Below are 115,343 nucleotides of genomic sequence, written 5' to 3'. Positions count from 1 at the left end.
GTGGTGCCGGGAGACGTGGTCGCCTCGTGACGAGACCTTCGCGGTGTGCGGTGTGCGGTGTGCGGTGCGCGGCGACGAGGAGTATTTCCACGTTTCCACTCAGATTTGCTCGGATTTGGCAGGGAACCTGGAAATTCGCGAGCTGGGCAGGTTGGGCAGGCTGGGCTGAGTTGGGCTGAGTTGGGCAGGCTGGGATGGGCAGGGTCCGGGGCAGGGGCCGGGTCAGCGCAGGGAGAGCAGGCTGGCGGCGGTGAGCTCGTCGACGACCAGGTCGGTGGCGACCCCGGCGCGCAGAGCGGCCCGCAGGGGCAGGGCTTTGCGGGTGCCCGCCGCGACCAGCAGCCGGCGCGGGATCCGTGCCAGTTGAGCGGGGTCCGGGCCCGAGCAGCGAGCGTTCATCGCGACATCGCGGAAGGAGCCGTCGGCCCGCAGGAACACCGTGCACACGTCACCCACCGCGCCGTCGGCCCGCAGGGAGCGCAGGTCGTCGACGGTCAGGTAGTTGTTGGTGTAGACGTGGCTGGGGACCTCCGCGTCGAAGGCGCCCACGCTGAACACGGCGAGCGTGCACTGCCGCTGCGTCTCGAGCACCCGCTGCACCGATCGCTCGTGCCACATGGCGTCCCGGGTCTTGGCGTAGTCGAAGAAGGCCGGCACCGGGAAGTGGTGGACCGTCGCGTCCCAGAGCGCCGCCGCGCGGGACAGCACCGTCGAGACGTAGGTGAGCCCGGAGCCCTCGGTGTTGATCGCGCCGTTGAGCTGCACGATCCGCAGGCCCGGCACCGGTTGCGGACGCACGCTGCCCACCAAGGCCGCGATCGTCGTCCCCCAGGCCATCCCGATGGTCATGCCGGGTTCGAGCATGTCCTCGAGGAATCCTGCCCCGGCCTCGGCGACGGCCTGCAGACGCTCGCGCTCGGCGTCGCCATGCCGCGCGGCGATCACGTGGGCGACCACGCCGTACTGCTGGGCGATCCGGCGTCGAAGGGCCTCGACCCGGTGCGCACTGGGCGGTCGTAGCGAGATCTGCACCAGGCCCTCGTCCCGGGCGTCCCGCAGCATGCGCGAGACCGTCGACCGCGATACCGACAGCGCGCTGGCGATCGCCTCCATGGTCTGGCCCTCGTCGTAGTACATCCGTGCAGCGTCATAGGCGCTCTCGAGGCGGCTGTCGGGAGTCATGGGCACAGTCTTGCACGTTCGTGCATCGGACTTGCGTCATAGTGCACGGAGGTTCGACGATGAGCGCGGAAGTCGTCACCGAAAGTCGTCATCGCGAAGGAGCGTCCACGTGTCCGATCAGCATCGGTCCGCACTCACCCCGGAGAACCGGGCGGAGCACCTCGCGCGATTGCGGTCCGCGACCGCTGACAGCCCCCTGGACGTGCTCGTGATCGGCGGTGGCGTGAACGGGGCCGGCGCGGCTTTCGATGCCGCCACCCGTGGACTGACCGTGGGCCTCGTCGAGACGCGTGACTGGGCCAGCGGCACCTCCTCGCGCTCCTCCAAGCTCATGCACGGCGGCCTGCGCTACCTCCAGATGCTCGACTTCACGCTGGTCGCCGAGGCCCTGCGCGAGCGCGACCTGCTGATCCAGCACACTGCTCCGCACCTGGTCAAGCCCATCAAGTTCGTCTTCCCCTTCTTCAAGAAGGTCGTCGACCGCGCCTTCATCGGCTCCGGCGTGATGCTCTACGACGCGATGCAGTCCGTGGGCCGCAAGCGCGCCGTGCCGATGCACCGCCACCTCCTGCACGACAAGATGCTCGAGGTGTTCCCGGGCCTGGACGGCGAGAAGGCCGTGGGCGCCCTGGAGTACTACGACGCACAGGTGGACGACGCCCGCTTCGTGATGATGCTGGTGCGCTCCGCCGCACAGCATGACGCCACGGTCGCGAACTACACGAGCGTCATCGACTACCTCCACGAGGGCGAGCGGGTGAGCGGCGCCCGGGTGCGCGACGAGGAGACCGGCGAGGAGTTCGAGATCCACGCCCGCGAGACGATCCTCGCCGGCGGAGTCTGGACCCAGGACCAGCAGGATCTCGCCGGGGCTGACGCCGGCCTCGAGGTCCTCGCCTCCAAGGGCATCCACATCACGGTCGAGCGCGACCGGATCCCCGCCGTGCCCGACACCGGCATCATCACCCAGACCGAGAAGTCCGTCCTGTTCATCATCCCGTGGGACGAGTACTGGGTGATCGGCACGACCGACACCCCGTGGACGCAGGACCCGACCGACGTCGGGGCCACCTCCGACGACATCGACTACGTGCTCGAGCACGCCAACGCCGTGCTCGCCGACGACCTCACCCGCGAAGACATCATCGGCGTCTACTCGGGTCTGCGCCCCCTGCTGCAGCCCGTGAAGAAGGGTGGGGGAAGCGGAGGCAAGTCGACGAAGGTCTCCCGCGAGCACACCGTCATGCAGATCGAGCCGGGCCTCTCCGCGATCGCCGGCGGCAAGTACACCACCTACCGGGTGATGGCCGAGGACGTCGTCGACTTCGCGATCAAGGGGTCCCAGCCGGGCCGCCCCAGCTTGACCCGCTCCGTGCCGGTGATCGGTGCCCAGGGCCACGAGGCGCTCGTGCGCGACAAGCACACGATCGCCCAGCGGCACGGGTTCGACGAGATCCGCATCGACCGCCTGCTGTTCCGCTACGGCGCACTGCTGACCGACGTGCTCGCACTGATCGACGACGAGCCCTCGCTCGGCACACCTCTCGAGCACGCCCCGCGGTACCTGCGCGCCGAGGTCCTCTACGCCGTGCGCGCCGAGGGCGCCCGTCACCTGATCGACGTGCTCCAGCGTCGTACCCGGCTGGACTACGAGACCCGGGACCGCGGCGTCGCCGCCGCCGAGGAGGTCGCCGCTCTCGTCGGCCCCGAGCTGGGTTGGGACGACGACGCCCGACGTCGAGAGATCGAGACCTACCGCGACGTGATCGCCGCCCGCCTGGACGGCGAACTGACCACCAGCGACGAGCAGGCTGCCGCTCGCATCGCCGACGCTCCGGAGGTGCCGCCGAGACGATGAGCGACCTCGGCGCCCGGGGAGGAACCCCGGGTGCCATCAGGGGCGCGCACCGCGTGCGCCCCAGCGGGACTCTCAGAGAGTCCTGCGACCGACCACTCGTTTCCCGCTCGATGCACCCCCGCTCCACGACGAGCAGAAGGGGTGACCTCGGCCTCCGGAGTGCCCCGCCCACCAGTGCGACGGCATGACGGGCCCGGAAGGCGAGCGTCGTCGGTTCACCGATCCGCACTGACGCGGGTCGGAGAGGAGCAGTCCCCATGGAAACCATCGGAACGATCCTGCTGTCGGAGATCGCGGGCACCGCGATGCTGACACTGATGGGCGGCGGTGTCGTCGCCAACGCCATTCTGGGCAAGACCAAGGGCAACGGCGGCGGATGGCTGATGATCAACTTCGGCTGGGGCCTCGCGGTCTTCGCCGGCGTCTGGGTCGCCTTCAAGACCGGAGCCCACATCAACCCCGCCGTCACCGTCGGCCTCCTCTTCAGCGAGGCCACCGAGTACGCACCGGGCATCCCGATGAACGTCGGCACCACGCTGGCCTACTTCGTCGCTCAGATGATCGGTGCCTTCCTCGGCGCTGTGCTTGCCTGGCTCGTCTACAAGAACCATTACGACCAGGAGACGGACGCCGGCACCATCCTGGGCACCTTCTCCACCGGCCCGGAGATCCGCTCCAAGGGCTGGAACCTGGTCACCGAGATCATCGCGACCTTCGTGCTGGTCTTCGTGATCATCATGTTCGGCAATACCCCGAACGAGCTCGGACCGCTCTCGGTCGCGCTGCTGGTGCTCGCCATCGGCGCTTCCCTCGGTGGGCCCACCGGTTACGCCATCAACCCGGCCCGAGACCTCGGACCGCGCCTCGCCCATGCGATCCTGCCGATCAAGAACAAGGGTGGCTCCGACTGGGGATACTCGTGGGTACCGATCGCCGGTCCCCTGATCGGCGGCATCCTCGCGGGCATCGCCTCGATCCTCTACTTCTGATCGAGCACGCCTCTCGGCAGCGCCGAGCGCTGCGGCACCACCTCTCATCCCTGACGAAGGAGTTCTGATGAACGACGAGACCATGTACATCATGTCGATCGACCAGGGCACGACCTCGACCCGTGCGATCATCTTCGATCACGGCGGGCAGATCGTCGCCTCCGGCCAGAAGGAGCACGAGCAGATCTTCCCGAAGTCGGGCTGGGTCGAGCACGATCCGAAGGAGATCTGGAAGAACACCCGCGACGTCGTCGGCCAGGCGCTCGTGAATGCGGAGATCAACCGCCACCAGTTGGCGGCCGTCGGCATCACCAACCAGCGTGAGACCGCCGTGGTGTGGGACAAGAACAATGGCGAGCCCGTGTACAACGCGATCGTCTGGCAGGACACCCGCACCCAGAAGATCTGCAACGAGCTCGCCGGCGACGAGGGTGCCGACAAGTACAAGGAGCGCGTGGGGCTGCCGTTGGCGACCTACTTCTCCGGCCCCAAGGTGAAGTGGATCCTCGACAACGTCGACGGCGCCCGCGAGAAGGCCGAGGCCGGTGACCTGCTGTTCGGCAACACCGACTCCTGGCTGCTGTGGAACCTGACCGGCGGCCAGAGCGGCGGCATCCACGTCACCGACGTCACCAACGCCTCGCGCACGATGCTCATGAACATCGACACCCTCGACTGGAACGAGGACATCGCCAAGGACATGGGCATCCCGCTGTCCATGCTCCCGGAGATCCGCTCCTCCTCGGAGGTGTACGGCACGGGCCGCAAGAACGACCTCCTCATCGATACGCCGATCGCCGGCATTCTCGGCGACCAGCAGGCCGCCACCTTCGGCCAGGCCTGCTTCGAGGTGGGCCAGGCCAAGAACACCTACGGCACCGGCAACTTCATGCTGATCAACACCGGCGAGGACCTGGTGCGCAGCGAGAACGGGCTGCTCACCACCGTCGCGTACAAGATCGGCGACAACAAGGCGATCTACGCGCTGGAGGGCTCGATCGCCGTGACCGGCTCGCTCGTGCAGTGGGTGCGCGACAACCTCGGCCTGATCAAGGAAGCCCCCGAGATCGAGGACCTCGCCAAGAAGGTCGACAACAACGGTGGTCTGTTCATCGTCCCGGCCTTCTCCGGTCTTTTCGCCCCGCACTGGCGCTCCGACGCCCGCGGCGCCATGGTGGGCATGACCCGCTTCCACAACAAGAACCACATCGCGCGGGCCGCACTGGAGGCCACGGCCTTCCAGACCCGCGAGGTGCTGGATGCGATGGTGGCCGACGCCGACAGCGAGGGCGTGGAGCTCTCCGAGCTCAAGGTCGACGGCGGCATGGTCATGAACGAGACCCTCATGCAGTTCCAGGCCGACATCCTCGGGGTGCCCGTCGTGCGACCGAAGGTCATCGAGACCACCGCGCTCGGCGCCGCCTACGCCGCCGGCATCGCCGTCGGGTTCTGGGACGGTGAGCAGGACGTCATCGACAACTGGGCCGAGGACAAGCGCTGGGAGCCCGCGATGGACGACGAGACCCGCGACCGCTACCTGCGCCTGTGGAAGAAGGCCGTAGAGCGCACCCTCGACTGGGTCGACGACGACACCGAGGCGCTGTACAGCTGATCGACGTGCTGCGAGGAACGAGCGGTAGGAGATCGGCGATTCAGCGCAGCTGATCGACGAACTGCGAGGGACGAGCGGTAGGAGATCGGCGATTCAGCGCAGCTGATCGACGTGCTGCGAGGGACGAGCGGTAGGAGATCGGCGATTCAGCTCAGCTGATCGATGAACTCTGCCGCCTGCAGTATCGAGAATGTGCGCTGGGCTTCCCTTCGGGGAAGTCCGGCGCGCATTCGTGTGCGCCGGGTGACCGCGCTCGGACCTGCGCGCCGCATGTCACCGTCTGGCAACGACTGCAGTGATCGGCGTCTCGGAGGCGTATCCTCGGCGGCACCTTGAGTTTCCAGACGCCCGTTCGGCGTCTCGTCACCATCTGTTGATTCCCTGCCCCTTCCCGCCAAGGTGCCCGTGTGGCCATCCGCCCGAGCCCCCGACCTCCGCCTGCTGATAGCGCCCCGAGCCCAGCCCGACCCTGACGACCACCTCCCCACCCCCTGAGATCGGAGTCCCCTCATGGATCTCGTCTTCAAGATGATCGCCCTCGGCGCGTATTTCGCCGTCATGATCGGCATCGGTATGTATGCCTTCCGCAAGACGTCAGGGGGTGAGGACTACATGCTCGGCGGGCGCCAGCTGCACCCGTTCGTCGCCGCACTCTCCGCCGGAGCGTCGGACATGTCCGGCTGGCTGCTGATGGGCCTGCCCGGGGCGCTGTACATGAACGGACTGGTCGAGGCGTGGATCGCCGTCGGCCTCACCATCGGCGCCGGGCTGAACTGGTTCTTCGTCGCGCCGCGCCTGCGCCAGTACACGCAGATCGCCGGCAACTCGATCACCGTGCCGAGCTTCTTCGGCAACCGCCTCCACGACCGCACCAACATCCTGCGGATCGCCGCAGGTCTGATCATTCTGGTGTTCTTCACCTTCTACGTGTCCTCCGGCATGGTCGCCGGTGGAGTGTTCTTCCAGTCGATGTTCGGCGGCCCCTACGTCACCGGGATGCTGATCGTCGGCGGTATCACCATCCTCTACACGCTCTTCGGCGGGTTCCTCGGCGCCAGCTACACCGACGTCGTCCAGGGCATGATCATGCTGATCTCGCTCATCCTCGTGCCGGTCACCGCGATGTTCGTCGTGGGCGGACCGGTCGCGATGTTCGATTCCGTGCGGGAGGTCAACGCCGACTTCGGTTCCATGACCGCCGGTGGCACCTTCATCGGTGTCATCTCCGCGCTCGCGTGGGGGCTGGGCTACTTCGGCCAGCCGCACATCATCGTCCGCTTCATGGCCCTGCGTTCCTCACGAGATGCCAAGTACGGCCTCGTCGTGGGCATGAGCTGGATGATCATCTGCGTGATCGGTGCCGTGTTCACCGCCCTCGCGGGCCTGGCGTACTTCCAGCAGAACTCCGACGCCATCCTCTCCGACTCCACCAACGGCGAGTCGGTGTTCCTGGACCTCTCCCAGCTGCTGTTCCACCCGATTATCGCCGGTGTGCTGCTGGCCGCAGTGCTCGCCGCGATCATGTCCACGATCTCCTCGCAGCTGATCGTCAGCAGCTCCGCCCTGGTCGAAGACCTCATCGGCGGCGTCGGGATCAAGCTCAGCGACAAGGCCTCCCTCTGGGGCGGCCGCATCGGCGTTCTGGTCGTGTCGGTGATCGCCCTGATCCTCGCACTGAACCCGGAGAGCTCCGTGCTCGGCCTGGTGGCATTTGCCTGGGCGGGCTTCGGTTCCGCCTTCGGCCCGATCGTGCTGCTCTCGCTGTTCTGGCGCCGCCTGACCGCAGCCGGCGCCGGTGCCGGCATGGTCGCGGGCGCGGCGGTCGCGTTCGTGTGGGGCCAGTTCACCCCCGACGTCTCCTTGGGTCTGTTCGGTGAACAGCACCTCTACGAGATCATTCCGGGCTTCCTGGTCTGCCTGGTCCTGGCTGTGGCGGTCAGTCTCGTGACCCCGCAGCCGCCCGCCGTGGCGATGCGCGAGTTCGACGACATGGTGGAGTCGTTCGCGAGTGGGGACGTCCCCACCCACGGCGCGCACGCCGAGCCTGCTGCCGGTTCGGGATCGGGAACCTCCGCCTGATCGGACGCGGGCCGGGGCGACCCCGGCCCGCGCGCCGGCGCTTCGCCCCCGCGCATCGGGGCCTCGCTCCCGGGTGCCGACACAGTTGATCGACGAAAACTTCCACACACGGGAAGTTTTCGTCGATCAACTGCTGTGTGGGCAGTGGGCAGTGGGCAGTGGGCAGTGGGCAGTGAGTGGCAGCGGGTACTGGGCAGTGGGCCGCTGCGGCGGGGTCAGGCGCCGAAGAGTCGCTCCGTCGCGGAGCCCTGAGCACCGGGCTGGACGGCGAAGACGGAACCTGCCTGCAGGTCCTCGTCGACGGGGAGGTTCTCCCGGCTGGTGGTGATGAACAGCGTCGCGCGATCCTCGCCGCCGAAGGTGCAGGCCGTGACCTTGCGGGCCCCCACGGAGACCTTCGCGCTGACCGCGCCGCGCTCATCGAGGCCGAGCACCTGACCGCCACCGTTCATGGCCACCCAGACGTGGCCCTCGGCGTCGAGCGTGAGCCCGTCCGGGTGGCCGTTCTGGTCGGTGAGGTCCGCGAACGTCCGACGGTTCGACAGCCCGATGTCGTCGGACCAGTCGAACTGGTCGACCCGGCCGGTGGGGGTGTCGACGTAGAAGGCCAGAGTGCCGTCCTCGGAGAAGGCGAGGCCGTTGGAGATCGTCAGGCCGGTCAGCATCTGCGTGGTGGCGCCGTCGGGCCGCAGGCGCCACATGGCTGCGGCCCCTGGGCTCTGGTCGTAGGCCATCGAGCCGCACAGGAAGGACCCGTCGGGGGCGATGGCGCCCTCGTTCATGCGCACGTCCTCGTCCCACAGCGGCGGCAGCGGGGTGATGGAGCCGTCGGCGTCCTCGAAGGCGAAGCCCTTCTCGATCGCGAGCACGGCTCCGCCGCTCGCGGCCGGGCGTACGCAGGCCACCACCGGGCTCGGGGTGGCGATGCGGTGCACGGTGCCGGTGGTGTCCAGGTGCAGGATGTCGCCCTCGAGCATGTCCACCCAGCGCAGGCCGCCCCAGGTATCGGACCAGTGCGGTCCCTCGGCGTGGTGGCAGATCGAATCGGTGATGCGGTCGGCGTACATGGGGGCTCCAATCGCGCGATGCTGCAGTGGACCCCACCGTACGGGGTCTGGGCAGTGCCTCGGCCCAGGGGCCAGGGCGGTGCACGGCTCAGGGCCACGGGCGGGGACCGGAGTCGGCGGTCTCGTGCGGGGAGTCGCGAGCGTCCCGCTCAGCTGCGCGGAAGCACCCCGAGGGCCTGGGCGACGGGGACGGCGCTCGCGGCGGCCCAGGCCTGGGGGCGACAGGACGCCGGGTAGGGCAGGGGAGGGTCGACCTCGTCCCGGCCCTGGCCGCTGAACAGCTCGGGCAGGCGCTGGTCGAACCCGTCGGCCGCGCGCAGCAGCCCTCGCGCGATGACCTGCGCTTCGGCGTCGAAACCGGCGCGGAGCATGCCGCGCAGGATGTACCCGGTGTCGTGGGTCCAGACGCTGCCGCCGTGGTAGCGCAGCGGGCCGTACCCGGTATGGGTGGTGGACAGCGTCCGTATCCCGTACCCGGAGAACATGCTGGGGTGCAGCAGCCGGTCCACGACGAGACGCTCCTGCGCGGCATCGAGGATCCCGGTGCCCAGCAGGTGCCCCATGTTGGAAGCGACCCCGGTGACCGGGCGCTTTCCCCCGTCCAGCGCGAGCGCCACGTAGCGGCCCAGGTCATCCTCGCACCAGAACGCGTCCTGGAAGCGGTCGCGCAGGATGCGGGCCCAGGCACGCAGACGCTCGGGAAGGCCACCGGGGAGATCCGGGCGTCGATCGCTCGCGGCCACGACGGCCCCATCGATCTCCTCGAGCAGGTCGGCGGCGTGCAGTGCGGCAGCGTAGGCGTAACCCTGCACCTCGGCGAGGGCGATCGTCCCTTCGGCCAGGGAACCGTCCGCGAAGCGGATCGAGTCGCCGGAGTCCTTCCATCCCTGATTGGCCAGGCCGCGCCCGGATTCGTCGAGATATTCGAGGAGGCCGTCTCCGTCGGCGTCGGCGTACTCGAGCAGCCATCGGGCGGCGCCCTCGAGAGCCGGGCGCAGCTCGGCGAGCAGCTCGTCGTCCATACCGACGGCTCGCGCGTCGTGCAGCAGCTCGATCCACAGAGGCGTGGCGTCGATCGTGCCGTAGTAGACGGGTGGCAGCGATGTCGCGCCGAGACTCATTCCCTGGGCGCGCACCTCGTGCAGGATCTTCCCCGGCTGCTGGGCGGTCTCGACATCGACGTCGGTGCCCTGGCGGCGGGCCAGCGTGCGCAGGGTCCCCTCGGCGATCGTGGAGTCCACCGGCAGCGCCAGCGAGGCGGCGAGGAGGGAGTCGCGACCGAACAGGGTGAAGAACCAGGGTGCGCCGGCGGCGAAGAAGGTTTGGGTGGGGTCTCCGGGGATCTGCAGGCGCAGGGCGTCCAGGTCCGAGAGGGAGCGGCGCAGCAGCAGCTCGACGGCGCGGGACTCGGGGGAGGTTGGTGGACTCCCGGGGGACACCGGTGCGCTCTCGCCCGAGGAGGGCTGCGGCTGCGCCGGAGACGGGGCCGACGCGGGGGTCGGCGTGGCTCGGTGGGAGGCGCCCGCCCACATCTCGCTCGGCGCCGCGAAAGGGACCGCAGGGTCGTGCAGGTCGAGTCGCCAGGTCGCGACCGCCTCGCCCCCGGCTGGTGCCTCCAGCTCGACGGTCCAGGTCACGACGGCGCCGTCGGTGGTGAGGTGTGAGCTGCCGTCGGAGACGTCGAGCCGCGCGGACCCGCCCTCCGTCCCGACCGGCCACTGCGCGACGGTGCCGTCGATGCCGGCGGTCGGACGCGCTGTCCCGAGAGCGCGCAGCAGCTCGGGGTCCTTGACGGCGGACATCGATGCGCAGTCGGTGACCAGCCCGCAGCGGAGCGTGAGGCGGCGGGGTCGGTCGTCGTGCGAGACCAGGCGCAGGCGCTCGCGGATGCTGGCGTCGTCCGCAGTGCGCGTGCGCTCGAGGACCGCGATCAAGTCCCCGCCGGCCTCCGGCGCGGAGACGACATCGCGGAAGACGACCTCCCGGGCGGAGTGCACCTGCGTGCCCAGCGGCGAGAGCTCCGCCCCGTCGGCCTCGCAGTGCAGGTCCGAGAGAATGCGGGAGTCCCCGATGTAGATGCCGTGCGCCCCGACGCCTCGCATGCTCCCCTCGGCCGTCGACCACGCCTGGACCGGGGCGCTGAACACTCCGACGAGGTCGTGGACGAAGGGCTGATGGAGCTGCAGGGCGCGCTCGGGCGTCACTGCCTCACCCCTCGCGCTGCATCGCCGCGAGGGCATGGTTGATGTCGCGCGTCGCCGGGTAGAGCTCCCGGTACATCCGATACAGCTCCTCGTAGCGCTCACCGGCCGCAGGGTCCGGCTCGCACACGTGATCGATCTCGTTCCACCCTGTGGTGTCGAGGCCATGCGAGACCTGAGCGGCGAGCATCGAGGTCCCGTACGAGGCGCCGACTGTGCGACGCGGGATCTGCTGAGCCAGCCCGGTGACGTCCGAGACGATCTGCGGCCACAGCTCGTTCTGGGTGCCGCCGCCGACGGCGACCATCCGCTCGATGCGCACCCCGGCCTCACGCAGGGCCTCCACGTGGTGACGCACGCCGAACGCCGCAGCCTCCAGCGCTGCGCGGTAAAGGTCTCCGCGGGTGTGGGACAAGGTCAGCCCGGCGATCACCCCGCGGGCCGACGGGTCGTGCATCGGGGAGCGCTCGCCGGCGAAGTACGGGAGCATGAGCAGGCCGTTCGCGCCGACGCCGCTGGTCTCGGCCTCGTGGATCAGGGTCGAGAACTCGGCATCGCCGGTCAGGTCCCGCATCCATCCCGTGATCGCCCCGGAGCTCGCCATCCCGCCGGAGAGGGTGAACGTGCCCGGCGACGTGCCGGCGGTGACCCACAGGTTCCGGCTCGGGGCCGGCTCCTGCGTGATCGCGACCAGGAACGTCGTCGTGCCGTACATGAGCATGACGTCGCCGGGGGCGGTGGCGCCCACACTGATCGCCTCCGCCCACGCGTCGGTGCTGCCGGCGACCACGGGGGTGCCGGCGGCGATGCCGGTCAGCTCCTGCGCGGCAGCGGCCGACACGGTCCCGGCGATCTCGCCCGACCACGTCAGGGGAGGCAGGTCGAGACCCGGCGCTACCTGCTGGGACCAGGGACGATGCCAGTCCAAGGCTGCCGTGTCGTACAGCGGGGTGACCATACTGGCGCTCGCATGGTCCAGCACGTATCGGCCGGTCAGGCGGAACGCCAGATAGGAGGCGGGCATGAACAGCCGAGTTGCCCGGGCGAAGGCCTCGGGCTCGTGGTCCGCGACCCAGCGGATCTTCGGGCCGGCGGCCTGGGAGGAGAGCAGGCTCCCGCAGCGCGCGAAGATCTCGTCCTCGCCGAAGTGGGCGGTGAGGTCCTTGATCTGTTCTTCCGCGCGGGTGTCGACGCCGTAGAGGATCGCCGGGCGCACCGGTTCGCCGTCGTCGTCGGTCAGCAGCACGCACGGGCCCATTCCGGAGACGCCGATCGCCGACACTCGCACATCTGTGCCGCCGGTGAGCTCCGCGGTGAGGCCGACGAACTCCTCCCACCACACGCGGGCATCCATCTCGACATGGCCGGGCAGGGGGCGATCGACGGTGTGCTCGCGCGTCGCGCTGCTCAGGATCGTGCCATCCAGCGCCACGAGCACGCCCTTCGCGCTCGACGTGCCGATATCGATGCCGATCACCGCATCCGTGTAATCCGCCATCGACCTGCCCTTCCGTCGCCGACTCGACGTCTCGGCCCGCGCCGGATCCTCCCGGTGGGCGGATCCATCCTGCCATTGATGAGAGCTCGGCACCGGGCCCCTCGGGACATCGGGCTCAGCGGATTCTCCGGCCCCGACCAGGGACGGCGTTCGAGATCGGCCCGACGACGGTTGCGCGACCTCCCACCGCGCTCTATAGGATCGTCGCGCCGGAGGCGATCTGTCCCGCGGCACATCCGTGCCCCGACACCGCGGTCGACGACGGGACGACGACGAAAGGGGTGCACGTGCTCGAATCGCATATGGATCCACAGCTGCTGCACCGCGCGGCCTCCGCGTACTACCTCGACAACCTGCGTCAGGCGGAGGTCGCCGAGAAGCTCGGCGTCTCCCGGCCCACCATCAGCAAGCTGCTCACCGAGGCCCGCCGCATCGGAATGGTGCGCTTCGAGATCCTCGATGTCTCCGGTCCCGACGTCACCGACCTGGAGCGGCGACTTCAGGACCTGCTGGGCATCGACGGCGTGCGCATCGCCCCGGGGGACCAGGTCCAGCGCGAGTTCCGCGGCATCGGCGACCTGCTGGGGGAGGAGCTGCGCCGTCTCGAACTGCGTCGAGGAGACGTCCTGCTGATCTCCTCCGGCAAGACCACGCATACCGTGAGTCGCATGCCCGGCATGCCGGAGCTGCGCGGGGTGATCGTCGCGCCCACCGTCGGCGGCCAGCGCGAGTCGGACCCCACGTTCCAGACCAACGAGACCGTGCGGAACCTCGCCGACAACACGGGTGCGGAGCCGCGCTTCATCTTCGCGCCGGCCCTGCCCAGCCCCAGTCTGTGGAGATCGCTGCAGGCAGATCCGAGTTTCATGGAGATCACCGACCTGTGGACCCGAGCCAAAGTGCTCGTCTCCGGCATCGGTGCCCCGTATGCGCGGCGTGAGGCCCTGACCTCGGTGGTGCCGCGCGATGACCCCTCGCTGCGCGACGCGACCGGCGACATCTGCCTGCACTTCTACGATGCCGACGGGAACACGCTGGTCTATCCCGGGTCCGATCGGCTGGTGCGCCCGTCGGTGGAGCTGCTGGGCACGATCCCCACCCGGATCGCTCTCGCCGCGAGTCGTGGCAAGGCGCCCTCGATCCGCGCCGGGGCGAAGGCGGGTCTGTTCACGACGCTGATCACGGACGTGCCCACGGCCGAAGCCGTCCTGGAGCAGTTCGGGCCCTCGAACTGACGCCGTCCGGTCCGGTCGACCTCCCGCTGCCGTCCGATCGTGCTGTGCCGTGCTGTGCCGTGCTGTGCCGTGCTGTGCCGCGCTGTGCCGCGCTGTGGTGTGCCGTGCCGTGCCGTGCTGTGGCGTGGCGTGGCGTGGCGTGGCGTGGCGTGGCGTGGCGTGCCGTGGCGTGCCGTGCCCTGCCCTGCCCTGCTTGCCGTGCCGGATCGCGGGTGGGACGTATCCACTGGCGCTATACGAGCAGGCGCGGGCCGCATGCGGTCAGGCTGTTCACCTGACGCCAGTGGATGCGAGGGGATCCCTGAGGGGAGGCGAGGGGGCTGGTGACGCCGGAGGCGCGGGGCCCTGGTGACGGGTCCTGCTGTCGTGACGGTGAGGCAGGCCAGGCAGCAGGCGGTGCCGTGCACATCGGTGCCCTGCACATCCGACGGGCACATTTGTGCTTGACGAATGTGCACGCTCTGTCTACGCTGACGGTGAACGGGGCCACGCCGCCCAGACGGACTGAGATGTCAGCCGGCACGAGGTCAATGCCCGGAATGCTGTGCCCTGAACGTATCGAAGGAGATGTGTCGAGATGACCGAGACCCCGAAGACCATGCAGGCCGTGGTCATGCATGCACCGGAGGACTACCGCCTCGAGGACAAGGACGTGCCCGCTCCGGCTGCCGACGAGCTGCTGATCAAGGTCGAGGCCGTCGGCGTCTGCGCGAGCGACCTGAAGGCCTACGCCGGCGCCGCCAAGTTCTGGGGCGACGAGAACCGCGAGCGCTGGGTCGAGCCCGGCATCACCCCCGGCCACGAGATCACCGGCGAGATCGTCTCCGGCTCCGCCGAGGCCTTCTCCCACCACGGCGTCGAGGTCGGCGACCGCATCGTCGTCGAGCAGATCGTCCCGTGCGAGGAGTGCATGTACTGCAAGCGCGGCTGGTACTGGATGTGCGGACCGCATGACATGTTCGGCTTCAAGCATTACCACGGCGGCATGGCCGAGTACATGATCGTCCCGTCGCTCGCCCGAGCCCACAAGATCTCCAAGGAGATCCCGCCGCACCACGCCGCGTTCGCCGAGCCGCTGAGCTGCTCGCTGCACGCCGTCGAGCGCGCCCAGCTCACCTTCGACGACGTCGTCGTGGTCGCCGGTGCGGGTCCGATCGGCCTCGGGGCCATCATCGGTGCCCGGCACAAGAACCCCAAGATGGTCATCGCCCTCGACTTCGACGAGCACAAGCTCGAGCTCGCCAGGAAGTGCGGCGCCGACCTCACCCTGAACCCCTCGAAGGTCGACGTCTACGAGGAGATCCGCGCGCTGACCGGCGGCTACGGGGCCGACGTGTACATCGAGTGCACCGGCCACCCCAGCGCCGTCGGGCAGGGCCTGAACCTGCTGCGCAAGCTGGGCCGCTACGTCGAGTACTCGGTGTTCAAGGAGAACGTGTCGGTCGACTGGTCGATCATCTCCGATGACAAGGAGCTCGACGTGCTCGGTGCTCACCTCGGCCCGCACTGCTGGCCGGCCGCCATCAAGATCATCGAGTCCGGCGTGCTGCCCCTCGAGGAGATCTGCACCCACCAGTTCGGGCTGAAGGACGTCCAGAAGGCCCTGGACACCGTCGCCGATTCCGCCGGCGCCTCGATCAAGGTCTCGATCCTGCCCGGAACCTGAGTCGATCCGGCAGATGCCGCGGTCGGACCGTCCCGCCCGACGATCCGCCCGCGGCGTCCTCGCCACCTCGCACCGCCTGTCACCACCCGCCGCCTCTCGACCCTCCAGGGCGCTCACCGATGAGCGCACATCCTCGCCATCCCCGCAGGCCGCCGACGAGGGCGCGCCGCAGGCCGCAGCGCTGGATCCCGCCGATGTCCCGTACGGTCCACACCTACCTCGTGTCATCGGGGATCGGGGATCGGGGATCGGGGATCGGGCATCGACGTCGATGCCCGAACAGGGCCCGCACGCTTCCCGCTCAGCTCTCTTCCCGCACAGCTCTCTCCCCGCACAGCTCTCTGCCGAACCGCCGTCGACGTCGACCGCGAACGGCATCGACGCCCTCGAGCAGCATCTGCCCGGGGCACCCCACAGGAAGGCTCGCCATGAGCACCGCAACCGCCGCGGCCCACGAGACCGGACGCCGCCCGGCACGACAGAAGAAGCGCACGGGCCGCTGGGTCGCAGTCGCCCTGGCCCTGATCGCGCTGCTGGTGGTGGTCCTCGGCACGAAGGTCGTCCCCGACGGTCAGCAGGAGGAGGTCGCCGGCCCCGCAGCCTTCGACAAGACCACCTTCGGCGCCGAGCAGTTCCCGACCGTCCAGGAGCAGGTCACCGAGCGTGCCGTCCCGGCCCCGGACCTGGCCGCGGCTCTGGCGGCGGACCCGGAAGCGGCCGCCGCCGAGCACGGCGTCGAGGCCGCCGGCAACACCGTCTACAGCACCACCTTCACCGGCGTGGTCCAGGAGGGCCAGGGCGGTATCTACGACGTGGCCATCGAGGGCATGCCGGAGACCGTCACCGTGCGCATCCAGACCGGCCCGGCCATCAACGGCACCGAGCTGCGCGACGCGACCGGAAGCTTCGACTTCGGGCAGTTCACCAATCAGATCGAGTTCCAGGATGCCGGCGCCGCGCTGAACGAGGAGATGAAGAAGCAGGTTCTCGACCCGGTGGACCCGGCCACGCTGAGCGGCAAGACGGTCACCGTGACCGGTGCTTTCACCGCGATCAACCCCGAGGGATGGCTCGTCACCCCGGTCTCCTTGGAGGTCCAGTGAATACCGCGGCCGACGTGACCACCGCCGAGGGCGCCGGGTCGGAAGGCGGCGTCGTCCTGCAGGCGCGGGACATCGTCAAGACCTACGGCGGCACGCGCGCGCTGAAGGGCGTGAACTTCGAGATCCACCGCGGCGAGGTGACCACCCTGTTCGGGGAGAACGGCGCCGGCAAATCGACGCTGATGAAGATCCTCTCCGGGGTCGAACAGCCGACCTCCGGGCAGATCGCCCTGGATGGCGAGCCCGTCACCTTCGCGACCACCACCGACGCCCGCGACCACGGCATCGCGATCATCCACCAGGAACTGAGCCTCGCTCCGAACCTCTCGGTGCGCGACAATATCTTCCTCGGCCGCGAGATCACACGGTCCGGGGGAGTCGACTTCGCCGAGGAGTCCCGGCAGACCGCCGCCCTTCTGGAAGATATGCGGCTGGACGTGGACCCCTCCACTCCGGTGGGTGACCTGCGCGTGGGCCAGCAGCAGATCGTCGAGATCGCGAGAGCGCTGTCGATCGATGCCCGCATCCTGATCATGGACGAGCCGACGTCGGCCCTGGCGGCCCGCGAGGTCGAGATCCTCTTCGGGATCATCGAGGACCTCACCTCCCGCGGCGTCTCCCTGGTCTACATCTCCCACCATCTCGAGGAGGCACTGCAGGTCACCGACCACGCCGTGGTGCTGCGCGATGGCAGCATGACGGCCCGCGGGGCGCGCGAGGACATCGACCTCGAGTGGATCGTGCGCCACATGGTGGGGGAGAACTTCGACCTCGGCTCCCCGCCGCAGGGCTACGCGTTCGGACAGAGCGTCCTGCAGATCCAGGACCTCACGGTGCGTGATCCGGAGAATGCCGAACGCGCGGTCGTCGACCAGCTCTCGCTCGAGGTGCGCGAGGGCGAGATCGTCTGCGTGTACGGGCTCATGGGGGCCGGTCGCACCGAGCTGCTCGAGGCCGTCGCCGGTCGCGGGGAGATCGCGGGCGGGCGGATCCTCTACCAAGGGGGCACGCTCGACGGGGAGTCGATCCGGGAGCGGATCGCGATGGGCATCGGTCTGGTCCCCGAGGACCGTCAGCGCGACGGCCTGGTGCCGACCATGTCCGTCGGCCAGAACCTCACCCTGGCCAGCATCAAGCAATTCCTCCGTCGCGGCTTCACCTCCCGGCGCGCAGAGAACGCCCTGGCCACGAGTCTGATCACGGACGTCACGGTGAAGGCACCCGGCCCCGGAGTCGGTATCGGCTCCCTCTCCGGCGGCAACCAGCAGAAGGTCGTCATCGGCAAGGTGCTCGCCACCCGGCCCGGGGTGATGCTCCTGGACGAACCCAGTCGCGGCATCGACATCGGGGCGAAGGCGGAGGTCTTCGGACTGCTCGCCCAGCGCGCCCGCGAGGGGCTCGCCGTCGTCTACTCCACCTCGGAGATCGAGGAGTGCTTCAGCATCGCGCACCGCATCGTCGTCCTGCATCGCGGCCGCATCTCCGCCGAGTTCGGCCCCGACGCGGCGAAGGCCGACGTCATGGCCGCCTCCGGCGAAGTCGTCACCTCTTGACCCTGCCCCAAGGAACGGAACGCACCATGACCTCCACCGCCGCAGGCGACGCCCCGAGGAAGCTCGACCTCTCGAAGCTCCTCATCGAGAGCCGAGCATTCCTCGCCCTCGCGCTGATCATCGTCATCTTCTCGCTGCTGTCCCCGAACTTCCTCACGATCGACAATCTCCTGATCATGTCGTCCCACGTGGCGATCTTCGCCCTGTTGTCGCTGGGGCAGCTGCTCGTGGTGCTCACCGGCGGGATCGACCTGTCCGTCGGCTCGATCCTCGGCTTCACCGCGGTGATCGCCGGTTTCCTGCTGCGCGGGGTGCCGCTGAGCATGTTCGGCGTGACGCTCTACCCGAGCGTGCCCGCGGCGGTGCTCATCGCGGTCGTCCTGGGCGGAGCGCTCGGGCTGATCAACGGGGTGCTGGTCGCGAGATTCAAGGTCGCGCCGTTCGTCGCCACGCTCGGCATGCTCTACGTGGTGCGCGGATTCGCGCTGCTGATGACCAACGGCCGCACGATCAACGACCTCTCCGGCGACGAGGCGCTGGGCAACACCGGCTTCGAATGGCTCGGCTTCAACCGGATCCTCGGCATCCCCGCCGGCGTGCTCATCATGGCCGTCATCGCCCTGGTCCTCGCCGTGGTCCTGGGGCGCACCACCTTCGGCCGCTGGCTGTACGCGACCGGCGGCAACGAGCGAGCCTCGCAGCTGTCCGGAGTGCCCGTGCGGTCGGTGACGATCTGGGTGTACGTGATCTCCGGCCTGTGCTCGGCGGTGGCCGGGATCATCCTCGCCTCCACGCTGACCAGCGCCAGCCCGACAGCCGGCAACACCTATGAGTTGACCGCGATCGCCGGCGTCGTCATCGGCGGCGCGGCACTCTCCGGTGGCCGTGGCACCGTGCGCGGCACCCTGCTGGGCGCCTTCGTCATCGGATTCCTCTCCGATGGGCTGGTGCTGATCGGCGTCTCCGCCTACTGGCAGACGGTCTTCGTCGGTGCCGTGATCGTCGTCGCGGTGCTGCTGAATACCTTGCAGTACGGCCGCCCCCGCAAGGCGCCGAAGGCGACGGCCGCAGCGCCCGCCGACGGCGGTGGACCGGCCGGTGGTGACGGTCCGGCCGATGGCGCTGAACCGGCCGGCGCCACGACCCCGCCGGGCCCCTCCGCCCCCGATCCCCGCGCCCCTGACTGATCCGTCCCACCTCACCGCACAGATCCACCTCGCTCAGCGCACCTCGTGCACGAGCTCCGATGCCTCCCGTTCGGGACGCATCCTCCCGAAAGGAACACATCATGGAACGCAGGCATTTCCTCTCCGCGCTCGGCATCGGTGCCGCAGCGGCCGGTCTCGCAGCGTGCTCCGGCGGCTCCGACGACTCCGGCGGCTCCGATGCTGGTGGAGGCTCGTCCGACGCGGGTGGCGGCGGAGGCGGCGTCGACGGCGGGCTGATCACGATCATCGTCAACGACCCCTCGAATCCCTACTGGAAGACGGAAGGCGACGTCGCCGCGGCGAAGGCCGAAGAGCTCGGCTACACGACCACCATCGGCGCCCACAAGGGTGATACCAACACCGAGAACACCCTGGTCGACACCGCGATCTCGAACCAGTCCGTCGCGCTGATCATGGACCCCGCCAATGCCGATGGCTCGATCGGCACCATCAAGAAGGCCATCCAGGCGGAGATCCCCGTCTTCCTCATCAACGCGGAGATCAACGAGTCCGGCGTCGTCATGGCGCAGCTGGTCTCGAACAACGCCCAGGGAGCCGCGCTCGGTGCCCAGGAGTGGGTCACGCGCATGGGCGAGGAGGGCACGTACGTGGAGTTGTTCGGGCTGCCCTCGGACAACAATGCCCAGACCCGGTCCAACGGCTTCACCACCACGATCAGCCAGTACCCCGACCTGGAGAAGGTGGGGGAGGAGGTCGCGGACTGGAACCGCACCAAGGGCCACGACAAGGCGCAGTCGCTGCTGCAGGCGCACCCGGACATCACCGGTCTGATCTCGGGCAACGACGAGATGGCACTCGGCGCGATCGCCGCCTTCCAGGAGGCGGGGGCGCTGGAGGGCATCGTCGTGGGCGGTTTCGACGGCTCGCCGGACGCCATCGAGGCGATCAAGAACGGCGAGCTCGCCTACACGGTCCTGCAGCCCGTGGCGCAGTTCGCCGAACTGGTCATCGAGCTGGCCGACGACTACCTGCGCAACGGCACGGAGCCGGAGGAGGAGAAGCAGGCACTGGACTGCATCCTCATCACCGAGGAGAACATCGACAAGATGACGGCGCCCTTCACGTACACCGAGTGAGGCTGCGCTTTGCGTCTCGCCTCTCGCGTCCCGAGCTCCGCGCCCGGCAGCGAGAGGCAGGGGGTCAGGGGTGCTCAGCGGCCGGGGCCGACGATCGCATCGATCGTCGGCCCCGGCGTCGTCGGTATCCGCGAGCTACGGAGGTTGCCGACGCCGCTCGGGCGGCTCGGGCGACTCGTGCCGCGTGAGGTCGCCGAAGGTCGACGGCCGACGCGATGGTGGTCGGGCCGGTCCGGGCTGGCACATTTGTGCTTGACGAATGTTCCGAGTTCGGCCTATGGTCGGTCCCGACCCCGAGTCGGTACCGTTGCGTCCGGGTCGCGAACGACGGTCGGGACATCGGCCGCGCCCACACGAAGGAGTGTCCTGTATGAGCTCGGCGACGCAAGCGGCCGGTCAGGTCGGAAGGTCGGATGAACCGGAGACGTTCCTGGACCGTCTCGGCATCCCGCACGTCCTGCGATGGGGATTCCTCGGAGTCCTCGTCTTCATGACGGGCAACGGCGTGGAGACCAACTTCGTCTCCCCGCACATGGCCAACGTGTTCGGCGGCGGCGATGACAAGATCAACCTCGCCGCCACGATCATCACGTTCTACTCCCTGGCCTCGTTGATCGGCTCGTACTTGGCCGGGGCGCTCTCGGACCTGTGGGGCCCGCGGCGCGTGATGCTGCTGGGCGTGCTCGTCTGGGTGGTCTTCCAGATCGCCTTCGTGGGCGCACTGGCCAGCGAGTCAGTGCCCCTCGTGTTCGTCACCTACTTCATGCGCGGCTTCGGCTTCCCGCTGTTCGCCTTCGCGTTCCTGGTGTGGATCAACGCAGTATCCCCGAAGAAGCGCGCCGGTTCGGCCGTGGGCTGGTTCTACGTGATGTTCACCGGCGGCCTGCCCACGCTCGGCTCGCTCGTCGCGGTCGGCCTGATCCCGCTGTTCGGCGGCGGCTTCACCGGCGAGCGCGGAACCATGATCGCCTCCACGGTGATCGTGATCGCCGGCTTCCTCCTGGCCTGGTTCGGAGTCCGTGAGAAGCACGGCAGCATGCGCCTCGCCCCCGCCGGCGAGAGCGCCGGTCAGGTCATCTTCTCCGGCGTGCGGCTGTCGCTGACCAACCACAAGGTCATGCTGGGCTTCCTCACCCGCCTGATCAACACCGCCCCGCAGTTCGGCATGTTCATCATCCTGCCCACCGTGATCGCGGAGACTCTCGGCTGGGGCCAGTCCCGCTGGCTGGTGATGACCTCCGTGGTCTTCGGCGGAAACATCCTGTTCAACGCCGCCTTCGGGGCGCTGGGCGACAAGGTCGGCTGGGTGCGCACCGTGCGCTGGTTCGGCATCGCCGGTTCCGCGATCGGCCTGCTGGCCTGGTGGTACGTGCCGAACTGGGTGCCGGCCGGATCAGACTGGGGCTTCGTGGTCTCGGTCGCCGCGGGCACCATCTTCGGCATCCTGCTGGCCGGCTTCGTGCCCCTGGGCGCCATCATGCCGGCCCTGGCCCCGAAGCACACCGGCGCGGCGATGGCGATGTACACCACCGCAGCCGGCGGCGCGACCTTCCTGGGCTCCGCCGTGGTCGCTGTGGTCCGTCCCTTCGGCGGCAACGTTGGTGTGGTCTGGGCCTTCGTGGCGCTGTACGTGCTGGCCTTCGCCATGACGTTCTTCCTGGGCGTCGAGCAGCCCGGCATCACCGACAAGAACGGCAAGGCCCTCAAGAAGAGCTCGGCGTCGTCCGAGTCCGCCTCCGCCGTCGCCTGACCGCCCACCACCCACCGAGCTGATCCGGAGAGAGCACGATGACCTACCTGTTCGATGACCCCATGACCTTCCCCGCCGATGCCGTGGAGGGCCTGGTGGCCGCACACCCCGAGGAGCTCGTGCGGGTGCACGGCGGCGTGGTGCGCGCGAACGCCACCCCGCAGGGCCAGCCGGCGCTCGTGGTCGGCGGCGGATCCGGCCACTACCCGGCCTTCGCCGGCTGGGTGGGCCCCGGCTTCGCCCATGGCGCGCCCTGCGGGAACATCTTCTCCTCGCCGTCGGCGGACCAGGTGTATTCGGTCGCCCGCAACGCCGAGAACGGCGGCGGAGTGATCCTCGGCTTCGGCAATTACGCCGGCGACGTCCTCCACTTCGGAGTCGCCGCGGAGACGCTGCGCGCCGAGGGCGTCGACGTGCGCATCATCGCCGTCAGCGACGACATCGCCTCCGGGGCCAAGGGGAACCACCGGGACCGCCGCGGCATCGCCGGCGACCTCGTGGTCTTCAAGGTCGCGGGCGCCGCCATCCACGCCGGCGCCGACCTCGAGACCGCCGAGCGCCTGGCCTGGAAGGCCAACGACGCCACCCGCTCCCTCGGCGTCGCCTTCGACGGCTGCACGCTCCCCGGGGCCGACGACGCGCTGTTCCATGTCCCCGACGGGAAGATGGCCATCGGCCTGGGCATCCACGGCGAGCCCGGCATCGACGAGACCCCGTTGCCGTCGGCCGCAGAACTGGCGAAGGTCCTGGTCGACGGGGTCCTGAAGGAGACTCCCGAGCTCGACTCGCAGCGTGTCGCCGTGGTCCTGAACGGACTGGGCACCGTGAAGTACGAGGAGATGTTCGTGGTGTGGAAGCACGTCGCCACGCTCCTCGGTGACGCCGGGCTCACGATCGTGCGACCCGAGGTCGGCGAGCACGTGACCAGCCTGGACATGGCCGGACTCTCGCTGACGGTGATGCGCCTGGACGAGGAGCTCGAGCAGCACTGGCTGGCCCCGGCCGATACTCCTGCATTCCGCCGCGGTGGAACCGTCGAGGGTGATCTCGGTGAGGAGCGGGGCGAGCTGTTCGCCCCCGGCGAGGACCCGATCCCGGACGCCTCGCAGGAATCTCGCGGCAGTGCGGAGCGCATCACCGAGATACTCGGGGCGATCGAGTCGCTGCTCGTGGAGCTCGAGCCCGAGCTGGGCCGGATGGACGCGATCGCCGGCGACGGCGACCACGGTCAGGGCATGGCGCTGGGCTCCCGCGCAGCGCACGCGGCCGCCACGCGCGCCCTCGAGGGCGGAGCCGGCGCCCGCACCGTGCTCGTGCAGGCAGGAGCTGCGTGGTCCGCTGAAGCCGGCGGCACCTCCGGCGCTCTGTGGGGCGCGGCGCTCACCAGCGTCGGCAGCGCCTTCGTCGATGACCAGGCCGTGACCGACGAGCAGATCCTCGCCGCGCTGGTCCAGGCGGTCGAGGCCGTCGAGCGCCTGGGCGGGGCGACGCCGGGCGACAAGACCATGGTCGATGCGGCGGTCCCGTTCCGCGAGGCACTCAGCGCCGCGACCGGCTCGACCGGTTCGGCCGCTGAGGTCGTCGTCGCGGGCGCGCAGAAGGCCACCACGGGCGCCGAGGCCACGGCGGACCTCGTCGCCAGCAAGGGTCGCGCCCGCACCCATGGCGACAAGTCCAAGGGGACGCCCGACCCGGGCGCCGTCTCCTTCTCCAGGATCGTCACCCTCCTCGGCGAGCAGCTGTCCGCCTGAGCGACCTCGACCGGTCGGCGCACCCAATTCTCAGGAACAGTTCCTGACCTGGCTGCGTTGAACCGCAGTGAGACCTCTCGGGGCGATTCCTCTCGCCCCGATATCACCCACCGCAACGAAGGAGCACCCATGGGCTGGAAGATCGTCACCGGTTCCGACAACGCCGGCTACGGCCACAAGAGCGCGCTGAAGGAACTCCTGGAGTCCGATCCCCGCGTCGACTCCGTGATCGACGTCGGCGTCACCGGCCGCGAGGACGGCACCTACTACCCGAACGTCGCCGTGGAAGCCGCGGAGAAGATCACCGCCGGCGAAGCCGACCGCGCGCTGCTGATCTGCGGCACCGGCCTCGGCGTCGCGATCGCCGCCAACAAGGTCCCCGGCATCCGCGCCGTCACCGCGCACGACCTGTACTCCGTGCAGCGCTCGGTGCTCTCGAACAACGCGCAGGTGCTGTGCATGGGCGAGCGCGTCGTCGGCCTCGAACTGGCCAAGGAACTGGTCAAGGTGTGGCTGGACCTCGAATTCGACCCCACCTCGTCCTCCGCGGCGAAGGTCGACGCGATCCGCGCCTACGACGGGTCCCTCGAGCAGGCCTGACCTGTCGCACTGCCCCCGTGCCGCCCGTCGCGCTGACGCCCGGTACATGGAGTTGATCGACGAGAACTTCCACAGGCTGGAAGTTCTCGTCGATCAACTCCATGAGGGGCTGCCCTGTGGCGGGCGGCGCTGTGAGGGGCGGCGCTGAGGCGGGTTGCCCCCGTCGTGGCGGGAGCTACGGTGCGAGGGCGCGGCCGCGCTGCTCGGGGAGCGTGAAGGCGGCCGCCGCCGCGAGGGCGAAGGCGATCGCGAAACCGACGAAGGCCAGCACCTGACCACCGGTCACCACCAGCAACGGCACCAGGAACGGCGCGAGCATCGAGGCGACGCGGCCGAATGCGGCGGCGGCGCCGGTGCCCGTACCGCGCACGGCGGTCGGGTACAGCTCCGGGCCGATCGCGTACAGCGCACCCCAGGCGCCGAGGTTGAAGAAGCTCAGCGCGCAGCCCGCGGCGATGATCGTCGCCTCCGAGTCCGCGAGGCCGTAGCAGATGGCGGCGACGGCGGAGCCGGCGAGGAAGACGGTCAGCGTCCATCTCCGGCCCAGGACCTCGATCAGCCAGGCCGCGACCGCGTAGCCGGGGATCTGGGCGAGCGTGATGATCAGCGTGAACGTGAAGGACTGCGTCAGGGTGAAGCCGCGGTCCACCAGCAGCGTCGGGATCCAGATGAAGGCCCCGTAGTAGGCCAGGTTGATGCAGAACCACACGGCCCACAGCCCGGCGGTGCGGCCACGCAGAGTGCGCGACCAGATGCCGCCGGTCGCGCGCACCGGATCGGTCTCGGGGATCTCGCCGGCTGCCGGGGACCCGGTGCCCGTGGCGGCAGCGACCGGCGCAACGGAGTCAGGGGCATCAGCGGCGGCGACGGCGCTCGCCGCACTGCTGCTCACTGCACTGCTGCTCACCGCGCCACTGCTCCCCGAACGGCTGCTCTGCCCGCCGCGAGCAGCGGAGTCCTCGAAGCTGCGCACCACGGCTTCGGCCTCGTCATGCCTGCCGACCGTCTCCAGGAACCGCACGGACTCCGGCGTGCCCAGGCGCACCACCAGCGAGTACAGCGCGGGGACCAGACCGATGGCGAGTGCCCAGCGCCATCCCGTCGGCCCGGAGGCCGCCACGAAGGTGCCGATCACGGCGGCGAGGATCCACCCCAGCGCCCAGAACGCCTCGAGCCACACGATCACGCGTCCGCGGATCCGGGCGGGCGCGAATTCGCTCATGAGGGTGGAGGCGACCGGCAGTTCCGCTCCGAGGCCCAGACCCACCACGAAACGCAGCACGATCAGGGTGCCCACCCCCATGGCGAGGGCCGAGGCGCCGGTGGCCAGACCGTAGACGAGCAGGGTGAGGGCGAAGACGCTGCGCCGGCCGATGCGGTCGGCGAGCAGACCGCCCACGCTCGCCCCGATCGCCATCCCCGCGAAGCCGGCCGAAGCGATCAGGGACCCGTCGCCCTTGGAGATGCCCCAGTGCACGCTGAGTGCCGCGATCACGAACGAGATCAGGCCGACGTCCATCGCGTCCAGCGCCCACCCGATCCCCGAGGCGCCCAGCAGTTTGCCGTGCTTGCGGGTGAACGGCAGGCGGTCCAGGCGCTGTGACCTGGTCAGGGCGTGCCCGGCATCGGCGAGCGGGGTATCGGGCACGGAAGGGGTGGGGCTCATCGTCATCTCCGGAAGGGCGGGTTTCTCCGCAGGCCATCTTGGCCCATGCCGGGGCCCGCACGAAGGGCAGGAATCGCTCCGACGGGACCGCAGGTGGACGGTCGTCCGTCACGCCGCTGGTCAGGGCGAGAAACGCCCTCAGGTCTCGAATGCGTTCCGGTCCTCCAGGTGGTCACAGGACGGCACGTCGGCTCGGGCACAGCACACGGGGGCAAGGGTGCAGGGCTCAGGCCGCGGGCGCGGAGGCCGGGAAGTACGAGGCCGGGAGGGCGAGGGGCGAGGTGGTCAGCGAGCGGAGTGCGAGAGCAGATCCGGGACTGCCTCGCCGCGCAGGACGGCGAGTGCGCGCCGGGCCCGTGCGCCGCCCCAGGACGAGAGGATCTCGGCATCGGCCTCGTCGATCAGTGCCCAGTCGTCGAGCTCGGCGGCCTCCAGGACGATGGTGGCCTCGAGCTCGGCGCGCGGGATGACGCCGGCGTCGAACACGAAATGGGCGCCCATCGGCGCGCTGCGCACCGGGTTGGAGGGCAACCAGTCGATCGCGAGCAGCCGCCCCACCTCCACGTCCAGGCCGAGCTCCTCGCTGACCTCGCGCTGGGCGCACCGGCGGGGGTCCTCGCCGGGATCGACGCCGCCGCCGGGGAGCAGCCAGTGGTCGCGATAGTTCGGCTTCTCGACCACGAAGCGGCCGTCCTCATCGCGCAGGATCACCGCGCCGGAGCTGATCACCTTGGGCAGGGTCGCGAAGTACGCAGGGTCCGGGAGCAGTCGGGGCATGGTCCCTATCGTGTCACCGTCCGGCGACGTGGCGTGGCGGGGCGGGCCCCAGCCGGAGGGCGGAACAGGGCTCAGTCGGCCCGTGTGAACCGCACCGTGGCGCCGGGCGCGGCCTGGGCCAGCAGGTCCAGCCCGGCTCGGGTCACCACTGCGATCACCGGGTACCCGCCGGTGGTGGGATGGTCCGGGCCGAACACGACGGGCAGGCCCGACGGAGGCACCTGGATCGCTCCGGGCACCATCGCCTCGCTCGGCAGCGACCCAGCGCCCTCGGGCACCGGGAGGGCGGGGCCGTCCAGGCGCACGCCGACGCGATCCGAATCAGAGCGCACCGTCCACTCCGAGGCGACCAGGGCGGCCAAGGCCATCGTGCCGAGCAATTCGTCGCGCGGGCCCGGGAGCACGGCGACGTCGAGCGATGCTGCGGCGCTCGGCGCGGTGCTCTGAGGAGCGCTCTGCGCTGCGTTCGGGTCGGCGGGGAGCGAGACCGGAACCGCGTCGAGCCCGTGCTCGGGGCCGACGAGCAGCACGTCGCCGGCGCCCAGCGGCGCGGGCCCGAGACCCGACAGGGTGTCGCGGGACAGGGAGCCCAGGACGTCGCCGTCCGGTCCGGGAGCACCGGCCGCACCGCTCGCCTCGGCCGCGTCGGGACCGTCGATGGTTCGCCGTACCCCACGGATCCCGCCGCGCACCGAGAGCACCAGGCGCAGGCCATGGGTGACGGGGCCCAGCTCGATCTCGTCCCCAGGATCCAGCGCGATCGGCACCTCGTGCGCGAGCTCGGCGGTGAGGCCGAGCTCGGCGGCGTCGGGATCGTGGCGACGGACCGTCAGCGCAGCGGCCCCGCCGGAGAGCGCGACGACGGTGGGGGCGCTCGCGCGCAGGTGCAGCGGTCCGAGCAGGGCCTCCAGCACCGGGGAGCGGGCGGGATTGCCGACGGCGACGTTGGCGCGCACCAGGGCCCCGCGGTCGAACGCGCCCGCGGGGCTCACCCCGATCGCGCCCCGGCCGGGACGCCCACTGTCCTGCAGCAGCACGAGAGGGCCGGGGGAGAGGACCTCGAGCGCGGGTGACGGGCCGGCGGGGGCCCCGGCCGCCGCGCGACCCTTTCGTCCTCGGGTCGGATGCCCTGACCCCGCGGCGCCCCCGCGCCCCGCTCGGTCCGACGCCGACGCCGACGCCGACGCCGACGCCGACGCCGGGACCGTGACACGGGCACCGGGGCGCTGCGCCATGAACCGCACCTGCGTGCCGGGAGTCAGCAGCGCCGGCGGGGTGCGAGCGGGATCGAACAGCGCGGCGTCGGTGTGCCCGATCAGCTGCCAGCCGCCCGGTGAGGGGCGCGGGTAGATCCCGCAGTAGCGGGAGGCGAGGCCGACGGCACCCGCGGGCACGGTGGTGCGCGGCTCCGCACGGCGCGGCACATCCCAGGCGGCAGCGGCGGCGCGCTCACCGGAGGCGCTGCCCGCGGCGTCCGGTGCGGCGCGGCCACGACGCGGCGGGGGACCGGCGGGCTGCTCGGCGCCGTCGGCCACGAGATAGGCGAAACCGGGGGCGAAGCCACCGAAGGCTGCCGTCCAGGTGGCCGCGGTATGGGCGGTGATCAGGGCGTCGGTGCTCATCTCGAGCAGCGCGGCGGCCTCCGCGAGGTCCTCGCCGTCGTAGACCACGCCGAGGGTCAGCTCCCCGGCCTCGGCGTGCTCATCGGCCGCGGCGGGAAGATGCCGCAGCAGGCGGGTCAGCTCGTCGAGATCGCGGGGAGTGGTGCCGGCCAGCAGCAGGGTGCGCTCGGCGGGGACCAGGTCCACCAGGTGCGCCGGGGCCAGGGCGCGCACGGCTGCAGCGGCAGCGAGCACAGCAACGGTGTCGGGGTACTCGGCGAGCACGGCGACCTCCCCGGCCCGATGCACCTGCAGCGGCGGCGGAAGCAGGTCGTGGGGCGAGGGTGGGCTGGTCACAGCGCCGCCTGGAGTCTCACGCCCGCGCCCTCCAGGCAGCCGCGGACGGCGTGGGCGAGCTCGACGGCGCCAGGGGTGTCCCCGTGCAGGCACACCGACCGGGCCGGCAGGTCCACCCAGGTGCCGTCGGCCGCACGCACACCTCGCGCGGTGGCTATCGACAGCGCCTGCGCGGCGACAGCAGTCGGGTCGGTGAGCACGGCGCCGGGCCGGCTGCGCGGCATGAGCGTGGCGTCGGCGAGATAGGCGCGGTCCGCGAAGCCTTCGAGCACCACGTCGATCCCGGCCGACCGCGCCAGCTCGACCACCACGGCGCCGGGCGCGGCGACCAGCGGCAGCTCTCCGCCGAGCTCGCGCAGTGCCTGCACCACGGCGGCGGCCTGACCCTCGTGATGGGCCAGGGCGGTGTAGAGGGCGCCGTGCGGCTTCACACCCCGCACCGCGGAACCTTCCGCCCCGGCCATCGCCTGCAGGCCTCCGACCTGCACGATCACGAGATCGGTGAGGTCCACGGGGGTGATGTCGAGGAAGCGTCGGCCGAATCCCGAGAGATCCGGGTAGGCGACGTGCGCGGTGATCGCGACGCTCCGGGCAGCGGCCGCGCGGGTCGCCTCCCGCATCGTCCCCGGGTCTCCGGCGTGCCCGCCGCAGGCGATGTTCGCGGTGGTCACCACGTCGAGCATGGCCGCGTCCTCGCCCATCGACCAGTCGCCGTAGCCCTCTCCGAGATCGGCATTGAGGTCCAGCAGCGGGCGGTCGGCATCCATCGGGGATCGTCTCCTTCGCGCGGGGTGCGGCAGTGCAGGTCCATTGTCCGCCATCGGACGCTCTGCACCAGGAGGCCCCGGGCCGGCAGATAGTGTCGAAGCATGAGTCAGAGCCCCACCGACCGGCCCGCCTCCCGCGAGGTCCCCGACCTCCCGGCAGGTCTGGGATCCAGCGATCCCGACGCCCCGGTGCAGTACACCTCGGCCGACGTCGCCGGCGCCGCCGAGGTGCTGCGCCGCGCCGAGGACGGCGAGGCGGAGCTGCTGCTCTCGCTCACCGATGAGCAGATCGCCGGGCTGGAGGGGTACGAGCGCCGCCAGTTCACCGCCGCCCCGTGGCTCGACGAGCACGCCGAACAGCGCAGCGTCGCCGCTCACGTGGGGCTGCGCGCCCTGATCGCCGCGGGCCGCGTGCGCAGCGTCATCGACGCCGAGAGCGGTCAGCACCAGTGGCGCGCGGATCCCGAGATCGCCGGCTGTCTGGTGCTGCGCCGCACCGCGAGCGGGTTCACGACCGCCGAGCGCACCGTGCAGACCGAGCAGGGCCCGCAGGTGCACCGTCTGCACTACTACGTGCACGCGGCCGGGGTGCTCGAGGAGGAGGTCACCGCGCTGGGCATCCACCGCTTCACCCCGCTGCGCAGCCAGCAGGTCGGCGCCCGCCTGGTGTCTCTGGTGGACCCGGCCGGGGTCGCGGCAGGCAGCGGGACCCCGGTCCGGGTGCGGGCCTCCGCGCTCGGCGCGAGCGACCTGTCCCAGCAGCTGGCTCTGACCCGCGCCCTCACCGTGCTCACCATGGTGCGCACGGCCGACGGGACCGTGCAGCAGGCCAGCGTGTACGCGACCCCTACGCACGTGCTCACGATGGAGGCCCTCGATCCCGGCGCGGAGGACCCGGAACTGGAGTTCCGCACGGTCGATGCGACGGACCTCCACGCCCTGGCCACGGTGGTGGTGGCCGGCCGGGGCGAAGCCGGGTGAGCGGCCCCGGGCTCGCTCAGGATTCGGCGCTGCTCACCCCTGGCGGCGCTCAGGCCTCGGCGGTCAGGGCATCGCGCAGTGCCCGGGCGGCGGCTTCGGGATCCGCCGCCTCGGCGACCGCCCGCACCACCACGATCCGCTGCGCGCCGACGGCGAGCACCTCGGGCACTCGGGCGAGATCGATCCCGCCGATCGCGAAGAACGGCTTCGACGCAGCAGGGTCCTCGCCTGCCCCGGCGGGCTCTGCCTCGGCCCGCGCTGCGGCGCGAGGCAGGTCCAGGCCCACGGGGGCGCGGTCCGGCTTCGTCGGCGTCGCCCACACCGGGCCCGTGCAGAAGTAGTCGATCCCGGGATCGGAGGCGGCCTCGTGCATCTGCTCCTCGGTGCGGGTGGAACGGCCCACCAGCACCTCGGAACCGACCAGCGCGCGGGCGTCGGCCGTGGTCAGATCGCCCTGGCCGAGATGGAGCACGTCGACCCCGGCGAGCACGGCGACGTCGGCCCGGTCGTTCGCCGCCAGCAGGGCGCCGTGGGCGTCGGCGACGGGCCGCAGGGCGCGCAGGGCTTCGACCTCGGCGCGGGACTCGGCGCTCTTGTCCCGCACCTGCAGGATGTCGACACCCCCGCGGAAGGCGGCGTCGGCGAAGGCGAGCAGGTCGGGAAGGTCCCGCGAGAGGTCGACGCACACGTAGAGGCGGGCGGCGGCGAGGGCGGCGCGGCGTCGCCGGCCCGCCTCGTCCTGGGAAGCGCGGCGTCGAGGGGCGGCGGGGGCGCCGGCCGAGGCGGCCGACGGAAGAGCATTGTCCATGGCAGAAGCGTCCCACGGCGGCGGCCGGTTCCGACCTCTCGGCCCGGCACGCCGTAGACTCGCGGTGTTCCGTGGGAGCCCGGTGTGACGGGCTGAGAGGGCGTGCGGCGCCGACCACCAGCACTGGATGCGGATCATGCCGCCGTCAGGAGGAAGTCGCTCATGCAGCGTGTCGTCGTCATCGGGGCGGGCCTCGTCGGCCTGCTGACCGCTCTGGAGCTGCGCCGTCGCGGGCATCGCGTCGTGCTGCGCTCGGTGGGGATCGCCGAAGGTGCGAGCTTCGCCGCCGCGGGCATGCTCGCGCCCGCCGCCGAGATCCAGTACGGCCAGGGGCCGCTGTGGGACATCATGCGCGAGGCCGGCGACCTGCACCGGGAGCTGGCTGCGCGGCTTCCCGGTGCCGGTTACCGTGACGTCTCCACCCTCGTCGTCGGCCGTGACGCCGCAGATCTCGCCGCCCTCCACGACCTCGCGGCCGTCCAGCGCTCCACCGGCGCCGAGGTGCGCGAGCTGACCGGCGCGGCCCTGCGCCGCGAGGAGGGCGCCCTGCTGCGCGGGCTCGCCGGCGGTGTGCTCCTGACGCGCGACCACCAGGTCGATCCCCGGCTGCTCGCCGCGGCCGCGCACGCCGCGCTCGAGTGCGATGGATTCGAGGGCGGCGACGGCGCCGGCCCGCCCGTCGAGATCCACCTCGGCCCGGTCGCCGGCTACGAGGACACCGGCGCGGACCGCATCGTCCTCGCCGCCGGTCTCGGGGTCCCGGAGATCGACGGCCCCCATCGCCGCCTCGAGCTCGCCCTGCGGCCGGTGCACGGCGACATCCTGCGACTGCGCGTGCCGCCGTCGCTGCTGCTGCCGGGGGAGGGCAACCTCGTGACCCGCACGGTGCGCGCGATCGTCCGCGGCCGTCCCGTGTACCTCGTCCCGCGCGATGACCGCACCCTCGTCCTCGGCGCCACCAGCCGCGAGGACGATCTGGCCGGCACCTCCGCGGGCGGGGTGCTGCAGCTCCTCCAGGACGCCGCGGAGATCCTGCCCGCCGTGCGCGAGACCGAGCTGATCGAGGTCACCACGCGCGACCGCCCCGGCACGCCGGACGATCTCCCGCTGCTCGGCCCCGTCCCCGGCGCTGAGCACGTGATCATCTCCACCGGGTACCACCGCCACGGGATCCTGCTGGCGGCCTGGGCCGCCCAGCGCACCGCCGACCTGATCGATGGCGATCCGCAGAGCCCCGCCACCGCCGCGCAGCTGCACGCCGTACGGCCCGATCGCTTCACCCCGGGCGCCGCGCCGACCGATGGCCCCGCCCGCACTGCTCGCCCCGCCGCCCCCGCTCTGGAAGAGGCCCGATGACCAGCACCATCCCCCTCACCGTCAACGCCGAGGACCTCGCGGTCCCCGCCGGCTGGACCGTGCGCGATCTCGTCGCGCACCGGGTCGGACACGCCGTCGGCGACGACGGCCGCGCGACCGACGGCGAGGCGCTCGGCGTGGCCGTCGCCGTCGACGATGCCGTCGTGCCCCGCAGCCGCTGGGCCGCGACCGCGCTCGCCGGCGGGGCGCGCTGCGAGATCGTCACCGCCGTCCAGGGAGGCTGAGCATGACCACCACCGCAGACCACACGACCGCCACCGGGGACCCCCTGGTCATCGCCGGGGAGACCCTGGACTCGCGCCTGATCATGGGCACCGGTGGCGCGACCGACCTCGCCGCCCTCGAACGCGCATTGGTCGCCTCCTCCACGGCGCTGACCACCGTCGCCATGCGCCGCTTCTCCACGCAGACCCGGGGCTCCGTGTTCGAGATGGTGCGCCGCCTCGGCATCCGGGTGCTGCCGAACACCGCCGGCTGCTACAGCGCCCGCGATGCCCTGCTGACCGCCGAGCTCGCCCGCGAGGCCCTCGAGACGAACTGGGTCAAGCTCGAGGTCATCGCCGATGAGGACACGCTCCTGCCCGACGGCGTGGAGCTGCTCGAGGCCACCGAGGAGCTCGTGCGCCGCGGCTTCACCGTGCTGCCGTACACGAGCGACGACCCGGCCCTCGCCCGCCGACTCGAGGACGCGGGCGCCGCCGCCGTGATGCCGCTGGGCTCCCCGATCGGCACCGGCCTGGGCATCCTGAACCCGCACAACATCGAGCTGATCTGCGAGCGCGCGGCCGTGCCCGTAGTGCTCGACGCCGGCATCGGCACCGCCTCGGACGCCGCGCTGGCGATGGAGCTGGGCTGCTCCGCCGTGCTCGTGGCCAGCGCCGTCACCCGTGCCCGCGACCCCGAGGCGATGGCCCGGGCGATGGACCTCGCCGTGCGCGCCGGTCGCGCCGCCGCGGGCGCCGGCCGGATCCCGCGCCGCCGCCTCGCGCGAGCCTCCTCCGCCTTCGTCGGGCTCATCGAACCGGTCGACGGCAGCGGACGGGAGGCCGAGTCGTGGTGACCCTCCCGCCCCTGGTCGAGCCCGGCCCCGACCTGACCCCCGCACAGATCGACCGGTACCGCCGACAGATCACGCTCGCCGCGATCGGCACGCTCGGTCAGCGCCGCCTGCGCGCCGCTCGCGTGCTGGTGATCGGCGCCGGCGGACTGGGCACCCCCGCGCTGCAGTACCTCGCGGGCGCCGGCATCGGCACCCTCGGCGTGGTCGACGACGACGTCGTGGACCTCTCCAACCTCCACCGCCAGGTCATCCACGACACCGACGGGCTCGGGGCGGCGAAGGTCGACTCGGCCGCCGCCGCCGTCGGTCGCCTGAACCCGGAGGTGACCGTCGAGACGTATTCCGTGCGCCTGACCGCGCAGAACGTCGTGGACCTGGTGGGCTCCTACGACCTGGTCCTCGATGGGGCCGACAACTTCGCGACCCGCTACCTCGTGGCCGACGCCAGCGAGATCACGGGGGTGCCCGTCGTGTGGGGCGCGATCCTGCGCCACCACGGCCAGGTCAGCGTGTTCTGGCCCGGCCGCGGCGCCCACTACCGGGACGTGTTCCCCGAGCCGCCGGCCCCCGGGGAGGCCCCGTCCTGCGCCGAGGCCGGTGTGCTCGGGACCCTTCCCGGGCTGATCGGCACGATCATGGCCTCCCAGGTGATCCAGCTGGTCACCGGCACCGGGGATCCCCTCGTCGGGCGCCTCACCCTGTGGGACGAGGCCACCAGTTCGACCCGTTCGCTGCGGATCGAGCGCGACCCCGAACGGGCATCGGCGACCCGCGTCGAGGTGCCGGCCGCCGCGGATCCGTCCTGCCGCACGGGCGGACCGACCACCGACGAGACCCTCGACGCGCCCGCGCTGCGTCACCTGCTGCCCACCGGGCTCACACTGATCGACGTGCGAGAGCCGTGGGAGACCGCGGCCGGCACCATCGACGGCGCCCTCACGGTGCCTCTCGGGGAGCTGATGGAGCGCGGCGCCGAGGCACTGCCCGGCGGCGTCGGCGGTGGGGAGGTGGTCCTGTACTGCCAGGGCGGCTCGCGCTCCGCCCGGGCGCTCGAGCACCTGCGTCCGGCGTGGAGCGGGCGCGAGGGCCATCTGCGGCATCTCGACGGCGGGTACGCGGCCTGGGTCGCGGGCGGACCGGAGGCCCGACAGGCGGACCTGTGATGGTCCGACGTCAGCGGGCCGCGGCGAGCCACCGGTCCAGAACGTCCTCGAGGCGGCCATGGAGTCGCAGCGTGGCGTCGGGATCGGCGCGGGTGGGTCCGTCGTTGAGGATCACCACCGGTTTCTGCTGACGCCCGGCCGCCCGCACGAACCGCAGTCCGGACTGCACCGTGAGGCTCGAACCGAGCACCAGCAGCGCCTCGGCCTCCGCGAGCGCGGCGAAGGCGTCGGCCACCACCTCGGGCCGCGCGGATTCCCCGAAGAACACCACGTCGGGTTTGAGGATCCCGCCGCACAGCGGACACGGCGGATACCGGAACCTGCTGGTGCGATCCACCTCCGCGTCCCCGTCGGGCGCCTGGGCGGCATCGGCGGCGAGCTCCGACAGCCGTGCGGCGAGCTCGGGGTTCATCATGAGCATCCGCGAATGCAGCGCGGCGCGCGAGGAGAGCGTGTCGCATCGCTGGCAGCGCACCTGATCGAGGCGCCCGTGCAGGTCGATCACCGGGTCGGAGCCGGCCGCCTGATGGAGCCCGTCGACGTTCTGCGTGATCACCGCCGTCACGGCGAAGGCGGCGCCGTCGAGAGCGGCGAGCAACTGGTGCGCAGGGCCGGGCCGGGCCCGGCCGAACTGCGTCCAACCCACGGTCGAGCGCGCCCAGTAGCGGCGCCTCGCCAGATCATGTCCCATGAACTCCTGGTAGGTCATGGGGGAGCGGGGCACGGCGTCGCGCCCGCGGTAGTCCGGCAGCCCGGAGCCGGTGGACATCCCCGCGCCGGTCAGCACCGCAACGCCCCGCCCGCGCAGCAGGTCGAAGGCCGCCTCGAGCTCCGTGGGCGGGCTCTGCAGCCCGTAACGGGCCCCCTCCATCGGCCCCCACGCCGGCATCCGGGGGCCGCCGCGGGTCGGGCCGGGACCGCCCAGCGGGGCGGTGGTGGCGGTGGCGAACCAGCGGCCGACGTCCGCCGCCGGCCCGGCACGGCTCGCGCCGCCCCCGGGCCTCTCCTGGCTGCTCATTCCCCGAGCGTAGGCGGTCCGGGGGCCTCCTGGCCGGGCTCAGTGGTCGGCTCCTCGCGCACCGCACCCCTGCGTGCGCGCAGACGATGGGTGAGGAACCCGATCACGGCGAGGAGCCCCAGGGCGCCGACGACCAGCGAGTACGCACGCACGAAGCCCTCCAGGGCGTCTCCGCCGGCCTGCCCGAAGGCGTAGCCGGCGACCACGAACACCGCGTTCCAGATCCCTGATCCCAGGCCGGTGGCCAGGGCGAACAGAGCTACGGGCATCTTCTCGATACCGGCCGGGATCGAGATGAACGTGCGCACCATGGGCACGAAACGGGCGATCGCCACCGCGGGGAAGCCCCAGCGGGCGAAGAAGCGCATCGCCACGTCGACGTCCTTCTGCTCCATCAGCGGGATGCGCTGGATCAGGGCGCGGGTGCGCCCCAGGCCCAGCGCGCGGCCGACCCCGTACACCCCGAGCCCGCCGAGCACGGAGCCCAGCGTGGTCCACAGCAGCGGCACCAGCACGTGCTGACCGTTCGCCGCCGCCGAGACTCCCGCGAAGGGCAGCAGGATCTCCCCGGGGATCGGCGGGAACAGCGCTTCAGCGGCGATCACCAGCGCGGTGCCGGGGCCGCCCAGGAACTCCATCAGGGCGATGGCCCATCCGGTGACATCCATCGCCGCCCCCGTTCGTCGGCCCGGTCGCTGGCGAGCACGGTAGCGAACCGCGGTGTCGCACGGGTGAACGAGACATGGCGGCGGGTCGGGAGCGGGTCACTGCGCCGGCAGCGGCAGGATCCCGTCGTGGCGGGCGCCCCAGGCGGCAGGGAGCCCGGGGAAGCGCGGGCCGTCGTCCCAACCGGCTGCCATCAGGGCGAGCGCGATCAGGGTGCCGCCGTTGGCGGGCAGGTAGGCGGGCAGGCCGGGCCGCTGAGGGAAGTGCCCGGCCGCGTCGCAGCGATTCTTGACCGTCGGCAGCAGCAGGGCATCGACGGCGCTCTCGGGGCGCTGCAGCCGGGCCGCGCTCATCGCGAGCGCCGGGTAGTCCCAGCCCCAGGTCGACTCCCAGTCCCAGGCGCCGAGGGCGTCCTCCAGGGCGCTCTGCGCCGCGGCGGCGGGGAGGGTGCCGGTGGGCGGCACCATCCCGTAGGCCAGCAGATGCGCGGGATGGTCGGAACGCTCCATCGAGGGCCCGTCCCGGAAGGTCGCCAGCTCGCCGCGCGCGGTCAGCGGTGCGTGGATCCGCTGGGCGATCGCCGTGAGCTCACCGGCGTCCCGGGCGCCGCGCCGCAGCCGCCAGCGGTCCGCCACGCGCAGCGCCCACGCGACGTAGGCGAGCTCGAACGAGGGGTCCTGCACCGCGCTGCGGTCCGCCACGTGCCGCTCCTGGGCGCCGATCAGGGGTGGGCCGAGCCCGAGATGCTCGCCGTCGGGCCGCAGCAGATCCACCAGGCACAGTGCGCTCTGCTCGACCAGTTCCTCCAGCACCGGATCGGCGAGGGCGGCCGGGTCGGCGCGGCGCAGCAGCTCGGCCAGATGGATCGGATGGGGCTGCTGCCACAGCAGGAACGGCCCGATGTCGCTCGGGGATTCGCGGAGGTCGGGGCCGATCTGCTTGGGCCAGCGCGCCCCGCGGCAGCCCTGCCGCCGCGCCGTGGCCCGCGCCACCGGGAGCGTGGCCGCGTAGAAGTCCAGGCTGCGCCGCAGAGAGGCGGCGTCCCCCCACAGGGCGAAGTGCGCGCCGTGCCACCAGTGCATCTCGAGGTGGAACTTCCCGCGCCAGGAGTTCGCCAGCAGCCCCGTCTCCGCCGGGGGCAGCACCCCGGCGGCGTGGACGCGCTGGATATAGCGCGAGAGCACGGCCCGACGTTCGAGCTCGGCCGCTCGCGGATCGTCGGCCCGGCCCAGGTCGAGGATCCCGGTGTGCTCCCAGTGCTCGGACCAGAAGCGGGCGGACCGCTCGCGCACGCCCGTGCCCGTCGGCCCGAGGGCGGTCGGCGTCGTCGACAGGCTGCCGGAGGGCAGGCTCAGCGCGGGCACCACCCGGGGCACCAGCTCGAGCACCACGTCCAGCGGTCCGGAGGCGGGGTCGGCGCGCAGTCGGACGTCGTGGTCACCGGTCGGCACCGCCGTCGCCCCGTGGACGACCACGTCGTAGACCAGGTCGTCCAGGCGGCGGCGGATTCGCCCGCCCTCGACGCGCGTGGTGTGGGCTCCGGGATCGGCCCAGTTCGCCGCGCCATCCCAGGCCGTGGTGGCGTAGGGGAAGCTCAGGGTGAGATCCAGTCCCGGGGTGTCCAGGTCCAGGGCCAGCAGGGGACGTTCCGGATCGGCGGCTGTGGTCACCATGCAGGCGCGGCCGCGGTACCGGAACGAGGAGCAGATCGTCCCGCTCCACAGATCCAGGTGCTGTGCGGCCTCGGTGATCTCTGCGGGTGACGGAGTTCCACCGGTCGCGCTGTCCGTGAGAGCGAAGCGCAGCAGGGACACCTTGTGCGGGTTCTCCCGGAACCAGGCGGCACCGGGGTCGGGCGCCTCCGTCCCGCCGGGGAGATCCATGTACTCCGCGTCGCCGCGGTGTGAGGAGTAGGGCCGCAGCAGGGACTCCCACGGCTGGGGCGGCGTGCCCGGCATCGTGTGCCAGCCCCATTCGGCCAGGGTGTTGATCCTGGTCTCGGCGCTGTCGGGGCCCGAGAAGGTCTGCGTCCCGGTGCGGTCCACCCCGGCCGCGAAGCTCCCGTTGCCGACGGAGAGGATGGCATCGTCGGAGCTCGTCAGGCGCGGGTCGTGGCGGGAGACCACCGCGTGCCGGTCGATCCGCGCCCCGTCGGCTGTTCCCGCCGCGCCGGCAGCTGGGCCTGCCCCGCCGCTCATCCGGCGACGGCCGCGACGGATTCGGTGTGCCAGGCCTGCGCCGCCTCCTGCGCGGTCGCGTCTCCGAACAGCACGGAGTTCTGGTGACGCGGCGTGATCTCGGCAACCGCCGTGGAGCCGGCCGGGCCGATCCAGGTGGGCTTGAGCTCCATCTCGCCGAGCGCGGAGATGTACTCAACCTCCCTCTGCGCGGTCTCGGAGAGCTCGGGCAGGATCGCCTGGCGCACCGCCTCGATGGCCGGGACCCCGCGGTCGGTGAGGATCAGCGTCGCCGCCTCGGGATCGTTGACCAGGAAGCTGACGAACGTCGCCGCGTTCTCGGGGGAGGCGGTGCGCGCGGAGATCGTGTAGAACTGCGAGGACTGCAGCCACACTCCGCTCTCGACGGACTCACCGGGCACCTTCACGATCTCCAGTTCTGCCCCGGAGGCCTCGGCCAGCGCGGTCAGCGAGCTCGACCAGGTCAGCATGAAGGCGGCGAGCCCGCGACCCAGGAGGGTCTGCTCGGGGCCGACGTCGGTGAGCTCGACGAGCACCTCGGCTCCCGGCGAGGCGCCGCTGTCCACGAGGGCCTTCGAGTACTCGAAGAAGGACTGCACGGTCGCGACCTCCAGTCCGATCTCCCCGTCCTGGGTGTAGAAGATCTCGCCGTGCTGACGGGCCCACAGGTCGATCGAGTCGTGCGTGAACACCGATCCGGAGCCGAAAGTGCCGTCGGGAGAGTTCTCGCTGACCGCGCTCGCCACCTCCGCGTAGTCCTCCCAGGTCCAGGTCTCGGTATCGGGCAGCTCGACCCCGGCGGCCTCCAGCACCGCCCGGTTCACGATCATGCCCGGGGCGTTGATCCCGGTGGTGACCGCGACCTGGGTGCCGTCGACCTGGCCGTTGCTGCGCGCCACCTCGTCCATCGCGGAGAGGTCCAGGGAATCCTCGACGGTGCCCAGGTCCAGCAGCACGGACCGCGCCGCGTACTCCGCGGGATAGGCGCCGCCCATGGTGATCACGTCGGGCTCGTCCTGGGCGGCGACCGAGGTGGCGAGTTTGTCGAAGTACCCGGAGATGTCGCCGGGCTCGGCGCTGATCTCCAGGTCCGGGTTCTTCTCGGCGAACAGGTCGAGCACGGCCTGGGTGGTCGCCGCACGCTCCGGATTGCCCCACCAGGCGAAGCGCAGCGGGCCGTCGTCGGAGCCCCCGCCGCTGGAGCTGTTGGGCCCGCAGGCGGCGAGGGGCCCCAGCGCGAGGGCGCCCAGCGGGAGGGTGGTCAGGGCGGTGCGGCGGGACAGCGTCATGGGTGGTCTCCTGGGAGGACGACGGGGCGGGCCGGGACGCGGCGGGGTCAGAGCTCGGGCTGCATGCCCTCGAGGACGGTGAGGATCTCGTCGGCGACGTCCGCGGGGGGCCGGGTGCCGAACAGGGACTCCTCGCCGAGCCGGGAGAGCTCGTCGCCGAAGCCGACCCCGGCGGCAGGCGTGACCAGCGGAGGCCGCACCACCTCGGCCTGCATCTCGCGGGCGAAGTCGAGGGAGACCATCTCGTTCTCGTCCAGCACCGACTCGATCTCCGTCTGCAGCTCGGGGAAGGAGGTCACGCCGCGCTCGATCTTGAGGACCTTCGCGGCCTCGGGATCGCGCAGCAGGAAATCGATGAGGGTCGCGGCCGCGTCCGTGCTCCCCGTCCCCGCGGCGATCGACCAGTACATCGAGGCCTTGTTGACCATCTGGTGGTCACCGCTGGTGCGGGCCGGCAGGCGCAGCAGCTCCAGCGGCGAACCGGAGGCCTTCTGGAAGGTCTGCACCTGGGTGTGGAACTGGAGGTGGAAGGCTGCGCGGTTGTTGCCGAAGCGTCCCTGCTCGACGCCGGCGGCGAAGTCCTCGACCTGTTCGGAGGGGCCGACGACCGCGCCGGACTCGACCAGCGCGAGCGCGTACTCGAGGTAGGCGACGATCGTGTCCTTGCTGATCAGCGTCTCGTCCTCGCGAGGGAACAGCTGCTGCCCGCTCTGGCGGGCCCAGGCGCCCAGCTCTGCGGCGCTGGTGCCGAAGAAGTCGAAGCCCACGACGTCCTCGCCGGCCTCCGTCGCCCAGTCGCTGACCTGGGTGCTCAGCGCGGCGAACTCGTCCCAGGTCCAGGTGGTGTCCTCCGGCATGGCGACCCCGGCCTGCTCCAGGAGCGTCGGATTCACGCCGATGGAGAAGATCCCGATGCCCAGCGGGGCGCCCACCAGGGTTCCGTCGGCCAGCCGCCCGGTGTCGAGCACGGCCTCGTCCATGTCGCTGAGATCCAGCAGGTCGGAGACCGTCTCGAGGTCGAGCAAGGAGGAGCGGGTGCCATAGGAGTCGATGTAGGCCTCGTCCATCTGCAGCACGTCCGGGGCGTCTCCGCCGGCGAACTGGGTGGCGAGCTTGTCCCAGTAGCCGGTCCACTCGCTGTACTCGGGGGAGACGGTGACGTCCTCGTGCGACGCCGTGAACAGGTCGAGCGCCTCGCGGGTCAGGCTGTTGCGCAGGTCGCCGCCCCACCAGTAGATGCGCACGGAGTCCCCGCCTCCGTCCTCACCGCCGCCGGAACCGTCGGAGGCATTGGGGCCGCACGCGGCGAGAGCGGGTAGGGCGCCGGCGGCGGCGAGCAGGCCGATCGTGCTTCTGCGGGTGATCATCGTCGATCCTTCCGGAAGGGGGCATCTGGTCAGGAGGCAGGTCTCGGACGCCGGCCGTGCGCCGTGACGAGCGCGCCGTCGGCAGTGGCGGCGAGTCTCCCGGCTCGACGGAGCGGGCTGGTCCTGAGACGTTTCAGGATTAGTTATAGTGCCACACTAACCACCGGGCGCCGGGCGCACAAGAGCGTCGGCCGGTCGGCGCGTGCCGGTCGGAGGTTCCCGCCGAGTTCTCGCCCGGGCACGGTTCGACAACGGTCCGCCATCCCCGGCGGTATGGGTTGACAAGGCTCTCGTGAAGCGCTTTCCTGGGGTGCATCGCCTACCGCGATCGGCGCTCATCCTGCGGGATTCGACGGGTCGCGGGTGGTGGGATGAAAACCGAAACCTTTCACCATGAGCGCGTCACGGCCCGGAATCCCTCCGGCGCTGCGGCGCGACGGCCGGGACCGCGGAGGTCCTGTCCGCTCATCGCCCCCTTCGTGGCGGCCACGGCGGCCGCTGCGAGTCCTTCTCCCCGTCGCCCCGGTGGCACCCCGAAGATCAAAGGAGATCTGATGTTCACTCGACGCAATGCACTCGCGCTCGGTCTCGCTGTCCCCGGTCTCGCAGGCCTCGCGGCCTGCGGCCCCAACGCCTCCGGGGGCTCCGGGGGAGGCGGTGGAGAGGGCAGCGCCGCTACGCTGCGCCTCGCCTGGTGGGGAAATCCCACCCGCGACGAGAACACGCAGAACGTGGTCGAGGCCTACAAGGAGGTCGACGACGCCGTCACCATCAACCCCGAGCCGGGCGAATGGAGCGGCTACTGGGACAAGCTCGCCACCCAGACCGCCGGCGGCGATTTCCCGGACATCGTCCAGATGGACGAGAAGTACCTCGCCGAGTACGGCGGGCGCGGCGCCCTGCTCGACCTCGCCGGCGCCGGGCTGAACACCGAGGACTTCGTCCCCGGCTCGGTCGAGGTGGGCGAGCTGCCCGACGTCGGGCTCGCCGCGATCAACGCAGGCCTGAACTCCTTCGCGTTCCTCCTCAACCCGGTGGTCTTCGAGGAGGCCGGCGTCGACATCCCCGACGACACCACCTGGACGTGGGACGACCTCATCGACACCGCGGTGGCGATCTCCGAGAACACCGAGGACGGCACCTTCGGCATGACCCAGATGGGAACCCAGCAGGGCCTCTTCCAGGTCTACGTCCGTCAGGCGGGCCAGGACCAGTACAAGGACGGCGCCGCCGGCTTCGACATCGAGACCGCCACCGGGTGGTACGAATGGACCAAGAAGATCCAGGACAGCGGAGCGGGCCCGGATGCCAGCATCGCGGTCGAGGACGCCGCGAAGGCGATCGACCAGTCCCTGTTCGCCACCGGCAAGGCCGCCATCACCGTGGCCTGGTCGAACCAGGTGGTCGCCCACGACGGCCTCGTCCCCGAGGGAGTGGTCGTGCTGCGTCCGCCGTCGATGACGGGCTCTGCCGCCGATGCCCAGCTCTGGTACAAGGCCTCGATGTACTGGGCGGTCTCCGCCAAGACCGCCGATCCCGAGGCCGCCGTCGCCTTCGTGGACTACCTCGTGAACTCCCCCGACGCGGGCGCGATCCTCTCCGTCGAGCGCGGGGTGCCCGGCAACCTGACCGTGCGCGAGGCGATCGTCCCCGACCTCGACGAGGCCAACAAGAAGGCCGTCGACTTCCTGGAGTCCATCGAGAGCGAGCTCGGCGACGCCCCCGAGATCACGCCGCAGGGCGGCGGTCAGTTCGAGGACATCCTCACCCGCGCCGGCGAGGAGATGCTCTTCGGCACCCTCACCCCCGCCGAAGCCGGGCAGCGCGTGCTCGACGACCTGACCGCAGCCCTTGGCTGAGCAGACCTGCGCCACGGCGCCCCTCCCGGCGGGGAATGGACCCTGCCGGATCGGTGCCGTGGGTGAATCGAAGAAGGGAATGAACCTATGAGTGCAGTCGGCGAACTGACGCAGATCGTGTCGGGCCGCAAGAAGGGCGGTGCGAAGGAGAAGCACCGCGACAACAAAGCAGGGCTGATCTTCATGGCGCCCTGGCTGGTGGGGCTCCTGGCCATCACGCTCATCCCGATGATCGCGTCGTTCGCGCTGGCGTTCACCGACTACAGCCTGCTGGCGCCGCCGGAGTTCGTGGGCCTGGCCAACATCCGGGAGATGATCAGCGATACCCGCCTGCACAACTCGCTGGTGGTCACCTTCATCTACGTGTTCGTCGGGACCCCGCTGCAGCTCGTGGCGGCGCTGCTGCTCGCGGTGGTGCTGAACGCGGGCATCAAGGGGCTGGCGTTCTACCGGTCGATCTTCTACCTGCCGTCCCTGCTGGGCGGCTCGGTGGCCATCGCGATCCTGTGGCGCCAGATGTTCGGCGCCAACGGACTGATCAACCAGGTCGGCGGGATGCTCGGCTTCGAGAACCTGCCGGGCTGGGTGTCGAACCCCGACACGGCGCTGAGCACGATCATCCTGCTGCACGTGTGGACCTTCGGGTCCCCGATGATCATCTTCCTGGCCGGCCTGCGACAGATCCCGGAGATGTACTACGAGGCAGCCTCCGTGGACGGCGCCACGAAGCTCGCGAAGTTCTTCCGGATCACGCTGCCGCTGCTCACGCCGATCATCTTCTTCAACGTCGTCCTGCAGGTCATCAACGCCTTCCAATCGTTCACGCAGGCGTTCGTGGTCTCCGGCGGCACCGGCGGTCCCTCGGATTCGACGATGTTCTACACGCTGTACCTGTACCAGAAGGGCTTCACCCAGTTCGATATGGGGTACGCCTCCGCGATGGCGTGGCTGCTGCTGATCATCGTCGCGATCTTCACCGCCATCAACTTCTTCGTCTCCAAGTTCTGGGTGTTCTACGATGACTGATCTGCAGAGCCGACCAACTCCCGCTGCGGCCTCCGGCGGCGGTGACTCGACCGCTGCGCGGGTGGCGCCCAGGCCTCGCCCGAAGCGCCTGGTGCGCCGCGGCGTGCGACACGCGATCATGATCGTCGCGTCGATCGTGATGATCTATCCGCTGCTGTGGATGGTCGTCTCCTCGCTGCGACCCAACGACGAGATCTTCCGCAATCCGGGCCTCTTCCCGATCAGCCTGGACTTCTCGAACTATGCCCGTGGCTGGGAGTCGCTCGCGCAGCCGTTCTCCCACTACCTGATGAACTCCACGCTGCTGGTGCTGGGCTGCGTGATCGGCAACCTGATCGCCTGCTCGCTGACGGCCTATGCCTTCGCGCGCCTCAAGTTCTGGGGCCGCAACATCGCCTTCGCGGTCATGCTGATGACCTTGATGCTGCCGATCCACGTGGTGATCGTGCCGCAGTACATCATCTTCAGCCAGACCGGCTGGGTGAACACCATGCTCCCGTTGATCCTGCCGAAGTTCCTGGCCACCGACGCGTTCTTCGTGTTCCTCATGGTCCAGTTCATCCGCGGCATCCCCCGGGAGCTCGACGAGGCCGCGCGCATCGACGGCTGCGGACACTTCCGGATCTTCTTCCAGGTGATCCTGCCGCTCATGCTTCCGGCCCTGGCGACCACCACGATCTTCACCTTCATGTGGATGTGGAACGACTTCTTCGGCTCCCTCATCTACCTGACCACCCCGGAGAACTTCACGGTGCCGCTGGCGCTGAAGTCGTTCCTGGACACCCAGGGCTCCTCCGACTGGGGAGCCATGTTCGCCATGTCGGTCGTCTCCCTGATCCCGCTGTTCCTGGTGTTCCTGTTCGGACAGCGGTTCCTCGTCAAGGGCTTCGCCACCACCGGCATCAAGTAGTCCCCACCCGTCCCACCGCCCGCCTCAGCAGTCCAGGAGTGACATGCCCACCCGCTATGCCCTGATCGGTTCCGGCCACCGCGCCCAGATGTACCTCGATGCGATCGCCGGCCCTCACGCCGCTGACGCGGAACTGGTCGCCCTGCTCGATGTGAATCCGACCCGACGCGAGTTCCATCGTGATCGCGTGCCGGCCTTCGCCGACGTGGTCCTGGCCGGGCCCGAGCAGCTCGAGGCCGTCATCCGCGAGCAGCAGGTGGACCGTGTGATCGTCACCAGCGTGGACCGCCTGCACGCCGAGCACGTGGTGCGCTCGCTCGAGGCCGGGGCCGACGTGATCGTCGAGAAGCCGCTGACCATCGACGCCCCGTCGGCCCGCGCCATCCAGGACGCGATCGATCGCACCGGGCGCAGCGTGGTGGTCACGTTCAACTATCGCTACAGCCCCCGCAACAGTGCTCTGAAGCAGGTCATCGCCTCCGGAGAGATCGGCGACGTGGTCTCCGTGAACTTCGAGTGGGTTCTGGACACCCAGCACGGCGCGGACTACTTCCGCCGCTGGCACCGGGACAAGACCAACAGCGGCGGTCTGTTCATCCACAAGGCCGCCCACCACTTCGACCTGGTGAACTGGTGGATCGCCGATACCCCGGCGCGGGTCTATGCGCGCGGCGGCCTGCGCTTCTACGGGCAGGAGAACGCGAACGCCCGCGGTCAGGCACCGCTGCCCGAGCGGGGCACCCACGACGGTGCCCACGATCCTTTCGAGCTGGACCTGCGCTCCGATGATCGGCTCGAGGCCCTCTACCTGGAGGCCGAGCAGCACGACGGCTATCAGCGCGACCGTTCCGTGTTCGACGCCGGCATCACCGCCGAGGACAACCTCACCGCGATCGTCGACTACGCCGGCGGGCCGATCCTCACCTATGCCCTGAACGCGCACAGCCCGTGGGAGGGGTACCGGGTGTCGGTCAACGGCACGCAGGGCCGCGCCGAGCTGGAGGTGATCGAACGGGCCGAGGTGATCGCGAAGGACGAGGACGGTCAGGCCCATCTCGACCCCAGCGCCGTCGCCGTCTCGACGGCCGATGCCGGGGTGCGCGAGCGCGGGGAGCGCCTCGTGGTGCAGAAGCACTTCGAGCCTGCCCGGCAGGTGGAGATCCCCGAGGGTGTGGGCGGCCACGGCGGCGGGGACGCCCTGCTGCTGCGCGACGTGTTCGTGGGGCCCACGCAGGACGAGCTGGGACGGCCCTCCGACCATCGCGACGGTCTGCGTGCGATCTCCGTGGGCATCTGCGGCAACGAGTCGCTCGCCACCGGGCTGCCCGTCGACGTCACGGAGTTCCTGGGCCTGGACCTCGCCCGCCCCGACGTGGCGACGGTCGCCCGATGACCGCCGGTCCTGCCACTCCGATCGCACCGGCCCGCACCGCTGTGCCTGCTGGCACCGCTGAACCCAGCGGAGCTGCTGACCCCACTGGTCCCGTCCGCATCGCGCTGATCGGCACGCACGGCTTCGGCGCCGTGCACCTGCGCACCCTCGCCCGGCTCGAATCGACCGGAATCTCCCGGCTGGTCGGCGTCGTCGACGTGGCCGAGCCGCCCGAGGAGCTGCGAGCGATCCACCACCGCTCCCTGGCCGATCTGCTGCACGCCACGCCCCCGCAGGACCGGCCCGAGATCGTCATCATCGCCACCCCGATCGACACCCACGCACCGCTCGCGACCGAGGCGCTCGCCGCCGGGCTCGACGTATACCTGGAGAAGCCGCCGGTGCCGGCGCTCACCGACCTCCGTGGACTGCTCGAGGCGGCGCTCGCCGCCGGACGCTCGGTGCAGGTCGGGTTCCAGGCTCGCGGCGGATCCGGCGTGGACGTGCTGCGCGACGAGGTCGCGACGGAGGCTCTCGGGCGGATCGACGCGGTGCATGTGTACGGGGCCTGGCGGCGCGATCGGGCCTATTACCGCCGCTCGGCCTGGGCCGGCAGGCGCCGGCTGAACGGCCGACGGGTGGCCGACGGCGTCGCGACCAACCCGCTCGCCCACGCTGTGCACGCGGGCCTGGTCATCGCGGGGATCCAGGAGGTCTCCGACATCCGGTCGGTGACCACGGAGCTGCGCCGGGCCCACGACATCGAGGCCGACGACACCACCTTCCTGCGGATCGACCCGATGGGGGACGGCCCCGCCGTGGTGTGCGCGCTGACCACCACCGCGCCCGAGCAGAGCGCGCCCTGGATAGAGATCAGCGGGCCCGACGGCAGCCACCGCCTGCACTACACGGACGACGCCTCCCAGCGCACCGGGGCGGACGGCACGACCGGAACGCTGACGCACCAGCGCAGCGATCTCCTGGAGAACCTCATCGTCCACGTGCGGGACCGCGGCATCGCACTGATCTCGCCGCTCACCTCGACCGGGGCGTTCAGCGCTGTGCTCGAGGCGATCCAGTCCGCCCCGGATCCCACCCCGATCGCCGCCGAGGCGATCGAGTGGCAGGGGGAGGGGGACGCCGCGCACCCGGTGGTCGAGGACATCGAGCAGACCCTGCGGGCCGCGCTCGCCGAAGGGCGACCCTTCAGCGAGCTCGGGGTGAGCTGGGCGCGGGAGGACGCCGTGCATGTCTGGACGCCTCCGCCCCGCTGATTCGGGACGCCGTCGGCCCGCTGACCGCCACGCCACCCTCCGGCCCAGCCCTGCCGCCTCGTCCTGTCGTGTCCGCCGGATCATCGCCCCTGTCGCCTTGTCTCGTCGCGTCCGCCGGAGCATCGCCCCTGCCGCCGGCCCGTGCAGTTGATCGACGAAATCTTCCAGGATGTGGAAGTTCTCGTCGATCAACTCGAGGGTGCGGGGCAGGGGAGGACGCGACGAGAACCGGGGGAGAGGTGCGATCAGTGACCGACAACCACAGCAGAGGACGGCCATGACGGGACGAACACTCAAGGGGATCCGTGCCGGGTTCAGCGAGCCCGACCCGGCGGCGCGGCCGATGATGCGCTGGTGGTGGTTCGGCCCCGACGTGGAGGACGCCGAGATCGACCGCGAGCTGCGCGCGATGGCCGCGGCCGGACTGGGTGGAGCGGAGGTCAGCTTCGTCTACCCGCTGCAGGCGGGGTCGGACACCTACCTCTCGGACGCCGCGCTCGGTCACCTCCGCCATGCGGCCGAGACCGCCCGCGACCTGGGCCTGCGCTTCGACGTGACCCTGGGCAGCGGCTGGTCCTACGGCGGCCCCCACATCGGCTCCGAGCACGCCTCCCGCTCACTGCGCTGGGAGCGCCGGGACGTGTCGCCCGCCCCGTTCGAGGTCCCGCTGGTCACGCCCTGGCCGGGTGACCAGCTGGTGGCCGCCTTCCTGGGTGACGGCTCCCCACCGGAGGCGTGGGAGCCGCTTCCCCTGGAGGACGGCGTGCTGCGGGTTCCCGCCGGGCATGGCCCTCGCACGGTGCTGCTCGCCTGGTCGCAGGTCACCGGTCAGCAGGTCAAGCGGTCCGCCGCCGGCGCCGAGGGTCCGGTGCTGGACCATCTCTCGGCCGACGCCACCCGGCACCACCTCGCCGTCGTGGGAGAGGCCCTGCTCGCGGCCGTCCCCGCCGAACTGCTCGGCTCCGTGTTCTGCGACAGCCTCGAGGTGTACGGCGCGAGCTGGACTCCGCGCCTGCCCGAGGAGTTCGCGCGCCGCCGCGGCTACGACCCGCTGCCCCTGCTGCACCGGTTGCAGATCGAGGAGCCGGGCTCTGCTGAGTTCCGCATCGACGTCGGCCGCACTCTGACCGAACTGGTCGAGGAGAACTTCGTGGCCGTTTGTCAGCAGTGGGCCGGCGAGCACGGGGTGCCGTGGCGGATCCAGGCCTACGGCGAGCCTCCGGTCTCGCTGAGCTCGAACCGCTTCGCGGACCTCATCGAGGGCGAGGGCTGGGGGTGGACCGGTCTGCCGCAGTCGAGGTGGGCCTCCTCGGCCGGCCACCTGTATCGGCGCGAGGTGATCTCCAGCGAGATCTGGACCTGGGTGCATTCCCCGTCGTTCCGTGCCACGCCCCTGGATCTCAAGGGCGAGGCGCACGAGCACTTCCTGCTGGGGATCAACCACTTCGTGGGCCACGGATGGCCCTACTCGCCGCCCGAGGCCCCGGGCCTGGGAAGGACCGTCTACGCCGCCGGGGCCCTGGACGATCGCAACCCGTGGTGGCCCGCGATGCCGGAGCTGACCGCCTATCTGACCCGCCTGTCGTGGCTGCTGCGACAGGGCGATCCGGTGGCCGACGTGAAGCTCTACCTGCCCATTTTCGACGTCTACGCCGCTCACGGCGAGGGCTTCGACCTGTGGCGCGCCTGCCGCGACCACATCGGACCCGAGATCCCCGCGGCCATCCGTCGTGCCGGCTACGACATCGACCTGATCGATGATCAGGGACTCGAGGTGCTCGACCCGCAGGACGTTCCCGTGGTGGTGCTCCCCGCGGTCACCACCCTCCCGGTGCGCACTCGCGCCTGGCTCGATGCCGTGCGCGAGGCCGGCGGCATGGTGATCGCCGTCGACTCCCCGACCTACCCCGAGGCGATGTCCGCGAGCCGGCAGACCTTCCCGGACACCCTCGCCGCCTCCCTGCCACCGGACGTCGCCCTGGACGGCGGCGACGGCGAGATCGGCGTGGTCCACCGGCGCGTGGCCGGTGGCGAGCTGTACTTCGTGGCCAATACCGGGGCCACCGTGCACACCGTCCGCCTCACTCCGCGTGAGAGCAGCGCCGACTACGAGCACTGGGATCCCCACAGTGGAGAGACATCGCCCGCGCAGCGGGATGGGGGTGGGATCCTCGTGACGCTGCACCCCTACGAGGCGACCGTGCTGATCGGGACCGGTGCGGGAGCCGGGGCACAGGTGGATCTCGGAAGCGGAGTGCTGACCGCGCCCGATGGTGGGGACGCCGACGGCGTGAATCCCGACGACGCGGATGCCGATGGGGCGCAGCGTGCGCACGGCCCCAGCTCGATCCGACTCGACGGCCCGTGGCGCTTCCTCCTCGGGGACGGGGAACTCAGGGGTCCCGACCTCAGCGATGGCGACCCCGCGGCGGGAACCCGCGCGGGAACAGGCGCCGAGGTGGTCCTGCCGCATCGCTGGGAGGACGAGCATCCTGGGTACTGCGGAGCCGGCACCTACGAGACCACGGTGCACCTCGAGCCGGCCTGGCTCGAGGCCGGATATCGCCTGCTTCTCGACCTCGGACCGAGCCGGCCGATCGAGAACACGACGCGGGAGGCGAAGAGCTATCGCGCGCTCATCGCACCCCCGGTGCGGGAGATCGCGGTCGTCTCCGTGAACGGCGAGTTCAGCGGCGTGATCTGGGATGCCCCGCACCGGATCGACCTCTCGGATGCACTGCGTCCCGGGGAGAACACGCTGCGCCTGGTCGTGCACAACACCGCCGCCGGACGGGTCGCCACGGATCCGGACGCCGCGGGCGTCGTCGCCCAGAGTCATCGGGTCTACGGTGCACGGTTCCAGCAGCAGGACCTCGACCTCGCGATGGATCAGGTCGAATCGGGCCTGCACGCCGTCCCCGTCCTGCACCGGATCCACGGTGGAGCTCCGCAGCCTCGCCCGGCCGCGTCGGCGTGACGCTTGCTCTGCCGCCCGGCCGTGCTGCGTCCACCTGACCCGTGCTCTGTCGCCGACCGGTGGAGTTGATCGACGAGAACTTCCACATTCTGGAAGTTTTCGTCGATCAACTCTGGGTGCGGGGGTGCGGGGGTGCGGGGGTGCGGGGGTGCGGGGGTGCGGGACTGGCGGGTTGCTGAGCTGCGGGCTGCCGATATGCGCGGTGCCGAGCTGCAGGGGTGCCGGGGTGCCGAGCTGCAGGGGTGACGGGGCGAGGGCCGAGCTGCGGCGTGGCGCGTGTATCGGGAGACGGGAAGACCGGCGCGCGGGCACGACACGCCCGACGCCGCGATACCCCGGCAGAGCGCGTTCGTGACCGTTATACGCAGCAATCGCGCAGAACTGATCGAACTGTGACCTAGTTTTTGGCGTGGCGGCAGTCACATCGTGGTTAGAGTTTCGCATCGAGCACTGTCGCTTGTCGAAGGAGAGCAATGACCGCTGATGTATCGACGTCCGAGGCCCCGCCGGGGTCTCGACCGCACGCACGTCCCCGCGCACCGCTCGGGCACCGGATCTACCACTCGTTCATCCTTCGCCGCCTGCTGCGGTCGCTGTTCGTGGTCTGGGTGGTCGCCTCCGGTGTGTTCCTGATGGTGCGCCTGCTCCCGGGCAACCCCGTGGACGTCTACATCAACCAGCAGATCGCCCTGTACGGGAAGAGCTACGAACAGGCTGCGGCCGAGGCGAGCAACTTCTTCCGCTTCGATCCGGCGACCCCGATCTGGCGCCAGTACATCGATTACCTGGTGGGGCTGGTCCAGGGAGACATGGGCACCTCGATCGCGACGCCCGGCGTGACGGTCACCGAGAAGATCGCCCAGCACCTTCCGTGGACGCTGTACAGCGTCGGCCTCGCGCTGCTCATCTCCATCACCATCGGGCTGATCCTCGGCATGATCATGGCCTACCGCCGTGGCGGGGTCATCGACCACGCGGTCTCCATCATCGGCAGTGGCTTCCACGCGATCCCCAACTACCTGCTCGCGATCCTGATCGTGGTGGTCGGCGCCGTCCAGCTCGAGATCATCGACTACACGCGAATGCGCGGCAACATGTCACCCGGGGTCGAACCTGAATTCTCGTTGCGGTTCCTCTCGGACATCGGCTACCACGCGACCCTTCCGATGATCACGTACATCCTCACCACCGTGGGGACCTGGGCGCTGATCATGAAGGCCTCGACCACCCAGGTGCTGGGCGAGGACTACGTGACCGTCGCGAAGGCGCGCGGCCTGAAGGAATCCCGGATCCAGACCAACTACGTCGGCCGCAACGCCCTGCTGCCGCTGATCGCACAGATCGCCACCCAGGCCGGCTTCATCGTCGGCGGCGCGATCTTCGTCGAGCAGACGTTCTCGTACGAGGGCGTCGGGCTGTTGCTCTTCGAGTCGATCAACACCCGTGACTACCCGACGATCCAAGGGGTGCTGCTGGTGGTGACCGTCACCGTGGTGCTCGCGAACCTCGCGGCCGACCTGATCAACGCCGCCCTCGATCCTCGGATCCGACTCGGCGAAGGAGGTGCCGCATGAGCGCCGCCGCTCCGCCCACCGCTGCAGGGACCGGCGTCCCGGCCCCCGTGGCCGGCAAAGCTGTCGGAGTCAGTCCACTGCGCCGGCTCTTCAATGAACTGACCAGGAGCACCTCCGGCTTCATCGGCCTGTGCCTGGTTCTCGCCATCCTGCTGGTCTCCCTGGTGGGCCCTCTGGTGGTCGGAACCCAGGTGCCCGGTGACGCGGCCCGCGCCTGGGAGGGCCCCAGTGCCCAGCACTGGCTCGGCCTCGAAGGCAGCGGCAAGGACACCCTGCACCTGCTGGTCATCGGCGGGCAGACCGTGCTGATGGTCGGGTTCCTCGCCGCCTCCATCACCACTGTGATCGCCGTGGCCATCGGCGCGCTCGCCGGCTACTTCGGCGGCCGCTTCGATGCCCTGATGCTCCAGTTGACCGACATCGTGATGACCGTCCCGCAGATCGTGCTGCTGGCCGTGGTCGGCGCGTTCTACAACCTGGACTCGCCGGTCCTGCTGGGCGTCATCATCGGCATCCTGACCTGGCCGGTGCTGATGCGTTCGATCCGCGCCCAGGTGCTGTCGCTCAAGGAGCGCGAGTTCGTCGAGGCGGCGCAGCTGCTCGACGTCGGGTGGGTGCGCATCGTGTTCGGGGAGATCGTCCCCAACATGGCCAGCTACATCCTGATCAACTTCATCATCGCGGTCACCAACGCGATCTACGCGATGGTGGGCCTGTACCTGCTCGGCCTCGCCCCGCAGAAGGGCGTGAACTGGGGAATCATGATCAACGACGCCTGGACCAAGGGTGCGATGTTCAACCCCGACGCGATGCCGTACATCGTCGCCCCGGTCACGATGATCGTCCTGCTGCAGCTGGGGCTGATCCTGCTGACCCGCACCCTCGAAGAGATCCTGAACCCACGATTGAGGGACCGCTGATGAGCCCAGAGACGACTACCGACCCCGCCCCCGTCCTGTCGGCACGCGACCTCGAGGTCGCGTACCGCACCGGGAAGGACACCCGGGTCCGCGCTCTGCGCGGCGTCAGCTTCGACCTGTATCCCGATTCTTCGCTGGCCCTGGTCGGCGAGTCCGGGTCCGGGAAGACCACGCTGGGGCTGGCGCTGCTGCGCCTGCTGCCCACGCTCGGGGAGATCACGGGCGGGTCCGTCGCCTTCACCGGCGAGGACGGCGCGACGAAGGACGTGACCGCCATGACGGCCCAGCAGCTGCGACGGTGGCGATGGTCGGAGGCGGCCATGGTGTTCCAGGGTGCCCAGAACGCCTTCAACCCGGTGCTCACGGTCGGCCAGCAGATGGCCGACACGCTTCTCGATCACGCGCACGGACGGATGCCGCGCCGCGAGGTCCTCGAACGCTCCGCGGAGGCTCTGCGGTCCGTGCGGCTCGAGCCCCGGCGCGTGCTCGGCAGCTACCCGCACGAGCTGTCCGGAGGCATGAAGCAGCGTGCGCTGATCGCGACCGGCCTGCTGCTGCGCCCGCGGCTGCTGGTGCTGGACGAGCCGACCACCGCGCTGGACATCCTCACCCAGCGCACGGTGATCGACCTGCTCGCAGAGCTGCGCGTCGAGTACAGGTTCGCGATGATCTTCATCTCGCACGATCTGGCGCTCGCTGCGGAGCTCGCCGATCGGGTGGTCACGATGTACGCCGGGAAGGTCATCGAGACCGGCACGACGAAGGACATCTTCACCGCGCCCAAGCACCCGTACACCTCCAAGCTCATCAACGCCGTCCCACCGGTCACCGGCGACCTGCCGGAGCTCGCCTCGATCCCCGGGGCCCCGCCGTCGCTGGCGACGCTGCCTCCCGGGTGCGCCTTCGCGCCGCGCTGCGAGCTCGCGACCGACGAGTGCCGAGAGGCCGAGCCCGAGCTGATCACCCTCACCCAGCGGCCGGCGGACATGACCCACGCGGCGGCCTGCATCCACCACGACCAGGTCCACCACGAACGGAAGGTGATCGCGCGTGCCTGAGACCACCCCCGATTCCACGTCCCACCAGTCCTCGTCAGCTCCGCTGATCGAGCTCGACCATGCCTCTCAGGTGTTCCACGTCAAGGGCAAGGACCTGCCGGCAGTCTCGGATGTCTCCCTGAGCGTCGGCGCCGGTGAGGTGCTCTGCCTGGTCGGTGAGTCCGGCAGCGGGAAGACCACCACTGCTCGGCTGGCCGCGGGGCTGGCGCCCCCGAGCTCCGGCTCGGTCCGCTTCGAGGGGACGGACCTCACCGAGATGACTCGTGCGCAGCGCCGTGAATACCGCCGCGCCGTGCAGTACATCCATCAGGACCCCTACGCCTCGCTGAACCCGATCCGATCCGTGCGCAGCACGCTGTCGGTCCCGCTGAGGCGGCACGGCCTGGCCCATAGCGCAGCCGAGGTCGACCAGCGGGTCGACGAGCTGCTGACCACGGTCGACCTCATGCCCCCCGAGAGCTACAGCGCGAAGTTCCCCCACCAGTTGTCCGGCGGGCAGCGCCAGCGGGTGTCGGTCGCGCGGGGGCTCACCCTCTCGCCCCGGCTGCTGATCGCCGACGAGTCGACCTCGATGCTGGACGTCTCCATCCGGGTGAGCCTGCTGAACATGCTGACGAAGCTGCGCAAGGAGGACGGCGTCGGGTTCATCTACATCACCCACGACCTCGCGCTGGCGAAGTACTTCGCCTGGGAGGGGCGCACGGCGGTGATGTACCTCGGCAAGATCGTCGAGGTCGGGCCGACGCCGCAGGTGATCAACAACCCGCAGCACCCGTACACGAAGGCGCTGCTGGAGGCCGTTCCCGAGCCCGACCCGGAGCTGGCCCGGCAGAAGAAGGCCGGTGGTGGGCTGCTCAGCGCCGATATCCCGAGCTTGTCCGACCTGCCCAGCGGGTGCACCTTCCATCCGCGGTGCCCGCTCGCGGAGGACCGCTGCCGGGAGGTCATCCCGCTGTTGCGGTCCGCCCCCGAGGCACCAGCCCAGGACGTGGCCTGCATGGTGGTCACCGATCCGCAGCCGGCCGCGTCCGCCGGTACGGCCGCCGGAGGGGGTGGTCTCCCGTGATCGACACCGCCACCAGGGCGCTGCTGTCCCTGGGCTGCTTCGTGGCTGCCGGCTCGGCACTCATGCTCCCCGTGACCGACGCCGGCACCGGCGAAAGAGTCGTGAGCATCCTCGCGCTCCTGCTCGGTCTCGGCATCGTCGTCGGCTCCGTAGTCGTGCGACGCCTCAGTTTCCGCCGACGACATCGCGACGATGCGATGTCCGACCTCATCGACGACCCGGTCGTCACAACCAAGGAGAACCCATGAACACCACCTGGAACCGCCGTGACGTCCTCAAAGCGGTCGGCCTGACCACTGTTGCAGGGGCCGGCCTCGCCGCGTGCGCACCTGCCGAGCCGGAAGGCGGAGGTGACGGGGAAGGTGGTGCGAGCGCCTTCCACGGTGCCTGGCCCTTCCAGGCACCGCCCGAGGGGCACTTCAACTTCGCCGGACTGCCGTACGCGGGAGTCCCCACCAGCATCGTCGGTGACGGGCCGTACCGCGACCTGCTGGTGCCGCCGTCGGCGCTGTGGCTGTGGGCCGATCAGGAGTGGGAGTACCTGATCGCGGAGTCGCACACTCTGGACAGTGACGCCAAGACCCTCACGGTGACGATCAAGTCCGGTCTGACCTGGAGCGATGGTTCGGCGCTCACGTCGCAGGACTACCTGACCTCGTTCTATGTGCAGTTCATCCAGCGCTCCCCGGCCTGGGACTTCATCACGGGCCTGGAGGCGCCGGACGATTCCACCGTCGTGGTGAGCTTCGAGAACCCGCCGGCGGTCCTCGAGCGCTACGTGCTCAAGAGCAACATCCTCTCCACCGCGCAGTACGGCGAGTGGGCGGACCGCGCCAAGGCGATCGTCGATGCCGGCGGCACCATGGACGAGGGCGACGGCGAGGCGCTGGGCACCGAGTTCCAGACCTTCAAGCCCGACACCGTGGTCGTCTCCGGTCCGTACGACTTCGACTACGACACCATCACCAACACGCAGCTCACCCTGGTGCGCAACGAGAGCGGATTCGGGGCCGACAAGGTCCTGTTCGACACCGTGGTGATGTACAACGGCGAGACCACGGAGATCACCTCGCTGGTGCAGTCCGGGGACGTCGACTATGCGACCCACGGCTTCGCGCCGGCCTCGGAGGAGCCCTTCGAGGCCGCCGGGTACACGATCCTGCGACCGCCGGTGTATTCGGGCCCCGCCCTGTACCTCAACCAGGACCAGTTCCCGGAGTTCGCCGATGCGCGTACCAGGAAGGCCTTCGCGTACCTCATCGACCGTGAGGTCAACGGGCAGATCTCCCTCGCCGATTCGGGCAAGGCCGTGGTCAACATGGTCGGCTTCTCGGACAACTTCGTCGACCAGTGGCTGACCGACGAGGTCAAGGGCAAGATCGATACGTACGAGCAGGATCTCGACAAGGCCACCTCGCTCCTCGAGGAGGCCGGCTGGACCAAGGACGGCGACGCCTGGATGACCCCCGAGGGGAACGCCGCCGAGTACGAGATCCAGTTCCCGCAGACCTACGCCGACTGGTCGGCTTCGGGCAAGGACATCGCCGAGCAGCTCACGGCCTTCGGCATCTCGGTGACCGCTCGCGGGTTGGACGACAAGCAGGCGCCGATCGACATCGACAAGGGTGACTTCCAGATGGCGATCCAGGCCTGGGGATCCTCCGCTCACCCGCACCCGCACTTCTCCTTCGTGCAGGACTTGTTCCTCCACAACATCCCGATCGCGAAGAACCAGGGCGGCAAGGGCTACGCCTTCCCGCTCCAGGACGTGGAGACCTCCGCCGGGACGGTGGACCTGGAGGCACTGGTGGCCCAGTCCGGCGAGGGCCTCGATGTCGAGGAGCAGAAGAAGAACGTGTCCACGGTGGCACTGGCCTTCAACGAGCTGCTGCCGATCATCCCGATCTTCGAGCGCTACGGGAACAACCCTGCTCTGGAGGGCGAGCGCGTCGAGGGCTTCCCGGAGCCGGGAGATCCGATTCTGGAGAACGCGCCCTACGCGGACAACTTCGTAGTGCTGAAGATGTTCCGCGGGGACATCAAGCCGGTCGAAGGCTGAGCCCCGGGCGCGGGGACCGGGTCGCGGAACGGGACTCGGCACCGGCGCCCACGGTCGACCCTGACGCTGTTGTGCGCCTGCCTTCCACAGAGGGAAGTCAGGCGCACAACAGCGTGGGCATGGGACCGGCGCGCGGCTCACGTCCTCGCGAGGCGCTGCGTCCAGCCGTAGGCCCGCTCAGCGATCTCGCTGCGCGGAAGCAGCCCGGCGAGGACGTCGATCCGCGTGACGGCGTCCGCGCCGATCTCGTCCGTGATCTGCGCCCGCACGCTGCGATATCGCTCGATGTCGTCCCCGGCGAGCGGTGGCGAGGTGGGGTTGGCGTCCGCGGCGGCGAGCAGCAGCTCTGCGTCCGCGGGACCGCCGGTACGGGCGAAGAGCTCTGCGACGATTCGGAGGCAGGTCCAGAGGTACGGCCAGCAGGTACCACGCCGCAGCGGATCCAGCAGCTCGAGTGCAAGGCGCCGGGCCGCGACGGCGTCGTCCCCGCGCACCAGCGCCGAGAGCAGCGCTAGCCGTGCCACCGTGCTCACATGGTCCGCGCTGGCGGCATCGGCGCGGGCTGCAGCCTCGCGCAGCACGTCCGGCGCGGCACTCGGGGTGGTCGTCAGGAGGACTTCCCCGGTCGCGTACAGGGCGAACGCGGAATGCGCCAGGGCCCCGCTGCGCTCGGCGGTTTCTCGTGCTGCGGCAGCCTGCCGCTCCGCCTCGTGCCGGTCGCCGAGAGTCGCAGCGAGTATCGCGAGCGAGGCATGCGCATCGGCCAGGTAGGCGTCGGGAAGATCGGGTATCTCGAGCATCCGCTCGAAACGCTCGCGCGCAGCGTTCCGCCGTCCGCTGTACAGCGCGGCGAGGGAGAGGCACAGCAGGGCCAAGTAGTACTCGTGCGAGGTGCGGGCGATCTGCAGCGAGCGCGCTCCGAGCACCTCCGCCGTAGGGCTGTCGCCCACCGCGACCGCTGCGAATGCTCCGGTGCCCAGGGACAGTGCTGTGCGGGACGCCTCCGGGCCGGTGGTCGACGGTCCTCTCTGCGCGACCCGCGCCGCCAGCGCCGCCAGTTCGCGCCCGGGGAACCAGTGGGAGCACAGTCCGAGGGCTCCACCGATCCGCTCCGCGATATCCGTCGCGTCGTGGTCGAACGACCAGCGCAGGGCGTCGGCCAGATCGGTGCGCAGCGTCCCGAGCCGCGCGTACGCCTCGGCGCTCGACGGTCCGATCGCCCGTGCAGCGCAGGTCTCCGCGCTGATCGCCGCCCATTCCGCATGCGCCGCGGCGTCCGCGTCCCTCTGCCCCGGCTCGGCCCGTGATGCGGCGGCGGCCCGGACGATCTCCAGCAGCCGGTACCGGGTCGTCGCACCGCCGGGAACGGGTGCCACGAGGGAGGCTTCGACCAAGCGCGTCAGGCCCGCCATCGCAGAGCCGGCGGCGACCTCGGACTCGACGTCGGGCGCCGTCCCGGAGCCGGCACGGCGAACGCCCTCGACCGCTCTCAGATCGAAGCGCCCCGAGAAGGAGGTCAGGGCCACCAGCAGGCGCAGGTCGCCCGGCCTCAGCATGTCAAGGGATCGCCCTACCACCTGCAACAGGGTCGTGTCCGCTCCGAACTCCCGCGACCCGGAGAGGTCGGTCCCCGCGCCGATCCGCTCACACACCGGTGCCAGCCCGAGCGCGGCCACCTGGGGAGCGACCATCTCGAGGGCCAGCGGCAGACCGTCGAGCAGGCGGCACAGCTCGCTCACCTGCGTGCGCTGCGTCGACGACAGCGTGAAGGCAGGTCGCAGTCGTCGGATCCGGTCGAGCAGCAGCCGCTCGGCAGGACTGGTCGGATCCTGGGTCGGTGGAGCGTCCGGGGCCGGGACGGCCAGCGGTTCGAGCGGCAGGAGGTTCTCATCGGTCAGGCCGAGTCGGGTCCTGCTCGTGAGCAGCAGGCGCACCTGCGGGCAGGTGCGCAGGACGGCGTCGGCGATGCCCCGCACCTCATCCAGCACGTGCTCGCATCCGTCGAGGACCAGGATCAGCGGGGAGCGCGCGAGATGTTCCAGCATGGCCTCCCTCGGGGCCTCGGGGCCCGGGCCGAGGCCGAGCACCGCCGTGATCCGAGCTGTCACCTCGCCGGGGAGAACCTCCTCGAGGGAGACCACGGTGCCCTGACGTGCGGTCGCAGTGCAGATCCCCGAGAGGGTCTCCGCGATCAGTCGAGTCTTCCCCACCCCGCCGGGCCCCGAGACGGTCACGAGGCGGTGGTCTCGAGCCGACCGCAGGAGAAGAGCCGATTCGTCCTCACGACCGATGAACGCGGTGTCCCGCGAGGGCCAGACGGGCGGCTCCACGGTGCTGTGCGGGGGTGGCGCCGCCCCCGGCACACGGTGATCGAGGATCCGCCGGTGCAGGTCATGCAGCGCGGGGGAGGGATCGAGCCCCAGCTCCTCGCGCAAGGCATGACGCAGCTCCTCGAAGCGGTCGAGTGCCTCGCTCGGCCGGCCGGCGCGATAGAGCGCGGTCATCAGCAGGGCCCGAGCCTGCTCGCGCAGGGGCTGCTCGGCGACGAGGGATTCCAGCTCCGTGACGGCGGATTCGACGGTCCCGAGGTCCAGGGCCGCGCGGGCGCGGTTCTCACGGGCGTCCAGGTGCAGCTCGTCCAGCCGGACGGCTTCGGCTCGGGCGAAGTCGAGGTCGGCGAACTCTGCGTAGGCCGGCCCGCGCCACAATCCGAGGGCCTGGTCCAGCAGTGCCGCCGCATCACCGGGTCCGCCGGCCGCCGCCTGAGCGCACAGCACGGTGAACCGGTCGGCGTCCACCGCGCCGGCACCGAGGGCCAGCGTGTAGCCCGCCGGGCCGTACCGCACGGTGTTCTCGCCGAGGGCTCCCCGCAATCGGGAGACGACCGTGTGCAGGGCGGCGTGGGTGATTCCCGGGACTGTATCGCCCCAGACTGCCTCGACCAGGGCGTCTGCACTCACAGGGTGCGGGGCGTGGACCGCGAGAGCCGCGAGGGCGGTGCGTCGTCGCAGGCCGGGCAGTGCGATCTCCGCCTCGTCGCGCCGGACCTCCAGCGCCCCGAGGACACCGAGCTCGACCGGCGCCTGTGCCATGACCCGATTGTCTTCCCGGCGGCGTGACAGCGCAATGGCAGGGGCATGGAAGGGCCTGCGATCAGCATCGGCAGTGCCCGGAAGGGCACCGAACCGAAGGAGTGAGGACCATGACCGCAGTTGAGCTCGATCTGGAGAAGGTGGGTGCCGTCGCCCAGCAGGTGGTCGGTCTCGCGACCGGCGCGGCCACGTCGGCGATGATCCTGGTGGGTGACCGGTTGGGGCTCTACGCGGCATTGGCCGCCGAGGGAGCCGTGACGCCGCAGCGATTGGCCGATACGACCGGCACCGCCGAGCGCTACGTGCGGGAGTGGCTGGCGCAGCAGGCCGCGGTGGGCCTCGTGACCTATGACCCGGAGAGCGGGACCTTCACGTTGCCCCCTGAAACGGCAGCGGTGCTCGCCATCGACGATTCGCCGGCCGCGATGACCGGCATGTGTGTACTGACCGAGGGGCTGTTCCGCGATATCGGGCCGCTCGTCGAGGCCTTCCGCACCGGACAGGGCATCCCGTGGGGTGACCACGACCCGGCCGTGTTCCGCGGGACGGAGCGCTCTTTCGGCGCAATGTACCGGGCCAGCCTGGTCTCCGAATGGGTGCCGGCGCTCGACGGCGTGGCCGAGAAGCTCGAGGCCGGTGCCCTGGTGGCCGACGTCGGCACCGGATACGGGCTCCCGGTGATCCTGCTGGCCCAAGCCTTCCCCCGTTCGCAGTTCGTCGGCTACGACCTGCACGCGCCGTCGATCGAGGTCGCGCGGCAGCGGGCCAAGGAGGCCGGCGTCGCCGACCGCGTGCGCTTCGAGGTGAACTACTGCCAGGGATACCCGCAGGAGGGCTACGACGTCATCACGTTCTTCGACGCCTTCCACGACCTCGGCGACCCGGTCGGTTCAGGCGCCTACGCCCGTCACGCGCTCGCGCCGGGCGGATCGCTGGTCCTGGTCGAGGGCAGGGCGGAAGACGATCTGGCGACGAATCTGGCCGAGAATCCGGTGGCGCCGTTCGGCTATGCGGCCTCGACGTTCCTCTGCGTCGGGAACTCGCTCAGCCAGCCGGTCGGGACGGCATTGGGTGCCCAAGCCGGGTTGAAGCGGCTGCGGGAGGTGCTCGAACAGGCTGGATTCTCCGACGTCCGGCACGTCGCGGACTCGATGATCAACATGGTGGTCCAGGCGCGGGTGTAGCGCAGCTCGGTGTGGCCTGCAGACGGCAGGGTCGCGGAACCGGTCGATCTCTCGACCATCCCCGGGCCCTGCCGCCTGCAGTCACCGTTCATCGGTCACTGCCCACTCGGGACGCACTGCCCGACCGGGTCAGCGCTCGGGCTGCATGCCGGTGAGGATCTCGAGCATCTCGTCGGCCACGTCGGATGGGCTGCGCTTCTCGAACAGCGACTCCTCCGCGAGGCGGGTGTATTCGTCGCCAAAGCCGACCCCGCTGGCAGGGGTGACCACGGGAGGCTTCACGACCTCCTCCTGCATCATCTGCGCGAAGTCGAGCGAGATCAGCTCGTTCTCGGTCAGCAGCGGGCGCACCGCCTCCTGGATCGCGGGGAAGGCGGGGATGCCGCGCTCGATCTTGAGCACCTCGGCTGCGGCCTCGTCGGTGAGCAGGAAACCCGTGAGGCCGGCTGCGGCCGCAGGATCCGTGGCCTCGGCCCCGAGGGACCAGTACATCGACGCCTTGTTCACCATGTTCGACTGACCGCTGGTGCGCCCCGGCATCCGCAGGAGCTGCAGGGGAGCGCCGGAGGAGTCCTGGAAGGCGAGGATCTGCGAGCTCGGGACCTGTCGGAACGCGCAGCGATTGGTGGCGAACAGGCCCTGCTCAAGGCTCGCGGAGGAGTTCTCGATCTGCGCACCCGCCTCGGGGGCGGCGCCGCTGGCGCCGAGGCTGAGGCTGAAGTCCAGCAGGGACACGATGGTGTCCTTGGTGACCAGCTCCTCGTCGTCCCGCGGGAAGAGCTGTTCATTGTTCGTCTGCCGCGCCCAGGCGGCCAGATCGCCCGCGCCGAGACCGAAACCGTTGGTGCCGAACTCTCCATCACCAGAGGATTTGCCCCACTCGGAGAGCTCCTGGCTCAGCGCCAGGAAATCTTCCCACGTCCAGGTGGTGTCGTCCGGCAGTGCGATCCCGGCCTTCTCGAGAATCGTCGGATTCATGCCGGTCGCGTAGAGGTTGAACCCGTTCGGGGCGCCCACCAGGGTCCCGTCGGCCAGTCGCCCGGTCTCCAGGATGGCCTCGTCCATCGCCGAGAGGTCCAGGGTGTCGGAAACGGTCTCGAGGTCCAGCAGCGAGCCCTTGCTGCCGTAGGAGTCGATATAGGCCTCGTCCATCTGGATCACGTCCGGGCTGGCGCCACCGGCGGTCTGGGTGGCGAGCTTGTCCCAGTAGCCGGACCACTCGCTGTACTCCGGGGCGACCGACACCTCGGGATGGTCCGCGGTGTACATGTCCAGGACGTCCTGGGTGATGCCGGCACGCAGGTCCCCTCCCCACCAGTAGACCCGCAGCCCACCGTCGTCGGTGCCCGCATTGGGGCCGCAGGAGGCCAGTGCGGGGGCCGCACCGGCAGCGGCCATGAGCGCGAGGACATGTCGACGAGAGAGCAAGGGTTCCTCCTGCGGGGGGCGAGACGGGTTGGGCCGCGCCCCTGCCGACGGGGTCGGTGCCCACGTGAGAAACACTGGGCTGGGCTGGCGACGCTGCGAGTAGTGAGTCTTCCTGCCGTGGCCCCACACCGTCAACCGCTTTCCACGAGGTGGGCGGTGAGGCTGTTCCGCCAGCGGATTGGTTCTCGGGCCCGCCGCCGCACCGCGATGGGTGCGGCGACGGGCCTGATGCCGGAGCTGGGCTGGCTCAGGCCACGGTGATCCGTTCCCCGGTACCCGTGACCTCCTGCTGCATCCCATCCGGCAGCAGGACGTCGGCGATCACGCCGTCGGGGACGGTCGCGGCGAGGGTGAAAGCGCCGTCGCGGTCCCTCGACCATTCCACCTCGATGCGGCCGGCTGCCGAGTCGTAGGCGCCCTTCGCCCAGTCGATGCCCGGGCCGGGGGTGGGCTGGATGCGGAGGCGGCGGTAGCCGGGCTCGGCGGGGCGGATGCCGAGGACGACCTGGTAGATCCAATCGGCCACGGCGCCCAGGGCGTAGTGGTTGAAGCTGGTCATCTCTCCGGGGTTGATGGACCCGTCCGGGAGCATCGAGTCCCAGCGTTCCCAGATCGTGGTGGCGCCCATCGAGACGGGGTACAGCCAGGAGGGGTTCTCCTCCTCCAGCAGCAGCCGGTAGGCGTCCTCGATATGGCCGGTCTCCGAGAGCGCCCAGGTCACGAAGGGGGTGCCGGCGAACCCGGTGGAGACCTTGTAGCCCGCCTCGCGGACCACCTCCGCCAGACGCTGCGCGGACTGCTCCCGCGTGCCCTCGTCGAGCAGGTCGAAGGCGATCGCGAGCGCGTACACGGTCGCGCAGTCCGACAGAATGCGACCGTCGGCCTGCACGTAGGCGTCGGTGAAGGCGCTCAAGGTGCGATCGGCGAGGTCCTGCCAGCGGCGGGCGTCGGAGTCCTGGCCGATCAATCGGGCGGTCTCGGCGGCGAATCGTGCCGATCGCACCAGGCAGGCGGTCGCCACGACACCCGTGTCGGCCTTCGCCGCGGCGGCATCCTCCGGGGGTGCGTCCGGGTCGAGCCAGTCCCCGAACTGGAAGCCGGTGTCCCACAGGCCGGTGGGGGAGAGGGCACGCTCCACGGATTCGAGGTGCAGCACCATGCCGGGGTACTCCTCGCGCAGACGATCGAGATCGCCGTAGGCGTTCCACAGTGCCTCGGCGACCCAGATCGCGGCGTCGCCCCAGATGGCGGTGGGCTTCTCCGTCGGCTGATCAGCGACCGGATCGTCGCCGTGGGAGCGGAGCTTGAGGATGTCCGGCACGACGAAGGGCACGAAACTCAGCGGCGGCAGGCTCGCCTCGGCCTGGACGTCGATCAGCCAGTTGTGCAGGAAGTCGGAGACGTCGAACTGGAAGGCGGCGGTGGCGGCGTAGGCGGCGATGTCCCCGGTCCAGCCCAGGCGCTCGTCGCGCTGCGGGCAGTCGGTGGGGACGGCGAGGAAGTTGCCGCGCTGGCTCCAGATCGAGTTCTCCACCAGCTGGTTCACGCCGGGGTGGGAGGACTCGAACCAGCCGGTGCGGCGGATCTCGGAGTGGACCACCACCGCCTCGATGTCCTGCGCCGTGAGCTCGCCGGGCCAGCCGGTGACCTCGGCGTAGCGGAAGCCGTGGAAGGTGAAGGTGGGCTCGAAGGTCTCTCCGGCGGGATCTCCGGCCAGGATGAGGTGGTCGGTGGCCTTCGCCGACCGCAGCGGGCGGGTGCCGAGCTCCTCGTGCTCGAGCACCTCGGCGTGGCGCAGGGTGATCTCGGTGCCCTCGGGGCCGGTGACGGTGAAACGCAGCCATCCCACGAGGTTCTGCCCGAAATCGAGGAGGGTCCTGCCCGACGGGGAGGTCCAGATCTTCTCCGGCCGGCGGGACTCGTGCCGGGTGATCAGCGGCGAGGCCTGCTCGATGAGTGTGGCGCGGTCGATCTCGGCGACCCGCACGGGGCGAGGGTCACCGGCTGCGAGCCGGCGGTCCTCGTGCTGGCCGTCGTAGATCGTGGCGAAGGTGATGGGCGAGTCGGTGGCGGTCCAGGTCTCGTCGGTGACGAGGCTCTGGGTGGAGCCGTCCTGATAGGTGATGACGAGGGCGGCGAGCAGGGCGTTGTCCTCGCCGTAGTTCGCGTAGGCATCGGTGAAACCGAAGTCGCCGTTCCACCAGCCGCGGCCGAGGAGCACGGAGAGCTCGACCTGCCCGTCGCCGGCGCGGACCTGCTCGGTGACGTCGAAGCTCTGCACCTGGAGGCGCGACTCGTAGACGGTCCAGCCGGGGTTGAGCACGGATTCGGTGGCGGGGGAGCCGTTGATGGTCGCCTCGTAGATGCCGTGCGCGGTGGCGAGAAGCTCGGCATGGGCGATGGAGGAGGCCGGTTGGGTGAGGTCGGCGCGGGCGGCGAGCACGGGAGCGCGGCCGCCGGCCCCGGCGGCGGTGATGGCGCGGGCTGGTGCGAGGGGGTCGGCAGCAGTGGGAGTGGTCATGAAGGGGTCACCTCTCGGTCGGGACGTACGGGGTGGTCGGGGAGTACTGCGGGTGCGATGTGGTGCGGGATGCTGCAGGAACGGAGGAGAGGGAGGAGGGGTCGAGTGATTCCGCGGCGAAGGCGTCGAACCGTGAGCGTCGGAAACCTGCCCATCCGCAGCCGAGGCCGACGGCCACGATGATCGCGATCAGGAGGTAGGCCAGGGCCGGGGTGTTCATCAGGGCCGGGGTGATCAGGGCGACTCCGGCGGCGATGACCCGGGCGATGCCGATCACGGACCCCTGGATGGTGGAGCGCAGCAGGGTCGGGAAGGATTCCTGGGACCAGACCTTCATGATCGCCTCGAAAGCGAACGCGCCGCCGATGGCGTTGAAGAAGCTGAGGGCGATCCACGGGATCAGGGTGAAGCCGAAGATCACGGGGATGAGGTAGGAGCCGGCCAGGAGGATCGCGCCGACGGCGTAGACCGTCATCCGCAGCGGGGTGTCGACGATCCGCATGAACGCGAGCGCCCCGAGCATCCCGACCCCGAGCATCACGATGCCGAGCAGGGATTGCTGCTGTACGGAGATCCCCACGACGTTCACTCCGATGTACGTGCCGAACTGTCCACCGGTGTTGGCGCCGATGTTGGTGAAGGTGTAGAAGCCGATCAGGGCGAGGAAGGGCACCAGGAAGATTCTTTTCCCGAGCACGTCCTTGAGCCCTGTGTTCGAGGCGCGGATGGTCGCCGTCCCGGAGGTGCGCTCCCGGTCGGCATCGGCCCATGTCGTCGATTCGGGAATGCTCACCCGGGCCGCCAGCACGACCAGGGCGACGATGCCGACGTGCGCGAACATGACCTGTCCGCCGAGCTGGCCCATGCCGCCCGCGACGATGCCGAAGACGTTCGCTCCGATGATCCCGCCGAACCATAGGATCTGTGAGAAGCCGACGAGTCTGCCGCGGTTGTGGTCTGCCGCAGCTTCGGAGATCGAGGCGAGAGAGACCGGAAGGTCGGCGCCGGAACCGAGGCCGACGAGCATCATGCCGGCCATGAGCATCGCGAATCCGGGAGCGAGCACCAGCAGCATCGAACCGAGGGCGATCATCGCCATCGTGGTCAGGAAGACTCTGCGGCGGCCGTAACGATCACCGAGGCGACCACCGGTGAGAGCGCCGACGGCGATGCTCAGGGTCAAGGTGGCGGACAGGACGCCGATCTGCCCCTCGGTGATGCCGATGGAATGCTGATAGAGCACCAGTGCAGTGCCGGAGCTGACGATGGCGGCAGCATCGATATACGAGGCCATCCCGCAGATCAGAGCCACCCACCACGGATTCGGCGTACGGGCTTCGGGTCGGTCTGGTCGCACGCTGTTCTCCTTCGAACCGGGGCGATGAATCGAGGGCAAGTCCTGACCTGCAGTGATGCATCAGACTGTTGAAACGACTCAACAAGGCGTCCGGCGAGGCTAGCAAGGCTGGCGGAGGCCCACAAGCCCCTCACGAGTGGTGAGACCGGGAAAGGGTTTACACGTTTCAACGTCCGTGCCTACACTCCTGGCACTCGGAGTCCTCGGACCCGCCGATCGAAGGAGATCACCCATGCCCACACGTCGCGCCGCCCTCACTGCGCCCTTCGCCCTGGCGTCGCTCGCCTCGCTCTCCGCGTGCGGGCCGAACGCGTCCGGAGGCGGGGGATCGGGGGAGTCGGGCGCGGAGTCCTTGCGCTTCGCCTGGTGGGGAAACCCTCTACGCGACGAAGTCACGAAGGCCGCGCTCGAGTCCTACAAGGAGGTGGCGCCGGACCTCACCATCTCCGCCGAGCCCGGGGACTGGGGCGGCTACTGGGACAAGCTGGCCACCCAGATCGCGGGTGGGGATGCCCCCGACGTGATCCAGATGGACGAGGGCTACCTCGCCGAGTACTCCAGTCGCGAGATCCTCTTGGACCTCGGGACCACCGAGCTGGAGACGTCTGCCTTCGATGACGCGGCCCTGGATGCGGGCCGAGTCGATGACGGACTGTTCGCGGTGAACGCCGGGATCAACGCCCCGGTGCTGCTCGCGAACCCCGACGTGTTCGAGGCTGCTGGGATCGAGCTGCCGGATGACACCACCTGGACCTGGGACGACCTCGTGGATATCGCCACCCGGATCTCAGACGGCACTCCCGAGGGGACGTTCGGTGTTCAGCAGTTCGGCGCCACCGGAGGCCCTCCCTTGACCGTGTACCTGCGCCAGCTCGGCGCGGACCGGTTCGGACCCGACGGCATCGGGTACACCGCCGAGCAGCTCCAGCAATGGATGGACTTCGTGCTCGTGCTGCAGGACAGCGGGGCCGCGCCACCCTCCTCGGTCGCCGTCGAGGAAGCAGGCCTGTCCGTCGACCAGACCTTGTTCGCGGTCGGGAAGTGCGGTCTCCAATCGCAATGGTCCAATCAGGTCGTGACCCTGGATTCCTCCCTCGGGGGGACGGCCGTGATTCTGAGAATGCCGTCGATGACCGGCAGCGCCGCCGATGCGCAGCTCTGGTACAAGGCGTCGATGTACTTCTCGATCGCGGCGGCCTCCACGAAGAAGGAGGAGGCCGTGGCTTTCGTCGACTGGCTCGTGAACAGTCCCGATGCGGGGAAGCTCCTGCTCGCCGAGCGTGGGGTGCCCGCCAATCTCGATGTCCGCGAGACCATCGTCCCCGAGCTCACCGAGTCCGACCTCAAGGCGGTGGACTTCATCGAAGCCATCGCGGACGAGCTGGGCGACCCACCGCCGATCACCCCGCCGGGTGGTGGCGCCGTGGACGACGCTCTGGCGCGCCACGCGGAGGACGTCCTGTTCGGGCGTGCCGACCCCTCCGGCGCCAGCGCGGCGGTGGTCGAGGAGGCAGCGGGCATGCTCGGGTGACGTCGTCAGATAAAGTCGCTGGATCATGAACCTGTGGATCGCATCCACGGGATCGGCGTCGACGAACCGAGGAGCGTGGGGGAGTGGCCGGAGCCCATCTGGTGAGCATGAAGGACGTCGCCCGGCACGCGAACGTCTCGGTGGGCACCGTCTCCAATGTCCTGAATCGTCCCGACATCGTCTCCCCCGATCGTCGGGAACGGGTCGAGGCCGCGATCGCCGAGCTCGGCTATGTGCGCAACGACGCCGCACGACAGCTCAAGCTCGGACAGTCCCGCACAGTCGGCGCCATCGTGCTGGACTCCGCGAACCCCTTCTACGGTCAGCTCGTCGGCGGCATCGAATCAGCTGCGGAGGCCTCGTCCCTCGCCGTCATCGCCGGCAGCACCGGTAACCGGGAGCAGCGCGAGAGGCTGTACCTGTCACTGTTCGAGGAACAGCGGGTTCGCGGCATCCTGCTGGCGTCGACCGGAGGTGTCCGCGAGCTCGTCGACGGGATACGACGGCGCGGCACGCCCGTCGTGCTCGTGGAGAGCGGCCGTGAGGGCGACGGAGGGTCTTCCGTGAGCGTGGACGACATCGCCGGCGGGAAGATCGCCGTGCGCCACCTCGCCTCCCTCGGCCGACGTCGTATCGCCGTCGTCGCCGCCCGTCAGGACCTGCGGCAGGTCGCCGACCGTCTGCGCGGTGCTCGGCAGGCGGCGGCCGACGCCGGGGTGGAGATCGAGGTGCTCGAGGCGGAGGACCTCACGGTGCTCGCCGGGCGCACGGCCGGTATGCGCGTCGTGGAGCGGCCCGCGGCGGAGCGGCCCGACGCGGTGTTCTGCGTGAACGACCTGCTCGCCGTCGGCGTGCTGCAGGCCTTCGCGTTCCGCCACCAGGTCGCAGTGCCGGAGGAGATCGCCCTGGTCGGCTACGACGACATCGCTTTCGCGAGCTCCACCGTGGTGCCGCTGACCTCCGTGGCGCAGCCTGCGGACCTCATGGGCCGCACCGCCCTCGCCCTTCTCGAGGAGGAGATCGCGACGCCGGACGCCCCGCCCCGGCACGTGAGCTTCACGCCGACGCTGGTGGAGCGGGAGTCGACGACGGGGTGACGGATTCCAGCTCCACGCTGGCCCGTACCAGCGCTCGGATCGAGCCGTGGTCAGCGCGCATGACGCCGAGGCTGCGGGCCTGCAACGCGACGTTGCCGAGCGCTGTCGCCTCCATCGGGCCGGCCACCACCTCGAGTCCGAGGGCGTCGGCGGTGAGCTGGTTCAGCAGGGTGTTGCGGCTGCCGCCGCCCACGACGTGCAGTCGGGAGGGGAGCGGCACGTCCACGAGGCGGCAGGCTGTGGTCAGCTCTTCGCGGTAGGTCGCAGCCAGGGATTCGAGGATGCAGCGCACGACGCCCGCAGGAGAATCCAGCCCTGGACTCCCGCCGGCACTGTCGAGCGGCTGCGCTGCCGCGATCACGCGGTCCGCCATCTGTCCCGGAGGGAGGAACGCGGGGTCGGTGGGATCGATCCGCGCACGAGCGGCGGGGCCCGCTGCGGCGTCGGCGAGCAGCTGCTCGAGGTCGACCTCCAGGCCGTCCTCCTGCCATTGCCGGATCGACTCGCTGACCAACCACATGCCGGCCACGTTCTTGAGGAACCGGACGGTGCCGTCGACGCCGCCCTCATAGGTGAACCCGGCCGTCAGCGCCTTCGGGCTGGGGACTGCGGCGGGCAGTTCGAGACCGATCAGGGACCAGGTTCCCGAGGAGATATAGGCAAGGGTTTCCCCGCCGGGAGAACTGTCTTCGGCCGGCACCGCGAGCACCGCCGAGGCGGTGTCGTGGGAGCCGACGGCGATGACCGGCACCTCGCCGATTCCGAGCTCCGCGGCCAGCTCCGGACGCACCGCGCCGACGCGTTCTCCGGGCTCGATCAGCGGCGTGAGCAGGCTCCGGTCCACTCCGGCCGCGGCCAGGAGCTCCTCGGCCCAGTCGTGACCTTCCACGGTGAGCATTCCGGTGCTGGAAGCGTTGGTGACCTCGGCGCGGCGCTGCCCGGTCAGCAGGTAACCGATCAGGTCGGGGACCATCAGCAGCGTCGAGCCGGCCTGCGCAGCGGTGAGTCGATCATCGGCCACCAGCTGATAGAGAGTGTTGAAGGGCTGTTGGGCGATACCGGTCAGCTCGTACTGCCGCTCCCGGGAGACGCGCTCCGCGAATGCCTCTGCCACTCCGTCGGTGCGGTCGTCGCGGTAGGCGATCACCTCTCCGAGGCGCGTGCCGGAGCCTGGGGCGGGTGTCCCGTCGGGATCCAGTGCGTCGGGCCCGATCAGCGCGTAGTCCACCGCCCAGGAGTCGACGCCGATCGACGACAGTCGGCCCAGCCCGCGCACGAGGGCCAGATCGTGCGCCTCTGACAGCCCGTGCCGTATCTCCGCCCAGAGAGCGTCGATATCCCAGCTCAGATGGCCGTCGCGGTGCCGCAGGCGGTTCTCGAAGCGGTGTGCCTGAACCAGTTCGATCCGGCCACCGGCGAGCACGCCGAGCATGACCCGGCCCGAGGTCGCCCCGAGGTCGATGGCCGCGACGGCGCAGGGCCTGTCGGCCGCGTGCTCGCGGCTCATCGCAGGAACGCGGCTGCGACCCCGGCATCGACCGGGATGTGCAGGCCGGTGGTGTGCGAGAGGTCGCCCGCGGTCAGGGCGAAGACCGCGTTCGCCACGTTCTCCGGCAGCACCTCGCGCTTGAGCAGGGTGCGCTGGGCGTAGAACTCGCCGAGGTCCTCCTCCTGGACGCCGTAGACCTTCGCACGCGAGGCGCCCCAGCCGCCGGCGAAGATGCCGGAGCCTCGCACCACCCCGTCGGGGTTGATGCCGTTGACCCGGATCTGCTCGCCGCCGAGCTCCGCCGCGAGCAGCCGCACCTGATGCGCCTGGTCGGCCTTGGTCGCCGAGTAGGCGATGTTGTTGGGGCCGGCGAACACGGAGTTCTTCGAGGAGATGTAGAGGATGTCCCCACCCATGGCCTGGGCGATCATCACCCGCGCGGTCTCCCGGGAGACCAGGAAGGAGCCTCTCGCCATGACGTCGTGCTGGAGGTCCCAATCCTTCGCGGTGGTCTCCAGCAGCGGCTTGGACAGCGAGAGCCCGGCGTTGTTGACGATGAGGTCGAGGCCGCCGAAGGCGAGGACGGCGTCGGCCACGGCCTGCACGACGGCGTCCTCGTCGGAGACGTCGGCGCGCAGCGCTACGGCCTTGTCGGGCCCGCCGAGCTCCTCGGCGACCGCCTGGGCGCCTTCGAGGTTCAGGTCGGCGATGACCACGCAGGCGCCTTCAGCGACCAGGCGGGTCGCGGTGGCCTTGCCGATGCCGGAGCCGCCACCGGTCACCAGGGCTACCCGGGTCGCGAGCGGCTTGGGCTTCGGCTTGCGCTGCAGCTTCGCCTCCTCGAGGGCCCAGTACTCGATGCGGAACTTCTCCGACTCCTCGATGGGGGCGTAGGTCGAGATCGACTCCGCGCCGCGCATGACGTTGATGGCGTTGACGTAGAACTCGCCGGCCACGCGGGCGGTCTGCTTGTCGGCGCCGAAGCTGAACATGCCCACGCCGGGGACCAGCACGATCGCCGGGTCGGCGCCGCGCATCGCGGGGGAGTCCGGCTCGGCGTGGCGCTGGTAGTAGGCGGAGTAGTCCACGCGGTACGCCTCGTGCAGCTCCGCCAGCCGGGCGAGGGAGTCCTCGACGGAGGCATCGGCCGTCAGGTCCAGCACCAGAGGCTTCACCTTGGTGCGCAGGAAGTGGTCCGGGCAGGAGGTGCCGAGCTCGGCCAGCGGTGCCAGCTTCTCGCTCGCGAGGAACTCGTGCACGGCCTCGGTATCCGTCCAATGCCCGACCACCGGTGCATCGGTCGAGGCGAGTCCGCGGATCACCGGGAACAGGGCCGACGCCTTCGCGCGGCGCTCCGCCTCCGGAAGAGCATCGCGGGAGGAGTCGGGGGCGCCGAAGGGTTCGACCGTGCCGGTGCGCTCGAGGAATGCGGTCGCCTCGGCGATGATCCGCAGCGAGTTCTCCTGCGCCTCGGCCGAGGTGTCGCCCCAGGCGGTGATGCCGTGGCCACCGAGGATGCAGCCGATCGCCTGGGGGTTCTCGGCCTGGAGAGCGGCGATGTCGAGCCCCAGCTGGAACCCGGGGCGGCGCCAGGGCACCCACATCACGGCGTCGCCGAAGCATTCCCTCGTCAGGCGCTCCCCGTCGGCCGCAGTCGCGATCGCGATCCCGGCGTCGGGGTGCAGGTGGTCCACGTGCGCCGCGTCGACCAGCGCGTGCATGGCGGTGTCGATCGACGGGGCGGCGCCACCCTTGCCGTGCAGGCAGTGGTCGAAGGCCGCGACCATCTCGTCCTCGCGGTCCACCCCCGGGTACACATCGGCCAGGGCGCGCACGCGGTCCAGGCGCAGCACCGCGAGGCCCTGCTCCTGCAGGGTGCCCAGGTCACCGCCGGATCCCTTGACCCACAGCAGCTCGGTCTCCTCCCCGGTGACTGGGTCGGTGGCGATGCCCTGGGCGGAGGTGTTGCCGCCGGCATAGTTGGTGTTCTTCGGATCGGAGCCCAGGGCGTGGGACCGTTCCAGCAGGGCGGCGACGCTCTCGTGTGTTGCGGTCATGCTCAGGCTCCCCATCCCATCTGGTTCCCGCCGACGCGCTCCGCGGCGACCTTCTCCTCGTACCCGCTGGCCCGGAACGCCTCGAACGGTTCGGCGGGCAGGCCCTTCTCCTCGCGGAAGGCGGCCAGCGCCGGGCGCACGTCGGTCCAGAAGGCGTCCATCAGGACCTCGTGCGCGAGCAGCACGTCGTTGCTCTGCTGGGCGGCGGCCAGCGCCTCGCGGTCCACGAGCAGGGCCTTCGCGAGGGTCTCCTGCACGTTCAGCACGGAGCGGATCTGCCCCTGGATCTTCGACTCCAGGTTGTGGCACTGATCCAGCATGAAGTTCACGCCCGAGGCGGGGCGGTGCGCATCCTGCTGGACGATCTCGAAGAGGATCCGGAACAACTGGAACGGATCCGCGGAACCGACGATCAGGTCGTCGTCCGCGTAGTTGCGGGAGTTGAAGTCGAAGGCGCCCAGGCGGTTCTGGCGCAGCAGCTGCGCGACGATGAACTCGATGTTCGTCCCGGGAGCGTGGTGGCCGGTATCGAGCACGACCTGCGCCTTCTCGCCGAGGGCCAGGCAGTGCAGCAGGCTCGTTCCCCAGTCCGGGACGTCGGTGTGGTAGAACGCCGGCTCGAAGAACTTGTACTCCAGCACCAGGCGCTCGTCGTCCCCGAGGCCCTGGTAGATCTCCTGCAGCGACTCCGCGAGGCGGTCCTGGCGGGCCCGGATCGAATCCTGTCCGGCATAGTTCGTGCCGTCGGCCAGCCAGATCTTCATCTCCCTCGACCCGGTGGCGCGCATGACGTCGATGCACTCGAGATGGTGGTCGATCGCGCGGCGGCGCACGGACGCGTCGCCGTGGGTGAGGGAGCCGAACTTGTACTCGTCGTCCTGGAAGGTGTTCGAGTTGATCATGCCCAACGTCATGCCCTGCTCGGCGGCGAAATCGCGCAGCGCACCGAAGTCATCGACCTTGTCCCAGGGGTAGTGCAGGGAGACGCGCGGCGCGCTGCCGGTGTAGGCGTGGGTCTGCGCGGCGTCGGCGATCTTCTCGAAGGGATCGCGCGGGGTGCCGGGGGTGCCGAACACCTTGAAGCGGGTTCCGGAGTTGCCGTAGCCCCAGCTGGGGACCTCGATGGAGAATTCGGCGAGGTCGCGGGCGACGTCAGCGGGAAGGGTGGTGGTGGACATGGGGTGGTGCTCCTTGAGTGCTCGTGGGAAGCGCGTCCGATAGCTGCGAGGTGCATCTTGGTGACTTTGCCGTGCCGCAGATCCGCCAAACTATTGAAACGACTCAGAACAGAACGTAGCATTCTCCAGAACGACTCACAAGACGCCGTGCGATCCCCGACGGCGGTGCCGCAGATCATCGACTCGAGGAGCCTCATGAGTTCACCGGAGCACACCCGAGGTTCCGACAGGCCTGCCGACGCCGGGAACGGGCCCGAGCCGGACCTCCCCGCCCTCCTCGCCACCACCCCCGCCCGCAGCCCGCAGCGCTGCTGCTTCCTGCTGCATGTGCGCCCCGAGCGCCTTGCCGACTACGTCCAGGCACACCAGCACGTGTGGGAGGAGCTGCGCGAGGCGCTCACCGCCGCCGGCTGGCGCAACTACTCGCTGTTCCTGCGCGAGGAGGACGGCATGGTGGTGGGCTACTTCGAGGCGGACGACGTCGACGCCGCGCAGCAGGCGATGGGCCGCAGCGACGTCTCGCCCCGGTGGGAGTCGATGATGGGGGAGTACTTCGCACCGGGTGGCGGCGACAAACAGGTCCTGCCCCAGTACTTCCATCTCCCCTAAACGGGCCGGACGGCCCCCGTACCTCCCTCACCCCGGAAGAAAGAGCCCGATGAGCACGACAGCCCTGCAGGTCATCAACCCCAACGGAGCCTGGTGCTGGTTCCAGGACGAACGCGCCCTCGTCGACCCCGATGCCGGACTGCTCGTGGTCGGCTCCATCGCCTCCGGAGGCGGGGACCGGGGCGAGTCCCGCACCGGCGACCTCGATCTGACCGTCGTCGATCTGCGCTCCGGGCGGTCGAGCGTGGTGACCCTCCATCCCGGGTTCGAGGCGGACGACCACGACGTGCCCGCGCTGCATCGTCGGCCCGACGGGCGCTGGCTCGCCGTCTACGCGCGGCACAAGAGCGACGACCTCACCCACTGGCGCATCAGCGAGCCCGACGACCCCACCCGCTGGGGCGAGGAACGCACTGTCGACTGGAGCCGGCACACCGGCGGCCGCGGTGTCACCTACTCGAACCTCCACGAACTGGACGGCCGGCTGTACTGCTTCGCTCGCGCCGTCAACGACGACCCCTGCGCCCTGGTCTCCGAGGACCACGGCCACACCTGGAGCTACGCCGGCAAGCTGTTCGATCGCCCCAAGATCGGATACGTCAACGGGTACGCGCGCTACGCCGACGGGGCCGACGGGCTGCACGTGCTGGTCACCGACCATCACCCGCGCGACTACGACAACTCGATCTACCACGGTCGCCTCGCCGGCGGTCGCCTGCACGACAGCCGCGGTCAGGCAGTGGAGGCGGAGCTGTTCGCCGATCCCGCCCCGGACCAGGCGGAGCTGACCACGGTCCTGGCGGCCGGCACAGAACTGGGCGGCGCGCTGCTCGGTCACGCGTGGACCACCGACCTCCGTGAGGCCGAGGGGCGACTCGCCGCGGTGATGACAGCGCGCGCCGACCACGGGGGCGATGCCGGAGACCTCGGCCGCAACGTCCCCGTCCCCGACCTGCGTTTCGTCTACGCCCGGCGCAGCGACGACGGGGACTGGAACCTCTCCCCGCTCGCGAAGGCCGGGCCAGGGCTGCTGCCCCATGAGCAGGATTACACGGGCCTGGCCGCGATCGACCCCTACGACGTCGACACCGTCTACGTCTCCACCCCGATCGACCCGCGCGACGACTCCCGCCTCGCCCACCATGAGATCTTCCATGGACGCACGGCCGACGACGGGCGAAGCTGGGACTGGACCGCGATCACCGAGCCCGCCGAGAACCCCGGGGTCGACAACCTCCGACCGATCGTCGCCCCCGGAGACCCCGGCACCACCCACCTGCTCTGGTTCCGCGGAGACATGCGCTCCTCCCAGGACTACGACTGCGAGGTCATGCTCCGCAGCAGCCCCCGATGACTCCCTCACCCGTGACGCCCCACCGCTCGCCCCTGCCGGAAGGACCCCGATGACACACGACACCACCGACGCCCGGACTGCGCCCCATGCCGCCGCCCCCGCAGCGCCCGAGATGGAGCGACGGATGCGGCTCCTGGGTGACGCCACCACCTGGGAGGACGTCGAGGACCAGGCCCATCGCGAGTGGGACGCCCCGTACGGGCCGGCCGAGGACTGGGACCTGAGGATCGAGGACCGCGAGGTTCCCGGCCCGCACGGCCCGGTGCCCGTGCGCGTCTACACCCCGCACGCCGCAGCCGGTGGGGCGCGTCCGTGCCTGGTGTGGCTGCACGGCGGTGGGTTCCGGCATGGGGACCTCGACATGCCCGAGGGTCACCATGTCGCCCGCGGCGTCGCCGGCCGCGCCGACGCCGTGGTCGTCTCGGTCGACTACCGGTTGTGCGCCGATCCGTCAGCGCTCGCCGACGACCCTGCCGGGGGCGTTCCCGAGGGGCCCGGCCGCGTCCACGCACCGATTCCGCTGGATGACGTGTGCGCCGCCGTGACCTGGGCGCGCGAAAACGCGACCACCCTGGGCATCGATCCGGCACGGGTCGCGATCGGCGGAGCCAGCGCAGGCGGCAACCTCGCCGCGGCCGCCTCCCTGCGCCTGGCCGACGAGGGCACGCCGCCGGCGGCCTCGCTGCTCATGTATCTCGTCGCCCATCCCCTCTGCCCGGAGGCGACCGCGGAGGAGGCCGATGCGCTCGCCGAGGTTCCCTCTCTGCTGCGGTTCTCGCCGGAGGGCATGCGCGCCATGTCGGAGAACTACATCGGGCGCGCTCTCGAGGACGCCGTTCCGTACGAGTTCCCGGGGCTCGCGAGCACCGAGCAGCTGGCGGTGCTGCCGCGCACCTATATCGAGGCCGACGAGTACGACGATCTGCGCGTCAGCGCCCGCCGGTACTCCGAGCAGCTGCGCGAGGCCGGCGTGGAGGTCGAGTTCGCGGTGCGCCGAGGGGTGTGCCACGGCCACCTCAACCGCGTGGGTCTCGCCGAGGCCCGCGACTCCATGGACCGGATGGGACAGCTCGTCCGGTCGCTCTGACCTGCAGCACGGCATCAGGATCAGTTCCACACCAGCATCAGCTCCATACCAGCACGGCACCATGACTGGCGGCGCACCGCGCGTCGGCCCGGATCGAGGAGGATTCATGCAGTCCCAGCAGGCTCCGCAGTTCCCGCAGGTTCTTGAGAACCCACAGTCCGAACAGCTCCGGCAATCTCCGCAGTACGGCATCATCGCCCAGGATCAGGACGCCGCCGCGATCCTCGCCGCCGGCGCGGACTACATCGAGCCGACGATCGTCGGGAACGTGATCGTCCAGGACGCCGACGGTGACTGGCAGGCCAACTCTGCGCTGCGCGAGCGGGAGCCCTCCCCGTCGTTCGCCGTGCTGGCCCCGAAGGACCTGCGGCTGTCCGATCCGGCGTTCCCGCTGGAGAGGACCCGTGACTACCTGCAGGTCGCCTTCGCCGCGATTTCCGCCGTGGCGCGTCCGGGCGCCGTCGTCGTGCTCGGCAGCGGGGCCGCCCGCCGCCTGCCCGAGGGCGTGGAGCCGGCCGACGGCCGCCGCCAGTTCGCGCAGACCGTCGAGGTCGCCCGGGACGTCGCCGCCGAGCACGGCCTCGAAGTGATTCTCGAACCCCTGCACCACGGGGAGACCGACCTGATCAACACCGTCGCCGAGGCCATCGCGTTCCTCGACGAGTTCGGGATGGGGGAGGTCAGGGTCGTCGCCGATCTGTTCCACATCATGCTCGAGCACGAACCGCTCGAGGTGATCGGTGCGCACGCGGGCCGCGTCGCGCATGCCCACATCGCCGATAGCGGCCGGACCCCGCCCGGGCAGGGGGACTGGCCGCTCGCGCCGTTCCTGCAGTCGCTGCGCGGCGGCGGCTATCTCGGGCATGTCTCGATCGAATGCACATGGAAGGACATAGCCGCCGAGGCGCACCCGGCGCTCGCCGCGCTGCGCGCCGCGGATCCGGTCAGGGCCGTATCGGAGGCCTGAGCCCGGTGTCGGCGAGCGCGGGTCGGCGGAGCCGGCGAAGGTGACGCGCTCCCCGACGTATCCACTGGCTCGTGGCGTGCAGCGTGCGGCATATACGGGGAGGCCGCTCGTGTGGCGCCAGTGGATGCGTGCAGCGAGCCGGGCAGGGGCAGAATCGCCAGGGTCAGCTCGAGGCGTCGGCCGGGCCACCGCCCCATGCTCGTGCCACTACCCACGGCGGCACGCTGAACCCGCAGGCGATGGTCAGCGGGGCGAGCAGCCACAGCGGCGACAGCGCCGCGATGAGCGCGGGGGCCACCAGCGCCGCGAGCGGGCGATGCATCACCATGGCCAGCGCCCGCACCGTGATCGTCGTCCGCTCGGCGTGCTGGTCACGTGCCGCGGTCACGACGTACGCGCTGAGCAGAGCGATCATCACCCAGACCAGGGGAAGCATCAGACCCACCGCGAACACGCGCACCGAGGAGTCCATCCGGGGAAGCGCCAGGGCATTGGCCCCGATTCCGCCGAGCACCATCAGCAGCAGCGCCGATGCCGGGGCATCCCGGACCAGCGTGCGGCGCAGATGGCGCAGGGTCGACGTGAAGGCCGCGTCCTGGTACTGCTCCAGATCCGCTGTGGTGCGAGTGGCCGCGGCCAGGGACGGGACGATGCCGATCACGGTGAGGATCCCCAGCATCGCCGCCCAGTTCACGGCGAGGAAAGCCGCCGGTTTGGTCAGGAAGCGGACCAGGCCTCGCGCGTCCAGCGGATCGCGTCGGCCGATTCCCCGCTGTGCGCGGGAGAGACGGTCGGGCGCCGCTGAGGCCTGTGGGGCCGACGGGTCCGCCGTGGGCCCCACGAGAACGGTGGGAGCGCGCGAGGTCACTTGATGCCCGAGGCCGCGAAGCCCTGCACGAAGTAGCGCTGGAACACCAGGAACAGCACGATCATGGGCACGGCGGCGAGCGTCGTCCCCGCCATCAGCAGATGCCAGTCCGTGGCGGCCTCCTGCCGGAACGAGGAGATGCCCACCTGGATCACGCGCAGATTCTCCGAGGTCGTCACCAGCAGCGGCCACAGGAAGTTGTTCCATCCGGCCTCGAAGCTGAGCAGCGCGACCGTCAGCAGTCCCGGCTTGATCAGCGGGGTGACGATGCGGGTATAGATCCCGAACTCGCTGACCCCGTCCAGGCGAGCCGCTTCGATCAGCTCCGACGGCGTGGACACGTAGAACTGGCGGAACAGGAACACCATGAACGGCGAGATCGCCCCGGGGACGATCAGGGCCCACCAGGTGTCGATCCAGCCTGTGCCGCCGGCCCCGAGAATGCTGTTGCCGCCGAACAGCGGCATGTGGCGCACCATGAGGAACACCGGGATCACCGTCGCGTAGAACGGGATCATGATGCACGCGACCATCCATCCGAACACCGCCGGTGCCAGTCGGAACCTCAGCTTCGCGAGCGCATAGCCGCAGGCCGAGCCGAAGGCCACGTTGAGCAGCGCCGCGGCGGTCGCGAGGATGAAGCTGTTGCGCGCATAGACCCCGAAGGGCGCCCGGGTCAGGGCCTCGGTGTAGTTCTCCCACCGCAGGTCCTCCGGGATGAGCGGCATCGGGACCCGCGCGAGCTCCGTGGGGTCCCGGATCGAGGACAGGGCCATCCAGAGGAACGGCGCCGCCATGACCAGCGAGGAGACGACCAGGAAGACCAGCATCGCCGTCGAGGCGAGGCGCCTCTGACGACGCAGGCTCTTCGTCCGGGTCCTCCCGGCCGGAGCTGAGGGGCGGGTGGGAGCCGCCAGGGAGCGGGTGTCAGTCGCCATCGGTGCCTCCGACGATCTTGCGGGACAGGAAGGCGAGCACGATCAGGATCAGCAGCAGGATCACGGACTGGGCATTGGCCAGGCCCACGCGGAACTCCTGGAACGCCGTCTGGTAGATCCGGTACGTGACCACCGACGTCGAATTCGCCGGCCCTCCCTCGGTGAGGATGTAGATGAGGTCGAACGTCTGGAAGTTCGCGATGAGCGCGGTGATGAGGATGAAGAACGTCGCCGGCCGCAGCATCGGCACGGTGACGTGGAAGAACTTCTGCACGAAGTTCGCGCCGTCGAGATCCGCGGCCTCGTACAGCTGCCCGTCCACCCCCTGCAGCGCTGCCAGGTAGATCAGCATCTTGAGCCCGATGCCCTGCCAGATCGTCACCAGGATGACGGAGGCGAGGGCGAGGTCGGGGTTGGTGAGGAAGGGCAGCGGTCCGATGCCCACCACCCCGAGGACGACGTTCATCAGCCCATTCTCGGACGGGTTGTAGATCCACAGCCAGATCATGGCGACGGCGACCGTCGCGGTGATGTGCGGCAGGAACACCATCACGCGGAAGATCCCCTGACCGGGGATGGCGCGGTTGAGCATCACCGCGAACACGAGCGCGAGGAACATCGAGATCGGGATGCCCACGCCGGCGATGATCGCGTTGTGGAGGACCGATCGCCAGAAGAGGCCGTCGGTGAAGATCGTCGCGTAGTTCTCGAGACCGGCGAACTCCGGCGCGTGGATGATGTCGTACGCGGTGAAGCTCAGCACGATGGCCACGATGATCGGCACACCGATCCAGAGCAGCGTGTGCAGCGTGGCGGGGGCGGCGAGGATCAATCCCCAGCGGCGCTCGGCGGTGCGCACCGAACGACGGCGCACGGGAGCGTCAGGAGCTGCGACGCGCTCGGCGTCGGGGGTCGTGGGGCCGGGGGAGACGGCGGCGCTCATCGGAGCCTGCTGATCGCGTCGTCGCACAGCGACTTCATGTCCGCGAGCGTCTCCTCGACGCTCGCCCTGCGGGTCAGGCAGCCCTCGACGATCCCGTCGAGGTTGGTGCGGATCTGCATGTACCCGGCGGTGCCGCCCTCGGTGGCCCCGGCGTACTCGAGGTTCTCGAGCCCGAAGCGTGTGAGAAGGCTGCTCTGGATCTCCTCGTTCTCCGGGATGTCCGGGGTGGGCGGAACCTTCCCGGTCGCCGCGTTCGCGATCCCGAGGAACTCCGGCTCGAGCATGTGTTTCATGAAGGCACCTGCGGCGTCCTTGTTCTGGGAGAGGCTGGAGACGGAGATGAAGGTGCCGCCCTGGAACATGACCGGATCCCCGCCGACACCGGAGGGCATGAGGAACACGCCGGCGGCGCCCTCCTCGCACAGCTCCGGGGTCATCTGCATCCAGGTCGGCCAGTTCCCCGTCGCGACGAGGGACATGGCGGCCTTCTTCTGCTGGAACGGGGAGGGCTGGCCCTCGGCGGCCTGCATGTCGTAGTCGATCGAGCCGTCGTCCATGCGGTCGAGCATCCACTGCAGGGTGAGCCGCCCAGGTTCCTCGTGGAGCTTCGTGCTCAGCCCGTCCTCGCTGAACATGGTGCCGCCGAAGGCGTACAGCAGGAACACGAAGGCCTGGCGCGCACTGCCGGCGCTGCCGGAGAGGTAGTCGAAGCCGACCACCCCGTCGCCCGTGAGCTCGAGAGCAACCTCGGCGAGCTCGTCCATGCTGGTCGGCGGTTCGGTGATGCCCTTCGCCGCGAACATCTCGGGGTGGTAGGCGAGGAAGCGGAGGTCCAGCGCCTGCGGCAACGAGTAGTACTTGCCCTCGAAGCGGGCCGGAGCAAGCACGCTCTCGTCGAAGCCGAGCCCCTCGATGTAGTCGGCGGGGATCTCCGCGAAGATCCCCTTCTCCGCGAAGGGCTGGGTCCAGCCGACCCCCGTCATGATGAGGTCGGCGATGATGCCGCCCGCGATCCCGGTGGAGATCTTCTCGTTGAGCTTGTTCCAGTCGACCTGATCGACGGAGACGTCGATCCCCGTCCGCTCGGTGAACGGCGCGATCACCTCCTGATCCAGGACGGGGCGGTCGTCGCCCACGAAATCCGGGGTCAGCAGGCTGATCGATCCGGCGAGATCCGTGTCGTCGACCGCCAGGTCGAGGGGCACATCGGGGTCCAGGGCCCCGCCGGACCCGCAGGCCGCCGCGCCGAGACCGACGGCTGCTGCTCCGGTGGTGCCCAGGAGGGTACGGCGGGAAAACGACATCGGACTCCTCTCGACGATCCCTGGCGCATCCGCGCTCAGGGTCAGTCCTCCGGGGACCGTCGGGAGCGCATCGGTGCGCTCTGCGTCGGAACCGGACCCGGCCCGCCTGCCCCGTCCTTGTCGGCGGTGGACCGTGATGCCAGCTCAACGCATCCCTGCGGCGTGGTGGCCATGTTGCAGGGAGTTGCCGCGATCAGGGGAGTCCCTGGGCGTCCTCGCCTCAGCCTCGCTCCTGGTGGCGCAGCAGCACGGCGCCGTGGGGCGCAATGACCACGTCGATCGCCGTGGAGCCGGGGGAGACTCCCCGGGCTGCGTCGGACTGCTCGGTGATCGGACGGGTGGTCGCCGTCGTGCCGCTCCACAGCTCCTGCACCTCGCCCTCGAACCGGCTGGGCAGTCCGACGTCAGCGGCGTCCAGCGCGATCGCCAGGGGCTCTTCCCCGACGTTGAAGGCGGCGACGAAGTGCGGCGCGGCGTCGGCGCCGTCGACCCCGGAGCTGCCCGTCGCGGTCCACAGGACCAGCGGGCCCTCGCGGAACACCTCCCGTGCCCCGTGCGAGTCGCGATGCACGGCGAGCACGTCCGCGTTCTGCAGCAGCGCGATGGTCTCCGGGTCCGAGCCGGGCAGGTCGCCGCCGACCATCAGCGGGGAGCGGGCGATCACCCACAGCGTGATCAGGGTGCGGCGCTCATCGGGGGTGAGCAGGTCATCGCGGGCCTCGCCGCGTTCGGCGCGGATCCCGATCCTCCCGAGCGGGAGCATGTCCCCGTCGGCCCAGCCATCCGGCCCGGAGTGCGGGGCCCAGCGCGCGAAGCGGGCGAAGTTCGCCTCGACGTCCTTCCACCGGTCCCAGAGGTCATCGCAGATCCGCCACATGGTGGCGTGCTGGCGCAGGTGCGGCAGCCGGGTGAGGGAGAGATCGCGGCCCGGGGACAGGCTCAGCTGCATCGGCCGCCCGCAACGCTCTATCGCGGCGGCGAAGGCCTCGATCTCGGCAGTCTGGTACGGCCACAGCATGTCGTCGACCTTGAGGAAGTCCACGCCCCAGGATGCGTACAGCTCGAGCACGGAGTCGTAGTAGGCGTGCGCACCCGGCACCGTGTGATCGATGCCGACCATGTCCGGGTTCCATTCGCACGCGTTCGTGGGGTCGGCGATGTCGAGGGCGTGCAGGTCGCTGCCCACGATCGGGCTGTTCGCAGCGACCGCCCTGCGGGGAACCCCGCGCATGGCATGGATGCCGAAGCGCAGGCCGAGTGCATGGACCTGTGCGGCGAGGGGCCCGAAGCCGGCGCCCTCCACGGAGCTGGGAAAGCGGCCCGGATCCGGTAGCAGCCGGCCGTACTGGTCCAGCTCGAGCGGCGCATCGAGGTTGTACCCGTGCGATCGGGCCGAGGGATCCGACCAGTCGATGTCCACCACGACGGTGTCCCAGCCGTACGGCGCGAGATGCTCGGCCATGAATCGCGCATTGGCCAGCACCTCCGCCTCGGTGACGGTGGTGCCGTAGGAGTCCCAGGAGTTCCAGCCCATCGGCGGGCGGAGCGTGGCGACAGATGGCGGTGCGGTCGGGTCCGGTGGTGCGGTCATGTCACTCTCCGAGCAGTCGGTCGACGTAGGCGTTCGAGAACTTCCGGCCCGCGTCGAGACGGTCGCGCAGGGCGAGGAATTCCGGCAGTCGGGGGTACTGCTCGCGCACGGCGTCCGGCGCCGTGGTGAAGACCTTGCCCCAGTGCGGGCGCGGCGCGAACGGTGCCAGGCGCTCCTCGATCTCGGGCAGCAGCGCGTCCACCTCGCGGGGCAGCTGCTTCCAGGTGAAGTGCACGCAGGCGCTGTCGCGCTGGTAGGCCGGGGAGAGCCAGAGCTCGTCGGCCGCGACCGTGCGCACCTCGGAGGCGTGCAGCAGTGGCCGGATCCGCTCGCCCAACGGCATCACGGCGGCCAGGGCCTGCGCGACCTGCCCGCGCGGCACGAAGTACTCCGACTGGATCTCCTCGCCGTTGCTCGGCGTGAACTCGAGGCGGAAATGCGGCAGACGTTCGTGGGAAGGGCCGGGCTCCCCGGTCTGGTCGGTGCAGAAATCGGCCGGCATCCCCGGCAGCGGGTGCACGGGGGCGGTGGCCCGGTGCCCTCCGAACCATGTCTGCGGCAGCTCCTCGTCGACGCCGACGGCCTGCTTCACCCAGGCCTGCGCGATGTGCCCGTCCCAGTGGTGGAACAGGCTCACGCTGTAGCCACCGGCGAGCATGCCGCCAAGATCCTCGCCGTTCATGCGGTCCGCCGGAAAGTCCAGGTGGACGCTCTGGCGCATCGTGAAGGCGGGCACCAGATCGAGTGTCAGGTGGGTGACGATGCCGAGCGTCCCGAGCGCGAGCACCATCCCGTCGAAGTCCTCGGGGTTCTGATCGCGGGAGAGCGTGAGCAGGTCGCCCTCGGCGGTGACCAGGTCGATCGCCCGGACCGATGAGGAGAGGGAGCGGTGATGATCCCCGGAGCCGTGGGTGCCGGTCGCACTCGCGCCGCCCACCGAGATGTGGGGGAGCGAGCCCATGGTCGCCAGTGCCAGGCCGGCGTCTGCCGCGGCCAGGGCCAGCTCTCCGTACCGCACCCCGGCGCCCACCCGCACGGTCCGGGCGGCGGTGTCGAACTGGAGGTCCGAGGGCAGCTTCGCGAGCGTGACCAGCGCGGCATCGCTGGCGGCGATCTCCGAGAAGGAGTGCCGGGTGCCCAGCGCCCGGATGCGCGGCGCGGCGGCGACCAGTGCCTGCAGCTGCGCGACCGATTCCGGGGCGTGCAGGGGCCCGGGCCCGTAGTCGACGGTGCCGGACCAGCTGCGGCCGGGGCGCTCGAGCGCGTGGTCGGGGGAGGGGCTGATGGGGGACAAGCGCTCCACCTCTTCGTGGTCTGCAGAGATAAGGACTGAGATGACGCTGGACGGCGGTGACTGTGGACGGAGGTGACTGTGGACTGCGGGCGCTCTGCACCGTGGCGAGACGTGCCCGCGCGGCCCCGCCCGCCCGCGCCCGCCCGCTGACTCACCGGAATTGTCCGCCCAGGACCGATGCGCGGGTGAACATCGGTCCTGGGGGGACATTTCTGGACATCGCGGGCTCGGCTGGGCACCGCGGGCTCGGCTGGGCACCGCGGCGTCGGCTGGGCACCGCCGGCTGGGCCGGGCGGGGCGTGCGCGGTGGGGGTGGGTCAGAAGCCCTGGCCGAGGCGGTAGAAGACCTGGTTGGTGCGCAGCTCCTGGGTGAAGGCGCGCACGGTGGTGTCCTCGTCGATCACGGCGAGCTCGAGGTCGCCGATCTGGGCGAGGTCCTGCCAGACCTCCAGGCCCAGGGCGGTGGACATGACCGTGTGGTGGGCGGCGCCCGCGGTCAGCCAGCACTCGGCGGAGGTCGCGAAGTCCGGAGCGGGCTCCCAGACGGCGCAGGCCACCGGCAGGTTCGGCAGCTCGTGCTCGGGTTCGACCACGTTCACGACGTTGGCGATCAGACGGAATCGCTCGCGCATGTCGCTCATCGCCACCACCACGGCAGGGCCGGCGTCGGCCGTGAACTTCAGGCGCACCGGGTCCTCGCGGTCGCCGATTCCCAGCGGATGGACCTCCAGCGACGCCTTGGCGGTGGTCAGCGAGGGGGAGACCTCGAGCATGTGGGCGCCCAGGATCTTCTCGCTGCCCGGGGTGAGCTCGTAGGTGTAGTCCTCCATGAGGGAGGCGCCGCCGGGCAGGCCGTGGCCCATCACGGCGGCGACCCGCACCAGGATCGCGGTCTTCCAGTCGCCCTCGGCGCCGAAGCCGTACCCGTCGGCCATCAGGCGCTGCACCGCGAGGCCGGGGAGCTGGCGCAGCCCGCCGAGATCCTCGAAGTTCGTGGTGAATGCGCCGAATCCGCCGTCGGCGAGGAAGGTGCGCAGGCCGATCTCCTGACGGGCGCCATAGCGCAGCGACTCGTGGCGCTCGCCGCCCTTGCGCAGCTCGGGGACGACCTCGTAGAGCTCCTCGTACTCCGCGACCAGCGCGTCGACATCTCGGTCGTCGACCGCATCCACCACTGTGACCAGGTCGTTCACGCCCCAGGTGTTCACGCTGACGCCCAGGCGAAGCTCGGCCTCGGTCTTGTCGCCCTCGGTGACGGCGACATTGCGCATGTTGTCCCCGAAGCGGGCGAGCTTCAGCGAGTGCATCTCGGCCCAGCCGGTGGCGGCGCGGGCCCAGCGGCCCACCTTCTCCTGGACGCCCTCATCGCTCGCGTGGCCGACGACGGTCTTGCGGTTCACGCCGAGACGAGTGGCGATGTAGCCGAACTCGCGGTCGCCATGGGCGGCCTGGTTCAGGTTCATGAAGTCCATGTCGATGGTCGCCCACGGCAGCTCGACGTTGGCCTGCGTGTGCAGGTGCAGCAGCGGCGTGCGCAGGGCGTCGAGGCCCTGGATCCACATCTTCGCCGGGGAGAAGGTGTGCATCCACGCGATGACGCCCACGCAGGCAGGATCGGCGTTCGCGGCCAGGGCGATCTCGCGGATCGCGTCGCGGTCGGTGAGCACGGGCTTCCAGACGATCTTCACCGGGTTCGAGGAGCCGGAGTCGAGCGTCTCGGCGATCGTGCGGGACTGCTCGGCGACCTGGTCGAGCGTCTCGGGGCCGTACAGGCCCTGGCTGCCGGTGAGGAACCAGATCTCGCGGGATGCGAAAGGGTTGTCCACGGGGACTCCTTCAGGAGGGTTCGAGGTGGGCGGGCTCGCCGATGGGCCGGCCGCAGGACGAAGTGACCTCCCTAGCGTGAACGTTCACATTGTGGGTGTCAAGCGGTGACCGGGAGCAATCTGGGGGCATCGACGGTGGTGGACGCGCAGAAGGAGGCCGACCCGAGGGTCGGCCTCCTTCGTTCTGCATGCCGCGCCGGCTCAGCGGTGCGGCGCCGAGATCACTCCTCCTGCGGAGGAGCGGAATCTTCTCGCGTCGACTGCCTCTCGGTGCGGCCGCGTCCGAAGGCGCCCTTGGTGCGCGCGAGCCGGTAGTCGATGCGGTCGTCCACCACGGTCTCGAGCTCTCGGCTCTCGGTGAGGTCGCCGGTGATGTGGGCGGTGACCGCGTCCAGTCGCCGGATCTGCTCGTGCTGGTTCAGCACGGCCTGATCGATGCCCAGCGCCTTGACCAGCGCCACGCACATCAGCAGCAGGATGATGCTGAACGGCAGGGCAGTGACCAGTGAGCCTGCCTGCAGCGACTCGAGGCCGCCGGAGAGCAGCAGGGCGATGGCCAGGAAGCCCTCCAGGGCTGCCCACAGCACGCGCGACCACATCGGCGGGTTCGGGTGCCCACCGGAGGCGAGCATGTCGACCACGAGCGAACCGGAGTCCGAGGAGGTGATGAAGAAGATCGCCACCAGGATGATGCCCAGGACCGACAGCAGGCCGGTGGCGGGGAAGCCCTCGAAGATGCGGAACATCGATTCCTCGGCGGTGACGTCCCCGAGGTCACCCGCGCCGAACCACTGGCGGTACAGGCCGTTGCCGCCCCAGACGGAGAACCAGATCATGCCCAGGAGCGAGGGGACCAGGAGCACGCCGGCGATGAACTGCCGCACCGTGCGGCCCCGGGAGATCCGGGCGATGAACACGCCGACGAACGGCGCCCAGGCGATCCACCAGCCCCAGTAGAACAGGGTGTTCCCGGCGAACCAGGACTGTGCTTCCTCGGTGCGCGTGTAGGCGCCGACGTCGAGGGTCATCTCGAAGACGTTGGCGAAGTAGACGCCGAGGGACTCGACGAAGTTCTGCAGGATGAAGACGGTCGGGCCGAACACCACTGCGGTGATCATGAGGACGGCGGCCAGCGACAGGTTGCCGTTGGAGAGCCACTTGATCCCGACGCCCACGCCGCTGACCACGGAGAGCGTGGCCAGGAAGGTGATCACGACGATCAGGATGATGAGGAAGGTATCGCCCGTCGAGCCGACCAGACCGATCGCCTCCATGCCTGCGGCGATCTGCTGGACGCCGAGACCGAGCGAGGTGGCGATGCCGAAGACCGTGCCGCAGATCGCCAGGACGTCGATGACGTCGCCGACCCAGCCCTTGACCCGGTCACCGAACAGCGGTTCGAGGGCCCAGCGGATGGAGACGGGGCGGCCGCGGCGGTGGATGGCGTAGGCAAGAGCCAGGCCGATGATCGCGTAGGCGGCCCAGGGGTGCAGCCCCCAGTGCATGAAGGTCTGGGCCATGGCGAGGCCGGAGAGCTCGACGCCCTCGCCCTCCCAGCCGGGCTTCGCGGCGCCGGTGGTGTAGCCGAGCGGCTCGGCGACGCCGTAGAAGACCAGCCCGATGCCCATGCCGGCGGAGAACAGCATCGCGAACCACGAGAACAGTCCGAACTCGGGCTTGTCGTTGTCGCGGCCCAGGCGGATGCCGCCGAAGGGGGACAGGGCGAGCACGATCGAGAACGCCACGAAGATGCCGATGGTGAGCATGTAGAACCAGCCCAGGTCGGCGACGATCCAGTTCTGTGCGCCACTCATGACCTTGCTGGAGGTCTCGGGGAAGAGGACCGTGAGCAGGGCGACGCCGAGCACGATGAGCAGCGCGGGCCAGAACACCGCCGGAGCGAGGGTTCCCTTGCCGATGCGCGCGCCCTGGCGGCGCAGCTTCTCGGTGATCTCGTCGTCGGTGTCGTTCTCCGCGATCTGGAGGGAGCGCGGGAGGTGAACAGTCTCCGGCAGGTGGTCCGGCCAGGAGCCTGGGGTAGAGGTCGCCGGAGTGCCGCCAGCCTCCTCTGTGCTGTCAGGGGTGCTCATCGCAATCCGTTCTCTCTAGGGTGGTTCTCTAGGGTGTTTTCGCCTCTACCTTGAACGGTTCTCAGTATTCACACAACCACGAGCTGTGACTGGGGGCACACTGTAATGGGATTGGTGCAGGTGCGGGCGATTACGCGGCCTGTGAGAGAAGACGTCGTGGGTCAGGGATCTCACAGGAATTTCCGTGACCGGCGCGAGGCGTGGCCGGGCGAGGCGCCGGGGGTGGTCCGGTCGGCGCGATCGGGGCTCGGCTCGTCGCTCAGCGACTGGTGCCGTGCTGGCCATAGACGTTCTGGTAGCGGTCGTACAGCGAATCGACGATGCTCGGCTCGAGGGGCAGCGGGTCCCCGAGCTGCCTCGAGATGTGCACGGTGCGTGCCACCTCCTCGCACATCACGGCGGCCTTCACGGCGTCGCGGGCATCCTTGCCGATGGTGAAGGGGCCGTGGTTCTGCATCAGCACGGCGCGGGACCGGGAGCCGCGCAGGGTCTCGACGATCCCGCGGCCGATGGAGTCGTCGCCGATGATCGCGAGGGGGCCCACGGGGATCGGGCCGCCGAACTCGTCGGCCATCATCGTCAGCACGCAGGGGATCTCCTGGCCGCGGGCGGCCCAGGCGGTCGCGTAGGTGGAGTGGGTGTGGACCACGCCGCCCACCTCGTCCATGGTCAGGTAGACGTAGGCGTGGGCCGCGGTGTCCGATGACGGTGTCAGGGCATCCGGGGTGCCATCCTCGATCTTCTCCCCCTCCAGGGTGCAGACCACCATGTTCGCGGGGGCGAGATCGTCGTAGGAGATGCCCGAGGGCTTGATGACGAACAGGCCGGGCAGGTCCGGGTCCGTCAGCGGGACCCGTTCGGAGACGTTGCCGGCGGTCCAGACCACCAGCTCGTTGCGGGGCAGCTCGGCGTGCAGGGCCGCGACGCGCTCGCGGGTCGCGGCGACAGCCCGCTGCGCGGCCTGGGGGAGTGCGGTGAGGGTGATCGTCACGGGGGGCTCCTGGGGTCGGATGGAAGGGATGCGGAACGGGGGCCGGGCCCGACGGGGCCGGTCAGCACCTCGGGCGGTTCAGTCGAGGACCTCGCCAGCGAGTCGCTCGACCGGCAGCCCGGTGCGGTACCCGGCCAGCCAGGTCGCGTGCCCGGCCATCCCGGCTTCGTCGGGGTGCACGGTGGTGAGCTCCTGGGAGGCGAAGACCTGCGCGGACAGGAAGGCGCTGAGCGACTCGGGCACGGCGGCGGCGGCGGTGCGCGCGGTGTAAGCGGCCAGCAGCGCCATGCCCCAGGAGCCTCCTTCGCCGGCGGACTCGCCGACGGCGACCGGGGTGGCGATGGCGTCGGCCAGCACCTGCTGAGCCACACCCTTCGTGCGGAAGATGCCGCCGTGCGCGTACATCACGTCCAGCTGCACCCCCTCGTCCTTCAGCAGCGCCTCCATCCCCACCGCGAGCGCACCGAAGGCCCCGTAGAGCTGGGAGCGCATGAAGTTCTCGAGGGTGAAGCGGGCTTCCTGCTCGCGCACCAGCAGCGGACGGCCGGAGGGCACGCCCGTCTGGTGCTCCCCGGAGATGTAGTTGTAGGACAGCACGCCGCCGGCGTCGGCCTCGCCCTGGGCGCCCGCGCCGAACAGGGTGCCGAACAGCTCCTGGGCGCCGACGGGGTGGCCGATCAGTTCGGCGAAGCGGGAGAAGATCCCCAGCCAGGCGTCGAGGTCGCCGGTGCAGTTGTTGGTGTGGATCATCGCCACCGGATCACCGGAGGGTGTGGTGACCAGGTCGATCTCCTCGCGGGGCCCGGACAGCGGGCCTTCCAGGACGACCATCGCGAAGGCGCTGGTGCCGGCGGAGACGTTGCCGGTGCGCGGGTCCACCGCCTGGGTGGCGACCATGCCGGTGCCGGCGTCGCCCTCCGGGGGAGCGGCCACGGCGCCGCTGCGCAGGGCGCCCGAGGCATCGAGCAGGGCGGCGCCCTGCGCGGTCAGCGAGCCGGCGTCCTGCCCGGCGACGAGCACCTCGGGCAGGATCTCGGGCAGCGACCAGGGCAGGTCGGCGACCTCGTCGAGGGCGGCGAAGCGCTCGAGCAGCTCGGGGTCGAACCCATCGCCCGAGGCGGCGATGGGGAAGACGCCGCTCGCGTCGCCGACGCCGAGCACGGTGCGGCCGGTGAGCTGCCAGTGCACGTACCCGGCCAACGTGGTGAGGTGGCCGAGGCGAGGGACGTGCTCCTCGCCGCCAAGGGTCGCGTGCAGCAGGTGCGCGACGCTCCAGCGCAGCGGGATGTTGAGCTCGAAGGTGCGGCTGAGCAGCGCGGCGGCGTCGGCCGTGTAGGTGTTGCGCCAGGTGCGGAACGGGACCAGCTGCTCGCCGTGCTCGTCGAAGGCGAGGTAGCCGTGCATCATCGCCGAGATGCCGATGCTCGCCAGGTGCGTGAGCTCCACGTCGTGGCGCTCACGCACGTCGCGCAGCAGATCGGCGTAGCAGTCGCGGATCCCGTCCCAGGCGGCGTCGAGCGAGTAGGTCCAGTTCTCGTCGGCGTAGTCGTTCTCCCAGGCGTGCGAGCCGGCGCCGAGCACTGTGCCGGCGTCGTCGATGAGGGCTGCCTTGATGCGGGTCGACCCGAGTTCGAGGCCGAGGTGCGCGCGCCCCGCCCCGATGAGGGCGGCGGCACTGGAGGCGGGGGGCGTGGTGTGGTCTGCTGAGGACACGGCATCGTGCGTCATGGGTTCAGCCAACCAGCTGGCAGGCGGCATGTCAACGTTCACATTGTGCTGTCCAAGGGGTGGGCGCGCGGGCTCGGCGGGTGTCAGTGCGTGCGCTCGGGCCGCGTGGATCGGCGCACGACCAGGCGGGGTGGCAAGGTGCGCGGCGTGCCGGCGGGGAGCTCGCGACCCTCGAGCAGGCACAGCAGGCGCTGGAGCGCGAGGCGGCCCAGATCGGCGAAGGGCTGGGAGACCGTGGTCAGCGACGGGACCAGGAACTCGGCGCCCAGCATGTTGTCGAAGCCGACCACGGCGACGTCCTCGGGCACGCGCAGCCGGTGCTCGTGCAGGGCGTGCAGCACTCCGATCGCCATCATGTCGTTCGCGGCGAAGATCGCATCCGGCAGGCCGTCCTTGATCAGTGCGCTGGTCATCTCGTAGCCCGCCAGAGGAGTCCAGTCCCCTGGCCCGACGACGGCTCCGTCGAGGCCGTGCTCCTCGAGGGCCTGCTCGAAGCCGTCCAGGCGGGCGCGGGCGTCGAACCAGTCCTGCGGGCCGGAGGCATGGACGACCGAGCGGGCCCCGGTGCGCACCAGGTGCTCGACGACCTGGTGAGCCCCGAGTCGCTGGTCCACGCCGACGACCTCGACACCCGGGACCCGCGGCGCCTGCGCGGAGACGGCGACGACGGGTGTGGAGCGGGCGACCGCGGCGACGGCGGGCACCATTCCTTCATGGGCGGCAACCACGAGGACCCCGTCGGCTCCCGAGCTCAGGAGCTCCGCGCCGATCTCCCGGCAGCCGGCGTCATCCGCGCCGACCGTGGTCAGCACCACGGAGTAGCCGGCATCGCGGGCGGCCGTCTCGATCGCGGTGGTGGTCTCCGCCGGACCGAACAGCGCGGAGCCGTCGGTGAGCATCCCGATCAGCGAGGAGCGGGTGGTCTTCAGGGCGCGGGCGGCGCGGTTGGGCGTGTAGCCGAGCGCGGAGATCGCCTCGAGCACCCGGGAGCGGGTCGCCGGGCGCACGACATCCGGTTCGTTGAGCACCCGGGAGACGGTCTGGTAGGAGACCCCGGCGCGGGAGGCGACGTCGGCCATGGAGGGGCGGCGTGGCGTGGTGGCCATGCGTGCTCCTTCCCGTCGTGACCTGCGGAATCGATTTACAGCAGGTCAGGCTGGGAATCGGAAGTGACCAGTGGTAAGTCGTTGCCGACTTGTGACCCGAGCGGGCCTCTCCCTTCTTGACATCTGCTTCAATGTGAACGTTATCATTCGGGCGGTCCTCGCCACAGGCGGCGTGCGCACCACCGGACACGGGCCCACCCAGGGCTGCAGAAGTCCCGCCGACGCACCGTCGGCACCACGGTCGGCGTCGACGCCCGCCGCAGTGCTGCCGGCGCAGAGCTCGAGGCGGGGCGTTCCACCTGCTGCAGGTAGCAGACGGCGATTTCGAGGAGGAAATACCCATGCACAACCGGAGAATCTTCATGCTGGGAGCGACGGCCACGGCGGCCGCGCTCGGACTGGCCGCCTGCGGCGGCGAGGGCGCCGGTTCCGGCGGCCCGGACACCGACGCTGAGCCCAGCGAACAGACCCTCGGCGTCGCGATGCCGACGGAGACCTACGAGCGGTGGGTCGCCGACGGCAACAACATCAAGGAGGGCCTGGAGGAAAAGGGCTTCACGGTCGACATGCAGTACGCGCAGGACGACATCCCCACCCAGCAGCAGCAGATCGACCAGATGATCAACTCGGGCGTCTCCGCCCTGCTCATCGCCTCGATCGATGGGGCGTCGCTGTCCTCCCAGCTGGATGCTGCCGCTGCCGCGGGCATTCCGGTCATCGCCTACGACCGTCTGCTGACCGACAACGAGAACGTCGACTTCTACGTCACCTTCGACAACTACAAGGTCGGCGTGAACCAGGCGAACGCCCTGATGTACGGTCTGGGTCTGCTCGATCAGGAGTTCGAGCCTGCGTCCGACGCCCCCGAGGGCCCGCTGAACGTGGAGCTGTTCGCCGGCTCGCTCGACGACAACAACGCCCACCTGTTCTGGGAGGGCGCGATCGACACCCTGCAGCCCTACCTCGACGACGGCACGCTCGTGGTCCCGTCCGGGCAGATGGACATCGAGCAGGCCGCCACCCAGCGCTGGGAGCAGGAGACCGCCCAGAAGCGCATGGAGAACCTGCTGACCACCCATTACAACGGCGGCGAGGAGCTGAGCGGGGTGCTCGCCCCGGCCGACCCGCTGTCACGCGGCATCATCAATGCGCTGCAGAACTCGGGCCGCGGCCCGACCATCGAGGACGGGCTGCCGATCGTGACCGGCCAGGACGCGGAGATCGCCTCGATCACGCTGATCGCCGACGGCGTCCAGCACTCGACGATCTTCAAGGACACCCGCGACCTCGCCGACCAGGCGATCCTCGCCGCCGAGTCCATCCTGAAGGGCGAGGATCCCGAGGCCAATGACACCGAGACCTACGAGAACGGTGTGAAGGTGGTGCCGGCGTACCTGCTCGAGGTGCAGATGGTCCTCCAGGAGAACTACGAGGAGATCATGGTCGACTCCGGCTACTACACGCCGGAGCAGGTCGAAGCCGGCAAGCTCTGAGCAGTCTCCTGCAGCAGCACACAGGTGAGGTCCCGGCCGCGCGGCTGCGCGCGCCGGGGCCTTCCGCCCGAAGGAGGGCCCCTTGACCGAACACATCCTCGTGATGCGGTCCATCACCAAACGCTTCCCCGGCGTCATCGCCCTCAAGGACGTCTCCTTGACGGTCGACGACGGGGAGATCCACGCCATCTGCGGAGAGAACGGCGCCGGGAAGTCCACGCTCATGAAAGTGCTCTCCGGGGTCGAGCCGGCCGGCTCCTACGAGGGCGAGATCCACTACCGCGGTCGTCCCGTCAGCTTCTCGTCGATCAATGAATCCGAGGCCGAGGGCATCGTGATCATCCACCAGGAGCTCGCCCTGGTCCCGCACCTCTCGATCGCCGAGAACATCTTCCTGGGCAACGAGCAGACCAGGGGCGGTGTCATCAGCTGGCACGAGACCAACGCGCGCGCCGCCGAGCTGATGGCGCGGGTGGGCCTGGACGAGAACCCGGTGACGCTCGTCGGCCAACTGGGCGTGGGCAAGCAGCAGCTGGTCGAGATCGCCAAGGCACTCACCAAGAATGTGAGCCTGCTGATCCTGGACGAGCCCACGGCCGCCCTGAACGACGACGATTCCGAGCACCTGCTCGGCCTCATCCGCGGACTGCGCGATGAGGGCGTGACCAGCATCATCATCTCCCACAAGCTCGGAGAGATCGCGGCGGTCGCCGACGCGACCACCGTCATCCGCGACGGCTCGACCATCGAGACCATCGACATGCGGGTGCCCGACGACGAGAAGTCCACCCTGGTTCCACGGATCATCAAGGGCATGGTCGGGCGGGACATCGACAGCCTCTACCCGGAGCGTCACGCCGAGATCGGCGAGGAGATCTTCCGGATCGAGGACTGGCACGTCACCCACCCCACCCAGCCGGACCGCCTCCTGGTCGACGGCGCCGCGCTGAACGTGCGCGCCGGCGAGGTCGTCGGCATCGCGGGCCTGATGGGTGCCGGGCGCACCGAGCTCGCCATGAGCGTGTTCGGCCACTCCTACGGCCGAGACATCACCGGGACCGCGTACATGCATGGCAAGCCCGTGCTGATGCGCACCGTCTCCGAAGCCATCGACGCCGGCATCGCCTACGTCTCCGAGGATCGCAAGCAGTTCGGGCTGAACCTGATCCAGGACATCCGCACCAACGTCACCTCCGCGGCGCTGTCGAAGGTCACCTCGCGCGGCTGGATCGACGGCAACGAGGAGATCGCGGTCGCCGAGCGCTACCGCTCCTCGCTGAACATCAAGACCCCGACCGTCATGGCGCAGGTCGGCAAGCTCTCCGGCGGCAATCAGCAGAAGGTCGTGCTCAGTAAGTGGCTCTACACCGAGCCGGACCTCTTGATCCTGGACGAGCCCACCCGCGGCGTCGACGTCGGAGCCAAGTTCGAGATCTATTCGATCATCAACGAGCTCGCCGAAGCCGGCAAGGCGATCATCGTCATCTCCTCGGAGCTGCCCGAAGTCATGGGCCTGGCCGATCGCATCTACACACTGTCCACGGGCCGCATCACCGGTGAGGTCGCCGCCCAGGACGCAACGCAGGAGCGCCTCATGGAGCTCATGACCATGGAGAGGGAGTGAGCGCGCCTCATGGCCGGAACTTCTAATATCAAAGAACTCCTGACGCGGAACCTGCGTCAGAGCGGCATCTACATCGCCTTCGTGTTCATCATCGTGCTGTTCACCATCCTCACGGGCGGCGCACTGCTGAGCCCGGGCAACCTGACCAACCTGGTCCTGCAGTACTCCTACATCCTGATCCTCGCGATCGGCATGGTGCTGATCATCGTGGCCGGGCACATCGACCTGTCGGTGGGCTCAGTGGTCGCCCTGACCGGCGGCGTCGCCGCGGTCGTAGTGATCGGCAACGGCCTGCCCTGGTGGGTCGGCGTCCTCGCGGCGCTCGGCACCGGTGTGCTGGTGGGGCTGTGGCAGGGCTTCTGGGTCGCGTACGTCGGCATCCCCGCCTTCATCGTCACCCTCGCGGGCATGCTCATCTTCCGTGGCCTGACCATGCAGGTCCTCGGCAACGTCTCGCTCTCGCCCTTCCCGGAGCAGTACCAGTACATCTCCGGCGGGTTCCTCAACGGGCTCTTCGGCGGCGACGGATACGACGCCTTCACGCTGTTCCTCGCGGCGGCGCTGGTCGTGGTCTTCGCGATCCAGCAGTACCGCGGCCGCCTCGCCAAGCTGAAGTACAAGCAGCCGGTCGAGGCCCTGGTCCTGTTCTGGCTGAAGACGGCGGTCGTGGCGCTCGTGGTCATGGCCTTCGCCTGGCAGCTCGCGCACTCGCGCGGCCTCCCGGTGGTGCTGATCCTGCTGGCGGCGCTGGTGCTCATCTACGGCTTCATCAGTCAGCGCACCATCTTCGGCCGGCACATCTACGCCATGGGCGGCAACCTGCAGGCCGCGCAGCTGTCCGGCGTGAAGACGCGCCGGGTCAACATGCTCCTGTTCGTGAACATGGGCCTGCTCTCGGCGGTCGCGGGCATCGTGTACTCCGCGCGGTCCAACAGCGCCCAGCCGGGCGCCGGCAACATGTTCGAGCTGGACGCCATCGCGGCTGCCTTCATCGGCGGCGCCGCGGTGACCGGTGGCATCGGCAAGGTGCACGGCGCGATCATCGGCGGCCTGATCATGGCGGTCATGTCCAACGGCATGCAGATCATGGGTATCGACCAGTCCACGCAGTCGGTCGTGCGCGGCGTGGTGCTGCTGCTGGCCGTCGCCTTCGACGTGTGGAACAAGAAGCGCTCCACGAGCGCCGCCTGACGGCCGACCGGGCGAGCCCCGGAGCCTCCCGGGAGCGGAGCCCCGCCGCCGATCTCGACCCCCTGCGTCGAGGGAGGCGGCGGGGCTCCGTGCGGTGCAGGCGGTATCGCCCGCACGCCCTACAACGATGAAACCCTGGTGTTTGTGAGGCGCAGCACATAGACTGCGGATGAGAGCAAAGTGGGCATTACGGACAGTGTTTCCCGCGGAATCGCACGCCTGGGGGCAGAGCTGCCAGCAGGGTCGCCGCGACGCGAGGCCGGGTAGGACCGGTCGCCGTGGAGTTACGGGACGCGCTGTCGACACCAGCCTTCTCGACGCCTTGGCGGGCGGCCCGCCCGTCGCCCAGGTCCCCGTTCCGAGGGAGTGATGACATGAGGAATCGCCCACCCCGCGCAGCCCCGGTGCGCAGCGTCGAGAGCCCCGCGATCAGTCGCCGCCGACTGTTCGGCGCCGGGGCTCTGGCGGCCTCCACGCTCACCGTGGCGGGGTGCTCCACGCCGCTGGCAGCGGGCCTCCTCGGCACCCAGCTGGACCCGGAGGTCATCGTCTACTGGAACCTCTTCGGAGGTGGCGACGGTGTGCGTATGCAGGACATGGAAACGGCCTACCGCGAGGAGTACGGAGAAAGCTCACTGCAGGCGACCACTCTGACCTGGGGCAACCCGTACTACTCGAAGCTGACCCTTGCCACGGTCGGCAATCAGCCGCCGGATGTGGCGGTCGCCCACCTCACGCGCGCCAAGCCGCTCTGGACCGGCGGGATCCTCGATCCGATCACCGAGAAGGACCTCGCCGGCGTCGGCCTCACGACGGAGGACTTCAACGCTCAGGCCTGGAAAGCCCAGGTCACGGACGGTCAGAACATTGCCATCCCGCTGGACACTCACCCGTTCACCTTGTTCTACAACAAGGAGGTGTGCGATCAGGCGGGCCTGCTCGACGCGGACGGACTGCTCGTCGACCTCACCGGGATGGACGCCTTCGAAGCGGCCCTGGCCGAGATCAGCGCTGTCACCGAGGGGCTCGCGATCACCGTCGCCAACGTCGCGGAGACCTCCACCCCGTGGCGATTCTTCTGGACCCTGTACAACCAGCTCGACGCGGCGACGCCGTTCCTCGAGGACGACGGGGCGACCATCAGCGTCGACGAGGAGTCCTTCCTCGAGGTGATGGGGAGGATCCAGAGCTGGGTCGACCAGGGGTGGCTCAACAGCGCTCTCGACTACGCGACCTCGCAGACCACGATGTTCACCGGAGGCTCCGGTTTCTATCTGCAGGGCGAATGGGAGATCTCCACCGCGCAGTCGATCGACGGGCTCGAGTTCGGGATGGCCCCGATCCCTCAGCTCTACGACAGGCAGGCCGTCCAGGCCGATTCCCACACGTTCATCCTTCCGCGCAAGGACCGCTCTCCGGAGCAGCGCCAGCAGGCGATGGAGTTCATCAAGGCGATGCTGGAGCAGAGCTTCACCTGGGCCGAGGGTGGGCACGTCCCCTCCTACATGCCCGCCTTCGAGAGCGCCGAGTACCAGGCCCTCGAGCCGCAGAAGTACTACGCGGCGTCCGCCGACTATGCGGTCTACGACGACCCGGCCTGGTACGGCGGATCGGGGTCGACCTTCGAGTCGACCGTCGGTGCCCAGCTCGGACTCGTCCAGCAGGGTGTGCTCACTCCGGAGCAGGCGCTGCAGGCGATCAGGGCGCAGCTCGAGATCTACACCTCGACGCCCAGCCCCCTCTGATCCGGAAGGAACTCCTCATGACGACGACGTCCTCCGCCGTTCCCCGATCCGTGGATACCTCGCAGCCCCGGCTCCGAGGAGGCGCCGTGCGGCATCGGACCCCGCAGGCGTGGCTCTTCCTCACCCCGTTCGTGGTCTTCTACGTGGCCTTCATGATCGGGCCGACGGTGTGGATGTTCTTCGCGAGCTTCTTCCACACCTCGACCGTGCACAGCGGGCTGGGGCCCTTCGCGGGCCTGGACAACTATCTCGAGATGTTCGGCCGGGCCGACTTCTGGTCGGCGCTCTGGCACACGCTCCAGTTCACGCTCTATACGGTGCCACCGCTGGTCATCCTCTCCTTCGTCATGGCCGTGCTGACCAACCGGGTCGCCCGCGGCCAATGGTTCTTCCGTCTGGCCTTCTTCCTGCCGTTCATCCTGCCCTCGGCGACGATCTCCCTGATCTGGGTCTTCGTCTTCACCCCCTCGACGGGCCTGTGGTCGCTGCCCGCCCGGATGGTGGGCCTGGAGCCCGGTGCCGGCATCCTCTCTGACCCGAGCACCGCGATGATCGGTATCGCGATCGCCACGATCTGGTGGACCATCGGGTTCAACTTCGTCCTCTTCCTGGCGGGCCTGCAGGACATCCCGCGGGAGCTGTACGAGGCCGCCGCGGTCGACGGGGCCACGCCCTGGCAGCAGATCGTCCGGCTGACCGTGCCCCTGCTGAACCGCACCACGGGCCTGGTGATCCTGCTCCAGATCATCGCCAGCCTGAAAATCTTCGACCAGGTCTATCTGATGACCGAGGGAGGTCCAGGCATCTCGACGCAGGTGGCTCTCGGCCTCATCACGGACACGGCCTTCACCAGCAACCGGATCGGCGCGGCCTCGGCGGCCTCGGTCCTGCTGTTCCTGATCATCCTGGTGATCGCCATCATCCAGCAGGTCGTCTCCCGGGTCGGCACCGCGCGCGAGGAAGGCTCCTGACATGACTGCCATCGATAGCCGCACCCGACGCCGCAATGGGGTCTCCGCCGCCGCCCCGGCCGCACCCACCACTCCGGTCCGGGGTGGCGGGCGCTCCTTCCACGTCATCTCGCTGGTGATCCTCGTGGTGCTTGCGATCCTGTGGCTGATCCCCAGCGTGTTCGCGGTGAAGACCTCGTTGACGGCCAATGGTGTCGCCGCCCTCGGCGCGCAGGAGATCCTCACCGAGATGCGTCCGACGCTCGAGTCGTACCTGACGCTGATGAGACAGGGCGACATCTGGAACTGGTATCTCTCCAGCTTCCTGACCTCGATCATCACCGCAGTACTGACCCTGCTGTTCGCGTCGATGGCCGCTTTCGCCCTCTCGCGGCTGAGGTTCCGCGGGCGGTCACTGGTCTACCTGCTGGTCATCATCGGTCTGATGATCCCCAGCCAGGTGCTGATCGTCCCGCTCTTCGAGGAGCTGCGCATCCTGCAGCTGCTGAACACCTACTGGGCCGTGATCCTCCCGCAGGTCCCCTCCGTCATCGCCGTGTTCATCTTCAAGAAGTTCTTCGACGGGGTTCCCAAGGAGCTCGAGGAGGCCGCGCGGGTGGACGGTGCCGGACTGTGGCGGATCTACTGGTCGGTGATCATGCCGCTCTCCCGTCCCGTCACCGCGGCCGTGGCGATCCTGACCTTCGTGTGGACGTGGAACAACCTGCTGCTGCCACTGTTCGTCCTGTCCAACCCGGCCCTGATGACGATCCCCGTCGGCCTCGCCACGGTGCAGGGCACCTTCGGGCTGCGCTACGCGGATATCCAGGCCGGCGCGATCCTCGCCGCCCTTCCGCTGGTCGTGCTGTACATGTTCTTCCAGCGTCAGATCGTCGAAGGGGTGACCGGTTCCGGCCTGAAGGGCTGAGCGACGTCCGATGACGTCCCCGGTGCCCGCGCAGTACGCGCAGGGAGCCGGGGGCGTCATCTGCGCGCCACGGTGCCGGTACTGCCGTGACCTCGCTGACTTTTCGCGATCACAGGAAGCTGTGACCTGCCTGAACGATGAGGAATGGCTCGATCCGTGCCGGCGCTGCCCGCCTCGCCGCAGAGTGTTGACGCCCACATTGCAACGATGTAAATTCAGGGCTCGCGTACGAAGTCTGTCGGGCTGACGGTTGCGCACGGCATCTGCCGTGGCGGCTGCGCCCCACCACGAAGAGGTGGACGGAATGATGCTTAGTTCTTCTCGCGCCGGGGCCGCAGGGTCCCGGCCGGCTTCCCCGAGGAATCGCCCGGGGAGCGCTCATGCGGGTGGTCGCGTGGTCGGCCGTCGCGCACTGATGCAGGGCGCCGGCGCCCTGGGAGCCCTCGGAGGCCTGGGGGCGCTGGCAGGATGCGGCGGCACGGCCGCTCGGGCGTCCGACGACATCGCTTTCTGGCACCTGCTCTCCGGGCCCGACGGCGTGACCATGGGCGAGATGCTCGACGGGTACATGGCCACCGAAGGTGCCTCGAGCGTCACCCAGACCGTGCTGGCCTGGGGGGCGCCGTACTACACGAAGCTCGCCATGGCCTCGGCGGGCGGCCGCGCACCGGACCTCGCGGTCATGCACGCCGCTCGCGTACCCGGCTACGCCCCCGGCGGCCTGCTCGACGAATGGGACCTCGACCTGTTCGGCGAGTTCGGGGTGGTGAAGGAGGACTTCCCCGACCTGATCTGGGACAAGATGGTGGTCGACGGGAAGCTCACCGCGATCGCCCTGGACTCCCACCCCTTCGTCCTCTACTACAACACCGAGATCGCCGAGGCCGCCGGGGTCCTCGGCAGCGACGGCCTGCTGCTGCCCACCGACAACCCCGAGGACTTCCGCGCACTCGCCCTCGAGCTCGGGGCCAATGCACCCACCGGGTACGGGCTGTCCTGGGGATACCTCGGGGACGGCTCGAACCAGTGGCGCATGTTCTCCACCTACTACGCGCAGCTCGGGGGCACGATCGATCTGCCCGTCGGCGGCGAGATGGAGTACCAGGAAGAGCTCGTCATCGAGACGATCGAATGGATCCTCTCCCTCATCGACGGCGACGTGGGCAACCCCGGGCACGACGGCGGCACCGCGATCTCCGAGTTCGCCACCGGCGGCGCCGGCGCCTTCTACGGAGGCGTCTGGGAATCCGGCAGTTTCCGCAATGAAGGCGTGCCCTTCGACATGACGGTGATCCCGGGGGTCCTGGGGGAGCCCACCGCCTACGCGGACTCCCACGCCTTCGTACTCCCGCACCAGATGTCCCCCGACGAGGATCGCCGCCGCAACGTGCACGCGGCGGTGGCCTACCTGCTGAAGAACTCGATCACCTGGGCCGGTGCGGGGCACATCCCCGCCTACTCCCCGGTCGTCGAGGACCCGAGCTACGACGACCTGATCCCGCAGTCCCACTACGCCGACGCGATCGATCATCTCGTCTACGACCCACGGGCCTGGTTCACCGGCTCGGGCAGCGACTTCCACACCTATTTCGGCAACGACATGCAGAACGTCTGGGCGAGGCGCACCGACCCCCTCGAGGGCTGGAACGCGTTCGTCACCCGGGTGAACGCGCTGCTGCTCAAGCCCACCCCGATGTGATCGCCATGCGACACCGGAACCCCGCGCCCGCCGTGCCCCGCACGACCACGGCGACCACCGCGCCCCTCACGCCTGTCGTGAATCCCGTGCAGCCTTGTCCGTCCGTCGAAGGAGACGACCGATGACCACCGCCGAAGGCCTCGCCGCCCCGCCCCGGGCCGCCACTGGCGCAGCCGACCATCTCGCCGCCGGGCGCTCCCGTCGGCGCCGCAGCGACAACCTGCGCGGATGGCTCTACTGCGCCCCGTTCCTGATCGCCTTCGGCCTGTTCCTCATCTGGCCGACCTTCTACGGGCTGTGGATGAGCTTCACCGGCACCAGCCTCGCCGGCACGAACACCGGCTTCGTGGGCCTGGCGAACTGGAAGGAGGCCCTCGGGGATCCGCAGGTGTGGAGCTCGCTGGCCAATACCGCCTGGTTCACCCTCCTCTCGACTATCCCGCTGGTGGTCGTCGCCATGGTGCTCGCCGTGCTGGTGAACATCGGCCTTCCCGGCCAGTGGTTCTGGCGGCTCTCGTTCTTCATGCCGTTCCTGCTCGCCTCGACCGTGGTCTCGCAGTTCTGGATCTGGATGTACAACCCGCAGCTGGGGCTGATCAACACGTTCCTGGGCTGGTTCGGCATCGAGGGACTCGCGTGGCTGCAGGACCCGAACACCGCCATGATCGCCGTGGTCGTCACCACCGTGTGGTGGACCGTCGGCTTCAACTTCCTGCTCTACCTGGCGGCACTGCAGAACATCCCCGACCAGCTCTACGAGGCGGCATCGCTCGATGGTGCCGGCGCCTGGCGGAAGTTCCGCGCGATCACCCTGCCGCAGCTCGCGCCCACGACGGTGCTGGTGCTCGTCCTCCAGCTGCTGGCATCGCTGAAGGTCTTCGACCAGATCTACCAGATGACCAATGGCGGCCCCGGCGGCACGACCCGCCCGATCCTGCTCTACATCTATGAGGCCGGGTTCACCGGGTACCGCCTGGGCTACGCCTCGGCGATCTCCTACATCTTCTTCTTCCTGATCATCATCATCTCGATCGCATACATGGTGATCTCGTCCCGACGGAGCGTGAAGGCATGAGCATCGCGAACCCCACCACCTCGACCCTGAGCCCCGCTGTCCCGGCGGTGAAGGCTCCCGCGCGGAGCACCTCCACGCGGCGTCGTCGCCGCCCCACGCCGGCTCGCATCGTCGCCTTCGTGATCCTCGCGGTCCTGGCCCTGGCGTGGCTGATCCCGGTGCTGTGGGCCGTGCTGACCTCGTTCAAGACCGAGGCCGAGGCGGCCGCCCTGCCGGTGACGCTGTTCCCCGCGAGCGGCTTCACCCTGGAGGCGTATGTCAACGTCCTCACCGAGGGACTGGTGCCGCGCTGGGCGTGGAACAGTCTGCTCACCTCGGCCCTGGTCACCGTGATCACGGTGACGATCTCGGCGCTCGCCGGCTACGCCCTCTCGCGCTTGAAGTTCGCGGGGCGCCAGATGCTGATCACGCTGATCGTCGCGTCGATCATGATCCCGGGCCAGATCCTCATCGTCCCGCTGTTCAACCTGATGCTCTCGCTGAACCTGGTGGACACGTACTGGGGCATCATCCTGCCGCAGGTGGTCGCCGCTCCGATGGTGTTCATCCTCAAGAAGTTCTTCGACCAGATCCCCTTCGAGCTCGAGGAGGCCGCCCTCATGGACGGCGCGAGCAGGTTCCGGATCTTCTGGGCCATCGTGCTGCCGCTGTCCCGGCCGATCCTCGGCGCGGTCGCGATCTTCGTGTTCATCGGGGCCTGGAACAACTTCCTGTGGCCCTTCATCGTCGTCAACGACTCCAACCTGATGACGCTGCCGACAGGCCTGCAGACCGTGATCAGCGCCTACGGCATCCAGTACGCGCAGAGCATGGCCCAGGCCGTCCTCGCCGCGCTGCCGCTGATCGTGGTGTTCATGTTCTTCCAGCGCCAGATCATCAAGGGCATCGCCACCACCGGCATCGCCGGCACCTGAGCGCGGCGCGGCGGGCGGGGGCCCCTCGTCCGCCGCCTCGCGTCCTACCGTGCTGGGCGGGCTTCTCCGGGGTTACCGACCGGTACCCCGCGTGACTAGGCGCTTCGGGTCGTCCTCACCGCCTACTCACGCGGGGTGCACCGTCCCGGAGCCCGTGCATGGTCGGAGAATCGGGCCTCAGCGGGTGTAGGTGAGGACCCGGTGGCGCAGGCCGTTCGCGGCCTCGTGCCACCCGGCGGCGGGGTCCGTGGACGACAGAGTGAAGCCGGCCGGGATCGCGGGCGCCGTGGTGTCGCCGTCGATCTCGAGGTCGATCTCGGTGACGACCAGCAGATCCGCGCCCGCGATCGCCTCGCGGTAGACGGCGCCACCGCCGATCACCCAGATCCTCGGCCGGTCAACCGCCGACGGGCTGTGTCTCGCGGCGCGTGCGGCAGAGGCCGCGTCCTCGGAGGAAGTCGGCGCCTCGGCACCCGGAAACGCCAGTGTCTCCCGGGCGAGGCGCAAGGCATCGGGAAGGTCGCGTGCACGCACGGCACCCTCGTCGGCAAAGGCGTCGTCCCTGGTGATGACGATGTTCGTGCGCCCCGGCAGGGGTCGAAACTTCGGCGGGAACGACTGCCAGGTGCGCCGCCCCATCACGACCGGCGAGCCCTTCGTGGTGCGCTTGAAGTGCTTCAGGTCCTCCGGCAGGTGCCAGGGCATGGTGCCGTCGGCGCCGATGACGCCCCCGCTTGCCTGCGCCCAGATCAGACCGATCCGGGCCGACGGGCTGGACGATCCGTCGGAGTCGGGGTGGTCCACCATCAGACGGCCACCGGGGCTTTGATGCCCTTGTGGTGCTGGTAGTCCTCGATCTCGAAGTCCTCGAGCTCGTAGTCCAGGATCGAGTCCGGCCGGCGGGTGATCCGCAGCGTCGGGGACGGGAACGGTTCGCGCGAGAGCTGGCGGGTGACCTGCTCGTGGTGGTTGTCGTAGATGTGGCAGTCGCCGCCGGTCCACACGAAGTCGCCCACCTCGAGGTCGGTCTGCTGGGCGACCATGTGCGTCAGCAGCGCGTAGCTGGCGATGTTGAACGGCACCCCGAGGAACAGGTCGGCGCTGCGCTGGTACAGCTGGCAGGAGAGCTTGCCGTCGTGGACCTCGAACTGGAACAGCGCGTGGCAGGGCGCGAGCGCCATCTTCGGGATGTCCGCCGGATTCCAGGCCGAGACGATCAGTCGGCGGGAGTCCGGGTTCGTGCGGATCTGCTCGATGACGTCGGTGATCTGGTCGATCACGCCGCCGTCCGGGGTGGGCCAGGAGCGCCACTGCGCGCCGTAGACCGGGCCGAGGTCGCCGTTCTCGTCAGCCCACTCATCCCAGATGCTCACGCCGCGCTCCTGCAGCCAGCGCACATTGGTGTCGCCGCGCAGGAACCACAGCAACTCGAGGATGATCGAGCGGGTATGCACGCGCTTGGTGGTGATCAGCGGGAAGCCCTGGGAGAGGTCGAAGCGGATCTGCTTGCCGAACAGGCTGCGGGTGCCGGTGCCGGTGCGGTCGCCCTTGGCGTTGCCGGTCTCCATGACCTCGCGCAGCAGGTCCTCGTAGGGGGTCGGGATGGTCACCGGGGGAGCTCCTCGAGATCGGGTGCGGAGGGGGTGGTGGGGGAGTGCTGCGGGCCGGCATCGGCCGCGGTCGTGGAGTCGCGGATCACCAGCGTGTAGGGGGTGTCGACCACGCGGGGAGGCCCGTCGTACCCCTGGATTCGCTCGGCCAGGAGGTCCAGGGCGGTCGCGGCGAGAGCGTGCTTGTCCGGAGAGATGGTGGTCAGCGGGGGCGAGGTGAAGGGGGCGTCCGGGGTGTCGTCGTAGCCGATCACGGCGACGTCCTCGGGCACCCGTCGGCCCAGGCGGCGCAGGGTCGCGAGCACGCCGATCGCCAGATCGTCATTGCCGCAGACGATCCCGTCCACGTCCGGGCGGCGAGCGAACAGCGCTTCGGCGCCGGCGAAGCCGTCGGGACGGCGCCAGTCGGCGACCGCCTGCACGTCGCCGCCGTCGGCGGGGAGCCCATGCTCGCGCAGGGCAGCGAGGTAGCCGTCCCGGCGCAGTGATCCGGAGCTGTGGGGCTGTGCGCCCTGCTCGGTGTCGATCCTGCCGATGAACGCGATCCGCCGGCGACCGGTGGTGATCAGGTGCGAGGTCTGGTCGAAGGCGGCGGAGACGTTGTCGATCCGCACGTAGTCGCTGCCCTGGGGGAGGGCCTCGGGAAGGTGCTCGCCGATGAACACGGTGGGCTGGCTGGTGCGCTCCATCCGCGCGAACAGCTTCTCCTCGAGCTGCAGGGGATTGAAGATGACGCCGTCGCCCAGAACGCGGTTGAACCCCTCGAGCACGGTGCGCTCGGCCTCGCGGCCGCCGGAGATGGAATGCAGGACGACGGTCTGGCCGCGCAGCTGGGCCTCGTCGATGAACTCCTGCGCGAGATCCGAGAAGTAGGAGAAGGTCAGTGACGGCACAGCGAGGGTGACCATCTTGCTCGCGCCCGTGCGCAGCTGCTGCGCCGCAACCTGCGGGCGGTATCCCACCTGCAGGATCGCCTCGCGCACCTTCTCGCGGGTCGTGTCCCGGACGTACGGATAGTCGTTGACCACGTTCGAGACGGTCTTGATCGAGACTCCGGCGATCTCGGCGACATCGCGCAGCGACGGCGGGCGCCGGCGGCCGGTCGAGGGGTGCTGGGACATGAGGACGATTCTCGCACTGAACGGCCGCGCCGGCGGTGCAGGGTGAGGGGGATCGTGACCCGAGACCCGCGGCAGGTGAGTTCCGGCCGGGGAAGCCCAGTGGCGACGCGGTACCGGATCACGAGCAGTCATTGACGCCGCGACACTGCTGTGGAAAGCTGTTTGCAACGTTGTAGAACAGGCTTGCGCACTGCCCGCGCGGGCCGGACACCCTCCCCGACAAGGATGCCGACACCGATGTCTTCCCAGGTCACCCTCACTCTGAACTCCGCCTTCCGGGTCGCTCCGGTGCGACGCCGCACCTTCGGCGCCTTCGTCGAGCACCTCGGCCGCTGCGTCTACACCGGCATCCACGAGCCGGATCACCCCTCGGCCGACGACCAGGGCTTCCGGACCGACGTCCTCGAGCTCACCCGTGAGCTCGGTGTGAGCTCGGTGCGCTACCCGGGCGGCAACTTCGTCTCCGGATACCGCTGGGAGGACGGCGTGGGACCGCTCGAGCAGCGCCCCGTGCGCCACGACCTGGCCTGGCACTCCAGCGACCCCAACACCGTGGGCCTGGACGAGTTCATGGCCTGGGCCAAGAAGGCCGACGTCGAGCCGATGTACGCCGTGAACCTCGGCACCCGCGGGGTGCAGGAGGCGCTCGACGTGCTCGAGTACGCCAACGCCCCCGCCGGCACCGCCCTGTCGGACCAGCGCGTCGCCAATGGTCACGCCGATCCGTACAAGATCTCGATGTGGTGCCTGGGCAACGAGATGGACGGCCCTTGGCAGATCGGCCACAAGAACGCCGAGGAGTATGCGCGCGTGGCCACCGAATCCGCCCGCGCCATGCGCATGGAGGATCCGAATCTCGAGCTCATCGTGTGCGGCTCCTCCAACTCCTCGATGCCCACCTTCGGGGCCTGGGAGAACACGGTCCTGACCGAGGCCTACGAGTTCGTGGACATGGTCTCCGCCCACGCCTACTACTCGGAGAAGGATGGCGACCAGGCCTCCTTCCTCGCCTCGGCCGACGACATGGACTACTTCATCGACTCCGTCGTCGCCACCGCGGACCATGTGGGAGCCAAGCTGAAGAGCGACAAGCGGATCATGGTCAGCTTCGACGAGTGGAACATCTGGTACCAGCACCGCGCCGAGTCCCGCCCGCCCAGCGGTGACGACTGGCCGGTCGCGCCCGTGCTGCTGGAGGACATCTACTCCGCGATGGACGCCGTGGTGTTCGGCAACCTGCTGATCTCCCTGCTGCGCCACAGCGATCGCGTCGCCTCCGCCTCGCTCGCCCAGCTGGTCAACGTGATCGCCCCGATCATGACCGAGCCCGGCGGTCGCGCCTGGAAGCAGACCACCTTCCACCCCTTCGCGCTCACCTCCCGCCATGCCCAGGGCGAGGTGCTGCAGGTGAACGTCGAGGCCCCGAGTTTCGAGAACCAGCGCTTCGGTACCAGCGCTTCGGCCGACGCGGTCGCCACATGGGATGAGGACTCCGGCGACCTCACCGTGTTCGTCGTGAACCGGGATGCCTCCGGCGTGCTCGACCTCGGCGTGGATCTGAGTTCGGGCGGGTTCGGCGACCTCGAGCTCGTCGAGGCCCTCACCCTGCACCACGAGGACCCCTATGCCGCGAACACGGCCGACGCCCCGGATACCGTCGCCCCGCAGGAGAACGCGAGCGTCGCGATGACGGACGGCCGCCTCAGCGGTGAGCTGCCCGCGATCTCCTGGTCGATCATCCGCCTGACCCGCACCACCGCCTGATCGGGAGGGCCCGGGCGCGCCGCCGCCCGGGCCCAGTCCCGCTCCGCTCGTACTGCCCCGCTCGAGCCTGTCCGCTGCAGGCGGGCACCTCCGCCTGTGACCGCACCCGAGGAGACCTCATGACTGTTCCTGCCCGCACTCTCGCCACCGGACTGGTCTCAGCGCTCAGCGCGACCACCACGGGCCACCGCGCCACCGGCTCCACCGGACCGTCCAGTGCGCCGACCGACGGCCCGGCCCGTGTGGTCATCGACCTCGACCTGCCCGGCACCACCATCAACCGCCACCTCTACGGCCACTTCGCCGAGCATCTCGGCCGCTGCATCTACGAGGGATTCTTCGTCGGCGAGGACTCCGAGATCCCCAACACCCGCGGGATCCGCAACGATGTGGTCGAGGCGCTGCGCGCCCTGCACATCCCGAACCTGCGCTGGCCCGGCGGCTGCTTCGCCGACGACTACCACTGGAAGGACGGCATCGGGCCGCGCGAGCAGCGCCCCCGGATGGTCAACTCCCACTGGGGTGACATCGTCGAGGACAACTCCTTCGGCACCCACGAGTTCATGGACCTCGTCGAACTGCTCGGCACCGAGGCCTACGTCAACGGCAACGTCGGCTCCGGCACGGTCGCCGAGATGAGCCAGTGGATCGAGTACCTCACCCGCGCCGACGACTCACCGATGGCGTCCCTGCGCCGACAGAACGGCCGTGACGAGCCGTGGAAGGTGCCGTTCTTCGGCATCGGCAACGAGGCCTGGGGCTGCGGCGGCAACATGCGGGCCGAGGACTACGCGGCGCTGGCCCGTCAGTACTCCACCTATGTGCGTGACCAGGGCGGGGACCCGGGGAACCAGGTCACTCGCATCGCGGCCGGCGCCAGCGACGACGACTACGCGTGGACCGAGGCGCTGATGAAGGCGATCGGCACCCTCAAGGGACGCGAGTCCAAGCCCTCGCCGTTCCAGGCGATCTCCCTGCACCATTACACGATGTCCGGGCCCTGGGGCGACAAGGGCAGCGCCACCGACTTCACCCCGCAGGAGTGGTACCTGACGCTCTCCCGGGCCGCCCGCACCGAGGAGCTGGTGGCACGCCACTCCACCGTCATGGACCGCTATGACCCGTTCAAGAAGGTGGGCCTGGTCCTGGACGAGTGGGGCACCTGGTGGAACGTCGAGCCCGGCACCAACCCCGGCTTCCTGTACCAGCAGAACACGGTGCGTGACGCCCTGGTGGCCTCGATCCACTTCGACGGCTTCCACCGCCATGCGGACCGCCTGGTCATGGCGAACATCGCCCAGACCGTCAACGTCCTGCAGGCGATGATCCTCACCGATCCCGACTCCGGCGCCCTGGTGCTGACCCCGACCTACCACGTGTTCGCGATGAACGCCGGGCACCAGGATGCCTCAGCGCTGGACGCGCACGTGCTGCTGCCCGAGGAGCCCGCTGAGGTCGACGGCCGCGCGCTGCCGATGATCTCCGCCTCGGCCTCCACGACGGGCGGGACAGCGCTGGTCTCCCTGTCGAACCTCGACGTCGAGCAGGCCCGCACGCTCGTACTGGACCTGCGCGGGCGCTCCGTCACCGGGCACAGCGCCCGAGTGCTGACCGGCGAGACCTCGGCCGCGCACAACACGCCCGAGCAGCCCGACGCGGTCGCGCCGCGCGCCCTGGAGTCGGTGCGTGACCATGAACGGGGCCTCGAGATCGACCTGCCGCCGCACAGCGTCGTCACCGTCGAGCTGCAGCTGGGCGACTGACGCCGTAGGCCTCGCTGACGGGCGGCCGGGGTGGCTCAGGTGGAGACGTGCTGGCCGCGCATCGCCTGAAGCTGCCGCCGCGGGCATCCGACGGAGTTCCTCGACGAAAACTTCCAAAATTTGGAAGTTCTCGTCGAGGAACTTCTGGTTGGACCGAACTTGGCGAGGGTGGCTGGGGGCGGCGGGGCAGGCGGACGCACGGAGCCAGGCGAGCCGGGCGGGCGAGGCCCGGCGAGCCGGGCGAGGTGGACGGGGTCAGGCCGGCCGGGTGTGGTGTGCCGCGGACGGACCGCGGCCCGAGCGGAGCCGACACCGTTATCAACCAAGGGGTTGACGACGCGTCGGGCCGGGAGTAGCGTCCCCTTTATCAACCAATCAGTTGAGAAGGGAGTGAATGGACGACGACGACAACGCCGACACAGCACTGCAGGACACGACGATGGAGGGCGACACCCTGTCGAGGGCCTTCGCGGCCCTCGCCGACCCCACCCGGCGCGACCTCGTCTCCCGCCTCACCCTCGGTGATGCCACGGTCGGCGAGCTCGCCGCCCCCTACGAGATGTCCCTGCAGGCCGTGAGCAAGCATCTCGCAGTCCTCGAGGCCGCCGGCCTCGTCACCCGCCGACGCGACGCCCAACGTCGCCCCGTGCATCTCGAGGTCGAGGCGCTCGGGGGGCTGACCACCTGGATCGACCGACACCGGATCGCCGCCGAGGCCCGCATGTCCCGCCTCGAGGCACTTCTGACCACGCCAGGCACCACCGATTCACAGGAGAAATCGTCATGAGCACCACCGACCGCCTCACCACCGCCACCATCGACGCCGATCCTGAGGTCCCCCTGATCCGCATCGTCCGGGACTTCCAGGCCACCCCTGCCCAGGTGCTCCGCGCCCACACCGATCCCGAGCTGTATGCCCAGTGGGTCGGCCCGAAGAGCCTCTCCACCCGCATCGACCACTGGGATGCCCGCACCGGAGGGTCCTGGGCCTTCACCAATATCCGGGGGGACGAGCGATACTCCTTCCACGGGAGCTTCCACGAGGTCTCCGAGAGTCGCATCGTCCAGACCTTCACCTATGAAGGGTGGCCGGAGGCCGTCACCCTGGAGACCCTGCGCCTCGAGGATCTCGGCGACGGGTGGACCAGGATGAGCTCCCAGTCGCTCTTCGACTCCTTCGAGGGGCGCAATCAGATGCTCGACAGCGGGATGGACGTCGGCGTCAACGAGGGCTACGAGAAGCTCGATGCCCTCCTCGCCGCCGGCGGCTCCGCGCAGGAGGAGAACTCCTGATGGGTACGCCCCTGTCTCAGCTGCCGCCGGCGGAGAAGTACCGCACGATCGCCTCCGGCTTCACCGCGACCGTCGGGGGAGTCGCCGACTGGGATGCCCCCAGCCCGGTCGCGGAGTGGCGCGCCCGCGACGTCGTGAGGCACCTGACCACCTGGCTGCCGGCGATGATCCAGGGCGGGTCGACCTTCCGCTTCGAGGAGGGCCCGTCGGCCGAGCAGGACCCCGTCGGGGCGTGGACCCATCTCGACAGTCAGATCCACGCGCTCTTCGAGGACCCGGATGCCGACCGGCATCTCCACTCGAATCCGCATACGGGTCAGGACAGGCCCCTGCCCGAGGTGATCGACGAGTTCTTCACCGGGGACGTCTTCTTCCACACCTGGGACCTCGCCCGCTCCTCCGGCCAGGACGACCGTCTCGATCCCGGCATGGTCCACGATGCCTTCACCGGGATGAGTGCCATGGAGGAGTACCTGCGCCCGTCCGGCCAGTTCGGGCAGCAGCAGCCCGTCCCGGACGACGCCACCGAGCAGGAGAAGCTGTTCGCCTTCCTCGGTCGCGACCCGCGGTGGACTCCGCCGGCGACCTGAGCCCGATCGCAGTGCACGACGAGGCCCCGACCAGGATCTGCCCTGGTCGGGGCCTCGCGGGGCACCTGGTCAGATCAGGGCAGTGCGGGCTCCTCGGCGGCATGCGCCTGCTGTGTGCGCGCGGGTCCGTCGGTCGGCTCGGCCGACGGGGCCGATGTCTCCGCCTCCTCTGCCGCGAGCTGCTTCGGGGTGCCGCGCTTGATGAACAGCGTCACGACGGCGGCGCCCAGCCCGGCCGCCGCACCGAGGGCGAAGCAGACCTTGAACGCGGTGACCGTGGGCAGCTCCATGCCGCCCGCGCTCGTCGTGATCGAGGTGAGCACGATAGCCATCACAGCGCCCGCGATCGTGGTGCCCATGGACCGCATCAGCGCGTTCACGCCCACGCCGGCGCCGGCTTCCGAGGCGGGGGAGTTCTCCATGATCAGGGTGGGCATGGCGGCGTAGGCGATGCCCACGCCGGCCGAGGAGATGCAGGAGGCGAGCATGAGCTGCCAGGGCGCATCGGTGAGGAAGAACGCGACGAGGTAGCCGCTGGCCAGCACGAACATGCCGGTGGCCAGGGTGATGCGCCCGCCCAGGCGGGTGAGCATGCGGCTGGAGATCGGGGTGAAGGCCAGCATCATCAGGCCGGCCGGAGCCATCCAGAGCCCGGCCTGCAGCATCGTCTGCCCGAGGCCGTAGCCCGTGGCGTCGGGCGCCTGCAGCAGCTGGGGAACCACGATCGACTGCGCCATCATGCCGAAGCCGGCCATCAGGGCTGCGATGTTGGTCAGCAGGATCGGTCGCCGGGCGGAGGTGCGCAGATCCACCAGGGGATTCTTCTGCCCGATCTCGAAGCGGCCCCATAGCAGCAGCACAGCGATGCCGCCGAGGATCGCGCCGAGAGTCGCGGGGCTGGTCCAGCCCCAGTCGTTGCCCTTGGAGACACCGACCAGCAGGGCGACCACGCCGACCGCCATGCCCAGGGCGCCGATCACATCGAGCTTCCCGGACTGCGCCGCGGGGCGATGCGGCATCACCACGACGGTCGCGACGACCATGATCACCGCGAGTACGGAGGCCAGCCAGAACAGGGCGTGCCAATCGTAGGACTGCGCGATCCAGGCGGCGATCGGCAGGCCGAGCGCACCGCCCACGCCGAGGGTGGCGCTGATGCCGGCGACGGCCGTGTTGCGCAGATGCGGGGGCATCACCTCGCGCACGAAGCTGATCGCGACCGGGATGTATCCCATGGCGAAGCCCTGCAGTGCGCGGCCCACGAGGACCGGGGCCAGGGAGTCCCCGAGGGCGCAGATCAGCGAGCCCAGCAGCAGGATCAGCGCCGAGACCACCAGCACGGGCTTGCGGCCGTAGAGGTCCGCGAGCTTGCCGGAGACGGGCATGGCGACGCCGCCGGCGAGCAGGGTCGCGGTGACCACCCAGGCGGCGTTGGAGCCGGAGGTGCCGAGCATCTCGGGCAGCGCGGGCTGGATCGGGATCACGAGCGACTGCATGAGGGCGGCGCACAGGCTGGAGAAGCCGGCCACGAGGAGGATCGCGATCGGATGGCGGGCAGTGCCGCGGGCTCCCGCGACGTCGGTATCTCTGGGCATCAGCACTCTCTGGAGCAGGTCGGGCAGTAGGATATGTAAGATACACATCGCTTCGATATGCAGATTACATAGCGACCGTCGGGCCCACAACCCGGTGAGACGGAGGGAACGAGATGGACGAACACACCACCGGCGACGCCCTGGCGTCGCACGAGCGGGGCAGGCACTTGGCCGGGATGTTCTGGATGCTCGACCGGCACCGCCGCGACCACGAGCAGGCGCTATCGCTGGGGACCGCGGATCTGCGCATCCTCTGGCTGTTCTCCGACAACACGCCGCGCACCCTCAAGGAGGTCGCCCATGAGCTCGGTCTCGAGCAGTCCACCGTCAACCGCCAGGTGAACGCCGCGGTCTCCGACGGGCTGCTGGAGCGGAACCGGGAGGCGGGCGAGACCGCGTACCGCTTCGCGCGCACCGCCGCCGGGCGCGACGCCTTCGAGGCGGACCTCGCGATCTCCCTGGGCGGCTACGAAGCCGCACTGGAATCGATGGGCGCGGACGACGCGGCGACGTTCCTGCAGCTGCTGGACCGCTACCTGGGCGCCTATGGAGCCGCCGTACCGCGCGCCGGCTCCCGCTGAACGGCGCGGTCACGACTCCGCGTTCTGCTCTCCGGATCCCACGTGGTGGACAGGGTGCCCCATATCACCACGTGGGAAGCAAACGCGCCTAGGCTTTCCGGATGTTCTCGAACCTGTCGGCCGGTGCACTCGGCCTCC

General features: G+C 69.9%; 89 protein-coding genes and 1 riboswitch (1 of these 90 running past the window's edge). Of the genes, 53 read left to right on the top strand and 36 right to left on the bottom strand.

All coding sequences use genetic code 11. The features are described from left to right. Positions 1-222: 222 nt before the first annotated feature. On the bottom strand, positions 223-1,182 hold the full coding sequence (locus tag INT51_RS02775) for a sugar-binding transcriptional regulator (protein WP_193103678.1): 960 nt from the start codon (positions 1,180-1,182) through the stop codon (positions 223-225). A gap of 109 nt (positions 1,183-1,291) precedes the next feature. Between INT51_RS02775 and INT51_RS02770 the strand changes: the two genes are divergently transcribed. The 4 genes from INT51_RS02770 (at position 1,292) to putP (ending at position 7,720) form a co-directional block, all read left to right on the top strand. Further along, on the top strand, positions 1,292-3,040 hold the full coding sequence (locus tag INT51_RS02770; RefSeq protein ID WP_193103677.1) for a glycerol-3-phosphate dehydrogenase/oxidase: 1,749 nt from the start codon (positions 1,292-1,294) through the stop codon (positions 3,038-3,040). 266 nt (positions 3,041-3,306) lie between these two features. Continuing rightward, positions 3,307-4,029: an MIP/aquaporin family protein gene (locus tag INT51_RS02765; RefSeq protein WP_193103848.1), complete on the top strand. Its 723-nt coding sequence runs from the start codon at positions 3,307-3,309 to the stop codon at positions 4,027-4,029. A 67-nt stretch (positions 4,030-4,096) separates the two neighbouring features. Next, on the top strand, positions 4,097-5,641 hold the full coding sequence (glpK, locus tag INT51_RS02760) for a glycerol kinase GlpK (protein ID WP_193103676.1): 1,545 nt from the start codon (positions 4,097-4,099) through the stop codon (positions 5,639-5,641). 510 nt (positions 5,642-6,151) lie between these two features. After that, positions 6,152-7,720, top strand: a complete 1,569-nt coding sequence (putP, locus tag INT51_RS02755; RefSeq protein WP_193103675.1) for a sodium/proline symporter PutP — start codon at positions 6,152-6,154, stop codon at positions 7,718-7,720. Between the two features lie 215 nt (positions 7,721-7,935). On the opposite strand, the gene INT51_RS02750 is transcribed toward putP, so the two are convergent. From INT51_RS02750 to INT51_RS02740, 3 genes are all read right to left on the bottom strand, one after another. Continuing rightward, on the bottom strand, positions 7,936-8,787 hold the full coding sequence (locus tag INT51_RS02750) for an SMP-30/gluconolactonase/LRE family protein (RefSeq protein ID WP_193103674.1): 852 nt from the start codon (positions 8,785-8,787) through the stop codon (positions 7,936-7,938). 149 nt (positions 8,788-8,936) lie between these two features. After that, positions 8,937-10,991: a glycogen debranching N-terminal domain-containing protein gene (locus INT51_RS02745; RefSeq protein WP_304502059.1), complete on the bottom strand. Its 2,055-nt coding sequence runs from the start codon at positions 10,989-10,991 to the stop codon at positions 8,937-8,939. Positions 10,992-10,995: 4 nt separating this feature from the next. Next, entirely contained in the window at positions 10,996-12,486 is a 1,491-nt protein-coding gene (locus INT51_RS02740) for an FGGY-family carbohydrate kinase (RefSeq protein ID WP_193103672.1), read from the bottom strand. A 287-nt stretch (positions 12,487-12,773) separates the two neighbouring features. Between INT51_RS02740 and INT51_RS02735 the strand changes: the two genes are divergently transcribed. From INT51_RS02735 to INT51_RS02695, 9 genes are all read left to right on the top strand, one after another. Then, the gene (locus INT51_RS02735) at positions 12,774-13,721 is read left to right on the top strand and encodes a sugar-binding transcriptional regulator (RefSeq protein WP_193103671.1); all 948 of its coding nucleotides are present in this window, start codon (positions 12,774-12,776) and stop codon (positions 13,719-13,721) included. 577 nt (positions 13,722-14,298) lie between these two features. Next, positions 14,299-15,387, top strand: a complete 1,089-nt coding sequence (locus tag INT51_RS02730; RefSeq protein WP_193103670.1) for a zinc-binding dehydrogenase — start codon at positions 14,299-14,301, stop codon at positions 15,385-15,387. 428 nt (positions 15,388-15,815) lie between these two features. Then, positions 15,816-16,490: a DUF2291 domain-containing protein gene (locus INT51_RS02725; RefSeq protein ID WP_193103669.1), complete on the top strand. Its 675-nt coding sequence runs from the start codon at positions 15,816-15,818 to the stop codon at positions 16,488-16,490. Beyond that, on the top strand, positions 16,487-18,043 hold the full coding sequence (locus tag INT51_RS02720; RefSeq protein WP_304502058.1) for a sugar ABC transporter ATP-binding protein: 1,557 nt from the start codon (positions 16,487-16,489) through the stop codon (positions 18,041-18,043). The genes INT51_RS02725 and INT51_RS02720 overlap by 4 nt, the downstream gene beginning before the upstream one ends. A gap of 26 nt (positions 18,044-18,069) precedes the next feature. After that, on the top strand, positions 18,070-19,230 hold the full coding sequence (locus INT51_RS02715; RefSeq protein WP_193103667.1) for an ABC transporter permease: 1,161 nt from the start codon (positions 18,070-18,072) through the stop codon (positions 19,228-19,230). A gap of 101 nt (positions 19,231-19,331) precedes the next feature. Further along, positions 19,332-20,348 carry a D-ribose ABC transporter substrate-binding protein gene (locus tag INT51_RS02710; protein WP_193103666.1) on the top strand — a complete coding sequence of 339 codons (1,017 nt, stop codon included), beginning with the start codon at positions 19,332-19,334 and terminating at the stop codon, positions 20,346-20,348. Between the two features lie 370 nt (positions 20,349-20,718). Continuing rightward, positions 20,719-22,098, top strand: coding sequence for an RbtT/DalT/CsbX family MFS transporter (locus tag INT51_RS02705; RefSeq protein WP_193103665.1), 1,380 nt, complete (start codon positions 20,719-20,721; stop codon positions 22,096-22,098). Between the two features lie 38 nt (positions 22,099-22,136). Further along, the gene (locus tag INT51_RS02700; protein WP_193103664.1) at positions 22,137-23,849 is read left to right on the top strand and encodes a dihydroxyacetone kinase family protein; all 1,713 of its coding nucleotides are present in this window, start codon (positions 22,137-22,139) and stop codon (positions 23,847-23,849) included. 129 nt (positions 23,850-23,978) lie between these two features. Beyond that, the gene (locus tag INT51_RS02695) at positions 23,979-24,449 is read left to right on the top strand and encodes a ribose-5-phosphate isomerase (RefSeq protein ID WP_193103663.1); all 471 of its coding nucleotides are present in this window, start codon (positions 23,979-23,981) and stop codon (positions 24,447-24,449) included. Between the two features lie 175 nt (positions 24,450-24,624). On the opposite strand, the gene INT51_RS02690 is transcribed toward INT51_RS02695, so the two are convergent. From INT51_RS02690 to INT51_RS02675, 4 genes are all read right to left on the bottom strand, one after another. Next, positions 24,625-26,121 carry an MFS transporter gene (locus tag INT51_RS02690; protein WP_370540777.1) on the bottom strand — a complete coding sequence of 499 codons (1,497 nt, stop codon included), beginning with the start codon at positions 26,119-26,121 and terminating at the stop codon, positions 24,625-24,627. Positions 26,122-26,400: 279 nt separating this feature from the next. Further along, positions 26,401-26,892 (bottom strand): NUDIX hydrolase, encoded by a 492-nt coding sequence (locus INT51_RS02685; RefSeq protein ID WP_193103661.1) that lies wholly within the window; start codon positions 26,890-26,892, stop codon positions 26,401-26,403. A 71-nt stretch (positions 26,893-26,963) separates the two neighbouring features. Continuing rightward, positions 26,964-28,850 carry a carboxyltransferase domain-containing protein gene (locus INT51_RS02680; RefSeq protein ID WP_193103660.1) on the bottom strand — a complete coding sequence of 629 codons (1,887 nt, stop codon included), beginning with the start codon at positions 28,848-28,850 and terminating at the stop codon, positions 26,964-26,966. Beyond that, on the bottom strand, positions 28,847-29,617 hold the full coding sequence (locus INT51_RS02675; RefSeq protein WP_226831892.1) for a LamB/YcsF family protein: 771 nt from the start codon (positions 29,615-29,617) through the stop codon (positions 28,847-28,849). The genes INT51_RS02680 and INT51_RS02675 overlap by 4 nt, the downstream gene beginning before the upstream one ends. A gap of 102 nt (positions 29,618-29,719) precedes the next feature. Between INT51_RS02675 and INT51_RS02670 the strand changes: the two genes are divergently transcribed. Beyond that, the gene (locus INT51_RS02670) at positions 29,720-30,598 is read left to right on the top strand and encodes a hypothetical protein (RefSeq protein WP_193103658.1); all 879 of its coding nucleotides are present in this window, start codon (positions 29,720-29,722) and stop codon (positions 30,596-30,598) included. Between the two features lie 49 nt (positions 30,599-30,647). Here INT51_RS02670 and thiE read toward each other — a convergent pair whose 3' ends face one another. Next, on the bottom strand, positions 30,648-31,406 hold the full coding sequence (gene thiE / locus INT51_RS02665) for a thiamine phosphate synthase (protein ID WP_193103657.1): 759 nt from the start codon (positions 31,404-31,406) through the stop codon (positions 30,648-30,650). Positions 31,407-31,467: 61 nt separating this feature from the next. Further along, positions 31,468-31,574, top strand: a riboswitch (TPP riboswitch). On the opposite strand from thiE, the gene thiO reads away from it, so the two are divergent. The 4 genes from thiO to moeB all read left to right on the top strand — a co-directional run bounded on the left by thiO (position 31,569) and on the right by moeB (position 35,006). After that, positions 31,569-32,762 carry a glycine oxidase ThiO gene (thiO, locus tag INT51_RS02660; RefSeq protein ID WP_193103656.1) on the top strand — a complete coding sequence of 398 codons (1,194 nt, stop codon included), beginning with the start codon at positions 31,569-31,571 and terminating at the stop codon, positions 32,760-32,762. (Overlaps the previous riboswitch by 6 nt.) Further along, complete coding sequence (gene thiS / locus INT51_RS02655) at positions 32,759-33,007, top strand: sulfur carrier protein ThiS (protein ID WP_193103655.1); 249 nt, start codon at positions 32,759-32,761, stop codon at positions 33,005-33,007. Before thiO ends, thiS begins: the two co-directional genes overlap by 4 nt. 2 nt (positions 33,008-33,009) lie before the next feature. After that, entirely contained in the window at positions 33,010-33,843 is an 834-nt protein-coding gene (locus INT51_RS02650) for a thiazole synthase (protein WP_193103654.1), read from the top strand. Then, the gene (moeB, locus tag INT51_RS02645) at positions 33,840-35,006 is read left to right on the top strand and encodes a molybdopterin-synthase adenylyltransferase MoeB (RefSeq protein WP_370540776.1); all 1,167 of its coding nucleotides are present in this window, start codon (positions 33,840-33,842) and stop codon (positions 35,004-35,006) included. The genes INT51_RS02650 and moeB overlap by 4 nt, the downstream gene beginning before the upstream one ends. A gap of 10 nt (positions 35,007-35,016) precedes the next feature. Here moeB and INT51_RS02640 read toward each other — a convergent pair whose 3' ends face one another. The 5 genes from INT51_RS02640 to INT51_RS02620 all read right to left on the bottom strand — a co-directional run bounded on the left by INT51_RS02640 (position 35,017) and on the right by INT51_RS02620 (position 41,544). Continuing rightward, positions 35,017-36,024, bottom strand: coding sequence for an NAD-dependent protein deacetylase (locus INT51_RS02640; RefSeq protein WP_193103652.1), 1,008 nt, complete (start codon positions 36,022-36,024; stop codon positions 35,017-35,019). Further along, positions 36,021-36,692, bottom strand: a complete 672-nt coding sequence (locus tag INT51_RS02635; RefSeq protein WP_193103651.1) for a DedA family protein — start codon at positions 36,690-36,692, stop codon at positions 36,021-36,023. Before INT51_RS02635 ends, INT51_RS02640 begins: the two co-directional genes overlap by 4 nt. A 96-nt stretch (positions 36,693-36,788) precedes the next feature. Further along, positions 36,789-38,888, bottom strand: a complete 2,100-nt coding sequence (locus INT51_RS02630; RefSeq protein WP_193103650.1) for a hypothetical protein — start codon at positions 38,886-38,888, stop codon at positions 36,789-36,791. Continuing rightward, positions 38,885-40,177 carry an ABC transporter substrate-binding protein gene (locus tag INT51_RS02625; protein ID WP_193103649.1) on the bottom strand — a complete coding sequence of 431 codons (1,293 nt, stop codon included), beginning with the start codon at positions 40,175-40,177 and terminating at the stop codon, positions 38,885-38,887. The genes INT51_RS02630 and INT51_RS02625 overlap by 4 nt, the downstream gene beginning before the upstream one ends. A 47-nt stretch (positions 40,178-40,224) precedes the next feature. Further along, entirely contained in the window at positions 40,225-41,544 is a 1,320-nt protein-coding gene (locus tag INT51_RS02620) for an ABC transporter substrate-binding protein (RefSeq protein WP_193103648.1), read from the bottom strand. A 554-nt stretch (positions 41,545-42,098) separates the two neighbouring features. Between INT51_RS02620 and INT51_RS02615 the strand changes: the two genes are divergently transcribed. From INT51_RS02615 to INT51_RS02560, 12 genes are all read left to right on the top strand, one after another. Continuing rightward, the gene (locus INT51_RS02615; protein ID WP_193103647.1) at positions 42,099-43,403 is read left to right on the top strand and encodes an ABC transporter substrate-binding protein; all 1,305 of its coding nucleotides are present in this window, start codon (positions 42,099-42,101) and stop codon (positions 43,401-43,403) included. A gap of 87 nt (positions 43,404-43,490) precedes the next feature. Next, a complete protein-coding gene (locus tag INT51_RS02610; RefSeq protein ID WP_193103646.1) occupies positions 43,491-44,429 on the top strand; it encodes a carbohydrate ABC transporter permease in 939 nt (312 codons plus the stop codon). Next, positions 44,422-45,339, top strand: a complete 918-nt coding sequence (locus tag INT51_RS02605) for a carbohydrate ABC transporter permease (RefSeq protein WP_193103645.1) — start codon at positions 44,422-44,424, stop codon at positions 45,337-45,339. The genes INT51_RS02610 and INT51_RS02605 overlap by 8 nt, the downstream gene beginning before the upstream one ends. Before the next feature lie 43 nt (positions 45,340-45,382). Next, a complete protein-coding gene (locus INT51_RS02600) occupies positions 45,383-46,732 on the top strand; it encodes a Gfo/Idh/MocA family protein (protein WP_193103644.1) in 1,350 nt (449 codons plus the stop codon). After that, positions 46,729-47,985, top strand: coding sequence for a Gfo/Idh/MocA family protein (locus INT51_RS02595; protein WP_193103643.1), 1,257 nt, complete (start codon positions 46,729-46,731; stop codon positions 47,983-47,985). The genes INT51_RS02600 and INT51_RS02595 overlap by 4 nt, the downstream gene beginning before the upstream one ends. 277 nt (positions 47,986-48,262) lie before the next feature. Further along, positions 48,263-50,962 carry a glycosyl hydrolase gene (locus tag INT51_RS22625; protein ID WP_193103642.1) on the top strand — a complete coding sequence of 900 codons (2,700 nt, stop codon included), beginning with the start codon at positions 48,263-48,265 and terminating at the stop codon, positions 50,960-50,962. A gap of 473 nt (positions 50,963-51,435) precedes the next feature. Continuing rightward, entirely contained in the window at positions 51,436-52,536 is a 1,101-nt protein-coding gene (locus INT51_RS02585; RefSeq protein WP_193103641.1) for an ABC transporter permease, read from the top strand. Further along, positions 52,533-53,456: an ABC transporter permease gene (locus INT51_RS02580; RefSeq protein WP_193103640.1), complete on the top strand. Its 924-nt coding sequence runs from the start codon at positions 52,533-52,535 to the stop codon at positions 53,454-53,456. Before INT51_RS02585 ends, INT51_RS02580 begins: the two co-directional genes overlap by 4 nt. Beyond that, entirely contained in the window at positions 53,456-54,514 is a 1,059-nt protein-coding gene (locus tag INT51_RS02575) for an ABC transporter ATP-binding protein (protein ID WP_193103639.1), read from the top strand. The genes INT51_RS02580 and INT51_RS02575 overlap by 1 nt, the downstream gene beginning before the upstream one ends. After that, a complete protein-coding gene (locus INT51_RS02570; RefSeq protein WP_193103638.1) occupies positions 54,507-55,580 on the top strand; it encodes an ABC transporter ATP-binding protein in 1,074 nt (357 codons plus the stop codon). Before INT51_RS02575 ends, INT51_RS02570 begins: the two co-directional genes overlap by 8 nt. Beyond that, positions 55,577-55,828, top strand: coding sequence for a hypothetical protein (locus INT51_RS02565; RefSeq protein WP_193103637.1), 252 nt, complete (start codon positions 55,577-55,579; stop codon positions 55,826-55,828). Before INT51_RS02570 ends, INT51_RS02565 begins: the two co-directional genes overlap by 4 nt. Next, on the top strand, positions 55,825-57,639 hold the full coding sequence (locus INT51_RS02560) for an ABC transporter substrate-binding protein (RefSeq protein ID WP_193103636.1): 1,815 nt from the start codon (positions 55,825-55,827) through the stop codon (positions 57,637-57,639). The genes INT51_RS02565 and INT51_RS02560 overlap by 4 nt, the downstream gene beginning before the upstream one ends. Before the next feature lie 137 nt (positions 57,640-57,776). Here INT51_RS02560 and INT51_RS02555 read toward each other — a convergent pair whose 3' ends face one another. Next, positions 57,777-60,731 (bottom strand): BTAD domain-containing putative transcriptional regulator, encoded by a 2,955-nt coding sequence (locus tag INT51_RS02555; protein ID WP_193103635.1) that lies wholly within the window; start codon positions 60,729-60,731, stop codon positions 57,777-57,779. Positions 60,732-60,841: 110 nt separating this feature from the next. Between INT51_RS02555 and INT51_RS02550 the strand changes: the two genes are divergently transcribed. Further along, positions 60,842-61,915 carry a class I SAM-dependent methyltransferase gene (locus INT51_RS02550; protein ID WP_193103634.1) on the top strand — a complete coding sequence of 358 codons (1,074 nt, stop codon included), beginning with the start codon at positions 60,842-60,844 and terminating at the stop codon, positions 61,913-61,915. A gap of 129 nt (positions 61,916-62,044) precedes the next feature. Here the strand turns inward: INT51_RS02550 and INT51_RS02545 are convergent, their stop codons facing one another. From INT51_RS02545 to INT51_RS02535, 3 genes are all read right to left on the bottom strand, one after another. Then, the gene (locus INT51_RS02545; protein WP_193103633.1) at positions 62,045-63,343 is read right to left on the bottom strand and encodes an ABC transporter substrate-binding protein; all 1,299 of its coding nucleotides are present in this window, start codon (positions 63,341-63,343) and stop codon (positions 62,045-62,047) included. 247 nt (positions 63,344-63,590) lie between these two features. Then, positions 63,591-65,864: an alpha-L-rhamnosidase gene (locus INT51_RS02540; protein ID WP_193103632.1), complete on the bottom strand. Its 2,274-nt coding sequence runs from the start codon at positions 65,862-65,864 to the stop codon at positions 63,591-63,593. 7 nt (positions 65,865-65,871) lie between these two features. Continuing rightward, on the bottom strand, positions 65,872-67,158 hold the full coding sequence (locus INT51_RS02535; protein WP_193103631.1) for an MFS transporter: 1,287 nt from the start codon (positions 67,156-67,158) through the stop codon (positions 65,872-65,874). Positions 67,159-67,453: 295 nt separating this feature from the next. Between INT51_RS02535 and INT51_RS02530 the strand changes: the two genes are divergently transcribed. Then, entirely contained in the window at positions 67,454-68,752 is a 1,299-nt protein-coding gene (locus INT51_RS02530; protein WP_193103630.1) for an ABC transporter substrate-binding protein, read from the top strand. Positions 68,753-68,835: 83 nt separating this feature from the next. Then, complete coding sequence (locus tag INT51_RS02525) at positions 68,836-69,849, top strand: LacI family DNA-binding transcriptional regulator (RefSeq protein ID WP_304502057.1); 1,014 nt, start codon at positions 68,836-68,838, stop codon at positions 69,847-69,849. Here the strand turns inward: INT51_RS02525 and INT51_RS02520 are convergent. From INT51_RS02520 to rhaI, 3 genes are read right to left on the bottom strand one after another with little or no spacing between them, the layout of a single operon-like run. After that, positions 69,809-71,356, bottom strand: coding sequence for a rhamnulokinase family protein (locus INT51_RS02520; RefSeq protein ID WP_193103629.1), 1,548 nt, complete (start codon positions 71,354-71,356; stop codon positions 69,809-69,811). The genes INT51_RS02525 and INT51_RS02520 overlap by 41 nt on opposite strands. After that, on the bottom strand, positions 71,353-73,395 hold the full coding sequence (locus tag INT51_RS02515; RefSeq protein WP_193103628.1) for a bifunctional aldolase/short-chain dehydrogenase: 2,043 nt from the start codon (positions 73,393-73,395) through the stop codon (positions 71,353-71,355). Before INT51_RS02515 ends, INT51_RS02520 begins: the two co-directional genes overlap by 4 nt. Positions 73,396-73,397: 2 nt before the next feature. Further along, a complete protein-coding gene (rhaI, locus tag INT51_RS02510) occupies positions 73,398-74,573 on the bottom strand; it encodes an L-rhamnose isomerase (RefSeq protein WP_193103627.1) in 1,176 nt (391 codons plus the stop codon). A gap of 195 nt (positions 74,574-74,768) precedes the next feature. Between rhaI and INT51_RS02505 the strand changes: the two genes are divergently transcribed. The 4 genes from INT51_RS02505 to INT51_RS02490 all read left to right on the top strand — a co-directional run bounded on the left by INT51_RS02505 (position 74,769) and on the right by INT51_RS02490 (position 78,590). Beyond that, positions 74,769-75,182: an L-rhamnose mutarotase gene (locus INT51_RS02505; RefSeq protein WP_193103626.1), complete on the top strand. Its 414-nt coding sequence runs from the start codon at positions 74,769-74,771 to the stop codon at positions 75,180-75,182. Positions 75,183-75,231: 49 nt separating this feature from the next. After that, positions 75,232-76,536, top strand: coding sequence for a BNR-4 repeat-containing protein (locus tag INT51_RS02500; protein ID WP_193103625.1), 1,305 nt, complete (start codon positions 75,232-75,234; stop codon positions 76,534-76,536). 49 nt (positions 76,537-76,585) lie between these two features. After that, positions 76,586-77,623, top strand: coding sequence for an alpha/beta hydrolase (locus tag INT51_RS02495; RefSeq protein WP_193103624.1), 1,038 nt, complete (start codon positions 76,586-76,588; stop codon positions 77,621-77,623). Positions 77,624-77,729: 106 nt separating this feature from the next. Then, entirely contained in the window at positions 77,730-78,590 is an 861-nt protein-coding gene (locus INT51_RS02490; protein ID WP_193103623.1) for a sugar phosphate isomerase/epimerase, read from the top strand. Positions 78,591-78,753: 163 nt separating this feature from the next. On the opposite strand, the gene INT51_RS02485 is transcribed toward INT51_RS02490, so the two are convergent. The 11 genes from INT51_RS02485 to INT51_RS02435 form a co-directional block, all read right to left on the bottom strand. Beyond that, positions 78,754-79,458, bottom strand: coding sequence for a hypothetical protein (locus INT51_RS02485; RefSeq protein ID WP_193103622.1), 705 nt, complete (start codon positions 79,456-79,458; stop codon positions 78,754-78,756). Then, a complete protein-coding gene (locus INT51_RS02480) occupies positions 79,455-80,396 on the bottom strand; it encodes a carbohydrate ABC transporter permease (RefSeq protein ID WP_193103621.1) in 942 nt (313 codons plus the stop codon). The genes INT51_RS02485 and INT51_RS02480 overlap by 4 nt, the downstream gene beginning before the upstream one ends. Next, entirely contained in the window at positions 80,386-81,339 is a 954-nt protein-coding gene (locus INT51_RS02475) for a carbohydrate ABC transporter permease (protein WP_193103620.1), read from the bottom strand. The genes INT51_RS02480 and INT51_RS02475 overlap by 11 nt, the downstream gene beginning before the upstream one ends. After that, complete coding sequence (locus tag INT51_RS02470; RefSeq protein ID WP_193103619.1) at positions 81,336-82,643, bottom strand: extracellular solute-binding protein; 1,308 nt, start codon at positions 82,641-82,643, stop codon at positions 81,336-81,338. The genes INT51_RS02475 and INT51_RS02470 overlap by 4 nt, the downstream gene beginning before the upstream one ends. A 220-nt stretch (positions 82,644-82,863) precedes the next feature. Beyond that, the gene (locus tag INT51_RS02465) at positions 82,864-84,234 is read right to left on the bottom strand and encodes a glycoside hydrolase family 27 protein (protein WP_226831890.1); all 1,371 of its coding nucleotides are present in this window, start codon (positions 84,232-84,234) and stop codon (positions 82,864-82,866) included. A gap of 1 nt (position 84,235) precedes the next feature. Beyond that, entirely contained in the window at positions 84,236-85,528 is a 1,293-nt protein-coding gene (locus tag INT51_RS02460; protein WP_226831889.1) for an FAD-binding protein, read from the bottom strand. A gap of 317 nt (positions 85,529-85,845) precedes the next feature. Further along, positions 85,846-87,354 carry an L-arabinose isomerase gene (araA, locus tag INT51_RS02455; RefSeq protein ID WP_193103617.1) on the bottom strand — a complete coding sequence of 503 codons (1,509 nt, stop codon included), beginning with the start codon at positions 87,352-87,354 and terminating at the stop codon, positions 85,846-85,848. A 221-nt stretch (positions 87,355-87,575) separates the two neighbouring features. Next, positions 87,576-89,444 (bottom strand): BCCT family transporter, encoded by a 1,869-nt coding sequence (locus INT51_RS02450; protein WP_193103616.1) that lies wholly within the window; start codon positions 89,442-89,444, stop codon positions 87,576-87,578. Positions 89,445-89,703: 259 nt separating this feature from the next. After that, the gene (locus INT51_RS02445; RefSeq protein WP_193103615.1) at positions 89,704-90,435 is read right to left on the bottom strand and encodes an L-ribulose-5-phosphate 4-epimerase; all 732 of its coding nucleotides are present in this window, start codon (positions 90,433-90,435) and stop codon (positions 89,704-89,706) included. 78 nt (positions 90,436-90,513) lie between these two features. Further along, complete coding sequence (locus tag INT51_RS02440; RefSeq protein ID WP_193103614.1) at positions 90,514-92,163, bottom strand: xylulokinase; 1,650 nt, start codon at positions 92,161-92,163, stop codon at positions 90,514-90,516. A gap of 83 nt (positions 92,164-92,246) precedes the next feature. Then, positions 92,247-93,269 carry a LacI family DNA-binding transcriptional regulator gene (locus INT51_RS02435; RefSeq protein WP_193103613.1) on the bottom strand — a complete coding sequence of 341 codons (1,023 nt, stop codon included), beginning with the start codon at positions 93,267-93,269 and terminating at the stop codon, positions 92,247-92,249. A gap of 341 nt (positions 93,270-93,610) precedes the next feature. On the opposite strand from INT51_RS02435, the gene chvE reads away from it, so the two are divergent. The 9 genes from chvE (at position 93,611) to INT51_RS02390 (ending at position 104,888) form a co-directional block, all read left to right on the top strand. Then, positions 93,611-94,762: a multiple monosaccharide ABC transporter substrate-binding protein gene (chvE, locus tag INT51_RS02430; RefSeq protein WP_193103612.1), complete on the top strand. Its 1,152-nt coding sequence runs from the start codon at positions 93,611-93,613 to the stop codon at positions 94,760-94,762. Positions 94,763-94,844: 82 nt separating this feature from the next. Beyond that, positions 94,845-96,386, top strand: a complete 1,542-nt coding sequence (mmsA, locus tag INT51_RS02425; RefSeq protein ID WP_193103611.1) for a multiple monosaccharide ABC transporter ATP-binding protein — start codon at positions 94,845-94,847, stop codon at positions 96,384-96,386. 9 nt (positions 96,387-96,395) lie between these two features. Continuing rightward, positions 96,396-97,577: a multiple monosaccharide ABC transporter permease gene (gene mmsB / locus INT51_RS02420; protein WP_193103610.1), complete on the top strand. Its 1,182-nt coding sequence runs from the start codon at positions 96,396-96,398 to the stop codon at positions 97,575-97,577. Positions 97,578-97,951: 374 nt separating this feature from the next. Further along, entirely contained in the window at positions 97,952-99,322 is a 1,371-nt protein-coding gene (locus INT51_RS02415; protein ID WP_193103609.1) for an extracellular solute-binding protein, read from the top strand. Between the two features lie 17 nt (positions 99,323-99,339). After that, entirely contained in the window at positions 99,340-100,293 is a 954-nt protein-coding gene (locus INT51_RS02410) for a carbohydrate ABC transporter permease (RefSeq protein WP_193103608.1), read from the top strand. A gap of 1 nt (position 100,294) precedes the next feature. Further along, on the top strand, positions 100,295-101,200 hold the full coding sequence (locus INT51_RS02405; RefSeq protein ID WP_193103607.1) for a carbohydrate ABC transporter permease: 906 nt from the start codon (positions 100,295-100,297) through the stop codon (positions 101,198-101,200). Positions 101,201-101,615: 415 nt separating this feature from the next. After that, positions 101,616-102,899: an extracellular solute-binding protein gene (locus INT51_RS02400; protein WP_193103845.1), complete on the top strand. Its 1,284-nt coding sequence runs from the start codon at positions 101,616-101,618 to the stop codon at positions 102,897-102,899. 121 nt (positions 102,900-103,020) lie between these two features. Next, entirely contained in the window at positions 103,021-103,974 is a 954-nt protein-coding gene (locus INT51_RS02395; protein WP_193103606.1) for a carbohydrate ABC transporter permease, read from the top strand. Further along, on the top strand, positions 103,971-104,888 hold the full coding sequence (locus INT51_RS02390; RefSeq protein ID WP_193103605.1) for a carbohydrate ABC transporter permease: 918 nt from the start codon (positions 103,971-103,973) through the stop codon (positions 104,886-104,888). Before INT51_RS02395 ends, INT51_RS02390 begins: the two co-directional genes overlap by 4 nt. Positions 104,889-105,065: 177 nt before the next feature. On the opposite strand, the gene INT51_RS02385 is transcribed toward INT51_RS02390, so the two are convergent. The 3 genes from INT51_RS02385 to INT51_RS02375 are packed head-to-tail and all read right to left on the bottom strand — an operon-like array spanning position 105,066 to position 107,619. Then, positions 105,066-105,695 carry a dihydrofolate reductase gene (locus tag INT51_RS02385; protein WP_193103604.1) on the bottom strand — a complete coding sequence of 210 codons (630 nt, stop codon included), beginning with the start codon at positions 105,693-105,695 and terminating at the stop codon, positions 105,066-105,068. Continuing rightward, on the bottom strand, positions 105,695-106,498 hold the full coding sequence (locus INT51_RS02380) for a thymidylate synthase (RefSeq protein WP_193103603.1): 804 nt from the start codon (positions 106,496-106,498) through the stop codon (positions 105,695-105,697). The genes INT51_RS02385 and INT51_RS02380 overlap by 1 nt, the downstream gene beginning before the upstream one ends. Next, on the bottom strand, positions 106,495-107,619 hold the full coding sequence (locus tag INT51_RS02375) for a LacI family DNA-binding transcriptional regulator (RefSeq protein WP_193103602.1): 1,125 nt from the start codon (positions 107,617-107,619) through the stop codon (positions 106,495-106,497). The genes INT51_RS02380 and INT51_RS02375 overlap by 4 nt, the downstream gene beginning before the upstream one ends. Before the next feature lie 237 nt (positions 107,620-107,856). On the opposite strand from INT51_RS02375, the gene INT51_RS02370 reads away from it, so the two are divergent. From INT51_RS02370 to INT51_RS02350, 5 genes are all read left to right on the top strand, one after another. Then, positions 107,857-109,383: an alpha-N-arabinofuranosidase gene (locus INT51_RS02370; RefSeq protein ID WP_193103601.1), complete on the top strand. Its 1,527-nt coding sequence runs from the start codon at positions 107,857-107,859 to the stop codon at positions 109,381-109,383. A 119-nt stretch (positions 109,384-109,502) separates the two neighbouring features. Then, positions 109,503-111,146, top strand: coding sequence for an alpha-N-arabinofuranosidase (locus INT51_RS02365; RefSeq protein WP_193103600.1), 1,644 nt, complete (start codon positions 109,503-109,505; stop codon positions 111,144-111,146). Positions 111,147-111,540: 394 nt separating this feature from the next. Next, entirely contained in the window at positions 111,541-111,933 is a 393-nt protein-coding gene (locus INT51_RS02360; RefSeq protein WP_226831888.1) for a helix-turn-helix transcriptional regulator, read from the top strand. Then, positions 111,930-112,439 (top strand): SRPBCC family protein, encoded by a 510-nt coding sequence (locus INT51_RS02355; protein WP_193103599.1) that lies wholly within the window; start codon positions 111,930-111,932, stop codon positions 112,437-112,439. The genes INT51_RS02360 and INT51_RS02355 overlap by 4 nt, the downstream gene beginning before the upstream one ends. After that, positions 112,439-113,029: a TIGR03086 family protein gene (locus INT51_RS02350; RefSeq protein WP_193103598.1), complete on the top strand. Its 591-nt coding sequence runs from the start codon at positions 112,439-112,441 to the stop codon at positions 113,027-113,029. The genes INT51_RS02355 and INT51_RS02350 overlap by 1 nt, the downstream gene beginning before the upstream one ends. Before the next feature lie 74 nt (positions 113,030-113,103). Here the strand turns inward: INT51_RS02350 and INT51_RS02345 are convergent, their stop codons facing one another. Beyond that, on the bottom strand, positions 113,104-114,624 hold the full coding sequence (locus INT51_RS02345; protein ID WP_193103597.1) for an MFS transporter: 1,521 nt from the start codon (positions 114,622-114,624) through the stop codon (positions 113,104-113,106). Between the two features lie 113 nt (positions 114,625-114,737). Between INT51_RS02345 and INT51_RS02340 the strand changes: the two genes are divergently transcribed. Both INT51_RS02340 and INT51_RS02335 read left to right on the top strand, forming a co-directional pair. Then, positions 114,738-115,205 (top strand): MarR family winged helix-turn-helix transcriptional regulator, encoded by a 468-nt coding sequence (locus INT51_RS02340; protein ID WP_193103596.1) that lies wholly within the window; start codon positions 114,738-114,740, stop codon positions 115,203-115,205. A gap of 101 nt (positions 115,206-115,306) precedes the next feature. Next, positions 115,307-115,343, top strand: the beginning of a protein-coding gene (locus INT51_RS02335; RefSeq protein ID WP_193103595.1) for a sugar phosphate isomerase/epimerase. 812 nt of this gene lie beyond the right edge of the window; the window shows 37 of its 849 coding nt (coding positions 1-37); it begins with the start codon at positions 115,307-115,309; its stop codon lies off the right edge, out of view.

It is taken from the genome of Brachybacterium sp. FME24, from assembly GCF_014897705.1.
In the GTDB taxonomy this organism is placed as follows: Bacteria; Actinomycetota; Actinomycetes; order Actinomycetales; family Dermabacteraceae; genus Brachybacterium.
This window is presented reverse-complemented; position numbering and strand designations above follow the sequence as displayed.

Coding starts and splice junctions, on each gene's coding strand:
- INT51_RS02400 (WP_193103845.1), top strand. CDS start 101,616: ATGCAGGGCGCCGGCGCCCTGGGAGCCCTCGGAGGCCTGGGGGCGCTG.
- INT51_RS02480 (WP_193103621.1), bottom strand. CDS start 80,396: ATGGCGACTGACACCCGCTCCCTGGCGGCTCCCACCCGCCCCTCAGCT.
- INT51_RS02540 (WP_193103632.1), bottom strand. CDS start 65,864: ATGACCACTCCCACTGCTGCCGACCCCCTCGCACCAGCCCGCGCCATC.
- INT51_RS22625 (WP_193103642.1), top strand. CDS start 48,263: ATGACGGGACGAACACTCAAGGGGATCCGTGCCGGGTTCAGCGAGCCC.
- INT51_RS02580 (WP_193103640.1), top strand. CDS start 52,533: ATGAGCGCCGCCGCTCCGCCCACCGCTGCAGGGACCGGCGTCCCGGCC.
- INT51_RS02520 (WP_193103629.1), bottom strand. CDS start 71,356: ATGAGCCGCGAGCACGCGGCCGACAGGCCCTGCGCCGTCGCGGCCATC.
- INT51_RS02600 (WP_193103644.1), top strand. CDS start 45,383: ATGCCCACCCGCTATGCCCTGATCGGTTCCGGCCACCGCGCCCAGATG.
- INT51_RS02555 (WP_193103635.1), bottom strand. CDS start 60,731: ATGGCACAGGCGCCGGTCGAGCTCGGTGTCCTCGGGGCGCTGGAGGTC.
- INT51_RS02695 (WP_193103663.1), top strand. CDS start 23,979: ATGGGCTGGAAGATCGTCACCGGTTCCGACAACGCCGGCTACGGCCAC.
- INT51_RS02465 (WP_226831890.1), bottom strand. CDS start 84,234: ATGACCGCACCACCGGACCCGACCGCACCGCCATCTGTCGCCACGCTC.
- glpK (WP_193103676.1), top strand. CDS start 4,097: ATGAACGACGAGACCATGTACATCATGTCGATCGACCAGGGCACGACC.
- INT51_RS02500 (WP_193103625.1), top strand. CDS start 75,232: ATGAGCACGACAGCCCTGCAGGTCATCAACCCCAACGGAGCCTGGTGC.
- INT51_RS02595 (WP_193103643.1), top strand. CDS start 46,729: ATGACCGCCGGTCCTGCCACTCCGATCGCACCGGCCCGCACCGCTGTG.
- INT51_RS02635 (WP_193103651.1), bottom strand. CDS start 36,692: ATGGATGTCACCGGATGGGCCATCGCCCTGATGGAGTTCCTGGGCGGC.
- INT51_RS02630 (WP_193103650.1), bottom strand. CDS start 38,888: ATGAGCGGCGGGGCAGGCCCAGCTGCCGGCGCGGCGGGAACAGCCGAC.
- INT51_RS02345 (WP_193103597.1), bottom strand. CDS start 114,624: ATGCCCAGAGATACCGACGTCGCGGGAGCCCGCGGCACTGCCCGCCAT.
- INT51_RS02675 (WP_226831892.1), bottom strand. CDS start 29,617: ATGGATGCCGACCGCCCGCTGCTGGACCTCAATGCCGATCTCGGAGAG.
- INT51_RS02650 (WP_193103654.1), top strand. CDS start 33,010: ATGACCACCACCGCAGACCACACGACCGCCACCGGGGACCCCCTGGTC.
- INT51_RS02620 (WP_193103648.1), bottom strand. CDS start 41,544: ATGATCACCCGCAGAAGCACGATCGGCCTGCTCGCCGCCGCCGGCGCC.
- thiE (WP_193103657.1), bottom strand. CDS start 31,406: ATGGACAATGCTCTTCCGTCGGCCGCCTCGGCCGGCGCCCCCGCCGCC.
- INT51_RS02475 (WP_193103620.1), bottom strand. CDS start 81,339: ATGAGCGCCGCCGTCTCCCCCGGCCCCACGACCCCCGACGCCGAGCGC.
- rhaI (WP_193103627.1), bottom strand. CDS start 74,573: ATGTCCACCACCACCCTTCCCGCTGACGTCGCCCGCGACCTCGCCGAA.
- INT51_RS02625 (WP_193103649.1), bottom strand. CDS start 40,177: ATGACGCTGTCCCGCCGCACCGCCCTGACCACCCTCCCGCTGGGCGCC.
- INT51_RS02395 (WP_193103606.1), top strand. CDS start 103,021: ATGACCACCGCCGAAGGCCTCGCCGCCCCGCCCCGGGCCGCCACTGGC.
- INT51_RS02415 (WP_193103609.1), top strand. CDS start 97,952: ATGAGGAATCGCCCACCCCGCGCAGCCCCGGTGCGCAGCGTCGAGAGC.
- INT51_RS02495 (WP_193103624.1), top strand. CDS start 76,586: ATGACACACGACACCACCGACGCCCGGACTGCGCCCCATGCCGCCGCC.
- INT51_RS02710 (WP_193103666.1), top strand. CDS start 19,332: ATGGAACGCAGGCATTTCCTCTCCGCGCTCGGCATCGGTGCCGCAGCG.
- INT51_RS02575 (WP_193103639.1), top strand. CDS start 53,456: ATGAGCCCAGAGACGACTACCGACCCCGCCCCCGTCCTGTCGGCACGC.
- INT51_RS02355 (WP_193103599.1), top strand. CDS start 111,930: ATGAGCACCACCGACCGCCTCACCACCGCCACCATCGACGCCGATCCT.
- INT51_RS02685 (WP_193103661.1), bottom strand. CDS start 26,892: ATGCCCCGACTGCTCCCGGACCCTGCGTACTTCGCGACCCTGCCCAAG.
- INT51_RS02450 (WP_193103616.1), bottom strand. CDS start 89,444: ATGAGCACCCCTGACAGCACAGAGGAGGCTGGCGGCACTCCGGCGACC.
- INT51_RS02560 (WP_193103636.1), top strand. CDS start 55,825: ATGAACACCACCTGGAACCGCCGTGACGTCCTCAAAGCGGTCGGCCTG.
- INT51_RS02490 (WP_193103623.1), top strand. CDS start 77,730: ATGCAGTCCCAGCAGGCTCCGCAGTTCCCGCAGGTTCTTGAGAACCCA.
- INT51_RS02775 (WP_193103678.1), bottom strand. CDS start 1,182: ATGACTCCCGACAGCCGCCTCGAGAGCGCCTATGACGCTGCACGGATG.
- INT51_RS02535 (WP_193103631.1), bottom strand. CDS start 67,158: ATGGCCTCGTATATCGATGCTGCCGCCATCGTCAGCTCCGGCACTGCA.
- INT51_RS02340 (WP_193103596.1), top strand. CDS start 114,738: ATGGACGAACACACCACCGGCGACGCCCTGGCGTCGCACGAGCGGGGC.
- INT51_RS02410 (WP_193103608.1), top strand. CDS start 99,340: ATGACGACGACGTCCTCCGCCGTTCCCCGATCCGTGGATACCTCGCAG.
- INT51_RS02615 (WP_193103647.1), top strand. CDS start 42,099: ATGTTCACTCGACGCAATGCACTCGCGCTCGGTCTCGCTGTCCCCGGT.
- INT51_RS02605 (WP_193103645.1), top strand. CDS start 44,422: ATGACTGATCTGCAGAGCCGACCAACTCCCGCTGCGGCCTCCGGCGGC.
- INT51_RS02435 (WP_193103613.1), bottom strand. CDS start 93,269: ATGGCCACCACGCCACGCCGCCCCTCCATGGCCGACGTCGCCTCCCGC.
- INT51_RS02670 (WP_193103658.1), top strand. CDS start 29,720: ATGAGTCAGAGCCCCACCGACCGGCCCGCCTCCCGCGAGGTCCCCGAC.
- INT51_RS02640 (WP_193103652.1), bottom strand. CDS start 36,024: ATGAGCAGCCAGGAGAGGCCCGGGGGCGGCGCGAGCCGTGCCGGGCCG.
- INT51_RS02750 (WP_193103674.1), bottom strand. CDS start 8,787: ATGTACGCCGACCGCATCACCGATTCGATCTGCCACCACGCCGAGGGA.
- chvE (WP_193103612.1), top strand. CDS start 93,611: ATGCACAACCGGAGAATCTTCATGCTGGGAGCGACGGCCACGGCGGCC.
- INT51_RS02705 (WP_193103665.1), top strand. CDS start 20,719: ATGAGCTCGGCGACGCAAGCGGCCGGTCAGGTCGGAAGGTCGGATGAA.
- INT51_RS02715 (WP_193103667.1), top strand. CDS start 18,070: ATGACCTCCACCGCCGCAGGCGACGCCCCGAGGAAGCTCGACCTCTCG.
- INT51_RS02350 (WP_193103598.1), top strand. CDS start 112,439: ATGGGTACGCCCCTGTCTCAGCTGCCGCCGGCGGAGAAGTACCGCACG.
- INT51_RS02740 (WP_193103672.1), bottom strand. CDS start 12,486: ATGGCGGATTACACGGATGCGGTGATCGGCATCGATATCGGCACGTCG.
- INT51_RS02405 (WP_193103607.1), top strand. CDS start 100,295: ATGACTGCCATCGATAGCCGCACCCGACGCCGCAATGGGGTCTCCGCC.
- INT51_RS02385 (WP_193103604.1), bottom strand. CDS start 105,695: ATGGTGGACCACCCCGACTCCGACGGATCGTCCAGCCCGTCGGCCCGG.
- INT51_RS02585 (WP_193103641.1), top strand. CDS start 51,436: ATGACCGCTGATGTATCGACGTCCGAGGCCCCGCCGGGGTCTCGACCG.
- INT51_RS02530 (WP_193103630.1), top strand. CDS start 67,454: ATGCCCACACGTCGCGCCGCCCTCACTGCGCCCTTCGCCCTGGCGTCG.
- INT51_RS02690 (WP_370540777.1), bottom strand. CDS start 26,121: ATGACGATGAGCCCCACCCCTTCCGTGCCCGATACCCCGCTCGCCGAT.
- INT51_RS02515 (WP_193103628.1), bottom strand. CDS start 73,395: ATGACCGCAACACACGAGAGCGTCGCCGCCCTGCTGGAACGGTCCCAC.
- INT51_RS02725 (WP_193103669.1), top strand. CDS start 15,816: ATGAGCACCGCAACCGCCGCGGCCCACGAGACCGGACGCCGCCCGGCA.
- INT51_RS02390 (WP_193103605.1), top strand. CDS start 103,971: ATGAGCATCGCGAACCCCACCACCTCGACCCTGAGCCCCGCTGTCCCG.
- putP (WP_193103675.1), top strand. CDS start 6,152: ATGGATCTCGTCTTCAAGATGATCGCCCTCGGCGCGTATTTCGCCGTC.
- INT51_RS02440 (WP_193103614.1), bottom strand. CDS start 92,163: ATGACGCACGATGCCGTGTCCTCAGCAGACCACACCACGCCCCCCGCC.
- thiO (WP_193103656.1), top strand. CDS start 31,569: ATGCAGCGTGTCGTCGTCATCGGGGCGGGCCTCGTCGGCCTGCTGACC.
- INT51_RS02370 (WP_193103601.1), top strand. CDS start 107,857: ATGTCTTCCCAGGTCACCCTCACTCTGAACTCCGCCTTCCGGGTCGCT.
- INT51_RS02730 (WP_193103670.1), top strand. CDS start 14,299: ATGACCGAGACCCCGAAGACCATGCAGGCCGTGGTCATGCATGCACCG.
- INT51_RS02700 (WP_193103664.1), top strand. CDS start 22,137: ATGACCTACCTGTTCGATGACCCCATGACCTTCCCCGCCGATGCCGTG.
- INT51_RS02470 (WP_193103619.1), bottom strand. CDS start 82,643: ATGTCGTTTTCCCGCCGTACCCTCCTGGGCACCACCGGAGCAGCAGCC.
- INT51_RS02505 (WP_193103626.1), top strand. CDS start 74,769: ATGAGTTCACCGGAGCACACCCGAGGTTCCGACAGGCCTGCCGACGCC.
- mmsB (WP_193103610.1), top strand. CDS start 96,396: ATGGCCGGAACTTCTAATATCAAAGAACTCCTGACGCGGAACCTGCGT.
- INT51_RS02360 (WP_226831888.1), top strand. CDS start 111,541: ATGGACGACGACGACAACGCCGACACAGCACTGCAGGACACGACGATG.
- INT51_RS02550 (WP_193103634.1), top strand. CDS start 60,842: ATGACCGCAGTTGAGCTCGATCTGGAGAAGGTGGGTGCCGTCGCCCAG.
- INT51_RS02610 (WP_193103646.1), top strand. CDS start 43,491: ATGAGTGCAGTCGGCGAACTGACGCAGATCGTGTCGGGCCGCAAGAAG.
- INT51_RS02365 (WP_193103600.1), top strand. CDS start 109,503: ATGACTGTTCCTGCCCGCACTCTCGCCACCGGACTGGTCTCAGCGCTC.
- INT51_RS02375 (WP_193103602.1), bottom strand. CDS start 107,619: ATGTCCCAGCACCCCTCGACCGGCCGCCGGCGCCCGCCGTCGCTGCGC.
- thiS (WP_193103655.1), top strand. CDS start 32,759: ATGACCAGCACCATCCCCCTCACCGTCAACGCCGAGGACCTCGCGGTC.